General features: G+C 51.9%; 116 protein-coding genes (1 of these 116 running past the window's edge). 46 read left to right on the forward strand and 70 right to left on the reverse strand.

Annotated elements, in window-relative coordinates:
- Positions 1-146: 146 nt before the first annotated feature.
- A complete protein-coding gene (locus EVJ24_RS10155) occupies positions 147-896 on the reverse strand; it encodes a FixH family protein (RefSeq protein WP_131441217.1) in 750 nt (249 codons plus the stop codon).
- Between the two features lie 279 nt (positions 897-1,175).
- On the opposite strand from EVJ24_RS10155, the gene EVJ24_RS10160 reads away from it, so the two are divergent.
- A complete protein-coding gene (locus tag EVJ24_RS10160; RefSeq protein WP_131441218.1) occupies positions 1,176-2,183 on the forward strand; it encodes a polysaccharide deacetylase family protein in 1,008 nt (335 codons plus the stop codon).
- A gap of 92 nt (positions 2,184-2,275) precedes the next feature.
- On the opposite strand, the gene EVJ24_RS10165 is transcribed toward EVJ24_RS10160, so the two are convergent.
- The 10 genes from EVJ24_RS10165 to EVJ24_RS10210 all read right to left on the reverse strand — a co-directional run bounded on the left by EVJ24_RS10165 (position 2,276) and on the right by EVJ24_RS10210 (position 9,538).
- Entirely contained in the window at positions 2,276-3,286 is a 1,011-nt protein-coding gene (locus EVJ24_RS10165) for a ThiF family adenylyltransferase (RefSeq protein ID WP_131441219.1), read from the reverse strand.
- Positions 3,283-3,747, reverse strand: a complete 465-nt coding sequence (gene moaC / locus EVJ24_RS10170; protein WP_131441220.1) for a cyclic pyranopterin monophosphate synthase MoaC — start codon at positions 3,745-3,747, stop codon at positions 3,283-3,285. Before moaC ends, EVJ24_RS10165 begins: the two co-directional genes overlap by 4 nt.
- A 4-nt stretch (positions 3,748-3,751) precedes the next feature.
- Complete coding sequence (locus EVJ24_RS10175) at positions 3,752-3,979, reverse strand: MoaD/ThiS family protein (RefSeq protein WP_131441221.1); 228 nt, start codon at positions 3,977-3,979, stop codon at positions 3,752-3,754.
- Positions 3,976-4,431: a molybdenum cofactor biosynthesis protein MoaE gene (locus EVJ24_RS10180; RefSeq protein ID WP_131441222.1), complete on the reverse strand. Its 456-nt coding sequence runs from the start codon at positions 4,429-4,431 to the stop codon at positions 3,976-3,978. Before EVJ24_RS10180 ends, EVJ24_RS10175 begins: the two co-directional genes overlap by 4 nt.
- Entirely contained in the window at positions 4,409-4,888 is a 480-nt protein-coding gene (gene mobB, locus EVJ24_RS10185; protein WP_131441223.1) for a molybdopterin-guanine dinucleotide biosynthesis protein B, read from the reverse strand. Before mobB ends, EVJ24_RS10180 begins: the two co-directional genes overlap by 23 nt.
- Positions 4,864-6,099, reverse strand: coding sequence for a molybdopterin molybdotransferase MoeA (locus EVJ24_RS10190; protein ID WP_131441224.1), 1,236 nt, complete (start codon positions 6,097-6,099; stop codon positions 4,864-4,866). Before EVJ24_RS10190 ends, mobB begins: the two co-directional genes overlap by 25 nt.
- Positions 6,099-6,647 (reverse strand): molybdenum cofactor guanylyltransferase, encoded by a 549-nt coding sequence (locus EVJ24_RS10195; RefSeq protein WP_131441225.1) that lies wholly within the window; start codon positions 6,645-6,647, stop codon positions 6,099-6,101. The genes EVJ24_RS10190 and EVJ24_RS10195 overlap by 1 nt, the downstream gene beginning before the upstream one ends.
- Complete coding sequence (locus EVJ24_RS10200; protein ID WP_070328105.1) at positions 6,644-7,147, reverse strand: MogA/MoaB family molybdenum cofactor biosynthesis protein; 504 nt, start codon at positions 7,145-7,147, stop codon at positions 6,644-6,646. Before EVJ24_RS10200 ends, EVJ24_RS10195 begins: the two co-directional genes overlap by 4 nt.
- Before the next feature lie 4 nt (positions 7,148-7,151).
- Positions 7,152-8,159 (reverse strand): GTP 3',8-cyclase MoaA, encoded by a 1,008-nt coding sequence (gene moaA, locus EVJ24_RS10205; RefSeq protein ID WP_131441226.1) that lies wholly within the window; start codon positions 8,157-8,159, stop codon positions 7,152-7,154.
- Positions 8,160-8,221: 62 nt separating this feature from the next.
- Complete coding sequence (locus tag EVJ24_RS10210) at positions 8,222-9,538, reverse strand: MFS transporter (RefSeq protein ID WP_131441227.1); 1,317 nt, start codon at positions 9,536-9,538, stop codon at positions 8,222-8,224.
- Positions 9,539-9,760: 222 nt separating this feature from the next.
- On the opposite strand from EVJ24_RS10210, the gene EVJ24_RS10215 reads away from it, so the two are divergent.
- Positions 9,761-10,273, forward strand: a complete 513-nt coding sequence (locus EVJ24_RS10215) for a hypothetical protein (protein ID WP_236633528.1) — start codon at positions 9,761-9,763, stop codon at positions 10,271-10,273.
- Here EVJ24_RS10215 and EVJ24_RS10220 read toward each other — a convergent pair whose 3' ends face one another.
- From EVJ24_RS10220 to EVJ24_RS10250, 6 genes are all read right to left on the reverse strand, one after another.
- Complete coding sequence (locus tag EVJ24_RS10220) at positions 10,274-10,966, reverse strand: Crp/Fnr family transcriptional regulator (protein ID WP_070328101.1); 693 nt, start codon at positions 10,964-10,966, stop codon at positions 10,274-10,276. It lies immediately after the preceding gene.
- A gap of 303 nt (positions 10,967-11,269) precedes the next feature.
- A complete protein-coding gene (locus EVJ24_RS10230) occupies positions 11,270-11,776 on the reverse strand; it encodes a QcrA and Rieske domain-containing protein (protein WP_070328099.1) in 507 nt (168 codons plus the stop codon).
- Positions 11,777-11,796: 20 nt separating this feature from the next.
- Positions 11,797-12,339, reverse strand: a complete 543-nt coding sequence (locus EVJ24_RS10235) for a 4Fe-4S dicluster domain-containing protein (protein ID WP_070328098.1) — start codon at positions 12,337-12,339, stop codon at positions 11,797-11,799.
- A complete protein-coding gene (locus EVJ24_RS10240; protein WP_070328097.1) occupies positions 12,336-14,582 on the reverse strand; it encodes a molybdopterin oxidoreductase family protein in 2,247 nt (748 codons plus the stop codon). Before EVJ24_RS10240 ends, EVJ24_RS10235 begins: the two co-directional genes overlap by 4 nt.
- On the reverse strand, positions 14,575-14,829 hold the full coding sequence (locus EVJ24_RS10245) for a hypothetical protein (RefSeq protein ID WP_131441229.1): 255 nt from the start codon (positions 14,827-14,829) through the stop codon (positions 14,575-14,577). The genes EVJ24_RS10240 and EVJ24_RS10245 overlap by 8 nt, the downstream gene beginning before the upstream one ends.
- A gap of 13 nt (positions 14,830-14,842) precedes the next feature.
- Positions 14,843-15,958: an MFS transporter gene (locus EVJ24_RS10250; protein WP_131441230.1), complete on the reverse strand. Its 1,116-nt coding sequence runs from the start codon at positions 15,956-15,958 to the stop codon at positions 14,843-14,845.
- A gap of 133 nt (positions 15,959-16,091) precedes the next feature.
- Here EVJ24_RS10250 and EVJ24_RS10255 point away from each other — a divergent pair, with 133 nt between their 5' ends.
- Positions 16,092-16,463: a DUF3221 domain-containing protein gene (locus EVJ24_RS10255; RefSeq protein WP_131441231.1), complete on the forward strand. Its 372-nt coding sequence runs from the start codon at positions 16,092-16,094 to the stop codon at positions 16,461-16,463.
- Here the strand turns inward: EVJ24_RS10255 and modB are convergent.
- The 6 genes from modB to EVJ24_RS10285 all read right to left on the reverse strand — a co-directional run bounded on the left by modB (position 16,460) and on the right by EVJ24_RS10285 (position 22,634).
- Entirely contained in the window at positions 16,460-17,101 is a 642-nt protein-coding gene (gene modB, locus EVJ24_RS10260) for a molybdate ABC transporter permease subunit (RefSeq protein WP_131441232.1), read from the reverse strand. The two genes, EVJ24_RS10255 and modB, sit on opposite strands and share 4 nt — an antisense overlap.
- Positions 17,098-17,835, reverse strand: coding sequence for a molybdate ABC transporter substrate-binding protein (gene modA / locus EVJ24_RS10265; protein WP_131441233.1), 738 nt, complete (start codon positions 17,833-17,835; stop codon positions 17,098-17,100). Before modA ends, modB begins: the two co-directional genes overlap by 4 nt.
- A 110-nt stretch (positions 17,836-17,945) precedes the next feature.
- A complete protein-coding gene (ric, locus tag EVJ24_RS10270; protein ID WP_131441234.1) occupies positions 17,946-18,653 on the reverse strand; it encodes an iron-sulfur cluster repair di-iron protein in 708 nt (235 codons plus the stop codon).
- A 149-nt stretch (positions 18,654-18,802) separates the two neighbouring features.
- Positions 18,803-20,083 (reverse strand): isocitrate lyase, encoded by a 1,281-nt coding sequence (aceA, locus tag EVJ24_RS10275; protein ID WP_131441235.1) that lies wholly within the window; start codon positions 20,081-20,083, stop codon positions 18,803-18,805.
- 65 nt (positions 20,084-20,148) lie between these two features.
- A complete protein-coding gene (locus EVJ24_RS10280; protein ID WP_131441236.1) occupies positions 20,149-20,445 on the reverse strand; it encodes a hypothetical protein in 297 nt (98 codons plus the stop codon).
- A complete protein-coding gene (locus EVJ24_RS10285) occupies positions 20,442-22,634 on the reverse strand; it encodes a malate synthase G (protein WP_131441237.1) in 2,193 nt (730 codons plus the stop codon). Before EVJ24_RS10285 ends, EVJ24_RS10280 begins: the two co-directional genes overlap by 4 nt.
- Positions 22,635-22,814: 180 nt before the next feature.
- On the opposite strand from EVJ24_RS10285, the gene EVJ24_RS10290 reads away from it, so the two are divergent.
- Both EVJ24_RS10290 and EVJ24_RS10295 read left to right on the forward strand, forming a co-directional pair.
- On the forward strand, positions 22,815-23,261 hold the full coding sequence (locus EVJ24_RS10290) for a MarR family winged helix-turn-helix transcriptional regulator (protein WP_070328087.1): 447 nt from the start codon (positions 22,815-22,817) through the stop codon (positions 23,259-23,261).
- The gene (locus tag EVJ24_RS10295; RefSeq protein ID WP_131441238.1) at positions 23,258-23,893 is read left to right on the forward strand and encodes a nitroreductase family protein; all 636 of its coding nucleotides are present in this window, start codon (positions 23,258-23,260) and stop codon (positions 23,891-23,893) included. Before EVJ24_RS10290 ends, EVJ24_RS10295 begins: the two co-directional genes overlap by 4 nt.
- Positions 23,894-23,932: 39 nt before the next feature.
- Here the strand turns inward: EVJ24_RS10295 and EVJ24_RS10300 are convergent, their stop codons facing one another.
- Genes EVJ24_RS10300 through EVJ24_RS15535 form a run of 4 tightly spaced genes read right to left on the reverse strand, consistent with a single transcriptional unit; the run spans position 23,933 to position 26,036 of the window.
- Positions 23,933-24,595, reverse strand: a complete 663-nt coding sequence (locus EVJ24_RS10300) for an NAD(P)H-dependent oxidoreductase (RefSeq protein ID WP_131441239.1) — start codon at positions 24,593-24,595, stop codon at positions 23,933-23,935.
- Positions 24,596-24,611: 16 nt separating this feature from the next.
- Entirely contained in the window at positions 24,612-25,223 is a 612-nt protein-coding gene (locus tag EVJ24_RS10305) for a class I SAM-dependent methyltransferase (RefSeq protein WP_131441240.1), read from the reverse strand.
- The gene (locus EVJ24_RS10310) at positions 25,216-25,917 is read right to left on the reverse strand and encodes an ABC transporter permease (RefSeq protein WP_131441241.1); all 702 of its coding nucleotides are present in this window, start codon (positions 25,915-25,917) and stop codon (positions 25,216-25,218) included. The genes EVJ24_RS10305 and EVJ24_RS10310 overlap by 8 nt, the downstream gene beginning before the upstream one ends.
- Positions 25,914-26,036, reverse strand: coding sequence for a hypothetical protein (locus tag EVJ24_RS15535; RefSeq protein ID WP_269089712.1), 123 nt, complete (start codon positions 26,034-26,036; stop codon positions 25,914-25,916). Before EVJ24_RS15535 ends, EVJ24_RS10310 begins: the two co-directional genes overlap by 4 nt.
- 136 nt (positions 26,037-26,172) lie before the next feature.
- On the opposite strand from EVJ24_RS15535, the gene EVJ24_RS10315 reads away from it, so the two are divergent.
- Positions 26,173-27,045, forward strand: coding sequence for an ROK family protein (locus EVJ24_RS10315; protein WP_161568749.1), 873 nt, complete (start codon positions 26,173-26,175; stop codon positions 27,043-27,045).
- A 43-nt stretch (positions 27,046-27,088) separates the two neighbouring features.
- Here the strand turns inward: EVJ24_RS10315 and EVJ24_RS10320 are convergent, their stop codons facing one another.
- Together EVJ24_RS10320 and EVJ24_RS10325 are read right to left on the reverse strand one after the other, a co-directional pair.
- A complete protein-coding gene (locus tag EVJ24_RS10320) occupies positions 27,089-27,583 on the reverse strand; it encodes a hypothetical protein (protein WP_071398790.1) in 495 nt (164 codons plus the stop codon).
- On the reverse strand, positions 27,580-29,097 hold the full coding sequence (locus EVJ24_RS10325; protein ID WP_131441243.1) for a GGDEF domain-containing protein: 1,518 nt from the start codon (positions 29,095-29,097) through the stop codon (positions 27,580-27,582). The genes EVJ24_RS10320 and EVJ24_RS10325 overlap by 4 nt, the downstream gene beginning before the upstream one ends.
- 219 nt (positions 29,098-29,316) lie before the next feature.
- On the opposite strand from EVJ24_RS10325, the gene EVJ24_RS10330 reads away from it, so the two are divergent.
- Entirely contained in the window at positions 29,317-29,751 is a 435-nt protein-coding gene (locus tag EVJ24_RS10330; protein ID WP_071398788.1) for a DUF6188 family protein, read from the forward strand.
- Between the two features lie 130 nt (positions 29,752-29,881).
- On the opposite strand, the gene EVJ24_RS10335 is transcribed toward EVJ24_RS10330, so the two are convergent.
- From EVJ24_RS10335 to EVJ24_RS10360, 6 genes are all read right to left on the reverse strand, one after another.
- On the reverse strand, positions 29,882-31,327 hold the full coding sequence (locus EVJ24_RS10335) for a glycoside hydrolase family 1 protein (protein ID WP_131441244.1): 1,446 nt from the start codon (positions 31,325-31,327) through the stop codon (positions 29,882-29,884).
- A gap of 15 nt (positions 31,328-31,342) precedes the next feature.
- Positions 31,343-33,193 carry a beta-glucoside-specific PTS transporter subunit IIABC gene (locus tag EVJ24_RS10340; RefSeq protein ID WP_131441245.1) on the reverse strand — a complete coding sequence of 617 codons (1,851 nt, stop codon included), beginning with the start codon at positions 33,191-33,193 and terminating at the stop codon, positions 31,343-31,345.
- A gap of 100 nt (positions 33,194-33,293) precedes the next feature.
- Positions 33,294-34,145: a BglG family transcription antiterminator LicT gene (gene licT / locus EVJ24_RS10345; RefSeq protein ID WP_131441246.1), complete on the reverse strand. Its 852-nt coding sequence runs from the start codon at positions 34,143-34,145 to the stop codon at positions 33,294-33,296.
- Between the two features lie 210 nt (positions 34,146-34,355).
- Positions 34,356-35,096, reverse strand: coding sequence for an AAA family ATPase (locus tag EVJ24_RS10350; protein WP_131441362.1), 741 nt, complete (start codon positions 35,094-35,096; stop codon positions 34,356-34,358).
- The gene (locus tag EVJ24_RS10355; RefSeq protein ID WP_131441247.1) at positions 35,087-36,355 is read right to left on the reverse strand and encodes a HAMP domain-containing sensor histidine kinase; all 1,269 of its coding nucleotides are present in this window, start codon (positions 36,353-36,355) and stop codon (positions 35,087-35,089) included. Before EVJ24_RS10355 ends, EVJ24_RS10350 begins: the two co-directional genes overlap by 10 nt.
- Positions 36,355-37,002 carry a response regulator transcription factor gene (locus EVJ24_RS10360; RefSeq protein WP_131441248.1) on the reverse strand — a complete coding sequence of 216 codons (648 nt, stop codon included), beginning with the start codon at positions 37,000-37,002 and terminating at the stop codon, positions 36,355-36,357. Before EVJ24_RS10360 ends, EVJ24_RS10355 begins: the two co-directional genes overlap by 1 nt.
- Before the next feature lie 143 nt (positions 37,003-37,145).
- Here EVJ24_RS10360 and EVJ24_RS10365 point away from each other — a divergent pair, with 143 nt between their 5' ends.
- Positions 37,146-37,709: a hypothetical protein gene (locus tag EVJ24_RS10365; protein WP_131441249.1), complete on the forward strand. Its 564-nt coding sequence runs from the start codon at positions 37,146-37,148 to the stop codon at positions 37,707-37,709.
- A 31-nt stretch (positions 37,710-37,740) separates the two neighbouring features.
- Here EVJ24_RS10365 and EVJ24_RS10370 read toward each other — a convergent pair whose 3' ends face one another.
- Both EVJ24_RS10370 and EVJ24_RS10375 read right to left on the reverse strand, forming a co-directional pair.
- Positions 37,741-38,448 (reverse strand): hypothetical protein, encoded by a 708-nt coding sequence (locus tag EVJ24_RS10370; RefSeq protein WP_131441250.1) that lies wholly within the window; start codon positions 38,446-38,448, stop codon positions 37,741-37,743.
- Between the two features lie 94 nt (positions 38,449-38,542).
- Positions 38,543-40,453 carry an endonuclease MutS2 gene (locus EVJ24_RS10375; protein ID WP_131441251.1) on the reverse strand — a complete coding sequence of 637 codons (1,911 nt, stop codon included), beginning with the start codon at positions 40,451-40,453 and terminating at the stop codon, positions 38,543-38,545.
- A gap of 475 nt (positions 40,454-40,928) precedes the next feature.
- Between EVJ24_RS10375 and EVJ24_RS10380 the strand changes: the two genes are divergently transcribed.
- Genes EVJ24_RS10380 through nagE form a run of 3 tightly spaced genes read left to right on the forward strand, consistent with a single transcriptional unit; the run spans position 40,929 to position 43,751 of the window.
- Positions 40,929-41,399, forward strand: a complete 471-nt coding sequence (locus EVJ24_RS10380; RefSeq protein WP_236633526.1) for a PTS sugar transporter subunit IIA — start codon at positions 40,929-40,931, stop codon at positions 41,397-41,399.
- A gap of 19 nt (positions 41,400-41,418) precedes the next feature.
- On the forward strand, positions 41,419-42,267 hold the full coding sequence (locus EVJ24_RS10385; RefSeq protein WP_131441252.1) for a PRD domain-containing protein: 849 nt from the start codon (positions 41,419-41,421) through the stop codon (positions 42,265-42,267).
- Positions 42,264-43,751: an N-acetylglucosamine-specific PTS transporter subunit IIBC gene (gene nagE, locus EVJ24_RS10390; protein WP_131441253.1), complete on the forward strand. Its 1,488-nt coding sequence runs from the start codon at positions 42,264-42,266 to the stop codon at positions 43,749-43,751. Before EVJ24_RS10385 ends, nagE begins: the two co-directional genes overlap by 4 nt.
- A gap of 581 nt (positions 43,752-44,332) precedes the next feature.
- On the opposite strand, the gene htpX is transcribed toward nagE, so the two are convergent.
- Both htpX and EVJ24_RS10400 read right to left on the reverse strand, forming a co-directional pair.
- Complete coding sequence (gene htpX / locus EVJ24_RS10395) at positions 44,333-45,214, reverse strand: zinc metalloprotease HtpX (RefSeq protein WP_236636370.1); 882 nt, start codon at positions 45,212-45,214, stop codon at positions 44,333-44,335.
- A 21-nt stretch (positions 45,215-45,235) separates the two neighbouring features.
- Positions 45,236-45,784 carry a LemA family protein gene (locus EVJ24_RS10400; RefSeq protein WP_131441255.1) on the reverse strand — a complete coding sequence of 183 codons (549 nt, stop codon included), beginning with the start codon at positions 45,782-45,784 and terminating at the stop codon, positions 45,236-45,238.
- A 138-nt stretch (positions 45,785-45,922) separates the two neighbouring features.
- Here EVJ24_RS10400 and EVJ24_RS10405 point away from each other — a divergent pair, with 138 nt between their 5' ends.
- Positions 45,923-46,351: an NUDIX hydrolase gene (locus tag EVJ24_RS10405; protein WP_131441256.1), complete on the forward strand. Its 429-nt coding sequence runs from the start codon at positions 45,923-45,925 to the stop codon at positions 46,349-46,351.
- A 20-nt stretch (positions 46,352-46,371) separates the two neighbouring features.
- Positions 46,372-47,550, forward strand: coding sequence for an amidohydrolase (locus EVJ24_RS10410; protein ID WP_442899263.1), 1,179 nt, complete (start codon positions 46,372-46,374; stop codon positions 47,548-47,550).
- 12 nt (positions 47,551-47,562) lie between these two features.
- Here the strand turns inward: EVJ24_RS10410 and EVJ24_RS10415 are convergent, their stop codons facing one another.
- From EVJ24_RS10415 to EVJ24_RS10435, 5 genes are all read right to left on the reverse strand, one after another.
- Positions 47,563-48,852: a hemolysin family protein gene (locus EVJ24_RS10415; RefSeq protein ID WP_236637634.1), complete on the reverse strand. Its 1,290-nt coding sequence runs from the start codon at positions 48,850-48,852 to the stop codon at positions 47,563-47,565.
- Between the two features lie 126 nt (positions 48,853-48,978).
- Positions 48,979-49,455: a DMT family transporter gene (locus EVJ24_RS10420; RefSeq protein ID WP_131441259.1), complete on the reverse strand. Its 477-nt coding sequence runs from the start codon at positions 49,453-49,455 to the stop codon at positions 48,979-48,981.
- Between the two features lie 11 nt (positions 49,456-49,466).
- A complete protein-coding gene (locus EVJ24_RS10425) occupies positions 49,467-50,138 on the reverse strand; it encodes a Crp/Fnr family transcriptional regulator (RefSeq protein ID WP_083274036.1) in 672 nt (223 codons plus the stop codon).
- An 11-nt stretch (positions 50,139-50,149) separates the two neighbouring features.
- Complete coding sequence (locus EVJ24_RS10430; RefSeq protein WP_070328066.1) at positions 50,150-50,575, reverse strand: DMT family transporter; 426 nt, start codon at positions 50,573-50,575, stop codon at positions 50,150-50,152.
- A gap of 109 nt (positions 50,576-50,684) precedes the next feature.
- A complete protein-coding gene (locus EVJ24_RS10435) occupies positions 50,685-51,344 on the reverse strand; it encodes a type 1 glutamine amidotransferase domain-containing protein (RefSeq protein WP_071398770.1) in 660 nt (219 codons plus the stop codon).
- A 383-nt stretch (positions 51,345-51,727) separates the two neighbouring features.
- On the opposite strand from EVJ24_RS10435, the gene EVJ24_RS10440 reads away from it, so the two are divergent.
- Positions 51,728-52,834 carry a glycerol dehydrogenase gene (locus tag EVJ24_RS10440; protein ID WP_131441260.1) on the forward strand — a complete coding sequence of 369 codons (1,107 nt, stop codon included), beginning with the start codon at positions 51,728-51,730 and terminating at the stop codon, positions 52,832-52,834.
- 15 nt (positions 52,835-52,849) lie between these two features.
- Here EVJ24_RS10440 and EVJ24_RS10445 read toward each other — a convergent pair whose 3' ends face one another.
- Both EVJ24_RS10445 and EVJ24_RS10450 read right to left on the reverse strand, forming a co-directional pair.
- Positions 52,850-53,317 (reverse strand): hypothetical protein, encoded by a 468-nt coding sequence (locus EVJ24_RS10445; RefSeq protein ID WP_070328063.1) that lies wholly within the window; start codon positions 53,315-53,317, stop codon positions 52,850-52,852.
- 59 nt (positions 53,318-53,376) lie between these two features.
- The gene (locus EVJ24_RS10450) at positions 53,377-53,595 is read right to left on the reverse strand and encodes a hypothetical protein (protein ID WP_016507949.1); all 219 of its coding nucleotides are present in this window, start codon (positions 53,593-53,595) and stop codon (positions 53,377-53,379) included.
- A gap of 207 nt (positions 53,596-53,802) precedes the next feature.
- On the opposite strand from EVJ24_RS10450, the gene EVJ24_RS10455 reads away from it, so the two are divergent.
- Positions 53,803-54,642 (forward strand): M15 family metallopeptidase, encoded by an 840-nt coding sequence (locus EVJ24_RS10455; RefSeq protein ID WP_131441261.1) that lies wholly within the window; start codon positions 53,803-53,805, stop codon positions 54,640-54,642.
- Between the two features lie 79 nt (positions 54,643-54,721).
- Positions 54,722-55,057 carry an antibiotic biosynthesis monooxygenase gene (locus EVJ24_RS10460; protein WP_070328061.1) on the forward strand — a complete coding sequence of 112 codons (336 nt, stop codon included), beginning with the start codon at positions 54,722-54,724 and terminating at the stop codon, positions 55,055-55,057.
- Here EVJ24_RS10460 and EVJ24_RS10465 read toward each other — a convergent pair.
- Complete coding sequence (locus EVJ24_RS10465; RefSeq protein WP_131441262.1) at positions 55,040-55,741, reverse strand: CBS domain-containing protein; 702 nt, start codon at positions 55,739-55,741, stop codon at positions 55,040-55,042. The two genes, EVJ24_RS10460 and EVJ24_RS10465, sit on opposite strands and share 18 nt — an antisense overlap.
- A gap of 113 nt (positions 55,742-55,854) precedes the next feature.
- Between EVJ24_RS10465 and EVJ24_RS10470 the strand changes: the two genes are divergently transcribed.
- Together EVJ24_RS10470 and EVJ24_RS10475 are read left to right on the forward strand one after the other, a co-directional pair.
- On the forward strand, positions 55,855-56,586 hold the full coding sequence (locus tag EVJ24_RS10470) for an AzlC family ABC transporter permease (RefSeq protein WP_131441263.1): 732 nt from the start codon (positions 55,855-55,857) through the stop codon (positions 56,584-56,586).
- Complete coding sequence (locus tag EVJ24_RS10475; RefSeq protein ID WP_131441264.1) at positions 56,583-56,885, forward strand: AzlD domain-containing protein; 303 nt, start codon at positions 56,583-56,585, stop codon at positions 56,883-56,885. Before EVJ24_RS10470 ends, EVJ24_RS10475 begins: the two co-directional genes overlap by 4 nt.
- Before the next feature lie 39 nt (positions 56,886-56,924).
- Here EVJ24_RS10475 and EVJ24_RS10480 read toward each other — a convergent pair whose 3' ends face one another.
- Together EVJ24_RS10480 and EVJ24_RS10485 are read right to left on the reverse strand one after the other, a co-directional pair.
- Complete coding sequence (locus EVJ24_RS10480) at positions 56,925-58,403, reverse strand: HD domain-containing phosphohydrolase (protein WP_131441265.1); 1,479 nt, start codon at positions 58,401-58,403, stop codon at positions 56,925-56,927.
- A 117-nt stretch (positions 58,404-58,520) separates the two neighbouring features.
- Entirely contained in the window at positions 58,521-60,263 is a 1,743-nt protein-coding gene (locus EVJ24_RS10485) for a mechanosensitive ion channel (RefSeq protein ID WP_131441266.1), read from the reverse strand.
- A 227-nt stretch (positions 60,264-60,490) separates the two neighbouring features.
- Here EVJ24_RS10485 and EVJ24_RS10490 point away from each other — a divergent pair, with 227 nt between their 5' ends.
- From EVJ24_RS10490 to EVJ24_RS10505, 4 genes are all read left to right on the forward strand, one after another.
- A complete protein-coding gene (locus tag EVJ24_RS10490) occupies positions 60,491-60,904 on the forward strand; it encodes a methylglyoxal synthase (protein ID WP_131441267.1) in 414 nt (137 codons plus the stop codon).
- 79 nt (positions 60,905-60,983) lie between these two features.
- Positions 60,984-61,805, forward strand: coding sequence for a hypothetical protein (locus EVJ24_RS10495; RefSeq protein ID WP_131441268.1), 822 nt, complete (start codon positions 60,984-60,986; stop codon positions 61,803-61,805).
- A gap of 114 nt (positions 61,806-61,919) precedes the next feature.
- Positions 61,920-62,435: a general stress protein gene (locus EVJ24_RS10500; RefSeq protein ID WP_131441269.1), complete on the forward strand. Its 516-nt coding sequence runs from the start codon at positions 61,920-61,922 to the stop codon at positions 62,433-62,435.
- A gap of 13 nt (positions 62,436-62,448) precedes the next feature.
- Positions 62,449-63,135, forward strand: coding sequence for a general stress protein (locus EVJ24_RS10505; RefSeq protein WP_071398757.1), 687 nt, complete (start codon positions 62,449-62,451; stop codon positions 63,133-63,135).
- A 47-nt stretch (positions 63,136-63,182) separates the two neighbouring features.
- Here EVJ24_RS10505 and EVJ24_RS10510 read toward each other — a convergent pair whose 3' ends face one another.
- Genes EVJ24_RS10510 through EVJ24_RS10520 form a run of 3 tightly spaced genes read right to left on the reverse strand, consistent with a single transcriptional unit; the run spans position 63,183 to position 66,460 of the window.
- Positions 63,183-64,145, reverse strand: a complete 963-nt coding sequence (locus EVJ24_RS10510) for a 2-hydroxyacid dehydrogenase (protein ID WP_131441270.1) — start codon at positions 64,143-64,145, stop codon at positions 63,183-63,185.
- A gap of 41 nt (positions 64,146-64,186) precedes the next feature.
- Complete coding sequence (locus EVJ24_RS10515; protein ID WP_131441271.1) at positions 64,187-65,329, reverse strand: YcjF family protein; 1,143 nt, start codon at positions 65,327-65,329, stop codon at positions 64,187-64,189.
- A gap of 12 nt (positions 65,330-65,341) precedes the next feature.
- A complete protein-coding gene (locus tag EVJ24_RS10520; protein WP_131441272.1) occupies positions 65,342-66,460 on the reverse strand; it encodes a GTPase in 1,119 nt (372 codons plus the stop codon).
- Between the two features lie 80 nt (positions 66,461-66,540).
- Here EVJ24_RS10520 and EVJ24_RS10525 point away from each other — a divergent pair, with 80 nt between their 5' ends.
- Together EVJ24_RS10525 and EVJ24_RS10530 are read left to right on the forward strand one after the other, a co-directional pair.
- Positions 66,541-66,927, forward strand: coding sequence for a VOC family protein (locus tag EVJ24_RS10525; RefSeq protein ID WP_070328049.1), 387 nt, complete (start codon positions 66,541-66,543; stop codon positions 66,925-66,927).
- A gap of 96 nt (positions 66,928-67,023) precedes the next feature.
- Positions 67,024-67,824 (forward strand): formate/nitrite transporter family protein, encoded by an 801-nt coding sequence (locus EVJ24_RS10530; RefSeq protein WP_131441273.1) that lies wholly within the window; start codon positions 67,024-67,026, stop codon positions 67,822-67,824.
- A gap of 42 nt (positions 67,825-67,866) precedes the next feature.
- On the opposite strand, the gene EVJ24_RS10535 is transcribed toward EVJ24_RS10530, so the two are convergent.
- From EVJ24_RS10535 to EVJ24_RS10555, 6 genes are all read right to left on the reverse strand, one after another.
- A complete protein-coding gene (locus EVJ24_RS10535) occupies positions 67,867-69,330 on the reverse strand; it encodes an alanine/glycine:cation symporter family protein (protein ID WP_131441274.1) in 1,464 nt (487 codons plus the stop codon).
- A 346-nt stretch (positions 69,331-69,676) separates the two neighbouring features.
- Positions 69,677-69,844: a hypothetical protein gene (locus tag EVJ24_RS15450; RefSeq protein ID WP_016507944.1), complete on the reverse strand. Its 168-nt coding sequence runs from the start codon at positions 69,842-69,844 to the stop codon at positions 69,677-69,679.
- A 1-nt stretch (position 69,845) separates the two neighbouring features.
- On the reverse strand, positions 69,846-70,049 hold the full coding sequence (locus tag EVJ24_RS10540; RefSeq protein WP_016508010.1) for a YwbE family protein: 204 nt from the start codon (positions 70,047-70,049) through the stop codon (positions 69,846-69,848).
- Between the two features lie 64 nt (positions 70,050-70,113).
- The gene (locus EVJ24_RS10545; protein ID WP_131441275.1) at positions 70,114-70,446 is read right to left on the reverse strand and encodes a hypothetical protein; all 333 of its coding nucleotides are present in this window, start codon (positions 70,444-70,446) and stop codon (positions 70,114-70,116) included.
- Between the two features lie 48 nt (positions 70,447-70,494).
- On the reverse strand, positions 70,495-72,150 hold the full coding sequence (locus EVJ24_RS10550) for a glycoside hydrolase family 13 protein (protein ID WP_131441364.1): 1,656 nt from the start codon (positions 72,148-72,150) through the stop codon (positions 70,495-70,497).
- A gap of 169 nt (positions 72,151-72,319) precedes the next feature.
- On the reverse strand, positions 72,320-73,075 hold the full coding sequence (locus EVJ24_RS10555) for an alpha/beta hydrolase (RefSeq protein WP_131441276.1): 756 nt from the start codon (positions 73,073-73,075) through the stop codon (positions 72,320-72,322).
- Between the two features lie 387 nt (positions 73,076-73,462).
- On the opposite strand from EVJ24_RS10555, the gene EVJ24_RS10560 reads away from it, so the two are divergent.
- The 9 genes from EVJ24_RS10560 (at position 73,463) to guaC (ending at position 89,338) form a co-directional block, all read left to right on the forward strand.
- Positions 73,463-76,969 (forward strand): lamin tail domain-containing protein, encoded by a 3,507-nt coding sequence (locus tag EVJ24_RS10560; RefSeq protein WP_131441277.1) that lies wholly within the window; start codon positions 73,463-73,465, stop codon positions 76,967-76,969.
- Between the two features lie 98 nt (positions 76,970-77,067).
- Positions 77,068-78,273, forward strand: a complete 1,206-nt coding sequence (locus EVJ24_RS10565) for an NAD(P)/FAD-dependent oxidoreductase (RefSeq protein WP_131441278.1) — start codon at positions 77,068-77,070, stop codon at positions 78,271-78,273.
- A 51-nt stretch (positions 78,274-78,324) separates the two neighbouring features.
- The gene (locus EVJ24_RS10570) at positions 78,325-78,975 is read left to right on the forward strand and encodes a hypothetical protein (protein ID WP_131441279.1); all 651 of its coding nucleotides are present in this window, start codon (positions 78,325-78,327) and stop codon (positions 78,973-78,975) included.
- A gap of 102 nt (positions 78,976-79,077) precedes the next feature.
- Entirely contained in the window at positions 79,078-81,162 is a 2,085-nt protein-coding gene (locus tag EVJ24_RS10575; RefSeq protein ID WP_131441280.1) for a heparinase II/III family protein, read from the forward strand.
- 112 nt (positions 81,163-81,274) lie between these two features.
- On the forward strand, positions 81,275-83,284 hold the full coding sequence (locus EVJ24_RS10580) for a catalase (protein WP_131441281.1): 2,010 nt from the start codon (positions 81,275-81,277) through the stop codon (positions 83,282-83,284).
- A 126-nt stretch (positions 83,285-83,410) separates the two neighbouring features.
- On the forward strand, positions 83,411-84,667 hold the full coding sequence (locus tag EVJ24_RS10585; RefSeq protein ID WP_131441282.1) for an MFS transporter: 1,257 nt from the start codon (positions 83,411-83,413) through the stop codon (positions 84,665-84,667).
- 140 nt (positions 84,668-84,807) lie between these two features.
- A complete protein-coding gene (locus EVJ24_RS10590) occupies positions 84,808-85,992 on the forward strand; it encodes an MFS transporter (RefSeq protein WP_131441283.1) in 1,185 nt (394 codons plus the stop codon).
- Positions 85,993-86,085: 93 nt separating this feature from the next.
- A complete protein-coding gene (locus tag EVJ24_RS10595) occupies positions 86,086-88,152 on the forward strand; it encodes a PAS domain S-box protein (RefSeq protein ID WP_236637636.1) in 2,067 nt (688 codons plus the stop codon).
- A gap of 202 nt (positions 88,153-88,354) precedes the next feature.
- The gene (guaC, locus tag EVJ24_RS10600; protein WP_131441284.1) at positions 88,355-89,338 is read left to right on the forward strand and encodes a GMP reductase; all 984 of its coding nucleotides are present in this window, start codon (positions 88,355-88,357) and stop codon (positions 89,336-89,338) included.
- 28 nt (positions 89,339-89,366) lie between these two features.
- On the opposite strand, the gene EVJ24_RS10605 is transcribed toward guaC, so the two are convergent.
- From EVJ24_RS10605 to EVJ24_RS10615, 3 genes are read right to left on the reverse strand one after another with little or no spacing between them, the layout of a single operon-like run.
- Positions 89,367-89,804: a GNAT family N-acetyltransferase gene (locus tag EVJ24_RS10605; RefSeq protein ID WP_236637637.1), complete on the reverse strand. Its 438-nt coding sequence runs from the start codon at positions 89,802-89,804 to the stop codon at positions 89,367-89,369.
- Positions 89,804-90,664, reverse strand: coding sequence for an MBL fold metallo-hydrolase (locus EVJ24_RS10610; protein ID WP_131441286.1), 861 nt, complete (start codon positions 90,662-90,664; stop codon positions 89,804-89,806). The genes EVJ24_RS10605 and EVJ24_RS10610 overlap by 1 nt, the downstream gene beginning before the upstream one ends.
- A gap of 17 nt (positions 90,665-90,681) precedes the next feature.
- Positions 90,682-93,873 (reverse strand): EAL domain-containing protein, encoded by a 3,192-nt coding sequence (locus tag EVJ24_RS10615; RefSeq protein ID WP_131441287.1) that lies wholly within the window; start codon positions 93,871-93,873, stop codon positions 90,682-90,684.
- Positions 93,874-94,028: 155 nt separating this feature from the next.
- On the opposite strand from EVJ24_RS10615, the gene EVJ24_RS10620 reads away from it, so the two are divergent.
- Positions 94,029-94,340: a hypothetical protein gene (locus tag EVJ24_RS10620; RefSeq protein WP_131441288.1), complete on the forward strand. Its 312-nt coding sequence runs from the start codon at positions 94,029-94,031 to the stop codon at positions 94,338-94,340.
- A 39-nt stretch (positions 94,341-94,379) separates the two neighbouring features.
- Here EVJ24_RS10620 and EVJ24_RS10625 read toward each other — a convergent pair whose 3' ends face one another.
- Positions 94,380-95,372, reverse strand: a complete 993-nt coding sequence (locus tag EVJ24_RS10625; RefSeq protein ID WP_131441289.1) for an MsnO8 family LLM class oxidoreductase — start codon at positions 95,370-95,372, stop codon at positions 94,380-94,382.
- A gap of 274 nt (positions 95,373-95,646) precedes the next feature.
- Between EVJ24_RS10625 and EVJ24_RS10630 the strand changes: the two genes are divergently transcribed.
- The 3 genes from EVJ24_RS10630 (at position 95,647) to rluF (ending at position 98,516) form a co-directional block, all read left to right on the forward strand.
- The gene (locus EVJ24_RS10630) at positions 95,647-97,023 is read left to right on the forward strand and encodes a YjiH family protein (protein WP_131441290.1); all 1,377 of its coding nucleotides are present in this window, start codon (positions 95,647-95,649) and stop codon (positions 97,021-97,023) included.
- A gap of 75 nt (positions 97,024-97,098) precedes the next feature.
- Positions 97,099-97,746 carry a C39 family peptidase gene (locus tag EVJ24_RS10635; protein WP_131441291.1) on the forward strand — a complete coding sequence of 216 codons (648 nt, stop codon included), beginning with the start codon at positions 97,099-97,101 and terminating at the stop codon, positions 97,744-97,746.
- 59 nt (positions 97,747-97,805) lie between these two features.
- Positions 97,806-98,516, forward strand: a complete 711-nt coding sequence (rluF, locus tag EVJ24_RS10640; RefSeq protein WP_131441292.1) for a 23S rRNA pseudouridine(2604) synthase RluF — start codon at positions 97,806-97,808, stop codon at positions 98,514-98,516.
- A gap of 30 nt (positions 98,517-98,546) precedes the next feature.
- Here rluF and EVJ24_RS10645 read toward each other — a convergent pair whose 3' ends face one another.
- Together EVJ24_RS10645 and EVJ24_RS10650 are read right to left on the reverse strand one after the other, a co-directional pair.
- Positions 98,547-98,981, reverse strand: coding sequence for a hypothetical protein (locus EVJ24_RS10645; protein ID WP_131441293.1), 435 nt, complete (start codon positions 98,979-98,981; stop codon positions 98,547-98,549).
- 20 nt (positions 98,982-99,001) lie between these two features.
- Positions 99,002-99,415, reverse strand: a complete 414-nt coding sequence (locus EVJ24_RS10650) for a hypothetical protein (RefSeq protein WP_131441294.1) — start codon at positions 99,413-99,415, stop codon at positions 99,002-99,004.
- A gap of 120 nt (positions 99,416-99,535) precedes the next feature.
- On the opposite strand from EVJ24_RS10650, the gene EVJ24_RS10655 reads away from it, so the two are divergent.
- Complete coding sequence (locus EVJ24_RS10655) at positions 99,536-99,862, forward strand: hypothetical protein (protein ID WP_131441295.1); 327 nt, start codon at positions 99,536-99,538, stop codon at positions 99,860-99,862.
- Positions 99,863-99,895: 33 nt separating this feature from the next.
- Here EVJ24_RS10655 and EVJ24_RS10660 read toward each other — a convergent pair whose 3' ends face one another.
- Positions 99,896-100,645 (reverse strand): SDR family NAD(P)-dependent oxidoreductase, encoded by a 750-nt coding sequence (locus EVJ24_RS10660; RefSeq protein ID WP_131441296.1) that lies wholly within the window; start codon positions 100,643-100,645, stop codon positions 99,896-99,898.
- Between the two features lie 122 nt (positions 100,646-100,767).
- On the opposite strand from EVJ24_RS10660, the gene EVJ24_RS10665 reads away from it, so the two are divergent.
- Complete coding sequence (locus EVJ24_RS10665; RefSeq protein ID WP_131441297.1) at positions 100,768-101,394, forward strand: TetR/AcrR family transcriptional regulator; 627 nt, start codon at positions 100,768-100,770, stop codon at positions 101,392-101,394.
- A 41-nt stretch (positions 101,395-101,435) separates the two neighbouring features.
- On the opposite strand, the gene EVJ24_RS10670 is transcribed toward EVJ24_RS10665, so the two are convergent.
- On the reverse strand, positions 101,436-103,328 hold the full coding sequence (locus EVJ24_RS10670) for a carbohydrate-binding domain-containing protein (RefSeq protein ID WP_161568750.1): 1,893 nt from the start codon (positions 103,326-103,328) through the stop codon (positions 101,436-101,438).
- Positions 103,329-103,512: 184 nt separating this feature from the next.
- On the opposite strand from EVJ24_RS10670, the gene EVJ24_RS10675 reads away from it, so the two are divergent.
- The 4 genes from EVJ24_RS10675 (at position 103,513) to EVJ24_RS10690 (ending at position 106,929) form a co-directional block, all read left to right on the forward strand.
- Positions 103,513-104,199 (forward strand): response regulator transcription factor, encoded by a 687-nt coding sequence (locus EVJ24_RS10675; RefSeq protein WP_131441299.1) that lies wholly within the window; start codon positions 103,513-103,515, stop codon positions 104,197-104,199.
- A gap of 46 nt (positions 104,200-104,245) precedes the next feature.
- A complete protein-coding gene (locus EVJ24_RS10680) occupies positions 104,246-105,439 on the forward strand; it encodes a sensor histidine kinase (protein WP_236637638.1) in 1,194 nt (397 codons plus the stop codon).
- A 94-nt stretch (positions 105,440-105,533) separates the two neighbouring features.
- Positions 105,534-106,232: a polyphosphate polymerase domain-containing protein gene (locus EVJ24_RS10685; RefSeq protein WP_131441301.1), complete on the forward strand. Its 699-nt coding sequence runs from the start codon at positions 105,534-105,536 to the stop codon at positions 106,230-106,232.
- Positions 106,233-106,245: 13 nt separating this feature from the next.
- On the forward strand, positions 106,246-106,929 hold the full coding sequence (locus EVJ24_RS10690; RefSeq protein WP_131441302.1) for a DUF4956 domain-containing protein: 684 nt from the start codon (positions 106,246-106,248) through the stop codon (positions 106,927-106,929).
- Positions 106,930-106,991: 62 nt separating this feature from the next.
- Here EVJ24_RS10690 and EVJ24_RS10695 read toward each other — a convergent pair whose 3' ends face one another.
- Positions 106,992-107,159, reverse strand: coding sequence for a VOC family protein (locus EVJ24_RS10695; RefSeq protein ID WP_442899262.1), 168 nt, complete (start codon positions 107,157-107,159; stop codon positions 106,992-106,994).
- A 275-nt stretch (positions 107,160-107,434) separates the two neighbouring features.
- On the opposite strand from EVJ24_RS10695, the gene htpG reads away from it, so the two are divergent.
- Positions 107,435-109,303: a molecular chaperone HtpG gene (gene htpG / locus EVJ24_RS10700; protein WP_131441303.1), complete on the forward strand. Its 1,869-nt coding sequence runs from the start codon at positions 107,435-107,437 to the stop codon at positions 109,301-109,303.
- Between the two features lie 30 nt (positions 109,304-109,333).
- Here the strand turns inward: htpG and mgtA are convergent, their stop codons facing one another.
- The 3 genes from mgtA to dcm form a co-directional block, all read right to left on the reverse strand.
- Positions 109,334-111,403: a magnesium-translocating P-type ATPase gene (gene mgtA, locus EVJ24_RS10705; RefSeq protein ID WP_201740371.1), complete on the reverse strand. Its 2,070-nt coding sequence runs from the start codon at positions 111,401-111,403 to the stop codon at positions 109,334-109,336.
- Positions 111,393-111,854 (reverse strand): cation-transporting P-type ATPase, encoded by a 462-nt coding sequence (locus EVJ24_RS15455; protein ID WP_201739020.1) that lies wholly within the window; start codon positions 111,852-111,854, stop codon positions 111,393-111,395. The genes mgtA and EVJ24_RS15455 overlap by 11 nt, the downstream gene beginning before the upstream one ends.
- Positions 111,855-112,006: 152 nt before the next feature.
- Positions 112,007-113,341 carry a DNA (cytosine-5-)-methyltransferase gene (gene dcm / locus EVJ24_RS10710; RefSeq protein ID WP_131441304.1) on the reverse strand — a complete coding sequence of 445 codons (1,335 nt, stop codon included), beginning with the start codon at positions 113,339-113,341 and terminating at the stop codon, positions 112,007-112,009.
- A 143-nt stretch (positions 113,342-113,484) separates the two neighbouring features.
- On the opposite strand from dcm, the gene EVJ24_RS10715 reads away from it, so the two are divergent.
- On the forward strand, positions 113,485-114,855 hold the full coding sequence (locus tag EVJ24_RS10715; RefSeq protein WP_131441305.1) for a Sau3AI family type II restriction endonuclease: 1,371 nt from the start codon (positions 113,485-113,487) through the stop codon (positions 114,853-114,855).
- A gap of 55 nt (positions 114,856-114,910) precedes the next feature.
- Positions 114,911-115,343, forward strand: partial view of a very short patch repair endonuclease gene (locus EVJ24_RS10720; RefSeq protein ID WP_131441306.1) — the 5' portion only. 14 nt of this gene lie beyond the right edge of the window; only the first 433 of its 447 coding nucleotides appear in the window; its start codon is at positions 114,911-114,913; the stop codon falls past the right edge of the window.

Consider the following 115,343-nt stretch of genomic DNA (forward strand, 5'->3'; position numbering starts at 1 on the left):
TTATCTCTTTCGACGTAAACAGCTTCTTCGACATCTCAAATCCACTCCCGATATGATTTAGTTCAGTGTACACAAAAACCCTGAGCAATAGACTTTTTTTAGTGTCTATTACTCAGGGTACAGTTTACACGCGCCGATCGATTTTTTTATTTGACTTCGACTGTCTCCATGACGTGTTCATGAATGTCGTGTCCTTTCGTCACATGGACTTGGACGTTGTACGTACCGGTCTCCGGGAACGTATGCTCACCCTCATAGCTTCCGTTTTCCGTTTCCTCAAGCTTCACCCAATCGTGCTTATCCGCACCGTCTTTGAATACTTCAAGTTGAACGTCCGCACCTGTCAGTACCTCATGGTCAATTTCAACGTTGACTGTGAACGGGCTCGCTTCATTCGCCGTCACTTGCTTTGGATCGAGCGTGATATCGGCCCCGGCGTGTTGGTGATGGTCTGTTTCAGCCTCGGCTTCGGCTTCTGTTTTTGGATGACCGACCGTCACCTTCGCTGTCGGCATCGTATGCATCGCCCGCGCCGTCACGTGGACTTGGACCGTATAGACCGCTTCATCCGCAAACGTTGCTTCTGTCTCATAGACCCCGTCTTCTGTGAGCGAAGCTTTCATCATCTCACTCTCTTCTTTGGCGCCGTTCTTCCACACTTCGAACTTGATCTCGTCCGCATCATCGACCCCTGTACCGTCTTGCGTGACGCGAACCGATAACGTGACCGCTTCATCTATTTCCGCTGTCGCCGGTACGTTCAATTCTGCTTCGACAGGTTCCATCGACTGCACCGTCTCCGTCGCATTGTCCGCCTCTTCTGTCCCGCATGCCCCAAGGACGAACAAACCGATTATTCCTGTTGCCATCCCGATTCGTTTCACTGTTTGTTTCATTATGAATCCCCCCTAGTTAATCGCTTACACGTTTCACACATTGTTCATGATATCATCCTTTTCCAGGAATTGTGTGAGGATTTTGTGATATTTACCACGTCACCTGCTCATAAATTGAACACAAAATTTGAGAGTCATTATCCAAAAATTCCTTTGCCTATTTTTAGGATTATCACGTGTTCATCACCAAAACGGGGTATATAAAATATATACACAGCTCAATATATGGAAAGCCTTGACACCAAGATACATACACCAAGAATGGAGGCGAAAGGAAAAATGAAGAGCAAATTTGTACGGTTATTGATGGCCTTGTTGATCATGCTGGCACCGTTAGTCACCTATCCAAAATCAGCTGATGCCGCTGCTTCGAAGTTCATAACGAGCGTGAACACGACGAGTAAAGTCGTGGCACTTACTTTCGATGACGGAGCGGATGGTGCGAATACGAACAAGATTTTGGACATACTTGCCAAGAACAACGTCAAAGCCACTTTCTTTTTGACTGGAACCGGCGCCAACCACCATCCTCAATACATTAAAAACATCGCAGCTAAAGGTCACCAAGTAGGTAACCACTCGTACAGCCATCCAGACTTCACCAAGTTGACCGCCACTCAAATGAAGACCGAACTCGATCGTACCGAAGCAATCGTTAAATCACTGACCGGTAAAACGACAAAACCGATTTTCCGGGCTCCGTTTGGCGCCGTGAACAGCGCCGTCTTGAGCGGTGTCGGTGCTGCCGGCTACGGATATACGATCCAATGGAACATCGACACGATTGACTGGAAAGGACTCACTGCTAGCCAAATCAATACGAAAGTTCAAACGAACATCAAACCAGGATCGATCGTCCTCATGCACACCGGTGCTGGTGCGCCAGGCACACCGCTCGCCTTGCCGACGATGATTTCGCAACTGAAAGCAAAAGGCTACAAATTCGTCACCATTTCCCAGCTCCTTGCTTACCAATCGACCGCTAAAACGTATACTGTCAAATCAGGCGACACGCTCTATAGCATCGCCCGGACTTACGGCGTCACCGTGGCCGCGCTCGCTGCCGCTAACAAGATTACGAACTACAACTTGATTTACGTCGGGCAAAACTTAATCATCCCAGGTACGACTGCACCAACGACCGTAAAGTATACCGTCAAGCCGGGCGACACGCTCTATAAGATTGCAACGACGTATAATACAACCGTCGCCAAGATTGCTGCCGCCAACAACATCACGAACATTAACTTGATTAGCGTCGGGCAAGTGCTCACGATTCCAAAATAACCGTCTTCAATTTGAAACTTTATTTCGAAAGAATCGACTTACAAAAACAGCCGCATAAAAAAGATGTCCATCGGCCTCGATGGACATCTTTTTTATGCACCGAGACACTCATCGACCATGGCGACCGCAACATGCGGGTCGTTGACACCGTGGACGAGGACCCGACCATCTTTGAATAAGAGCATCCGGTGACCTCGCCACCGCCATTCTAACGTGAATGGCGTCTTTTTCATTGTGATGTCAGCGCGCTCAAGTTGGTTCGCGATTGGCTCAAGTCCTTCGATGGACCGACGAACTTGAACAACGTCACGTCCGCATAGAAGAGCCGTCTGTTGCCGGTTCGAGACGAGACTCGGATACTCGTTCTGTTGGCACGACGGACACGCCGCGTCGACAAGCCGTTCGACATCGAGTCGTTGCGACTGATTTTCCCATAAGTCCTCAATCAAAAGTCGACGTTCCAATTTCTCATGTCGCCTCGTCAAATATTTCAACGCCTCGACAGCTTGCCGGCTCGCGACGTGTTGAACGATCGGCGCCACGACTCCTACTGTCGCACACGTCTGTCCTGCGAGCGGCAAGTGGCGCATGAGACAGCGGAGACAAGGTGCCTCACCCGGCAATACGGTATAGTTCATGCCATACGCCCCGACGCAAGAAGCGAACAAGAACGGAATGCCTCGCTCGAGCGCGAAATCGTTCAACAACAGACGTGTCTCGACGTTGTCCGTCGCGTCCAAGACGAGGTCGACGTGAGGCAAGGGACGAAGCCAGTCCCACGAGACGTCGGCGATGTGCGCGTCGATTTCAACGTCTCCATTGATTGCTCGCAACCGCTCAAGCGCAGCGATTGCTTTTGGCGTCTCCGCTGTCGCGTCTCGTTCCGTATACAACGTTTGCCGTTGCAGGTTCGTCACTTCCACATAATCCCGGTCGACGATGACGAGTGAGACACCGGCCCGAACGAGCTGATCGGTCACAGCCGCACCGAGCGCGCCGAGACCGACGACAAGTATGCGCTTTGTCATCAGTTCCGCTTGCCCGTCCGCCCCGATTCCATGAAAACGAGCTTGCCGTGCATAACGTTCAGACGGGTGTGTCATCGGATATAGTCTCCTGACTTCCCGCCGTGCTTCTCGAGCAAGTAGGTCGGTCCAATGACGATGCCTTTATCGACGGCTTTCGTCATATCGTAAACGGTCAACGCCGCAATCGTCGCGGCCGTCAATGCTTCCATCTCGACACCGGTATCACCTTTTGTTTTGACGAATGATTCGATGATGAGATCGGTGCCGTCCCATTCAAACGTCAAATCAATTTTCTTCAAGGCGAGCGGATGACACATCGGGATGATCCGGCTCGTCTCTTTGGCGGCCATGATTCCGGCTACTTGCGCCACAGCGAGGACGTCACCTTTCTCAAGCCCGCCGTTTGTGATGAGCTGTTTGAGCGAACTGCTCAATTCGACCGATGTCCGGGCGCGAGCAGTTCGCGTCGTTTCTTCTTTTCCTGATACGTCGACCATCCACGCTCGTCCCTGTCCATTCATATGCGTCAATTCCATCGTGTCACCCTCCACTCACCATCGGGATCACAGCGACCGTGTCGCCGGCCTCGACCACATACTCGTCAGTCTCATAGCGTTCGTTGACCGCGAACATGAGATGCTCTGCACCCGACACGCCCCTGTCCGACAATCCTTTGCGCAGGGCAGCGATTGTTTGCGGAGCGGGAACTGCATAAGATCGAACTGACAATTCTTCTGCCACGTGGGCAAAACATAATACTGTAATCATTTAAGCGTCACTCCTTCCGGGCGTCCGGGCTGCTGTTCTTTTTGATCTCCGATCCATTTCGTGCCATCCGTCCAGTGCTCCCGTTTCCAAATCGGGACAATTTCCTTGATTCGTTCGATTGCGTACCGATTCGCCTCGTAAGCGTCGGCGCGGTGGGCCGAGCTTGTCGCAATCACGACCGCTTCTTCCAAAATATCGAGCCGGCCAATTCGGTGATGAATCGCAGTTAAAGCGCCAGGCCAACGCTCATCGACTTCTTTCGCGATTTGTTCGAGCATTTTCTCGGCCATCGGCACGTAGGATTCGTACTCGAGCAGTTCGGTCTGTTTCGTTCCGGTCATCTCCCTTACCGTTCCGATAAACAAGACGACCGCCCCGACATTTCGGTGCAGGACCGCTTCGTAGAGTGCCATCGGCTCGAGGGGACGTTCATTCACTTGATACCAGTTCATATGCCATCCACCCTTCCACCGAATTCATCAAGCGATTCCGGTCTTTCACGGAATCACCGATTGCAATCACATTCGTCAAGTTGACCGGTTGTTCAAAACCTTCTCGAACGAGTACCACTTTCGGATAGTTTTTCTGCTTGTAGCCTTCAATGAGCAGCACATCGACGTGCGCTTCATACCAATTCACGAGTAATTCAAACGTGTCGACGGCTTTCCACTCGATGAACGTCCCGTTCTCACTGATCACACTCGATAACACGGCTCCGGCTAGGGCGTGGCGATGCGAGTCAGTCATTGGCAGGTCGAGCGCCCCTCCATGTCCGTGGTGTTTGATCACCCCGACACGGAGCCCCGTCGCCGACAACCGTTCTGTCAGCTCGGAAACGAACGATGTCTTTCCGCTATTTTGATAGCCGACCACTTGCAAGATCGTCAAAGTTGATCGATGATTCGACATCGTACCATGTCCCCTTTCTGAAATCCCCTCGTCCCACCCGGTAGATGGATCAACGCGTTACATGACGCGAGCGAGGAGACGATACCCGACTTATCTTTTCCGCTCGGATGAACGACCGCGCGTCCGGTCGAATCAATCGTCACATGGGCACGTACGAACCGGTCGAACGGATTCGGTTTCGAAAAATCAACACCGAGTTCCGCCTGTACGACCGTACGCTCGGCTTGTCCATAGAGCGTCTTCATATATGTCCCGACAAACAATTCCGTACCGACAAAACAAGCGGACGGATTCCCGGATAGCCCGAACAACAATCGGCCTTCGACGTTCGCGACCGTCGTGACTGACCCCGGGCGCATCCCAACTTTGTTGAACAATACAGACGCCCCGAGTGCTTCGTAAACGTCCGGTAAGTAGTCAAAATCTCCGACTGACACTCCACCCGTCGTGACGATGGCGTCACTCGTGTGTAGCGCTTCTTCGATCGCATGTTTCGTCGCGGGAAACGTATCGGGAAGAATCCCCCCATATACCGCTCTCCCGCCGAGCGCCTCGATCTGAGCAAGAATCATATAGGCGTTGGAATTGTAAATTTGACCCTCAGCTTTTCTCTCCCCTGGTTCGGCGAGTTCATCCCCTGTCGCGAACACGGTAATCCACGGTTTTATGAACACCTCGACCCGCTCGTAGCCGAACGTCGCGAGCAAGGCAATGATGCCGGGGTTGATACGGGTGCCACGATTCACGATATGAGCACCGGTCGCCACGTCTTCCCCACGATAGGAGATGTTTTTATCTCGGACAGGACGTTTGAACGTTACTCGTTGTTCATCCGCCTGAACGATTTCGAGCATGACGACCGCGTCTGCCCCGTCTGGGATTTTAGCACCCGTCATGATGCGGATGGCGTGACCGTCTAACAGCGGTGGACCGACGTGCCCCGCTCCTTGAACGTATTGAACGGACAAGGTCACCGGCTCATCGCGGCTCGCTGACATCAAGTCGACAGCTCGGACCGCAAAACCATCATACGGCGATTTATCAAAGGCTGGGACGTCATGCGTCGCGATGAGGTCCGTCGCGAGAATACGTCCATTCGCCTCATGCAATAGGACTGTCTCTATTGCGGGCTCACCCGTCGCTTCTCGGACGCGTGATACCGCTTCATCGATTGCGAGCGGTTTGCGAAACAACGTCGATCCCTTCTCCATCAGTCCACTTCCTTCCGTAGCACCGCCGTATAATCGCTCGGTGTGTTCACATTTTTAAACCAATCCCGTTCATCAAACGTGACGATCGTCGCGGCTGCCACATGAGGCATGACCGCCCGCTCGCCTCGTCTTAACGCGTCTTCAAATCGTGGTAACATCGACCGTGGATACAAGGCGATGAGCGGATGCAGTCTGTCGTCCGCAACAGCGACAACCGGGCGACCATCTCGTTCTAAGGCGAGCCGCTCATATACTTCTGAAGGAAGAAGTGGCGTGTCACACGCACAGACGGCATACCAGTCGTCAGGCTTTTGACGCATCACGGTGACGATGCCGGCGAGCGGTCCCATGCCTCGCCATTCGAAAGTATCTTCAAGCTGATAATCGTCGGTCACCATGCCAGCTGGTACGACGCTCCATTGTGCTGTCGTCGTCGAGACGAGCGTCTGCCTGGCTCGTTCTTCAAACGAGGCGCCTTGATAACGGGCCTGCCATTTCGGAGATCCGAACCGGCGCGACCGGCCCCCTGCCAAGACGATTCCAATCATCGCGTCGCTTCCCAGACGATGTGCGAAAGTTCAGGTAAAATCAATCGTGTCATCGCCAAATCGACGGCTCCGCGTGAACCTGGCATCGAGAAAATGATGGTATTTCCAATGCGTCCAGCCAAGGCCCGTGACAACATCGCAGCCGGACCGATGTCTTCCGTGAAGCTGACATGACGGAACAACTCACCAAAGCCGACCATTTCGCGGTCGAGCAGCGGCCGGATCGTTTCAATCGTGACGTCACGTTTTGTAATGCCCGTACCGCCGGTCGTCAAGATGACGTCCATGTTTTCGTCGACCATTCGTTTGACGGCCGCTTCGATTTCTGTCGCATCGTCCTTTGTGATCTCACGATATGTGACCGTGTGCGCGTTCTCTTTTAATAACGTGCAAATATGTTCGCCAGACACGTCCGTATCGAGCGTGCGTGTATCTGAAATCGTTAAAATGGCTGCCTTTACGCTCTTCATGTTTTGATGTGCGTGATTGTGTGCTTGCATGTCTCTATCCTCCGATATAACTCATTTCAATACGATTGCGTGTCCGATTCCCTGTCCGTGTTCGCTCTTCTGAATAACGGTCGTCGCGTACTTCCCACACCATCTTCAGTGTCATGGCGATGAGATCATCGCTCGCCCCGCTGCGGAGCAGTTCACGAATATCAGTCCCGTCTTCAGCGAAAAGACACGTATACCATTTACCGTCACTCGACAGGCGGCCTCGCGTACACGTCCCGCAGAACGGTTGACTGACCGATGAGATGAAACCGACTTGCGCCCCATCGGTGTAACGGTAACGTTGTGCGACTTCTCCTAGTGATTCAGGTGCAAGTGGTTCGAGTAATCCATTTCGTTGTTTCAACACCTCGAGAATCGATTTAGAAGAAACGACATGCTCGACGTTCCACTCGTTCGCCGTGCCGACGTCCATGAATTCGATGTATCGGAGTGTGATGTTTCGCTCTTTGAAATAAGCGGCCATCGGCGCGACTTCGTGATCGTTCCATCCTTTTCGGACGACCATATTCACTTTCACTTCAAGACCTTGCCGTTTCGCCTCATCAATGCCACGGAGGACTGCCTCCGGTGACGTGCCCCGACCGTTCATCATCCCGAACGTCTCGGGCGACAAGGCATCAAGACTGACGTTAACCCGGTCGAGCCCGGCTTGTTTCAATACTTTAGCCATTCGCTCCAAGTAGACGCCGTTCGTCGTCAAACCGATCGTCTCGATTGTCGTGACGGTGCGGAGGCGGCGAATCAACTCATCAAGATTTGGCCTGAGCAGCGGTTCGCCCCCAGTCAAACGAATTTTTCTCACACCATGTGGCGCAACGATGCGAACGAACCGCTCGATTTCGTCAAACGACAACAGCTCATCTCGTTTTAAGAATTGATGGTGGCGGAACGCCTCTTCCGGCATACAATAGCGGCAACGAAAGTTACATTTATCAATGACCGAGATGCGTAAATCTTCTAACGGTCGTCTCCGTCGATCAGTCCATGGTGTCATCAGGATTCATCCTCTCTGTCAATCAACGACAGAAGGGACTATCAAAGTCCCTTCCTCGGTTGTCAGCGAATCGGTTTTTCAGCCCCGCTTCGCAAGTAGTAGTAAATCGTGGTCGCGATCGAAATCGCATAAAGTCCGAGCATGACGAACAGCGCACCGTTGAATGAGCCGACGAGTTCAAGCGACCAACCGAACATCTTCGGAATGAAGAACGCTCCATATGCCGCGAACGCTGCCGAGAACCCGACAACGGCTGGTGTTTTCGTCGCCACGAACACGTGTGGGATCATCGCGAACGTCGCACCTGAGTTGAGGCCTGTCGCAATGAACAAGACGACGAACGACAAGAAGAACATCGTCAAGTTGTTGTTCGTGATGGCCATGATGACCGATATCGTCCCGAGCGCCATGATACCGAACACGACGAGCGTCACCTTGGCCGCTCCGACCTTATCGCTAATCCAGCCTCCAAACGGGCGCGAAGATGCGCCGAGGAACGCTCCTAGAAACGCAAGCGCCATCAAATCCGATTCAGGGAATTTCAACTTTAAAATCATCGGGAATGCTGCCGCATAGCCGATGAACGAGCCGAATGCAGCGGTATAGAGCAACGTTTGAATCCAGAAATGCTTTTCTTTGAATACACTCGCCTGATCACGGAGCGACTGGCGTGCGGTCGGTAAATTATCCATAAACCAATACGCACAGAGAGCCAACACAATCGTCGGGACGACCCAGAGGAGCGCGGCGTTTTGTAGCCAAATCTGTTGACCGGTCTCCGTCACAAGCGCGTTCCCGCCGATGAACCCGAAAATACTTGTCGTAATGACGAGCGGAGTGATCAATTGAACGAGCGAGACACCCAAGTTTCCGATACCTCCGTTAATGCCAAGCGCCGTTCCTTTTTTCGCTTTCGGATAAAACGCACCGATGTTAGCGTTTGAAGAAGAGAAATTCCCACCCCCGAGGCCACAGAGGGCGGCTAAAATCATGAATACCCAATAAGGTGTGTTCACGTTCTGGACAGCGTAAGCGATGCCGAGAAGCGGCAACAATAGCACCGACGTCGAGAAGATCGTCCAGTTCCTTCCGCCGAATATACTGTTCGCAAACGTATAGAAAAAGCGCAACGTCGCCCCGACGAGTCCAGGTAGTGCGGCCAGTGTGAACAACTGACCTTGTGTAAAGCTAAACCCGATTGAATTCAATTGAACGGCCGCGACCGACCACATCTGCCAGACGATAAACGCGAGTGTCAATGCCGGAACGGAGACGAGCAAGTTCCGATTGGCCACTTGTTTTCCCGTCCCTTCCCAAAACCCTGCATCCTCTGGCGTCCACTCGGCGAGCGCGTGTGATCCTTTGTCTAATTGTTGCATTGTCTATTCCTCCTCTTAACGGTTCAATTCGTACCCTAATCCCATCCTATCGACCCCCCTATAAAAAAAGTGTGCCTTCTTTCACACTTATTTCGCATTTTGATAGTTTTAATTGCCCTGTCATCAATCTGTGACAATATCTTCTTCTTTTTATTTCTGTGACATTGAACACAGAAAATCCCTCCCCAATTCCTTACGATAAGGAATAGAGGAGGGATGAAGATGTCACATTTGATTCAAATTCAATGCACACCAGAGGTTCGACTGGCACTGCAACCATATTTCTATAGTCAAGACGGTGCCCACGTGTTTCGTGTCTTCGGCACGTCGATTGCCGAAGCTACGTTTACAGAGGACGGGATCGAGCTGACGTTTCCACTCGAAAGCCCGATGGAAGAGCTAGAGGCGCTTCACAACTTGCTCGTTCGAATCGATACCCACCACGACGTAACGATTGAGGATTCAAAAGCTGTCATTGGCTATTTAAGAGACGGGACGACGGTAACCGTCTACCGCCAGTTCAAACGCTGGCTAGACTTTTTAGCAGCCGCCCGTGTCCGTTCGATGGAAGGCGTCGTCGTTGAGGTCCGCGCAAACGGCGTCAAACTTGCCGAAGGTGTACTCCGGTCTTACGAACTGGTTGAAGACGGTGCGTTTTATGTATCGGCCTGCACAATCGAGGCCGACGGATTAGAACATTTCGAAGGCGAGCTAGCGCTTGCCGCCGTCATGTGATCAATCGATGACACAGACCGAGACGGGACAGTCTTCACAATGGTTGAGTAGCTTTAACCGTGCTAGGTCATGGATGATGATTTGACGAGACGGCAACGAGATGACGCCGTCTTGCGCGAGCTCGTTCAACATACGGTTCACGCGTTCACGCGACGTACCGCAATAGTTGGCGAGCTCTTGGTTTTTGAGTTTCAAATCGATGAGAATTCCATCTTCCACTTCAACCCCATAACTGTTCGCCATCCGAATGAGCGTCGAGTAGAGCGCTCCCTTTTTCCCGTTCAATACTAAGTCTCGGAATTTTGTATGTTGTTTCCGCATATGTTCATTGATCATAATCATGAACTCGCGAACAAACTCAGGATTTGACGATAAAATCATCGTTTCAATCCGGTCAATTTTGACGGCATAAATCTCGCTATCCTCTAACGCTTTCGCGTTGAATAAATATCTTGGTTCGATCGCGAATAGCGTCAATTCTCCGCAACAAGCCTCCGCACTCAAACAACGTAACGTCAACTCTTTCCCGTTCTCGGTCAATTTCGAGATTTGGATCAGCCCGCTTTTTACAATATAAAATTCAGACGCATCCTCCTGCTCCCGAAACAAGAAACCATTTTTTGGAACATGGATGATCCGATGGGCCAATTTTTTCGTTTCATCGAGCACCATCGTTTTACTAGAGTGAGTCATTTCCACCGACCTTCCTAAAAAAAAACTGTGCAATTTAGAAGCTTGACTTCATTTTAAACACAAATACCTTTGAAACGCAATCAACATTTGGAAGCGCTTCAAAGGGCAGGTTATTATTTATTACTATATTCAATTTTCTTCCAATATCGATATAACAATATAATCAAGCCGACATTTATAATGGCGATGCTCATGAATAGACGCATCGAGGCGTGGTCATACACCATATAGCTTTCGATTGTATATTGAAATAGAACCATATTCGTTGCCAATAAAATGACAAGACCGATTAAACTCCATACTTTAGGCCCCATGATGAATCTCTCTTCCGACCGCAAAGATCTTCCCGTTCTCGATCTCAAGCAAGATTTTAGGAAGTTCTCGCTGAGGGGGCCCTGACTGCGGTTGACCGTCGACGCTAAAATAACCGCGGTGGCATGGACATAAGAGTACGTCTTCTTCTTCCACATAGAACACCGGACACTGTAAATGCGTACATTTATTATTATAGGCGACAAATTCGCCGGTCTTCAAATGGACGAGAAGTGACGGTTCCGTGCCTGGATATTCGAATTCAAGCGATTTTCCCTGTTCGAGCGCCTCGACCGTCGTGATGAACTGACGGTCGGTTCTCGGCTCGCTGCGGACGAAAGTTGCGATATTGAACGGGATTGTCGCGAGACCGAGCGCGATGCCGGCACCGAACGTCGACTTGATGAACGCGCGGCGATTCAATTTCACATCGTCAGCTCGGCTCAAGTTATCAACGAGTCCGGATAATCGTTCCCGGTCTTTTGGTTCTTTTGACATAAGTCATCTTCCTTTCTTCCTCAGTCGGAATAGACGCCAAAGAATTCAGGGACGTAATTCCACTTATCGTCTTGGGATGGTTTTTTCCCTTCAATCATGTTCATTTGCACGCGCTGGCGGCGCAATTGCATCATCTCGTCATGATCGATGAAGCGAATCGCATCCGACGGACAAACAGACGCACACATCGGCGCGATATCATGTTTTGAGCGGTCATAGCACATGTCACACTTGTACATCTTGTTCTTCTCAAAATCGAACTTCGGAATCCCGAACGGGCAGGCGAACGTACAGTTGCGGCAGCCGATACATTTTTCTTCCGAAGCGGACAACACGACGCCTTCTGGCGTGATTTGAATCGCATTGGCCGGGCAGACCTGGGCACAGGCCGGATTTTTACATTGCATGCAGATCATCGGGAACGTCTGACGGCTCTCCGAGAAATCGATGTAGTCAACGTAGTTCCGCTCGAGCCCATCGTGGTCCCCGCATTCCCGACAAGCAGCTTGACAGGCCCGACAGCCGATACAGCGTTCAAATTCTAAATACATGACCTTATTCATTTTGTAGGAACCTCCTCATCCATGATGTGACAGCTCGTCGCAATCGCATGGTCCGCCATGAACGGCACGCTCGAACCGAGTGGAACCGTCAACGGGTTAACGTGCAGCGGGGTGTTAGCCGGCAATTTTTTCATTTTAACCGCACATACTTTGAATTCGGGCATGCGCGACATCGGGTCAAGGCACGGATTCGTCAATTGGTTGATCGCGAGCTCTTTGCCCCAGTGGTAAGGGACGAAGACCGTGTCTTTTCGAATCGCTTTTGTTAAACGTGCTTCGACGATCATGGAGCCGCGGCGTGTCTTCAATTCGACTTTGTCGCCCGTTTGAAGACCATAGCTTGATGCGAGCTCAGGATGAATCTCAACGAACGGCAGTTTTGACATCGTGCTCAAGAAATCGATGCGTCGTGTCTGGTTCCCCGTAAGGTAGTGGAAGACGACCCGACCTGTCGTGAGCGTGACCGGATATTCTTCATTCGCGTATTCTCCCGCCGGACGATACGTGACGACCGGTAGATTCGCCTTCCCGTTCGCCGTCCCAAAGCGTTCTTTGAACATCGTCGGTGTACCAGGATGATCTTCGGACGGACACGGCCAAAACACACCGTATTCGTTGTCGATCCGATCCCACGTGATACCGGAATAATCAGCCGGTCCGCCTTTCGTGGCGATCCGGAACTCTTCCCAAATCTCAAGCGGCGTTTCGTACGGGAAGTATTGTCCACGGCCCATTCGTTCAGCGATTCGTTTCATGATTTCCCAATCTGGGAGCGACTCTCCGAGCGGCTCACGGACTTTTCGAATCCGAATCACTCGTCCTTCTAAATTCGTTGTCGTCCCTTCATCTTCCGCCCAAGAACAAGCAGGCAACACGACGTCCGCGAACTCACAAGATTCAGACATGAAGAAGTCACTGACGACGAAGAAGTCAAGCTTGTTGAAACTGTCCCAGACGTATGGAAGGTTCGGTGCCGACACGGCCGGGTTCGAGCACATGAGATGCATCGCTCGGATCGTCCCAGCTTGAATTTCATCAAACATCTCGAACGCGGAAACGCCTGGTTTCGGCATTTCGGAAGGATCGATGCCCCAAACCCCGCTCACATATTCGACCGCTTTCGGGTCGGTGAGTTTGCGGTATCCTGGCAACAAGTCGGCTTTTTGTCCGTGCTCGCGCCCACCTTGTCCGTTGCCTTGTCCGGTCATCGTCGCAACGCCAGAGGCGAATTTCCCGATCATGCCACGCAGAAGTGCCATCGATGTGTAGAGCGATACGTTGTCGACCCCTTTTGACTGTTGCTCGACACCACGAGCGAACAACATGACTGATCGTGGGCTCTTCCCATAAATATGACCAGCTTTTTCAATTTTTTCGATCGCGACCCCAGTCACTTCGCTCGTTCGTTCGAGCGACCAGTCCCGGACGGACGCCTTCAACTCTTCGTAGTTATCGCAGCGTTCGTCTACGTAAGCTTGATCGACGTAGTCGTGTTCGACGAGGAAGTTGAGCAACCCCATCGCGAGCGCCGCATCCGTTCCCGGTTTCAAATCGAGGTGGACGTCGGCCACGCGTGCCATCGGAATCTCGCGTGGGTCGGCCACGATGATCTTGGCCCCTTTATCTTTTGCTTTCCAAATATGTTGCGTCGTCGTCGGATGACATTCGGCGATGTTCGAACCGGCGACGAAGAACGTGTCGACGTGCTCAAACTCGGTCCACGGCAGCGTCGCCCCGCGGTCGATCCCGAGCGTCTTCAAAAATCCGCCGGCAGCCGACGACATACAGAAACGTCCGTTATAGTCGATGAACCGTGTCCCGAGCGCTACGCGAGCATACTTTCCGACGAGGTAACACTTTTCGTTCGTCATCGAGACACCACCGAAGACGGAAACCGCATCTTTTCCATGCTCCCGTTGGATCCGTTTGAAGTTCTCTTCAATCACGTCGAGCGCTTCTTCCCATGTCGCTTGTTCGAACTTTCCGTTCCGTTTGATGAGCGGTGTCAAAATGCGGTCTGGGTGCTCGATCGTCTGATAGGCAGTGACCCCTTTCGGACAAAGCTTTCCTTTGTTGACCGGAAAATCATAGCGGGGTTCAACCCCTTTGACGGCCCCAGTCTTCTCATCGACGCGAATGTGCATGCCGCACTGCATCCCGCAGTAGCAACAATGGGTCGTAATCAATTTCTCGCCCGGTTTGATTAAATTTTGTACTTCTGGCGACGTTAAAAAGTCACTCATCGTCTTCCCCTCCATAGAACGTTTCCGCTCTTCGTTTTGAAAATCCACTGACGTGATAGCCGTTGATCGTTTGAAGCGGATAATGCATTCCGTCACTTCCAGACCGCCCTAACGCCGAATCGAGACGGGCCCGACGACGACAGGAATGACAGAGATCTTGGACCGTGTGTGCTTCGTCTACTTTCACGAGTTGGTCCGACCCTTCGAGCAATTGTTTCACTTGTTCGATCTCTTCATGCGTACCCATCGGTTCTCCGCATTTAACGCACAGGTGTCTCATCTTTCGTCTCCTTTGGGCGCCCGAATCCCGGCATCGACATGCCCGTGTTCGTATCGACCGGGTGTGTCGGCAACTGACCGTTCATTAAATTCAACTGCATCTTCACGCGCATCGAACGGCGACACGGTTGGCAATAGTCAGACAGCTGTGTCCCATCTTGCAAGCCGAGCTGGATTGTCTGCGCTTGTAGGATGGCCTGGACGTCCTCGACTTGATTGTCCGTCGCATAGCGTGTGCCACATCCGACACAGACGCGTGTCTCGTCCGCTTCGACTTCCCGATAGTTCATCGGTACACTAGCAGCCATCGGGCGGACCGGTAAGTGAAACAGCTTGCCGAACGGGAAGTAACATAAAAAGATGATGACCGTCAATTGATGGAACAAGGCGAGCTCATGATGGATAAATCCACCGAAGAACACGTACGAAACAGTTAATAACAAACCCGATACAGTGACGATGAGCAACATGAGGAGCGGCAAAATATCAAACTCGAACCGCTGTGTCACTTTTACGTCTTGATCGTTGATGCGGCGATAAAGCGCCATGAGCACCCCGACTAAAAGCATGAGCGCGGTGATGTTCAAGCCGTTATAGACCATCTCGGCGAACAGCCCGTGAGCAGCCATCTTGATCGTCGGAATATTAAAGACGACGATTTGATACGTCTCGATGTCGATCAAATCAAAACGCATCCATTGAAACGTCAAACCGAACGTGATGGCGAACGATCCGAGGCATCCCCAAGCGATTAACATATGCTGGGTCCAGCGGTACCATCCACGCTCCCAAATAAATTTCTGCAAGACGATGTTGTTGACCGTCGTCGCTGCGATCGCTTTACTGGCACGCTTCTTTTCTGATTTCATCTGTTTGAGACTTCGCTTCAACACTTGCGAGGTGGCCGGCCGGGCAAAGAATAGCGTCAACCGGACGACCATCCCAATCATACAGATGACGGCGGCAATGTAATAACCAAACAACGCCATATCCACATGCTCAAATCCTGACGAGGCAACCCACGTCGAGAGCACCAAGACGGTAAATCCTACGAACGACCACTTCGCGGCGGTCGAATAAAAATGACGATCAGTCATATGTGTTCCCCCTTCTCTTTCCGAACGACTTCATAGTTTCATCATAAAGATGACATCTAGACTTAACTGTTACTTTTTTCACAGATAAGCGATTCGAGACGTGACAGAATAATGAACGAAGGAGGCGCACGCTATGAAATCTTCTATTAAAATATTTTTGTTTCTGACCATCACGGCCATGCTCGTCGTCTTTTCCATCGGTTTCGTCTTCGCCAACCGGGCGACGACCGAACCGGACGTCGAAGGCTATGTGATCGAAGTGAATGAATCTGACCGCACCGCCCTCATCATCAGCGGCATCAGTGCGGAAGAGGCAAAACTGACCGCTGATGCGTTGTTCGCACGAGCCGAACCTGAAAACGTGAGCTGGTTCAAATTTCAAGTGAAGGCAACGTTCGAACAGATCGAGGTCGGCGATCACGTTCACCTTTGGAAAAAGACCGGTCCGAGCATTCTCAACACTCCGAACCGATCTTATGTGAAAAAAGTCGACGTGCTCGACTAATATTGACGCTTTCCGTAACGTTCGCTCAGCCACAAGACTAAAAACGCCAGGCCGACCAACCATCCGCTCCAAATGAGCGCTTGGGTCATGTCCCCGTTTAACGTGGCCATATAAATTGCCGTGGCGAGCGTCATCGTCTCGCCCGGAATATTCCCAGCAATCATCATCGTGATACCAAATTCCCCGATCGAACGGGCAAATCCGAGGACGAATCCGCTCGTCAAAGCAGGTAAGAGGAGCGGAATCGTGACATACGCGAATAGTTGACGTTCCGTTCCACCGAGCACGCGACCGGCCTCGTACCATTCCGCATCCAACTGTTTTAACCCGAGCCGAATCGTCTGGTAGACGAGCGGGAAAGCCGCCAAGGCGGAGGCGATGATGTTCGCTTGTTTCGTGAACAAGATGGTAACCGGCAACAGTCCACCGATCCCGTTGTTGCCAAGAACGATCAACGCGTATAAACCAATCACGGTCGGCGGCAAGATGAGCGGCAATAAAAATAGCGTCTCGAGCAACCATTTCCCTTTAAACTGGCGATGGTGCATGAGATAGGCGGCCCCGAACGCGAGGACGAAGGCAAGCATCGTCGCGATAAACCCGACTTCGAAAGTAAGTTGCAGTGGGGACTGCGTCATTTAGAAAACCCCTTTGCCAAAAAAATCGCTTGAATATCGTCATCGAATAAACGCTCATATACGTCACGCACATATGGACCATGCGTCAAACGGACAGCCGGATAGGAGATGATGCCGGTCGCTTCAAGCGAGACGGCTTGAATCGCTGCGACACCTTCCGTCAACTCTGTTTTATACACGAATCCCCCATTCGCATCCCCTTGCTCGACGAGCGTAAGCACTTGTCTCACGTTTTGGACAAAGATAATCCGAGATTTCACCTGTCCCCATACTTCCGCTTCATCCAACGCCATTTTCGCATAACGGCCTGCCGGGACGTTCACCGGGTCTCCAATGACGATTCGGGCGCACAACTCCAATTCCCGCCACTCACCCGTGCAACTTTTTCCCTTTGGAGTCACAAACCACAACTCGTTTTTCAAGAACGCATCCCGGTCTAACACGGGCACCTGCAACTTGTCGACATCCTCCTCACTAGCGGCTAAAAAGATGTCAGCCGGAGACCCGTGATTGATTTGGGATCTCAAGGCGCCACTCCCGTTCGTGACGACGCGGATGTCGACGTCGCCGAGTTCGGCCTCAAGTTGTCGTTCCACTTGCTCTAGAACTGGTCCTAAACTCGCCGCCGCTAAAATCGTCACGGTCTCGTCATGGGCGCCAGAAGGACTTGACCAGATTTGACTCAATAGCAGGACGACCGCTACCCCGACGATGACTCCACTCACCCGCTTCATAATTGATCACTCCTTTGCTTCTCCTTTATCGTAGCGATTGACTCGCGTTCCTTCTGTATCAAATGTCACAAAAATACACCTCCACGTGATGGAGGTGTAAATTGTATCTGTCAGACAAGCGTACGTGCACGCGGGAACAAAATATTGTTCTCAAGGTGAATGTGTTCGAACGTATCTGATTCGAGTGCCTCTAGACGTTGGTAGACGAGTCGATACGTCCCACACGCACCTTCAGGCGGCGTATAGTCGTTCGTAATGTGACGAAGTTCTTTCAAAATGTCACCGGCCGCTGCATGTTCCGACTCGAGCGCTTCTAAAATGGTCATAATCTCACGTTCCGTCTCAGCCGTCGGTGCCGACTCATGTCGAAGCAACATCGGGAAGTCTTCCATCTCTTCTTTGACGATATGCTGTTCAAGCTCCATTTTCAATTGATTGAACAACTGATGGATGCGCCCAAGGTGTGGATGGTTTTGTCCATGCACGCGGAATACTTTCGTCACATACGGTGTGAGCTGTGGCAATTCATCCGTCAAAAATTGGTGATGCTTATAAATAATATGCTCAATCAATTCCGAAGACGAAGCTGCATCCCAATCGATGCTCGTTTCGTTCATCTCCTGTTTGCGTCGATAGAGCGCGTTGACTTCTTCTAAAATATCTTCCGTCGATCGTTTCGACTTGTCCGTCGCTTCAGCGAGCGGTCGATTGCCGCCGCAACAAAAATCGATTCGATTCCGTTTAAAAATGTCTGCTGCTTGCGGGCATTGCTTGACGATTTCAGATACGTGCGTGTCGCTCGTGAATGTTTGTGTCATCTGTCATAACCTCCATGTTCGTTTTGACATGTTCAGCGTAGCAAGCGTTCAACTTTAAAAATGTGAAATACGTCACATTTAAGCAACTAAAATCGCCTCGTTCCATATTTAGACACACAAAAAAAAGCCCCTTTTTCAAGGGGCGTTCATCAATGTGATGGCGTTTCAAACTGTTCCGCCTCGGTCGATCCAGCGAGCGCGGTCGTCGACGACTGTCCGCTCGAGATGACGAGTGAGACTTCATCGAAGTAGCCGGTGCCGACTTCACGCTGATGGCGCGTCGCCGTGTAGCCGTGTTGTTCGGCCGCAAATTCGGCTTGTTGTAACTCAGAATATGCTGCCATCCCACGATCTTTATAGCCGCGGGCGAGCTCGAACATGCCGAAGTTGAGCGAATGGAACCCGGCGAGTGTGACGAATTGGAACTTGTAGCCCATCGCCCCGATCTCTTGTTGGAACGTCGCGATCTCGTCGTCAGATAACTTCTTCTTCCAGTTGAACGAAGGCGAACAGTTGTAGGCGAGCAATTTTCCAGGATACTTCGCATGGATTGCGTCCGCGAACTGGCGTGCTTCTTGCAAGTCCGGTTCCGACGTCTCGCACCAGACGAGATCGGCGTAAGGAGCATAGGCGAGACCTCGGGCGATCGCCTGCTCGATGCCGGCCTCGGTCCGGTAGAAGCCTTCCGGCGTCCGGTCGCCGACGATGAACGGATGGTCAATCGGGTCGATGTCACTTGTGATCAAGTTGGCCGCATGCGCGTCCGTCCGGGCGACGATGATCGTCGATACGCCCATGACGTCTGCTGCTAGGCGCGCCGCGATCAAGTTTTTCACAGCCGTCTGCGTCGGGAGCAATACTTTACCGCCGAGGTGACCACACTTTTTCTCCGAAGACAGCTGGTCCTCTAAGTGGACACCGGCCGCACCTGCCTCGATCATCGCTTTCGTCAGCTCGAAGACGTTGAGCACACCGCCGAACCCAGCTTCCATATCGGCGACGATTGGCGCGAACCAGTGCGTATCCCCTTTCCCTTCCGCCGTTTGAATCTGATCGGCCCGTTGCAGCGCCTGATTGATTCGCTTGACGACGCTCGGTACCGAGTTGGCCGGGTACAGGCTTTGGTCCGGATACATATGCCCTGATAAGTTCGCATCAGCAGCGACTTGCCAGCCGCTTAAGTAGATGGCCTCAAGCCCCGCCTTCACTTGTTGGATCGCCTGATTTCCGGTGAGCGCCCCGAGCGCGTGGACGTAATCGCGTTCGTGGAGCAGGTCCCACAGACGTTCCGACCCTTTCGTCGCGAGCGTATGTTCGATCAAGACCGATCCACGAAGCTTCATGACGTCGTCGACTCCGTACGGACGCTCGACCCCGTCAAACCGTTCCGACTGAAAAACCTTCTCGAGTTGCATGCGTTGTTCATTCATTGTTGTTCCTCCTGTATTATATTAGTTTTTTTTAATTGAATTGTTATATAACAGATGTTGCAAACTTAATCCAAGTAGGCGCAGCATTCTAGTGCCGACTTGAACGTCGAATGTTCCATCCCACAACTGCGGCAGACGTTTTCCTCGTCCCGCTCTTCTGGTTTGCGGAATACGACGACTTCCTCGACCGGTTCTTTCATGATTTGGAGCGAACCGTCCGTCCGGTCGAGCACGAGGCGCATCAAGTCGTTGCCATACACGAATGCGGTATTGGCGAGCGTCGTTGTCGACTCTCCAGAGATGATGCGGCGGACGACCCAACGTTCGATTAACTGTTCGCTTTCGATTTTTTTCGTTGTCATGATGATGCTCCTCCTTTTAAGTTCAATTCAAGTGTCGACTGTGTCAAAAACTGACGGCGGCGGCGATGCAAGATCGGTTCCGTGTACCCGCTTGGCGAATCCGTTCCTTGGAACACTAAGTCTTTTGCTGCTTGATACGCGATCGAGTCGGTCACGTCCGGCGTCATTGGCCGGTAGTTCGGGTCGGCCGCGTTCTGCTTGTCGACGACTTCAGCCATCCGGTACATCGTCGCTTCGACTTGCTCACGCGTACAGACACCATGATAGAGCCAGTTGGCCACGTGTTGGCTCGAGATGCGGAGCGTCGCCCGGTCCTCCATCAACCCGATATGGTGGATGTCCGGCACTTTCGAGCAGCCGACACCTTGCTCGACCCAGCGAACGACATAACCGAGCAGCCCTTGCAGGTTGTTCTCGAGTTCCTCCCTCACTTCATCGTCTGTATAGACGCGTGTCGCGAGCGGAATCTCGAGCAGGCGTTTTCGTTCGCTGTCGATATCGAACGACCGTTGCACCAACTCCCGTTGGACACGGAACGCATCCACTTGATGGTAATGGAGCGCGTGGAGCGTCGCGGCCGTCGGCGACGGGACCCAGGCGGTCGTCGCGCCGGACTCAGCATGGGCGACTTTCTCCCGCATCATGTCGCACATCTTATCAGGCATCGCCCACATCCCTTTGCCGATTTGGGCTTGTTGATAGAAGTCGGCCGCAAGTCCAGTCAAGACGTTCAAGCGTTCGTAGGCATCGAGCCAAGCCGACGTCTTCATTTCGCCTTTCTTGCGCATCGGCCCAAACGTGAGCGACGTATGGATCTCGTCACCGGTCCGGTCAAGAAAACCAGTATTGATGAAGACAATCCGCTCCTTCACGCGTTCGATGCAGTTTTTCAAGTTGAGCGACGTCCGTCTCTCCTCGTCCATCACACCGACTTTGAGCGTATGGCGCGGCAAGTCGAGCACGTCTTCGATCGCGTCGAACAAGTCGTTCGTGAACGTGACTTCCTTTGAACCGTGCATTTTCGGTTTGACGATGTAGATCGACCGTTCCCGCGAGTTCCGTTTTGAGTCGAGGTGACGGCTCGCGATCAGTGACGTGAAGATGCCGTCAAGGATTCCTTCCGGTACTTCCCTTCCTTGATTGTCGAGCATCAAATCTGTCGTCATCAAGTGACCGACGTTCCGAATGAACAGTAAGGAACATCCCGGCAGCACGACGTCTCGTCCGTTTCTGCCTGTGTAGCGGCGGTCTTCATTCAGCTGGCGCTTGAGAGGCTTGCCGCCTTTCGTGAACGTCGCTTCGAGCGTGCCGTCCATCAGCCCGAGCCAGTTTTTGTACAGGTGGACCTTGTCCCGAGCGTTGACGGCTGCGACCGAGTCCTCACAGTCGACGATGGCCGATAAGGCAGACTCGAGTTCGATATCGGTGAGCCCTGCCCCATCCGTGCGGCCGATCGGATGGTTCCGGTCAAATTTCAGTTCGGCGTGGAGGCCGTTATGGACGAGCACTAAGCTCGTCGGACTGTCCGGATTCCCGACGTAACCGACAAAACAGTCATTGCTGAACGGGACGTCTTGTCCGTTGATGATGGCGTATGGTTCATCGGCGCGAACCGCGTATCCTTCCGCGTCCCGGTGCGAACCCGTTAGAAGCGGGAACGTGTCGTCGAGGTATTGTTTGGCGTAAGCGATGACCGCTTTACCCCGGACCGGATTGTAGCCGGCCGACTTCGTTTTTCCGTCCGCTTCATCGATGACGTCCGTTCCATACAGCGCGTCATAAAGACTTCCCCAGCGTGCGTTCGCCGCGTTCAGTGCATAGCGTGCGTTGTCGAGCGGGACGACGAGCTGTGGTCCAGCTTGCTGTGTGATCTCCGTATCGACATCCGAGACGTCGATACTAAAATCAGGGACGACCGGTTCGATGTAGCCGATCGATTGGAGGAAGCGCTCGTAGCCGACAAGGTCAAAGTCTTGTTTCTGTTCGCTGTACCACTTCTGTAACAGTCGCTCAAACGACTCCCGTTCGTGAAGCAACGCTTCATTTCGAGGAATGAACTCGTCTAGTATGCGCTCGACTCCTTGCCAAAACTGATGCCCCGTCTCTGCTCCTGGCAATACATGAGCCGAGACGAAGTCGAGGAGCTCCCGATGTACGCGATAAGTACCTACTTGTGTATACTGTTCCAAGCCTTCACATCCTCCCGTATTTGTTGTTATATATCAGTTGACTTTAATATAGACTATTATATAACAGTTTGGCAACAGGTTTTTTAAAACTTTTTATTTGCCGGCAATCGAAAAACACGTTAGGATGAATTACATGACCCATCAATGATTGAGTCATCAATTAGTTAAGGAGGGTTATGGATGCGTGAATCTTGTTCGCCTAGCGACCAAATTCTCTACAACGTCATCACTGTACAAAAAGAACTCAGCCAGCTGTTCGATACCGAAATGGATGGACTGAGCCTGACCCGATACGATATTTTGAGCAACTTGAATCACGTCGGTCCACTTCGCCAACGCGAGCTGCAACAGCGCGTCGATGTCGATCACGCGGCCATCACCCGTCACTTGAAACAACTCGAGACGCAAGGGCTGATCGCTCGTGAACGATGTCTTCAAGACAATCGCGTCATCTACGTCGACTTGACCGAGCTCGGTCGCGACAAAATTGCACATTGGACCGAGCAAAAGAAGTGCTTATCGGACCGACTTTTTGTAAACATGAAGGTAGAGGAGCAACAACATTTGCTCGACCTGTTAAATACGTTACAACACAACATTCAACACGAAAGGAAGACCCTAATATGAACACGACAACACAGAAAGACTTTATGGAGATTGTAAAAGGACGCCGTTCGATTCGCGTCTATGACGAGAGCGTCAAAATCTCGAAAGACGAAATGACACAAATCCTCGAGGAAGCGACGACAGCACCGTCTTCGCTCAACCTTCAGCCATGGCGCTTCGTCGTCATCGACAGCGCCGCCGGAAAAGAGACACTCCTCCCGCTCGCGAGCTTCAATAAGCGTCAAGTCGAGACGTCATCGGCTGTAATCGCCATCTTCGCCGACTACCAAATGGCCGACTACACGGAAGAGATCTTCAATTCGGCTGTCGAGCGCGGCCTGATGCCTCCTGAAGTCCGCGACCGCCAAGTCGACATGATCAAAGGCATCTTCAAAGACGCACCGAACGAAATGATCAAAGACAGCATCTTGCTCGACTCAGGCCTCGTCGCGATGCAGCTCATGCTCGTCGCCCGTGCCCACGGCTACGACACGAACCCGATCGGCGGCTACGATAAGAAGAACATCGCCGAAGCGTTTGGTCTCGAGAAAGAACGCTACCTCCCGGTCATGCTACTCTCGATCGGCAAAGCCGCGGAAGAAGGCTACCCGTCGGTCCGTTTCCCAATCGACCGCATCACAGACTGGAAATAAGCAAAAGCTCAATCGCGTCGAGGCGATTGAGCTTTTTTTTCATCCGATGTATTTGACGACCTCGTTGAAGTCGCGGCGCGTCTTCGGCGCGAAATCACGGGCCCGGTAACCGAACGCGACCATGGCCGAGAGCGACCAGGCCCCGCGTTCCATGACACCTTCTGAAATCAACAGTTCGTCAATCTGTTGTTGGTTGAAGCCCTCGATCGGACATGAGTCGATCCCGATTTGGGCTGCTGCCGTCATCATGTTGCCGAGTGGGATGTACGTCTGGCGCTTGATCCACTCTTGGAACACTCGTTCATCGTCTAACAGACGATAATCTTGTTCTTGGAACTCCTGTACTCGTTTGACGCGGAGCGCATATTCGTCCTCGGTCCGTCCTTGGACGCCCGTGATGATATGGCGCAGATAGTCCGAATCATAGCGCATCTCTTGCGGAGTCCGGGCCAAGATCAAGACGAAATGGCTCGCCGTCAACGCTTGTCCTTGAGCGCCCCACGTGTTGTCTTTGATTTTTCGAAGTAAATCTTCGCGGCGGACGACGACGAACTGCCACGGCTCGAAGCCGAATGAGCTCGGTGACAACCGTCCCGTCTCCAGGATAAATTCAAAGTCGCTTTCATCAATCTTGCGGTCCGCGTCGAACTCTTTCGTCGCTTGACGCCAACGGTACGCTTCTAAAATATCTTTTTTCTTCACTCAAATCCACTCCCCATTACCAAGATGACTCCATCATATCAAATCGATAAATGAGAAACCGTTCATGAAGATTCTTCAGCGGCAATCGGACGTCTTGGACGTAACGGAACGGTGTCTCATCATTCAAAAAGTGTAAATAATCGTCGGACGGATAGTAGAGGATTATATCGGCCGGACGCGGCGAGAGCTCGACCGAGTCGAGGATGTTGGCAACGACTTGGCGGAACACTTGAACCGAGAACGGGTTGAAGAAATAAAATCGGTTCGCCTCAGGTGGGATCATAAACCGTTCGGCATACGCGCACTCGAACTGGACGCTCCCACGCGACCGATGCTTTTTCGTATAGTTGACCCAGTTTTGAAGCGCCTCCTCGTGATAGCTCCCATCCATCTCGACCCCGATGGCGCGGACACGGAACGTGTAGGCGAGATAAAACGGCAACCTCCCTTTTCCGGATCCAAAGTCGATGATCGTGTCCGTCGGCTCGAGCGGATAGGTGTCGCGCAACAAGTCGAGCGCAGCATATGGGGTCGGCTCATAGCGATGGTATTCGACCGAGGTCGGGAAGCCTTGCTGAGGCTTCGCCGTCTCGATTTGTAGCAGTCGCTCATATTGTTGTTCAGTCATGAAAGTGTCCCTTCTTGATTTTTTGGAAGAATGAATCATGCAACGCCTCGGCCAAGTCGATTTCGCGATCAAGGTACGGCTGACGCGACATCCAACCTTCCCCGGCATAAAGTGCCAGTGCGACGAAACCACTGCCGAAGGCGACTGCCGCAAGCGGACGGCCGTCAAGGAATGCATATAGGCAAATCAAAGCGATGATCGTGACGCTAACCCGCGACATCCAATGACTTCGCCGAATCTTTAACTGGTACTGAGTCCACATATGGAGCCAAGCGATTAGGAGAACGGATAAGAAGAATGACAAAATTGAAGCATGTGTCCATCCCCACTCGACGAGTACTGGCCTAAACAACGAAACGACCACACCATATTTAATGATCAGCTTGACGATATGATAATACAGCGAATAGCGCTTCAACGCCTTGATGAGCGTCCGCTCTTTGCGTTGCGTGACATCTGCTCGTTCGAACCAAACGAAGAACGTATCGTTGACGACAAGGAGCAGGAAGAGCACCGCCCAAACGAACGCTGAAACGTCGCCGACCCAATCAAGACCGCCTTGCCAGAACAAAATATACTGATAGCCGAGAAAGAATAAGAGCGCAAACATGATGTACAACCGGAGCCGCCGCGTTTTCAAAAGCTTGGCCGCATGGCCCGTGACGCGTTGCTTTAATAAATACCGTGCTGTCATCGCACGGCCACATGTTCAACCATTTCAAACAACGTCCCGCTTACCGATTGAAGCGAGTCGCGCAGCTGTCGTTTCGCCTCTTCCGTTTCAAAACCGGCGTTCCCGATATGAACATCCATGTGAACCTCCTCACGACCGATTTGCATCATTTGGCATGGTGCGCTAATGTGGATAAGCATGTGTTCTTGTCTATCTATCATACCATGCCCCAAACATAGCCTTGACAACAAAATCCCCGGTAAAGGAGTAAGTACTATGCAACATTATTTAGCCATCGATATCGGTGGTACGAGTATCAAATACGGTGTCGTCCAAACTGATGGGACACTTCTGTCGAACGACCACGTCCCGACCCCTAAGACGTGGAAATCATTTCTCGAACAGATCGATGCAATCGTGAACAACACGCAAGCCGCGGGACCGATTCAAGGAATCGCCTTTAGCGCTCCCGGCGCCGTCGATTCGTCGACCGGGTTGATTCACGGCGTTACCGCCCTCCCTTACATTCACGAACAGCCTTTCCTCGAGCCGTTTCAAGACCAGTACGACTTACCCGTCACCGTCCTAAACGATGCGAACGCGGCAGCGCTCGCCGAAGGATGGACCGGGGCCGCCGCTTCTTTGAAACGTTATGCGACAGTCGTCATCGGCACGGGTGTCGGTGGTGCTTTTATCGACTCGAACGAAGTCATGGTCGGTTCACACTTCCATGGCGGCGAGTATGGCTATTGGATTCTTGACCCGAATGCCCCCCACCCGGACGGCACGTGGAGTAAAGTCGGTGCGACGGCCGTTCTCGTGAAGCGGTGCAGTGATCGCCTCGGACTGCCCCTCACCGGCAAAGACGTGTTCGACCTTCAATCGGACTCACGTATTCATGAGGAACTCGAAAACTTCTATCGTTGGAATGCGATCGGACTCTACAATCTCCAGTTCGGGCTCGACCCGGAACGGATTTTGATCGGTGGCGGCATCAGCCGGCGGCCTGAAGTCCGTGACGGCATCAAGCGTCACCTCGATGCGCTCACGGATTCGTTCGGTACGTTCCGGATCGACGTCGAGACGTGCGCCCACTTCAATGAGGCCAACTTGATCGGCGCTGTCCGGTTCCACCTTTTAACGAACTAAAAACAGGGTTTCCATCGCCACTTGGTGAAGGAAACCCTGTTTTCTATTGTCTGATTCGGTCCTCATGCAAGTGGTGATACACCTCGTCCCGGATCGCTTGGAGCGTCCGATCATGAACAATCACGTGAGCGCGAATGATGCGGTTCGTCCGCTCATCAATCTTCCGCGTCTCTAGATAGCGATCTAAGATCGGTAAACTGAAATCATCGATTGGCAAATACGTAATCGGGATCACTTCCTGTCCCGATTTAACGGAGACTTGTATCCCGTTCACGTCAGGAAAGAAGTGCGACTCGTAATACGGCTCGATGATGAGCTCGTCTTTCATCGCGTCCCTTACTTCGGGAATTGTCGTCGGCAAGGCAATAAAGTACACCATCTGATCAAACGAGAACGAGACGTCTTGTAACGAAACGTGCAATACCGCCGCCTCACGCTTGGCGATGTGACGTAAGATGAATAGATAGCAGTACCGGCTCGACAGCAAGATGGTCCCGATAAAGGCGACCGCCATCATCATGACGCTAAACTCACTCATAGCGTCACCCCTTCCCAGCGACAGACTTGATTTTTCCCGCGTGACTTGGCCGCATAAAGAGCCTGGTCCGCACATTCAATCAACTGTTCGACCGTCTGATCACGAAGCGTATGCTTCGAGGCGACGCCAAAACTGAGCGTCAACTGCCCATCCGGTTGATGATTCCCGTGCGTGAATGTTGTACCGAGAACGGCTGAACGAATCGTTTCGGCCACGTGCGTCGCTCCGATCTCATCGAATCGCGGGAGCAAGACGACAAACTCCTCGCCGCCGAACCGATACGCCATCTGTTCGTCAGGTACACTTCGGCGAATGACGCTCGCGAGTCGCGTCAACAGTTCGTTCCCCGCCAAATGACCGTTCGTATCGTTATAATGTTTGAAGTGGTCGATGTCCATGACGATGAGCGACAGTTCGTCTTCATCACATTCGCGGAACAATACATCCAAATCTTGCTCGAACGAGCGATGGTTCTTCAAACGAGTCAGTCCGTCACGGAGTGCGAGCGTCTCAATCCGTTGATAAAGCGTCGTCTGATGCAACGCAAGCGATGCCTGTTCCGCGATGGGCCGAACCCCATCGATTTTTTGAGGGGTGATCGGCTTCTTGTTGACGACGTTATCGATGACGAGCAATCCGTACGGGATACCTTGATGATGTAACGGGAAAATTGTGCACTCGTCCATCTGTAACTCTGTATGTAATAGTCGTAGGACCGCATCATCGGTGATGCTCGCATAGACGTGTTGGGGTCGGCCCGAGTCGAGTGTCTGTTTAAATACATGATTGGCCTTAAATGGGAACGTCATTTTTCGAATTCGCTCGTTCAATGGCTCGTCTTGCGTCGAGTCCGTCTCTTTCTCGTCAATCAATCGTTGAAGGTCATAATGTTGCCGTGTGATTTCTTCCCAAATTTGATAGCCTTCTTCGGGATTCATCGGTCCCGTCCCCATGACGCCGTAAATGCTGTCTTTTTCCGGGTCGGCAAAAAAGATGATCGAGCGGTTGAAGCCGAGCCCATGACCTGCCGTCACCGACGTCAAAATCGTCTGTAGGAGACGGTCCGGGTCAAGCGTATCTTGCATCGTGAAGCTGACTTCACGAAACACGTTCAATTGACGAGAGCTTGTCGTCAACATCCGTAACCGATCTGAGCGTTCCCGTTTCAATTGTTTAATATAACCGAACAAGAGCGCGGCGCCGAGTCCGAAAAAGATATAACTGAGCAACAACGGAAACGATAAGTCTCCTGATTGGCTATAGACGAGCAACCAACCGACAAGAATGGCGGTCACCATGCCCGTCCATTGAAAACAGATGAGGCCGGTCGCGATGAGCAGCAGCACCGACCAATGTAAATCATAAAAGTTGAACAGAATCCCATGCCAAATCACGACAAGGCTACTCGCCCCAACGAGTAGCCAACGGTTCAAAGATGGGGTCGTCATCAAGCGCAGAACGTTGATGACGAGTGTGATCAGGACGATGCCAACAATCAATAAACCGTATACCATCGCTACCCCTCATTTCGTCAATAGTCATCTCTACACGTCTATTATAGAGCGATTATTTAAATGCGGGACGATATTTGCCCAATCACTGACCAAACTTTTAAGTTCCTTCAAAGATTTTCCAATATTTTCAGACCGGTATTTTACATAATTTCTCCATTTACTTTAGCACAGTAACGTGAAATGATAGAGGCAATTAACCGAATCAAGTGAGGTGGAAGCGTGACCCGCACCGAATATCTCGAGGCAACACAAATTTTACACCATCTATTTACCGCATCCTCATTCGTCGGGATCGACTTTGGTTCAGGCCCGAACCATCATTTACTCTACTTTAAACGAGACGGAGACGACTCTTGGTTATCCATCGAGGGACCATGGCATATCCATACGCCTGCTTTATCGTTCGATGAAGACGAACAACTCCAACATCTCGTTCAACTGCGGCGCGAACGCGTCCGCACCATCCACTTATCCGAAGACAACCCCCATCTTGAACTAACTTTTGAATCCGATGCTGTTTTATATATAAACGGTTACCATGACCAGTTCGAGAGTTGGCAGGCAGGAGATGCTCGGCCGATTGGCGGCGACAAATATCTACTCGTCGCCATGCCCCAAGGTGAGCTTGCACTCTTCGTCGAGGAGGAAGCCTAATGGATTTTTGGATAGAGACACTCTCGTCAATCGGCATGTACATGCTGATTGCTGCCGCTGTCAGCCTCGCCATTATCGTATTGCGTAAAATCACGAAATCATAGAAACAGACGGCCGCGGCCGTCTGTTTCTATTTCACCGTTTCATCTTCAAACAAGCTCGCACCATTTGTTTGAATAACGTCCTGATACCAGAAAAATGAGTCTTTACGTGACCGTTCGAGCGTGCCTGAACCGTCGTCGTGTTTGTCGACATAGATGAAACCATAGCGCTTGCTATATTCACCTGTCGAGGCACTTACGAGGTCGATGCAACCCCAACTCGTATAGCCCATGACTTCGACACCGTCCTCGATTGCTTCGACCATCGCTTTCAAATGGTCACGCAAGTAGTCGATACGGTAATTATCATGGATCGAACCGTCTGCTTCAACTTTGTCATAAGCGCCAAGACCGTTCTCAACGATAAAGAGCGGCAGTTCGTAACGCTCATATAACTTGTTCATAATGACGCGTAGTCCCATCGGATCAATCTCCCAACCCCAATCACTCGCTTTAAGATAAGGATTCTTCACCCCGCTCATGATGTTACCTGCAGCCTCGTCCTCCGTCTTTTCTGCTTTCTCTGTCCGAGACATATAGTAACTGAGCGAGAAGAAGTCGACCGTATTGGCTTTCATCGTCTCGAGATCTCCGTCTTCGATCACGAGCTCGATGCCGTTGTCACGGAAGAACCGTTTCGCAAACGCTGGATACTCCCCGCGCGCATGCACGTCGCCACAGAAGAAGTTCATCATCCGTTCTGCGTCGTGGGCGTACCAAATATCTTCTGGGTTCGAGCTGTACGGATAGACCGGTGCCGCGATGAGCATACAGCCGATTTGCATCGACGGATCGATTTCACGGGCCGCTTTCGTCGCCAAGGCACTCGCGACGAGCTGATGATGGAGCCCTTGATATGTCAACTGCAGCTGGTCATCACCTTCACGGATCGCCATACCGAGGCTGAGCATCGGCATGAACTGCGCGCCGTTGATTTCATTGAACGTGAGCCAATACTTAACCTTCCCTTGATAACGCTCGAACAAGACACGGCTGTAACGCTCGAAAAAATCGACGAGACGACGATTACGCCAGCCTCCGTATTCTGTCGCCAAATGGAGCGGCAACTCATAGTGCGAGATCGTGACGAGCGGCTCGATTCCTTGCGAAACGAGCTCATCGATGACGCGGTCATAAAATTTGAGTCCGTCTTCGTTCGGTTCGAGCTCGTCGCCGTTCGGGAAGATACGTGACCAAGCAATCGACATCCGGAACGTTTTGAATCCCATCTCTTTGAAGAGTGCGATGTCTTCTTTATACCGGCTGTAGAAATCGATCCCGTCGTGGTTCGGATACGTGTATTCGTCATGAAGTTCAAAATCGAAACTCGGATCATGGATGATTTTCATCCGATTTTTTCCGCCCGGCATGACATCGGCAATCGATAGTCCTTTGCCACCTTCCTGATAACCGCCTTCAAATTGGTTCGCCGCAGTGGCGCCCCCCCATAAAAAGTCTTTCGCTACTTGTTTCATGTTCCGTTTCCTCCCTTAGACTAAGACGCGCAAGACGTCGTGGTTTGGTTCGACGACCCCGACATGTGTCGGCAGGACGTCCAAGTAATTTCCGGTGTTCGTGACGATGATCGGTGTAATCGTGTCGTAGCCTGCTTTTGCAATCGCTTCGAGGTCAAATTTGACTAACACATCCCCTTCTTTGACACGCTGACCGCTTGTCACGAACGCCTCGAAAAACTGTCCGTTCAATTGCACCGTGTCGAGTCCGACGTGGATGAGCACTTCGACGCCGCGATCTGATCGCAGGCCGATTGCATGCTTAGACTGATAGATCGTGACGACGTCTCCGTCGAATGGCGCATAAACGACGCCCTCGCTCGGTTTGATTGCTACTCCTTTACCCATCGCACCGCTCGAGAACACTTCGTCACGGACGATATCGATCGACACGACTTCCCCTTTCACAGGTGCCGATACGGGGAAACCGACGTGTTCAGACACGCTAGGCGCAACTTCCTTAATAGATTGCTCGACCGTATCTGTCTCTTTATGCAACGTATACGTGAGTCCGAAGGCGACAAGCGTCGCGACCGCTAGACCGATCAAGGCACCGTAGAACGTCATATCGAGACCTGCCTCAGGAATCATGACCGGGACACTGAATACACCGAGTCCGCCCATAGCGTAAGCCGCCGTCCCAAGCATGCCTCCAACGACACCTCCGGCCGCCCCACCGATCATTCCAAAGACGAACGGTTTTTTACGCGGAAGCGTCAATCCGTAAATCGCTGGCTCGGTGATCCCGAACACACCGGCAATCGTCGATGATGTGCCGAGCCCTTTCGTTTTCGGATCACGTGCTTTGAGCGTTATCGCAAGCGTCGCCCCGACTTGTCCGAACGTCGCCATTAACACACCAACGACGATCGTATCCATGCCGACGACTGCTAAGTTGTTGATAATGATTGGAACGAGACCCCAGTGGAGACCAAACATGACGAGCACTTGCCAAAATGCGCCGATAAAGGCGATGGCGACAATCGGGCTCAACTCATACAAGAACGAGTAGCCATTCGCCAGACCTTGGCTCGCATACGTCGCGACCGGTCCGATGGCAAGGAACGTGAGCGGGACGACGATCATAAGTGCCATCATCGGTGTCGTAAAGTTCCGGACCGCTTCGTGTGTACGTGCGTTAAAGAATTTTTCGACTTTCGACGACACATATGACGCCAGGATGATCGGGATGACCGATGACGCGTAACTCATCAACACGACCGGTAAATTGAGGAACGTGAGCGTTTCGCCTGCTCCTTGCATCGCGACGATAGCCGGATAGACGAGCGCTCCCCCGATAATCATCCCAATGTATGGATTGCCGCCAAACTTCTTCGCGGCCGAATGTCCGAGAATGACCGGCAAGAAGTAAAACAGCGCATCTGCTGCGGCGTTCAAGACGATATACGTCCCCATGTCTTGTGTTAGCAGACCGAGTGCGACGAGAATCGCAAGTAACCCTTTCAGTAAACCGCTTCCGGCCATCGGGCCGAGAATTGGTGTGAAGATACCGGCAATCACATCAATCAAACGGTTAAAGACACCCGTCTTCTCGTCGTGATCGTTCGACGTCGTTTGGAACCCCCCCGCCGCGACCACATCTTCATAAACGTATGGAACGTTGTTACCGATGACGACTTGGAACTGGCCGCCACTTTGTACGACCGTGATGACACCGTCGTGATTTTTCAACACTTCCGGATTTGCCTTTTGTTCATCCTTCAACTTGAACCGCAAACGTGTCGCACAATGGAAGACGCTCTTCACGTTGTCTTTCCCGCCGACATGGCGAATGATGTCTTCAGCGAGTGCCTTATATTGGCTCATCTCTCTCACTCCTTCAGTTTTTGTTAAAAAGAAAAACCTAAATGAACGTACACGAGAAGTGTCGTCATTTAGGTTTGGCCTGCATCCGCAGTAACCATCCTTAGGATCGTCGTTCTTTCATTAAGTTTTCGATATGAATCATCATGTAGAGGCGTTCATCAGTCGAGACGTCGTAGTTATACTTGGTGGCAATCAAGCCTTTGATTTTCTCGACGCATTCGTAGGCGTCCGGATAACGCAGTTTCACCATTTCGAACAGCGTCTCGTCGCCCCCTTGTTTAATCTTCTCGCCTGAAGCGAGCCGTTGCACAAAGTACTTCAAATGGGTCAAAAATCGGGAGTAGGCATACGATTCTTCATCCAAATCAATTTGGAAATGGTATGTGATGATTGTGAGGATTGCTTGCGTCGCTCGTGTCATCTCGGTAACGAGGTGAAGGTTCTCACCCTTAGCTCCCGACATCGTTGCATTGACGAGGTGAAGGGCGACTGCGACCGCCTCATCCTCATCGAGCTTGACGTTGTGCCGCTCATTGATGAGGGCGACCGCTTCCTTTCCAATCGCAAATTCTTGTGTGTAAAATCGTTTCACTTCCCAAACGAGAGGGTTGCGGATGATGATTCCATCGCGATATCGGCTGAGTGCAAAATGGATGTGGTCGGCTAATGTCACGTAAAGCGAATCGTGAACGTGTTTATCGAGTCGCGTCTCCGCGAGCTTGACGATTTCTTTGACCGTATCCATCTCCACCGCCGGCATTTCATTCAAAAAATGAACGAACCGTTCGTGGCTTTCTTCACTCTCGAGCGTGAAGATTTTTTCAATCCGTGCTTGATCAATCGCATCACCCGGACGTTTTTGAAACGCAATCCCGCGTCCCATGACGACTTGCTCTTGACCGTTTGCTTGAATGGCCACGACGTTGTTGTTGAACACTTTTGAAATCTGCATGGAACCTATCACCTCCACTCATGTTCGATTGAAAAGAAAAAAACCTAAATTCACACCGGTCCAAAAGATTGGATGAGCGGCATCAATTTAGGTTTTGCCTGCATGACCAGTAACAATCCCAAAGTGGATTTTCTTCTTCTCGCTATTAGCATACTCTCTTGAAATCTTGACGTCAACAGAAAAATAAAACGCTTACACTATGACCGTTTTTCACTCAAACAAGATGCGTTGCATCCGCTCCGGTGCCGCTAAAAAGTCGCGCATGACCCGGACGTGTTCGAGTTCATCGAACGTCGTCGGCGCTAGCCCCGCCTCGACTTCCAAAATCGCCGCGTCCGGATACGACATGAGAATCGGTGAATGGCTCGCGATGATAAATTGGCTTCCTGATTGAACGAGCTCATGCATCCGGGCGAGCATCGTCAATTGACGCATCGGCGACAACGCGGCCTCCGGCTCGTCTAAAATATAGAGGCCCGCGCCCCGGAAACGATGGAGCATGAGCGACAAGAACGCTTCCCCGTGTGACTGCTCATGGAGCGAACGACCACCATACGATTCATAAAACCGTTCAGGGTCAGGACTCGATCGCGCTATTTTGTCTACATAACTTGATAGCTGATACGCCGTCTCGGCCCGGAGGAAAAAACCGTCCTTCGGGCGATACGCACTACGAATCGGGCGCAACGCCTCGAACAGCGGGCTATGTGTCGACTCGGTCTCAAAGCGGAACGCCGTCGCCCCGCCTTCCGGATTGAATCCAGCGGCAATCGCCATCCCTTCGATCAACGTCGACTTGCCGCTGCCGTTTTCCCCGACTAAAAACGTGACCGGCTTCGTCAACGTCAATTCGTCAAACGCTTCAAAAATCGGGAGCGAAAACGGATACCCTGGCGTTTCGATCCGATCTCGTTCTAAGCGGACACCTCGTAAAAATAAGTTCAATCCCATTCGATCCAAAAAATCGCCCCCTCGTTTGATTCGACCCCGTAATTGAGTTGCTGCGCTTCGAGCAACAACTTGTTGATGGCGAGTCCAAGACCGTGTCCGTTCGACCGGTCACCTTTGACGTACATATCCCATACGCTCGCACGCATCCTATCATCGAGCCCCGGACCTTGATCCTCGATCTCGAGTCGGTTTCCGACAATTCTGATTGTGATGACGCCACCATCGGGACTTACCTGGTAGGCGTTATGAAGAAAGTTGGACAACACCCGTTCCATCGCCGTTTGGTCGGCTTGTAGCGTGACTGCTTCGAGTTCGAGTTGGACGGTGACTTGTTTATGCCGGAACCAGTCTTCCATTCGTGCCACCGTCTCACGAACGAGTCCGTCCAATCGGATCGGCTCGATTTGGAGCGGCAGACTTCGTGACGATAACTTCGAGTACTCGAGCATCTGCGTGACGAGACGATCGATCCGGTCAACTTCTTCGGTCATGCTCCGTCCCGTCGACGAGACGTCTTCTGGCTTAACCACGCCAAGCTCGAGCATCTCTGCCTCGTTGCGAACGATGGCGAGCGGTGTCCGGACATCGTGTGTGACCCCAGAGATGAACGTCTTTTGCAGCGTCTCTTTTTCTTGAAGCGCACGATTCATCTGATCGACCGCTCCCGTCAAATCACCGATTTCATCGTCTGTGACCGGCGGCAAGCTGATCGTGTGTGTGCCTGCCATGATCGCCGTTGCCGCTTGTTTCAATTGGACGAGCGGTGACGTCAAGCGCCGCCCCATCCAATACGTCACGCCTATCGCCGCGACGAGGGAGAGCAGGAAGCCACTCCCGAGAATCATATAGATTTGACGGAACTGGGGATTCGCTAGCGGTGCATTCGTATACGTCACGATTTGAACGTCTCCTTCTTCTCGTAAAAACGTCAAGAGACGCGTCCCGTTTATGCTGACTTGATCGCGTTCCGCCAATGCGTCCGGGTTCAGCGTCGGTGTCATCTGTCTCCGCATCCGTCCGCCTCGGTCAAGATCGATCGGTTCGCCGTCTTGAAACACGAGGACGTTGAGCTGTCCCGGTATGCCTCGCCCTTCAGCTAACGCGTCATAGACGATGTCCGCTTCACGCTCGAGCTGGGCGTAACTTTCCGTCTCGGCAAAGCGGCCGATCAAGAGCGACGTGAGTCCGAACGTGAGCACGGCCATGACCACGAGCGGGAGAATGGCGGTCCACAACAACTTTTTCATCAACCGGTTCATCACACGTCCTCCAATCGATAACCGACCCGATGCACCGTCTTCAACTGCCGTTTGATCGTCTTGGACTTGTCGCGGAGCTGTTTAACGTGCGTGTCGACCGTCCTCGTGTCACCGACGAACGTATAGTCCCACACGTCGTCGAGCAATCGGTTCCGGTCAAGCGCTTCCCCGATATGCTTCATGAAATAGAGCAGCAGTTCGTACTCCTTATTGGCCAATCGAATCGGTTTCCCGTCTTCCGTCACCGTCCGTGATTTTTCATCAACTTTCAGATCACCGAACACGATGCCATCCGTCTGCTTGACGAGACGCTTCAATCGAATCTCGAGCTCCTTCAAGACGATCGGTTTGACCAAATAGTCGTCAGCACCGAGCTCAAGACCGAACACCCGGTCATCGGCTTCCCCACGTGCCGTCGTCAACACGATCGCCGGCCGCGGCTGAAGTGTCTGTAATCTCGGAATGAGCGTCCATCCTTCCCCGTCCGGCAGGCGAACGTCGAGCAGTACCGCATCGAACGGCTGATCAAGCAGTCGTTTCGCCTCGGCGAGTGTCCCCGCCACGCTGACAGTAAAGCCCGAGTACGTCAAAAAACGGGCCATCCCGTCCGCTAGCTTCTCTTCATCTTCCACTACGAGCACGTTCATCTGTATCGCCTCCACTCCCATTATATCGCATCAAGAAAGCATCCCATCGTTTCCCAAATACAATTTGCAAAAACCTTGCAACTCCCTCACAACTTGCCGGCGGGCAAGATCTACACTTGAGGTAGTAAAAGGAGGAGATACACATGAAATCATCAAAATTAGCACTCGCTTTGGCCGGCCTGCTTGCCGTTTCGGGCACAGGCGCCTACGCAGCCACGAACGAGACGACGACAACTGAAACGACAGAATCGACGGAAGCTTCGACGCAATGCGAACGTGGTGAACGCGGCATGTTCGGAGACCGGGCAGCCGGACAAGCGGCGTTGCTTGAGGCGCTCGGTTTGACCGAAGCCGAGGTCGAAGCGGCACGCGAAGAAGGACAGTCGCTTCCTGAGCTCGCAGAAGAGAAAGGCATCACGGTCGACGCATTCATTGACGCGATCATCGCCTCACACGAAGTGAAACTTGATGCAGCGGTCGAGAACGGTAATTTGACGCAAGCGGAAGCCGACGCGATTTTAGCTGAACATGAGGAGCGATTCGCCGACGTGACAAGCTATGACGACCTAGACATGCAAGGACCGGGAGGCAGAGGTCGACACGGTCACGGGTCGCATCACGGTGGCCAATTCGGTGGTCCAAACCAAGACGACAATACACCTTCAACAGATGACAATGTAGAAAATCAGAGTACAAATTCACTGTAAGCAAAAAGGCAACCAAATCTTGGTTGCCTTTTCATATGGCCAATAAAAGTAACGCGTATCCGATGAGCCCGACGGAAAAGGCACGAAAACTGCTGTCACGCTCTTCGGGCAACTCTTCTTTCATGACGTTCAAGATGATGCCACCGGCCAAAAAGGCGACAATCATCGACAGCGTGACTTCATGAAGCGCTGAAAACGCCCCGACACTCCAGCCGACGAGCACCGCGAGTGAAAGCAACAACCTTCCCCGCTCGTCATATAACTGTTGATGGTGGTGTCTCAACCCTTGATCGACCGTGATGAAATGAATCCCTAACGCGAGAAAGTAGAGCGTCATCGCCCATATCGTGTCGAACTCACTCTCTGCGAGCACATACCCGATGCTAAAATTGTAAAAGATGAACAGCGCCATATGAATCCAAAACACGCTTCCTTCATCTCGTTTTTTCATTTGGGATGCCAATCGCTCCAATCCGTAAAAAACGGCCAAACCGAACATACTAACGATGAGGATATGGTTCTCGATCGAGGCGAACAGACCGCTCCCGAGATGTCCTTCGAGCTCGCGTTGGTATTCATTCAGTTCAGGCAAGAGATGCAAGAACACGTAAGCGACAGCGACGCCACCGGCGAGCGACAAGAAGCGGCTCCGTGGCGTCTCGCGCACGTGAATCAGTTGACCTGAAAAGTAGTGGATCAAGGCAAATCCGATGGCAAACCACAAACTTAACCAAAACATCTAGTCCACCTCCGACACATTACCCGACAGCCGGACGTTTCGTCATGACTCTCGGTCCTTGGTCCTTACCCGAGCGCTTAAGGTCATACACTTTTTAGTCTCCACGTTCGGCGCGTTGCCGTGCCCGAATCTCTTTTTCAACACGACGCAACGCTTTCTTCGAGCCACGCTCAAAATCATGCGCCTCTTTGCGCTCTCGATAGTCTACGAACAACGTCTCTAAGTCATAACCCGCCGGATAGAGATCAACCGCCTGCGCTTCAAGCCGGACGCGTCGCAACGGATGGTCGCTGAACTTCCCTTCCGTGTAAACCATGACATGTCGTGCGGACTCGTCCGTCGCATAGACGAGCCCGACTTGATTCGTCTCGAGTAATCGGACGCGATCTCCTTTTTCAAATTGCTGGATCAGTTCCGGTTTCGCATTCACCACTTCTTGTGTCAGCTTCGAAGTGTCGACGAGTGTCTGGTCATATACTTTTTCTTTCATATAACGTGACGCCTGTTTCAAAATCGCTTCGGGCAGCTTCATTTTCCGGGCAATGAACAACGCGTTGCTGTCACCGGACTGACCGATCAACAACCGATACTTCGGCTCGAGCGTGTCCGGGTCGAACTGCATCGCCGCGTTCATGAAGTCCGGATGCGCCTCGGAATACGCTTTGATTTCCCCGTAATGGGTCGAGGCGACGACGAGACAGCCGCGCTTGTACGCCTCTTCTAAAATCGCGATGGCGAGCGCCGCGCCTTCGTTCGGTTCGGTCCCACTCCCAATTTCGTCAAATAAGAGCAGCGATCGCTTGCCGGCCCGCTGCATGATCGTCGCCACGTTGTTCATGTGGGCCGAGAACGTGCTGAGGGCAGAACCCATGTCTTGATTGTCACCGATATCGACGAACACGTCGTCAAACGCCGAGATGTCCGTATCGGGATGAGCCGGGATGTGCAAACCGCTCATGGTCATTAAAGTAAGCAAGCCGATCGTCTTCAAGACGACCGTTTTCCCGCCGGCGTTCGGTCCGGTGATGATGAGTCCGCGGTACGTCTCGCCGAGCGAGAAGTCGAGCGGGACCGCCCCATCAAGCAACGGGTGCCGGACTTGTCGCAAACGAATTTTCCCGGTCCCGTTCACGCGTGGCGAAATTCCTTCGATCGTCTGGCTATACTTCCCTTTGGCGAATACCATGTCGTACTGGGCGATGACGTCGAGCGTCGTCTCAATCGCCGGTAACGCTTCGGCTACGATACCGGTCAGCGTCGCGAGCACTTGATAGATTTCAACCGCTTCCTCGGTCCGTTTGACGGCGAGTTCCGCGTTCAGCTTGCTGATCGCTTCCGGCTCGATGAACACGGTCGTCCCCCGGTTCGACGTATCGATGATCGTCCCGGCGACTTTATGTTTGTACGACGCCTTAATTGGGATCGTGAATCGGTCCTGCTTCTTCGTCACAAACGCGTCTTGAATCGCTTCACGGTTGGCCGCGCTCTTCAAAAATTTAGTCAACCGCTCCTCGATCCGTCCTTCGAGAATATCGATTTGCTTCCGGATCCGTTTCAGTTCTTTTGACGCCTCATCAACGACGCGTCCGGCCCGAATCGACCGAACGATTTCTTCTTCGATCGAGCGCCTTTCACTCATCTCGTCCGCGTACAGAGATAACAACGGTGCAAAGAACGTCTGCTCGGCCATGAATCGTTTCAGTTTGCGGGCTCCGCGGAAAAATTCAGCGACGGCTTCAAGTTCACCCGCCTCGAGTTGGATGCCACGACTGATTTTCCCGATGAGCGGTTCCATGTCGGACACCCCGATGAACGGGACGTGCGACGAGGCGTCTAGAATGGATCGTGCCTCCGACGTCTCTTGCAGTCGTTTCTTCACCGTTTGTAAATGGCTCGTCGGTTGTTGATTTCTGAGCAACTTGCGACCGAACCCGCTGATGCAGTAGCGTTCGACTCGTTGGATGAGTTCAGTATATTGTAGTTTTTCTAACGTTTGTTCGTTCATGGTGATCTCTCCTTGAAATAGGGTGGAGATACCGCGCAAACAAAAAGCGTCGGTCGATGACGACCAACGCAAAAAGACAGACCGGTGTCTGGCAGTTTATGATGGGCGGTATCCGTAACAGAACATGAAGGCATGACAAAAACACGCGTCATCCTACGTTTTTCAGTTCGTTAGGCAGATACGACCTCACTCATCAACATGCAACACCTTTCACTTAAGATTCGTCTTCACTATACAACAAATTTCAGAATAAGTACATTTTTAGATAGCGCTTACAAATTAGGTCTTGTCTTCTTTTAGATAGCGTGCTATGTTGAGACAGAAGAAACGAATATTGATCACATGTGACTGATTCGATCAGGCATGGGGTAAGACGAAAGGCTCACGCCACCCGTCTATACTCCATGCCTGTTTTGTTTTTTCACAATCATTTTCGCAAGGAAAGGATGAAGTGAACATGTTATTGAATAAGTGGATGAAGAGACATACACTGACACTTTATGCACCCATGGAAGGAGACATCATTCCACTTGAGCAAGTGGCCGACCCCGTCTTCAGCGAGAAGATGATGGGCGACGGAATCGCCATTAAGCCGACAAACGGGACAGTCGTCGCACCGGCTAATGGAACGATCGTCCAAGTCGCACCGACGAAGCACGCCATCGGCATCCGGACGGAAGACGGAGCTGAGATTTTGATTCACGTCGGACTCGACACGGTCGAACTTTCAGGAGACCCGTTCACAGTCCACGTCACTGTCGGTGACCATGTTGACGTCGGACATCCTTTGTTGACAGCGGACTTGAAGCGGATTCATCAAGCCGGGAAGGACACGGTCACTCCGATGATCGTCACGAACGGAAGCGACTTACCTCACCCCTACTCGTTCCACGCGGGCGGGCCCTCGCTTTCCGGAAAGACTGTCGTCGCTCAAGCGGAACAATGACTCCTCGATAGGAGGACACATGTTAAAAATCAAAAAAATCTTAAACAACAACGCGGTCATCGTCTCAGACGAAGGTGAAGAAAAGATTGCCATCGGACCAGGCGTCGCCTTTAAAAAAGGGCGCAACGACATCGTCAATCCGCATAAAATCGAAAAACTATTCGTCATGTCGGAAAACGATAAGTTTCAACAGCTCTTAAGCCGCATCCCGGTCGACCACTTCACCATTTCCGAAGAAATTATCACGCATGCGGAGAAGCGGCTCGAGACGACGTTCAATGAGCACATCCACGTCGTCCTGACCGATCATATCTCGTTTGCCATCGAGCGTGAAGAAGAAGGGATCTCGCTTCGGAACAAGCTGTTGAACGAGATCAAAATCTTGTATCGCAACGAATATGAGATCGGGCTCTGGGCGCTGCAACTGATCGAGGACAAAATCGGGTTGAAGATGCCGAAAGACGAAGCGGCCTTCATCGCGCTCCATATCCATACACTCAAAGTGAAAGGAGGTGATTTGCGCAAGACGGTCAAACAGACGACGATCGTAAGAGACATGATTCAATCGATTTCACGACGACTCGACCTATCTATCGAAGAAGATGACTTATCCTATCAACGCTTATTAACCCATTTACGATTTGTCATGGATCGGGTCAACCATTACGATCATCACACGATCGACGAGGACATGCTTCAGATGATTCAAACAAAATTCTCGTCCGCTTACGCGTGTGCGTCTGACGTCGCAACTGAAATGGAAAACTTATACGGCATCGTCTTGCCCGAGTCAGAGCTTGGTTACATCACGCTCCACATTCAACGCCTGCAAGATCAACACCATCAAAAAGGAGGACATTTACAATGATGAACTTTTTACAACGTCTCGGACGTTCGCTCATGTTGCCGGTTGCGGTACTTCCTGCAGCGGCCATCCTCATGGGCATCGGTTACTGGATCGACCCGGTAGGCTGGGGTTCTGAAAACATCGCCGCCGCCTTCCTCATCAAAGCCGGTGCAGCCATCATCGATAACATTCCAATTCTCTTCGCTGTCGGGGTCGCCCTCGGTATGGCGAAAAACCGTGACGGCTCAGCCGCTCTCAGTGGTCTCGTCGCTTTCCTCACGGTCACGACACTTTTATCAGCAGCAACAGTCGCATTATTCCAAGGTGTAGACGTCGAAGCCGTCAACCCGGCGTTCGGTAAAATCGCTAACGCGTTCGTTGGGATCTTGTCAGGTCTCGTCGCCGCATCCATGTATAACCGCTTTAGTCACGTGCAGTTACCTGACGCCCTTGCCTTCTTTAGCGGCAAGCGTCTCGTCCCAATCATGACGGCATTCTCGATGATTCTCGTCTCGGTCGCACTTTACTTCGTCTGGCCGGTCGTCTACACAGGACTCGTCGGATTCGGTGAAACAATCTCTAAAATGGGCGCAATCGGGGCTGGACTTTATGGATTCTTCAACCGTCTGTTGATCCCGACAGGTCTTCACCACGCCTTGAACTCTGTCTTCTGGTTTGACGTTGCCGGCATCAATGACATCGGTAACTTCTGGTCAGGTGAGGGTGTGAAAGGGATCACGGGTCGTTATCAAGCTGGATTCTTCCCAATCATGATGTTCGGTCTCCCGGCAGCAGCACTCGCAATGTATCATACGGCGAAAACAAAACGTAAAAAACAAGCAGCCTCACTCCTTCTCGCTGCAGCATTCGCTTCATTCTTCACAGGTGTCACGGAACCGCTCGAGTTCTCGTTCATGTTCCTCGCACCAGTTCTTTACCTTGTCCATGCTGTGTTGACAGGCGTGTCACTCTTTATCGCTGCCACATTCCAATGGACGGCCGGGTTCGGCTTCAGTGCCGGTCTCGTCGACTTCGTCCTCAGCTCACGGCTACCGCTTGCGAACCAGCCGTATATGTTGCTCGTCCAAGGCCTCGTCTTCGGTGCCATCTACTACACGATCTTCCGCTTCATGATTGTCAAACTCAACTTGGCAACGCCAGGTCGCGAGTCGGACGAAGAGGTTGATGCAGTTGCTACAGAAACAGCGCCTGAAGGTGAAACGAAAACGGCACCAGTTGCAGCAGGTGGTCAGTACTCTGCGATGGCAGCCATGATTTATGACGGTCTCGGTGGTGACCAAAACGTCACCGGTATCGAATCGTGTGTCACACGTCTCCGTGTCGACGTCAAAGACATGGATACGGTCGATCAAACGCAAATTAAGAAAGCGGGCATCCCAGGAATTAAAGTCGTCAGCCCGAACCATATTCAAGTCATCGTCGGGACGAACGTTCAATTCGTCCTCGAGGAAATTGAAAAACTCCGGAGCAACCGCGCCGGATGACGAACGAAAGCCACCTCCATAGCGAGGTGGCTTTTTACTGTCTTTGCTCATACGTTTTGTAGAACTTAATAAAAAAATAAAGAAAAACCCATGGCAATACGTATGTCGTTGTCCACACGAATAGCTCAACGAGTAGTCGCCACGGGTTATATCCGAAAAATCCGAGTATAGACAGCCCAATGAACAGCGCCAGTCCTATCCCTATGTACTTGGTCAACGTCTTAATCTTAACTCACTCCTCTTCCAATTTCCCTTCATAATGTCATATGAAAAATCGGACATGTTCATGACCGAACCATAGCCAAGCCTGACTTTTGATCATGTGAGTGTATCCGCTTAGCTCTTCTTTTTGACTGACATCAACATCAGTGAAACCGTGATGGCATAAATCAATAAAAATATGACGATGCCTAGCTCGAGTGCCGACTCAAACATGGGGTCCCCTCCAATCCATCCTCTTTTTACTATCATTCCCATTCAACATCGATACAAACTGGCTTTACGAAAAGAGATGATTGTAATCCCGGGTTTCTTTACATACAAAAAAGCCCTCTTCCTAAAAAGAGGACCTGTGTTATGTGCTACATGCTTCGCAGTCTGGCAATCCGTTCTTCCGGATTCGGGTGTGTCGAGAACAGCCCGCTCAGCTTTTTCTTCATAGGATCCGAAAAATAAAGTGATGCCGACGCCCGTGACGCCTCTTTCACTGGCGTTTTGACGTTAGCAATTTTCTCGAGCGCCGAAGCGAGTGCGTCCGGGTTCCGCGTCAGTTCGGCTCCGCTCGCATCAGCCAAAAACTCACGATTTCGCGAGATAGCCAGGTTGACGAGCGTTGCGATGATCGGGGCTAAAATCAACAGGACGAGCCCGACGATCATAAAGATCGGATTTTGGTTGTTGTCCCGCCGTCCACCGATACTTCGGAAAAACAGCATCCGGGAGCCGATGTCACTCATGATGGCGATGACGGAGACGAGCGCGAGCGTCACCGTCGCCAGGCGGACGTCATAGTTTTTAATATGCGCGACCTCGTGGGCGATGACACCTTCGAGTTCTTCGCGGGTCAACTGATCCATTAAACCAGTCGTCACGGCGACTGCCGCCTTCTCGGGTTTGAGCCCGGTCGCGAACGCGTTCGGTGACGGGTCATTGATGATGAAAATCCGTGGCATCGGGACACGGGCGACCATCGCCATGTTCTCGACCGTGTGCCATAAGAAACGATGTTGTTCGACCGATGTGATCTCTTGGGCGTGATTCATCTTCATGACGATATTCGTGCTCGACATGATGACGATCCCGATGTAAAACAACGAGAACACCGGAGTGAAGATGAGCCCCGGGAGTGGATCGCCATAGTTCAAATACGAGATGACAACCCCGACGGCTAAGACGAGGAGGACGAATCCAGCCACGATGAACACGGTTTTAATCTTATTCTTGCGGATTTGTTCATACAGAATCATCGTCGCCACTCCAATCCATTAGAATGAGACGCGAACGTTCTCGCGTTCTTCTTCGCGCGCCTCGAGCATGTCGCGTTTTTCGAACTTATGGACGGAAGCGATGATGTTCGTCGGGACCGATTCGATTTTCGTATTGTATTTCATGACCGTATTGTTATAAAGCTGTCGCGAGTAAGCGATTTTGTTCTCTGTCTGGGTCAACTCTTCTTGGAGCATCAAAAAGTTCTCGTTCGCTTTCAAATCTGGATACGCCTCTCGCAGCGCGAACAAGTTTTTGAGCGCACCGCTCAGTTGATCGTTCACTTCCATCTGTTCTTGACGGCTCGTCTTCGAGCCAAGCTGGTTTCGTAGCTCGACGACTTTCGTGAGCGTCTCTTGTTCATGCTTCGCATACCCTTTCACCGTCTCGACCAAGTTCGGAATCAAGTCGTAACGGCGTTTCAGCTGAACGTCGATCTGCGCCCACGACTCGTCGACCCAGTTTCGATATTTGACAAGTCCGTTGTACATCGAAAAATAGATGACCGCCAAGACGACGATGATACCAATTGCGATAATCCAACCCATTTCAACACCTCATTTCATGATTTACTTCTGTATTAATTCCCTTTCGTCGTATACCATAAGCATAACTTAGGGAATATGTAGAAAATGGTTCATATCTACTGTGGGTTCCCTCACGAATTCATGCAAAGGAGTGTCACAATGTCCATTCCTACCATCGTTGTTGCCGTGAAAGCGGTAATTGTGCAAGACGACCACCTCCTCATCATCAAACGGGCAGCCGATGACGAGGTCGATCCCGGCACATGGGAGCTCGTCGGCGGTAAACTTGACTTTGGCGAGACGCTCGAACATGCCCTTGAACGGGAAGTATTCGAAGAGTCCGGTTTGCGTGTCGAGATCCAACAATTGTTGTACGCTACGACGTTTTTGACCGACCCGAATCGCCAAGTCGTCATCATGACGTACTTGGCTCACCCGATCGTGACAACCGTCACCCTCTCCGAGGAACATAGTGACGCCAGATGGGTAACGGCTGACGAAGCGCAAAAGTTATTACATCGTCCAATTCTTGACGATTTGGATTCACATGACGTATGGGCCTTGCTTCAACCAAAAATGATCAACTGACAGGAGTGCAAATCATGCTTATGACTGACCTCGATTCAAGATTGACGGATCTGTACGACGAAATGGTGACGCTTCGACGTCATTTTCACCAATATCCCGAACTGTCGTTTGAAGAACAAGAGACACCAAAAACGATTGCCGCTTATTTGCGCAAGCTCGGCCTCGAAGTCCGCGAAGGCGTCGGTGGCAACGGTGTCGTTGGACGCATTCGAGGCGGTAACGGACCAACCATCGCCTTCCGGGCCGACTTTGACGCTTTGCCGATCCAAGACTTGAAAGACGTGCCGTACCGCTCAAAAGTGAACGGTTCGATGCATGCGTGCGGCCATGACGCCCATACGGCGACACTGCTCGTGCTCGCCAAAGCTTTGAGTGAGATCGACCTGCCGGGAGACGTCGTTCTCATCCATCAGTTTGCGGAAGAACTCGCGCCCGGAGGAGCCGAACCGATGATCGAAGACGGCTGCTTGGACGGTGTCGACTACATCTTCGGCGCTCACATCTGGACGCCGCTCCCGTACGGCACGATCGGGGTAAAAGCAGGTCCGATCATGGCCGCAGCCGATCGCTTCGAGCTGACGATCAAAGGGAAAGGCGGCCACGGCGCGATTCCGCAACATACGATCGATGCCGTCATGGTCGGGGCGAACGTCGTCGGTCAGTTGCAACAAGTCATCAGCCGTCGCACCGATCCGCTCGAACCGGCCGTCTTAAGCGTCGGCACGTTCACCGCGGGCCAGGCGTTCAACGTGATTGCTGACGAAGCGAAGTTATCGGGGACAGTCCGAACGTTCACACTAGAAACACAAGAACGGATCATCGCAGAGATGGAGCGCACCATCTCCCACGTCTGCGCGGCGAGCGAGGCGACGTATGAGCTCGAATATATCCGCGGCTACCCTCCCGTCATCAATCATTACGCCGAGACGGAGCATGTTCGCCAAAGTGCAGCTCGCGTCGTCGGTGAAGCCGGCGTCATCGAGATGTCTCCGCTCATGGTCGGAGAAGATTTCGCCTACTACATGCAACACGTTCCCGGTAGCTTCTTTTTCGCCGGGGCCGGCAATCCTGAGGTCGGCGCCGTCTTCCCTCACCACCATCCTCGCTTTGATGTGGACGAACGGGCCATGCTAAACACCGCCCGCGTCCTAATGCGCGCGGCGTTCGAAACATGGAACACACACAAAAACGAAGACTGACGCCCTAAGGCATCAGTCTTCGTTTGGCGTTTCTGATAACATCGACACGAGAACTTGGTCGACACGTTTCCCGTCCATATCGACGACTTCGAAACGTAACCCGTACGCCTCGACGATGTCTCCGCGTTTCGGGAAGTCACCGAGCGAGTAAATGACGAGCCCTGCTAGCGTGTGGTACAAATTACGGCCCTCATCGAAACGGTTATCTCGAATCCCGAACGTCCGTTTTAAATCTTCAATCCCGAGCAAGCCATCCGCCAAGTACGTCCCGTCCGCGCGGCGGACCACTTCCGGCGTCTCTTCTTCAATCATCACTTCTCCGACAATCTCTTCTAGTATGTCGAACAACGTGACCATACCGAGGAAGCCACCGTATTCATCGAGCACGAACGCGATTTCAACGCCGTTCTTTTGCATCATCTGCAGCACTTGGCTGGCCTCGCGTTGCTTTGGCACGATGAGCGGCTGCTTGATGCGTTTTAAAATTTGTGACGGCTCACGCAACGTCGCGAGCGTTAAAATATCACGGACATCGATGTAGCCGACGAACTCGTCGAGCGAATCGCGTCCGACTGGAAGTTTGTTGTGTTTGCTCTCATAAATCGATTTTTTAATATCGTCCATGTCATCCTCGAGGTCGACCCATTCGAGCATCGTCCGCGGCTGCATCAGTTCGTAGATCAACTGGTCGTGGAAAGCGAAGACGCGCTCGACTTGTTGCACTTCTTCATGGGCGAACGCCCCTTGCTGCGCCCCTTCGAACAACAACTGTTTGATTTCGAGCTCGGTCTCCCCACTCGACTGTTCTGCTTTCAAGCCGAGCAATTTGAACAAGAACAGTGTCGATTTCGATAAGATCCAAATGAACGGGCGCATGACTTTGCTGAACAAATCAAGCGCCGGAATGATCGACATCGTGACCTGTTCAGGTGACACGAGCGCAATCCGTTTCGGGACAAGCTCTCCGATGATGAGCGACAAATATGTGATGATCGTGACGACGACGACATAACCGACCGTCGGCGCGTACTGCGCGCTCATTCCGAGCTGTGCGAATAAGTCAGCGAGCGGTGTTGAAAAACGCGCGCCCCCGTAAGCCCCGTTGATGATCCCGATCAATGTGATCCCGACTTGGACGGTCGACAACAGGTCTGTCGGGTCTTTTGAATGTTTGAGCGCAATCTTGGCGCTGCGTTTACCTCGATTCGCCTCAACTTCAAGTTTTGCCGGTTTCGATGAGATGAGCGCGATCTCTGTCATCGCGAACACCCCGTTCAACACGATCAAAAATATGACGATCATTAAATCAATTACTATGGAAGAATCCACTTTTTTCATCACCTCTACGTATATTTCGTACTACTCCATCTCATCATATCAGAGATTCATTATCCACCTGTACCCGTTTTGCTCACGAAAAAAGCCACTTCATTGCGAAGTAGCCTGTTCCGTCGCTTGACGATCGATTGCTGCCGCCTGAGCTTGTTTGAATACAATCACCCCTAGTAGCAAGATCATCAACCCGATGACTTGGCCTGGTGACAATGATAACCGCGGCATTCCGAACGCTCCGAAGAGATCGACGCCGAGTGCCCAAATCAACTGGGAGACGAGAATGATTGAGACGGATAATGTCGGGCCGAGCAGTTGGATGCTGCGCATCACACAAAAGACGACACCGACACCGAGCAAACCACCGAGCGCGTAAATCGGTGAAATGTCGAACATGCCGCGGATGTTTCCGCCGAAAAGTGCGAGCGGGACGAGCGACCCGACGAATCCGACGATAAAGACGAGCACGGTCGTCGCCCAAGCTCCTAAATACACGTTCATTTTGGCATTGACCGCCGCTTGTACACTGATGAACGCGCCAGCCACCGCTGAACAAATGATTCCTACTAACATGAACTGCCTCCTTATTCATACACCATGCCATTGGCACGTTCGTTTAATCGTTTCGCATCGAGAATCGTCACTTTCGTCCGACTCCGTTCGACGAGTCCCTCGTCCGCGAACGCTTGCAGCGTCCGATTCAAGTGGCGATAGCTCGTCCCGAGCCATTCGGCGACTTCCTTCCGTTTCAACTGACTCATCTCTTGTTGGAACAACTCATTTCCTGACGCACTGAGTGAGACGAGATAGCCTGCTAAACGCTCTTCAAGCGTCGACATCAGATGATTCGAGGAGGCGTTCGCCTCAATAAATAACTTTTCCGACACCCCGCGGAGAAGATGTTCCGTGAACTCGATCGTCCGGTTATGCGTCCGCAGCGCTTCAAACGGGATGCGCAGACACGTGACCGCCCCTACAGCTTCGACCGTATGCAGGACGTCCCGGCCGCTGGCGTACTCAATATCGCCAATCAAAGACGGCGCCGTCTTCAACCGCAAGAGTCTCAGTTTCCCTTCCTCGCTCAACGTATAAATTTTGACGCGCCCCTCTAAAACGACGAACAACGACTCAATCGTTTGATCGTTCGCACACAACATCGCACCGGTGGGAAATGTCACGATCGACGACGCCGCGAGTGTCTCCGTCGAAAAAAGATGGTGCCAGTTAAGGCGTGTTAACGCAGCTTCAACCCCCATGTCGCCCCTCCTCACGTGAATGTATAAATCCCGATACCGACAACCATCAAGGCGAGTCCCATGATCTGACCTTGATTGACAGGCTTCTTCTTCACCCCGAACCAACCGTTCAAATCGATAAGGAACGCCCCGATCAATTGGGCGACGAGCAACACACAGATTGCCCACGTCACACCGAGTCGCTGGATGGCCGTCAGCTCTCCAAAGACGACGAAGACGCCAAACAACCCACCTAAACTGTAATACCAAGGCACACGCCGGAACGCCGTCATGTCTGCATCACGTTTGAACGCATAAATGCCCAAAGCGAGGATGAGTCCGACAAAGTGGACGATCGTGACGGACAACCAGGCCCCGACCGCGTAACCGAGCTTGGCGTTAAAAATACCTTGTAGCGCGATGAACGTGCCCGAGAGTACTGCAAAAATGATTCCCATACTTACCTCCTATTCTCCTCGTCTGACTGTACGCGAGAATAAGATGCTTGAAAAGGACATATGTCCAAAAAAAGAACAACCTAGGTCAAGCCTTAGGTCGTTCGCATCATTATCCTAAAATTTTCACGATTTCTTCCGCGACTTGCTCAGAAGACTGCGGGTTTTGTCCCGTGACAAGGCGATCATCGACGGCGACGTTGACAGCCCAATTGTCGGCTTTGTCAAAATCTCCGCCCTTCTCACGAAGTGCCGTCTCTAACAAGAACGGTACAGCTGAATCGAGTTGCATCTCGACTTCTTCAGCATCCGTGAATCCAGTCACACGCTTACCTTTCACGAGTGGTTCGCCGTTGCTCAACTTGACGTTGACGAGGCCGATCGGGCCGTGACAGACAGCTGCAACGATATTGCCGCTCTCGTATACGTCTCGAACGACACGCTGTAACGTCTCGCTTCCTGGGAAGTCGACGACTGTCCCGTGTCCACCTGGAAGGAAGACAGCATCATATGTCTCATCCGCTACTTGATCAAGGCGGACCGTATCTTTCAACAAGGTTTTCGTATTTAAGATCTCTTCCGGTAATCCGTCTTCTAGGCTGTTGGCATCGATTGGCACGTCTCCACCTTCGATACTAGCAATCGTTACTTTATAGCCTTGCTTCTCGAACAAAAGGTACGGTTCAGCGAACTCCCCGAGCCATAACCCTGTTTCGTGACCGTTCTCTAATTTATTGGCAGATGTCGTGACGATCAGTACGTGTTTAGACATGTGATTTCCTCCTTCTGAAATAAGCATACGAAATTAAATGTTCCCGTTGTGGTTCGATTCAAACCATCGAACGCTCGACACGATGAGACGTAATTCTTTTTTTGACCTGGTAATTTTTTTGAAACAGGAACGGCACCTGAACTCGTTATACTCGGATTATCAGTCATCAGGAGGGAACCATCGTGACCAAATCGATACTTGAATGGGGATTTCTCGCTGTCGCCGCTCTAATTGTCGTCCTCGTATTGCTCGGCGGAATGTGGACGAACATGTGACCTCGCTTCGCTGAGATGTCACATGATTGTTCGTTTGAAACACGCCTTAAATTGGGAACAGACACATGTTGTCCTATCGCCACATTCATTTGAGAAAGGATGTTGAATATGTCAGAACGCGTTTTCATCAGTCCCGCAAAGTATGTGCAAGGCAAGAATACGATTGACCGGATCGGGGAGTATGTCGGGCATTTCGGCTCACAGGCACTGCTCATCGCCGACGATATCGTCTGGCGCTTGATCGGGGAACGGGTGACCGCCTCGTTGACGTCGAGCGGTGTGAACGCCGAGAAAGCCGACTTCGTCGGGGAGGCGTCACGCCACGAAATCGAACGGATCGCCAAGGCGGCAGAAGCGAACGAGACGGCGTTCGTCATCGGCATGGGAGGCGGAAAAACGCTCGACACGGCCAAAGCCGTCGCCGATGCGCTTAACGCCCGCATCGTCATCGTGCCGACCATCGCCTCGACTGACGCCCCGACGAGTGCCCTCTCGGTCATCTATACGGATGAAGGTAATTTTGAGAGCTACCGCTTTTATAAGAAGAATCCCGATTTGGTCCTCGTTGACACGAAACTGATCGCCGAGGCTCCAGCCCGCTTCCTCGCCTCAGGGATCGCCGACGCGCTCGCGACGTGGGTCGAGGTCCGGAGTGTCCTCGCGTTCGGTGGCAAGACGATGGCAGGCGGCGTCCCGACGATCGCCGCCGAAGCGATCGCCAAACGCTGTGAAGAAGTCTTGTTCGATTATGGGATTCCGGCTTATGAATCGGTAAAAGCAAAAGTCGTCACGCCGGCGCTTGAAGATGTCGTCGAAGCGAACACGCTATTGAGCGGTCTCGGTTTCGAGAGCGGTGGATTGGCGGCAGCCCATGCCATCCATAATGGCTTTACCGCCTTAGACGGGGAGATCCATCATTTGACGCACGGTGAGAAAGTCGCGTTCGGAACACTCGTCCAGCTCGCGCTTGAAGGACGGACGCAAGCCGAGTTCGAACGGTACGTCGCCCTTTACATGGCGCTCGATTTGCCGGTCACACTTGAAGACGTGAAACTAAAAGACGCGTCACGAGAAGATATATTGAAAGTCGGTCAAGCAGCGACCGCTGAAGGGGAAACGATTCATAGCGGTTTCGACGTGTCGCCTGAAGATGTGGCCGACGCCATCATCGCCGCCGACCGTTACGCCCGCCTCTACCAAAGCAAACTGACCTAAAAAAACGAGGAACGGCTACTTGAGCTGTTCCTCGTCTTTAGTTGAAGTTACGAATGAGACGACGATGCCGAGCGCCATACAGCTGACTGTCAGCACGAAAAACGTCAGTTGATTCGCGTAAATGATGTTCGTGAACTGGTTCCAACCCGACGCGTACGCCGCATTTTCAGAAGCTCGTATCCCGTCCCGCAACGAACTTGCCTGCCCGAAGTTCACGTATAGACCGATCCCCGCCATCAATATGCTCCCGGCGAAGAGACCGACCCGCGCGAGACCGTTCACCGACGCGACCGTTCTCCTGGCGAGCCGGACGGTGATCCAAATGAACAACAAAACGAACGGCCAGCCGACCAATAAGACGAGCACGTATGGATTTCCTTCGCCCGCTGGCTCCGTATAGGCGGCCGTCATCGTCTCACCGAGCTTGAATAACATAAATGTGATGAGCGTGATGATGAACCACGCCTTGATCAACTTCTCCATGACAACACCTCGTCCCCAGTATACCAAAAACACCATGCGCTTTCGCACACGGTGTCAAGTCACTCTTTCGGACGAACGGCGTAATAGATCAAAATGACGAGCCACGTCCAAACCCCGGTAAAGATTCCGAGGATCGCGATGATGAAAAAACCGAGCGGGATCATCGATTTCGTCCGATTGTAGTCTTTCCACATATTCGATAACCCTTTGATATTGAAATACAAAAAGGCAAAGAATAGGACGAGCAATAACAACGGTAAGCCAAAAATAAGTTCCATATGCGTCCACTCCTCTCTTCTGTTGCACAGTTCTTGTCTATACAATCAGTTTACTTCGTTTAAGCCCCCCGGCACATCGGGCTGGGGCAGTACATCTATCGGGTCACGAGACGTAGACTGTCGTTTGAGTATTCCCTAATCACTCGTCTTTTCATCATTTCAAAAAAAGGGAAAGGAAAACTATCCATGCATAAGGGGGTCGTCCTAATGAAACTCATCCGCCTGCTGCTCATCCTCGTACTCGTCTTCACCGCCTCGTCTACTTATGCCGCCACCCCGTCGCCTCAGCCCGGCTACACGATCAAGACGACGAAACTATACTGGCGGGCCATGCAATCGTCACCGGTCGCCAAGACACTCCTCACAAACACACCCGTCCGTTACACAACGTACAATCGAAGCTGGTCGAACGTCTACATCGGGAGCACCCGCTACTTCACACCATCGAGCAATCTAAAGGCCGGTATCCCGAAACTCACGTCAACGGAGCGGTTGCGGCTCGTCAACAAGCAACATGGCCTGTCCGCGTCCTATCGGTCCAGTCAACTAGTCACGCTCACCATCCCGACCGTCTATGCGAAAGGAAGCGAACGGACGCTCATGGCTGCCGAGGCGGCGCACGCGCTCGCTCGTCTCTACTATGACGGCCGAAAACAAGGACACACGCTTTACGCATTGAGCGCGTACCGGTCCTACGCCACGCAAAAATCACTCTACAATTATTGGGTCAACGCTCGCGGCACGGCCTATGCCTCGATGTATGTCGCTCGTCCCGGCCACAGTGAACACCAAACCGGGCTTGCCGTCGATATGACGAGCGAGCAGATGCGGATGGGACTATACGCCTCGTTCGATCAGACACCTGAAGGGAAATGGATGATCCAGAACGCGCACCGCTATGGTTACATCGTTCGCTATCCAAAAGGGAAAGAAAAGATCACCGGCTACAACTATGAGCCGTGGCATCTCCGCTATGTCGGTGTGAAGGAAGCGACGACGATGAAGCAAAACAACTGGACGTTCGAAGACTGGTGGGCTAAACGCTAAGTCCGAGCATCTAGTCGCTAGGAAGCGAGGTGCCCCATGTATACTAGACTTGTACGAATTTGCAGAGGAGGACATCTCGATGTGGATTGTGATGAACAAACTAGATGTTGAAAAAGGGAAAGTCGATGCGGTCAAAGCCCGGTTCCAAACGACAAAAGGAATCGAGACGATGGACGGATTTATCCGCATGCAAGTGTTGACTGATACGTCTGACGAAACGAAAGATCAAGTCGTGATCATGACGACATGGCGCGACGCTGCGAGCTTTGAAAACTGGCGCGACAGCGGTGCCTATAAACACGCCCATAAAAAACGGGACGACGGCACGTCTGAAGTGAAGCCCGTCGTCCTCGGAAATACCGTCACCCAATACGAGGTCGCGATCGAACACATGGCCTCAACCGATCACGTATAAAATATCTTGCGGTCGAATAATACCGAGAAGCGGTTCACTGTCTTCCCCGGTCTCGGTGATCAAGAGCGCGTCGAGGCGCACGCCGTCTTTCATGTTGATGAAATGTTGGTGCGCCTCGATGACAGACGTCTCCTTCGAAACGAAACGGTAACGACGAAGGTGCGGATCGTGATGAAGTACGTCTTTAACTTGAACGCCCTCGAGTGACACGTGCGGGCCGTCGATTGTCTCGGCGAGCCAGCTGGTCACTCCTTTTTTTGTCAATAAACCACGCCACGATCCGTCAGTGTTATAGACCGGGAACTGGGAATAGTTTTTATCCCGAATCTCACCGAGCACCTCGACTAACGCGTCATCGGCATCAAACGTCGTCACGAGTTTACGAAACAGTGGGATGACTTGGCGCGGATGCAACAGCTCTCGTTCGACTTCGAGAATCAACTCGACGATCGAGTCGTGTGGTTCGGCGATAATGAAATCAGGCTCTCGTCGTTCGTGGACAATCGCATTGCGTAGCTGACTCATTTGGTGCAAGTCTTCTTTATACCGCTCGATGATCGGATTATGCTTGGCGAGACGGTTGACCATGTTGCTGAAGCTAAAATGTTGTCCGTCTCCCATCTCGCGGCTCAAATAATCTTCAATCCGGTGGTACGATGCGATAAATTCTTCGGCTCGACTCATATGTTCACTCCCTTATCGCCTATCTATACCCTATTTTTGAATCGTTTGAGCAGGAAACCACTCCTTCGTATCGAATGAATGGACATCACCTATTTTTGAAAGGAGGAGAGCCGATGGCGACCCCGATCCAGCAAGCTACGCCCTTATCCAATCAAGACGCGTTCCGCTCCGGGATGCGTGCCGGCATCCCGGTTGCGGTCGGTTATATTCCGATCGCGATCGCGTTTGGCCTCCTCGCCAAATCGTTCGACATGCCAAACGTCATCACGTTGGCCATGTCGTTGTTCATCTTTGCCGGTGCAAGCCAGTTCATCGGTATTCAATTGATCATGGCCGGCTCGATGTATTGGGAAATCGTCTTGACGACGTTCATTTTGAACTTGCGCCATTTCCTCATGTCGGCCTCGCTGTCGCAACGGATCGAGACAACCTCGAACCGTTTCCTGGCTGCCATCGCATTCGGGGTGACCGATGAAACGTTCAGTGTCGCCTCGACTCGAAACGAAGCGACACGTGGCCACTTCGTGCTCGGTTTGAACTTGATCGCCTTTTTCGCTTGGAACGTCGGGACATGGATTGGCGTATTTCTCGCCTTCGGTCTCCCCCAGTCGGTCCAGGCGAGCATGGGCATCGCCTTGTACGCCATGTTCATCGGGTTGCTCGTCCCATCGCTCACGCGAAAACCGGTCATCGTCGTCGCGGCGCTTGCCGTCGTGACCCAAGCCGTGCTCTATTGGGGTGTCGCCCCGTTCATTCCGCTATCATCGGGTTTGAGCATCATCATCGCGACAATCGTCGCCGCCGGGGTCGGCGCCCTGCTTTATGAACAGGAGGGCGTAACATGATCAGTCTGTTCCTGCTCGTCCTCGCTATGGCGCTCGTCACGTACGTCCCGCGGCTCGTGCCGCTCCTTTGGCTGCGCGAATTGAAGTTACCGCCGCTCTTGAAGCGCTTCTTGTTGTTCACGCCGTATGCCGTGCTCGCGAGCTTGATTTTCCCGGGCATCCTCTATTCGACGAGCAGCCTGTCGTCAGCTTTGGCCGGAGGCGTCTTCGCCACGATGCTCGCCTTGCTGCGTGTCAACTTGATGCTCGTCGTGCTCGGCGGCATCCTCGGGGTGTACGTCGTCGAAACGTTCATCTGACAAACAGGTCTGTCTCCACGGAGACAGACCTGTTATCGTTTAGGCGGACAACGCCTCACGGCGCAACTGAACGAACACATCTACGAACGACGCGTCCCATTGGGTGCCGCGCCCACTCTCTAAAATCGACAGCGCCTTCTCGACAGGCATTCCTTGTCGATACGGACGGTCTGATGTCATCGCGTCGTAGGCGTCAGCGATCGCCATGATACGGCCGAAGAGCGGGATGGCTTCACCGGACAAGCCGTCTGGATAGCCGTTCCCGTCGATTCGTTCATGGTGTGACCGTACACCCGTCATGAGCGGCTGGAGTGAGACCGGCAACGTGATCTGATTCAAAATATGAATCCCAATTGTCGGATGCTCTTGAATTTGGGCGAACTCGTGGTCTGTCAGCTTTCCTTCTTTCAACAAAACGTCGTCACGAATCCCGATCTTTCCGATATCATGAAGCAGCGCCGACTTGCGGAGTAATTCGATTTGTGCCTGCGGCAGACCTAACGCATACGCCAGTTCGACAGAGTAGGCGGCCACTCGTTCCGAGTGGCCTGCCGTGTAGGAATCACGGGCATCGAGCGTAGCCGCAAACAAGACGAATAAGCTGTTCAGCAGTTGCTCGTTTTCTTCTCCCCGTTCATTGACGTTCTTCACCATCTGATTGAACCCGTTCACCAACTGCGAGAACTCATCAGCATACGGATTGTCGATCGGTTTCAACTCGCCGGCATCGAGCTGTTCGATCCCTTGTGTCAACGTGGCGAGCGGACGCTTAATGTTGTCGTATAGGAGCAGGCTGCTGAACGTCGCGACACCGACGATCACGACCAAGATCAACCCGGCCCAACGCCAATATGCGTCGACTTGATCGACGGTCGACAGTTGTACGCCCGAAGCGAGAATAAACAACATGACCGGAAACACCCCGATGACGAGCATACTGATCAAAAGCTTCGTCCGGACGCTAATTGACTGGTACGACGCCTGGAGCGGTGTATCGTACAGCTGCTCACTTTGATCTTGTAAATGAAGCAACAACGGCTCGACCGATCGATACGTCAAGAAGAACTCGATGAGCGCATGTAAAATCGCAATCAATACCGCCCCAAAAGCCGCCATTCCAATCAAACGGTACGGCAAATTGATCCAGTGTTGTTGAATCGCCAACGCGGTCAAGCTCATCGCCGGCACTGAAAGGCCAAATAAATGCGGCCCTAGTATACGCTTCACCGTCAACGTCGGAAAGTGACTCGTCTGATCGAACGCCTGTTGAAGCGCTTCGTAACTAGGCGTCTTACTTCGAAAGACGCTCTGAATCGGCCCGATGTGACGCCGATACATGACTAGCTCCAAACTGATCATGACCACACCCGACACCGCCATGATGGCAAACAAAGACATCACTTCAGCACGGGACAGTTCGAGCGTCTGGAAGATGAACAGACCCCCGACTCCGAACACCGCGATCCCTGAACCGACGATGTAATTCATGATTAACGTATTTTGAAAGCGTTCAAACACTTTGATCCCTCCTATTCTTCCCCGACTTCTCTCTTACTGTTTATCGACCAAAAATCACCATTTTTCACAATCAAAAAAAGCGAGCCTCTCACTAGAGAGACTCGCTCAGTTCACTGATTATGGACGAAGTGGACCTTCGTTGTCGTCAAGTGAACGGTTATCTTGATCTGGCGTGACGTTTTCATGGAACGGGTTCGGTTCTGGACCGTCCACGTTCGTCACATCCGTTGTCCGATTCGTTTCACGTTTCGACTGATCGATACCTTGCTTCGCCTGTCGCTTCGCAGCTTCGGCTTCTTGATTCATTTGTGCTTTCTCTTGTTCGAGACCCTCTTTTGATACTTCCGTCTCGTCGATGCTCTTCTCAGCTTTTTTCAAGTAGCGAGCTGCTGTTTCACGTCCACCGAGACCGAAGGCAAGGCCGAACGCAAGGGCGACAGCACCGAGGATAAGCAGGAACGCCGTATTGACGATCATCGGTGCGATGCCGAGCTGACTGATGGCCATGAAGAAGGCGATCCCGAGAATCGCATACTTCGCGACGTGGCGTAGTACGCTCGGTTGACCTGACGCATCGACGAGCACGCTGCCGACGAGACGCTCTGCCATATTGGCGAGCCAGAAACCGACCGCCAAGACGATGATGGCTGCAATGACCATCGGCAAGTAAGCAAAGATTGCAGTTGCGAGCGAGGCCATGAAGTCGAGGTTAGCGACTTGTAGGGCTTCCGACACGAACAACAAGATGATGATGATTTGAACGATCGTGCCGATTACTTGAGCAATCGACGTCGATGATGTCGAACGTCCACCGAGACCCATCTTGCTTGCGAGCGAGTTGACGCCCAAATTCTCAAGAAGTGATATGACCACCCCTTTGAGCCATTTGGCAACGAACACACCAGCGAGAATCAAGACGATTGCGACGATGATGTTCGGAATCATGGCCAAGACGTTGTTCAACATGGAGATGGCAGGGTCTGAGATGCCTCGAATGTCGAGTGCCTCAAGTGCTGAGATTGTGACCGGGATCATGATCAAGATGAAGACGACCGTACCGACCGCTTTCGCCAGGCTTGACCCTTTCACGTAATCTGCCAAGTGAAGTTTCTCGGCAAACTTGTTGAGTCCTGCCGCTTCCAAGAACTTCGTCAAAATATCGCGGACAATTTTCGCGACGATATAGCCGATCGCAAAGATGAGTGCCGCTGCGACGAGTTTCGGAATGAAAGCGAGGAAACTGTTCAATAAGTCTTCAAACGGTCCACTGATGCCTCGGAGACCGAGCGCATCAAGGACGGCAGGAAGTGCTAGCAACAACACCAAGTAGAAGACAATGTTTGCGACCGTGTCGACCCATTTCGTCTGGTTGACACTTGTCGACTCCTGACCTGTCTTCTCCATCAACTTGCTCAAGTTGAGGCGATGACCAGCCATTTGAATCGCTTTTTTCAAGAGCGTCGCGATAATCCAGGCGACGAGTAGAATGAGACCTGCTTTGACGACTCCAGTAATTAAACCTGAGAAGCCTTCATAGATTTGACTAAACGGCTGCGTGATCGCTGGCACGTTCATAAATTCAAAGATGATTAAGAATGCGAGAAGTAATACTCCAAAGAAAACGACTTTCGCGATGATTCGTTCAGGTGTCCACCGCTTTTCTTCTCTTCCGGGTTTACCAGGCTCCCCTTCTTGTTTGACACCAACACGATCGTCGAGGCGTGCTTTACGCAGCGCTTTACGCGTCACGTTTTCCAAAACTTTTGCCAAAATAAAACCGACGACAAGGACAAGAAGTGCAAGCAAGAGCTCTGGCAACCAAGACATGAACGTGTTGAAATTATACGTTGTATCGTTCATCCGACATCTTCCTCCAATCTCTTTTTAAAAAATGATTATTATTTCATACGACTCTCTGTATAAATACCAACATTTTCATATGCCTAAACATAGACAATTCTCACCCTTGAATAAATATTAACTGGGAAAATGATTTTCTAGGAAAATTTTCCCTCAAGAAACAAGGCGTGTCTTTCTAGTTCAAATATGATACGAATTAAGAAGAGTCTTTTTAAGGAGGAGTCAAGATGAACATCGCCCTGATTGCCCACGACAAGAAAAAAGATGATTTAATCGTACTCGTCAAAGCCTATTCTCACATATTAGAGAAACATCATTTGTTTGCGACGGGAACGACCGGAACACGTGTCGCCGAAGCGACGGAACTTCCGGTCCATTGCTTTAAGTCGGGACCGCTCGGTGGTGACCAAGAAATCGGCGCCTCGGTCGCCCGTGGCGAGATGGATATGATCATCTTCTTCCGCGACCCGTTGACCGCCCAACCCCACGAGCCGGACGTGAGTGCATTGATGCGCCTCTGTGACGTCTACTCGATCCCGCTCGCCACAAACATGGGTGGAAGTGAAATCTTGATTCGCAGCATCGAACAAGGCGACTTTGAATCGCTCAAACTTTCCCATAACGACGAACCGCCTGTATGACTATTTTATATAGAAGAGAGGAATTGTCCTGAACCCACATATATCGAACGATCCGACCGTACAGCAATTTTACGAACAAGTGCGAACACATCTGTCTGAACTGTTAGACGACAACTCAACAGCGGAGCGCTTGCTCAACAGTTTGGCCGGGTATATTCAACAAGCAGAAAGAAGCGGTCAATCCCTCGACGGCCTGACGAGTCAAGACCCACGCGCCTATGCGATGTTCTTGATCGAAAAACCAAAAACGAACGACGAGTATCGTCGCCGTTACCGCTCCATCATCGAGCAGTCGGGCGAACTTAAAACGCATGAGAAGGTGCAGGCGAACCGTGAGTTCGACTGGGCCGTAGAGCGGTTGAACGAGACGCAGCTCGAACTTCAAGACATCGAAAAGCGTGACGTCTCGTTTCTCGCCTATACAAAAATCGAGGCGATCAAATCGTCTCGCCGCATTTGGAACCAGTTCGGCTGGCTGCTCGGCATGGTGCTCGCGTTCGCTTACGCCAACCTGTTGCTCGTCATGGACGACTTGTTCAGTCTGCGGCTGTTCAGTGCACCGACGGCTTCGTATCCGCTCGATTACTTCGCCTTCGTGCTGCCTGTCTTACTGACCGGTGCCGTCTTCGGTTTACTGACGCGCTTCCGTCACCACTTTCAGACGATCGGACGGCGCATCTTGTTCGCACTGCTCATCATTCTCGTGTATGTCGGCTTCGTGATCCTGATCCAACCGCTCCTGTTCACACTCGGATGGTCATTTTTGATTCAATTGACGCCCGTCTACGCGCTAGTGTTGTTAGCGATCAGCGGCTTCATGGCGCTGTGGACACTTGCCGAGTTTGTCTGGAAGAGCACGCGTTGCCATCTCGGGAACGATACGATGACAATTTATTATTAATGACGCCAGTCTCAGATGAGATGGCGTTTTTTGTTTGAATATTCGTCAGAACGGAAATTACTATTACCGTGACGTCAATTCAATCGTAAGACCAGATGATAAAGGGGGCAGACCATGTCAGACCGTAAAATGATCGGGTTATTTCATAGCGAGCAAGAAGTGATGGACAAAGTGGACGAACTCAAAAAGGCCGGGGAAGCGGAGAAGAACATGCACGTCGTAGCCAAGCGGGACGGGGAAATTTCCGCATTGCGCTATCATACCGACGTTAATGCTGAGTCCGGGATTCGTGATGTAAATTGGCTAGATCGCGTCAAAGCATTCCTTCACGGCAGCGACCGGATTCGCGATGAGCTACGTAATATGGGTCTTAGCGATGCCGAGGCCGAGGAATATTATGCAGCCATCGACGACGGCAAACTGTTGCTTTACGTCGATAGACATTCGTACGAGCGCTATCCGAATATGTATAAAAAAGACAGCGAGCTCGACCACGATAAAGGGGAAAAGGCAGACGGCATCGCATTCGACGCCAAACCGTTCAATGATCATGATGAAGAACCAAGCGGTACGAAAGAAGATTCGATTGTACGAGGACATTCCGGCTTAGAAGACCATCGCCGATTATAAGGAGGAGACAACCATGAGTGAGAAACGATTTATTAGCATGTACGACACGCAAGAATCAGCTCTAGGAAAGATTGAGGAGCTACGCGCCAAAGGATACAAAGACTCAGACATTTACGTCGTCGCCAAACATGAGGACAGCGTCTCGATTTTGCGCCGTAAAACGGACGTGCACACCGAGGCCTCGCACGATACGGGTTGGTTCGATAAAGTCCGGTCGTTCTTGAGCGGTCACGAAGACGTTCACGCCGGGCTCCGCAACATGGGGCTGAGCGAAGAAGAAGTGAATCGCCATTACAGTGACGTCGAGGCCGGCAAGATTTTGATCTATGTCGATGAAGACTATGAACGCCGTCACAATGAAGGTTTGACGATTGATTCGACGCCTTATAACGAGTCGAAACACGATACGAGCCATCAAGGACATCATACTGCTGACGGTTTGGAAGTCGATTCGAAGCCGTTCAACGAATCAAACGACAAGTCAACTACTCGAGAGCATCGCAATGACGACGGTCTAGAGATCGACTCAAAACCGTTCAACGAATCCTCATCAGACAATCCGAATCGGGCCGTCGATCCAGAGCAAGACACACTGGACGAAAAGGCCAAACTGAACGATAAAGAAGCGAAGCTTCGTGGTCTCGATGACCGTGCTCTACGCAACGATGTTGAAGATCCAGACAACATTCGCCGCTTTTAATGGACAGACAAGAGGAACCTGACACATGACGTCAGGTTCCTCTTTTTTTACGTCAATCGATTTTTTGGTTCTTTCCCTTCGAGTACGTTGACGATGGCTTCTCGGTTGAGCGCCATCATCGAGAGGCGTGTCTTGATCGTGGCGCTGCCGATATGCGGGAGCGTCGTGACGTTCGGAAGCGTCAAGAGCGGATGGTCCATCGCCACCGGCTCTTTCGCGAACACGTCGAGCCCCGCCGCCCAAATTTGCTTGGCTTTCAACGCCTCGTACAGTGCCGACTCATCAATGATCTCGCCGCGGGCGACATTGATGAAGACGGCCGTGTCTTTCATTTTGGCAAACTGGTCGGCGCCGATCATGCCACGCGTCTGTTCGGTGAGCGGTGCGAGCACGACGACGAAATCCGACTGCTCGAGCAAGTCATCAAGTTCAGCGTAGACGAATCCGTACATCGACTCCGATTCATGACGACGCGTCCGATTATGGTACAAGACGTCCATGTCAAAGCCGCGGGCCCGGCGTGCGACCGCCTCGCCGATGCGTCCCATCCCGATAATCCCGAGCTTCGCCTGATGCAGGTCCATCCCGACGTAGCCCATCGGTGTCCACGATTTCCATTCCCCCGCCCGCAAATCACGTTCTGCCTCTCCGAGCCGGCGCCCGGTCATCATCATGAGTCCGAACGCGAGGTCCGCTGTCGTCTCGGTCAAGACGTCCGGTGTGTTCGTCACGACGATGCCGTGCTGTTTTGCCGCTTCGATGTCGATGTTGTTATAACCGACGGCCAAGTTCGAGATGACTTCGAGGTCAGGCGCCTGTTCGATCAACTTGCGGTCGATCGTGTCGCTGAGCATCGTCCATAGCGCATGAGCCGATGCTGCTTCTTTTAACAAGACGTCACGCGGTACGCTCACCGCCTCTTCGTCCCACATGCGGACGTCATACTTGTCTCGCAGCGGCGCCACTGCTTCTTCTGGTAGACGTCGTGTGATGTAAATTCGTTTCTTCATATCCATTCCCCCTGTTCTCTCTCATCGTAACAAACTTCGAATCAAGATTTGTCTTTCGACATCGGATTCTCTTTTATGAACTGATCGAACAATGAACTAAAGTCACTGTTGAGCAGTTGCTCGATCGTCTTCGAGGAGTCCATCGCATTGCGATACGCGACTTCATTGATGGCAAGTCCTATAGCCCAGGTGATCCCGGATGCGACTGTCGCATTGATCACACTCGCCGCCGCGTTCGCACCTGGGAAGAACTTCATGACGTTCAACAACAGCGTCTTCGAAAGCGTCCGTCCGATTTGCGGGATGATCGTGCTACCAATCAACGTTTTCAACATGTCATCGCTCGCTTTGACACCCCAATAACGGAACAAGTGGACGCTCATCGTCACTTGGATCGGTGTCAACGCGATCGCATCCGCGAACGGGAGTGGCACGGCAGCAGCCGTCCCAGCACTCGCGACATAGCCCGAGATGATTCGGTTCGCCTTCTTGCGTTTCAGCTTGAGCATCGCTTCGCTCTCCGCATGAATCTCCATGAGCAATCCTTCTTGAAGTGACTGGTCGAGCTGGTCGACCGACCATGTGACGAGACGTTCCCAGTCAAGGTGGTCCCGAAGTTCAGCATCGTTCAATAACTCACCGGCGACACTCACCTGAAAAATTGCGTCTTCCGGTACGACTCCAGCTAATTCGTTTCGCAACGCCGTCAATTCATCCATGTCGACTTGATCGATTTGCGTCAATAAGACTGCGACAGAAGTGACGTCGTTCAACTGTTTGATCAGCGTCCGATCGAGCGGTGTGACCCGTTTCATCGAGGCGTTGATAGCGTACCAGACGAGGTGCATCTGCTCGGCCGCAGGTTTTGTCTGCGTCCGTTCGACGAAGCCGATGACTTCATCGGCATAAGCCTGTTGACGCTCACTTCCGATCTCGTACCCTTCGCTATCGTAGAGGACGATTGCGATGTCATCACTCATGAACTGGTGGATTCCACGCGTCACCGGCTCGCCGGCCGCCACTTTCGTCAAATCACGACCGAACACATGATTGACGACCGAGCTCTTCCCAGAACCGGTCGCACCGGCGATTAAAATGTTCGGCTTCTTGACTTCGCCTCGCAGACGACCCAACTCTTCTTTCAAATCGTACGTATCTAAATTAAATGGCGCTTTTTTCTCCATATGACTTCCTCCTCATTGATTGAGCGTACGCCCAAGCTGCTTCATCTCGTTCTCGAATCCACGTTGCACGTCCTGAACAATCGCTTCCCTGACCGTCTCATACTGTTGGTCGATGGCTTTTTTGATGCCCCGCTCCGCTGTCCGGCGCTTGAACGCCCAGTAAATGAAATGAATACCCGGAATCATCCCGAGCACCATCTTTCGAATCGTCCGCTTAAATGAATAATCAAAGCCGAGTTCGACCCGGCGCGTCTTGAAACCGACGTCCGCCTTTTTGCCGACGAGCGGATAGCGCTCCATCAGTTGAATGTAATGACGGACCCCCTGCGCCATCGCTTCTTCTGTCGTGAGCGCGGCCTGTTCGAGCGTGCTCTCCAAATCTTTTTCGATTTGACGCGCTTTCCAGCTGATCATCGCTTGCGGGGTGATCATCCGAATTTTTTCAGCCGAACGGTAACTCCGGTCGCGCCACGCTTCGAGCTCGTCCAATAAATGCCGGGTCAAGTTGAGCGGTAATTTCCGCTCGACATCCTGCCAGAGGTTCGTTCGATTACGTTGCCAGACCGCCTCATAACCGAGCGTCGGTACGACTTGTCCGCTCAACAGCTTTTTCTCGACACTGTTCACCCGGATCATGGCGTCACGATTGATGCCAAGTTCTCGCATCAAGACGTCTTCCATCGCCTCGGCTTTCTCCACGTTCATCGCGCTGTCCGGATTATAGTTCGTCAAGATGATGGTGACGTTACTCTCTTTCGCGTAAAGCGGCTTCAAAATCGCCTCGAGCTCATACGTTTCGACACGACCTGAGTTGATCGACAGCAAATAATAAATCGTGTGGAACCAGTCAGCGATGTCGAGTGCCCCTTCCCGCTTATTGACGACGGCGATGACCGCTTCATGCCATTCTTCAGACCGGTCGGCTTCAAGCCCCCACGTATCAAAAAAGCGGAACAAGATCCCGCGTTCAAGATCGTAATACTCGTATTCGTGCAGGCCTTCTGCCGTCACCGGGCTGCCCGCCCGTGACTCGGCCACGTCACGTCCGTAAATATAGTTCAAGAAGGCGCTCTTGCCGACGCCTGTTTTTCCCGCGATCAATATGTTCGAGACAAGCCCCGTGTTGTCCATTTGGTTCCCCCTGCAGTCGTTGTATAATACCATTATACTAAACGGCCGCTTTTGAAACGTCCGACGGAAGGATGAGACGCATGCTTCACCACGTAGAGCTCTATGTTTCTGACTTGAACAAAAGTTTAATCGCTTGGGATTGGCTCCTCACAGAGCTTGGGTATACGGTATACCAACAATGGGAACACGGAAAAAGTTATCGTCATGGTGAGACGTACCTCGTCTTCGTTCAAACCGAACCGGCATACCTCGAACCCTCGTATCATCGGAAGCGAACAGGACTGAACCACCTCGCCTTTCACGCTGAATCGGTTGAGCAACTCGAATCTTTTCGCAGCCGCTTGTCCCGTTACGGCTTCAACGAGCTGTACGCCGACCGGTTTCCGTATGCCGGCGGTCCGAACTACGTCGCGCTCTATTTCGAAGACCCGGATCGCATCAAAGTCGAACTCGTGGCGACGATGTGAACGGATACAAATCCCCTCACCGAAAGTTTGTGAAAACAATTGCAAACTTTTTTAAGACCTCCTAGACTTAAGTTGTCTAAAGGAGGTCTTATTCAAATGGAAAAACAAGTTATCGATTATATGGAAGAAGCCGCCCATAAAAAAGCGACGCTGCTTCATCATTCGTTCGGTCAATATGCACTTCGCTCAATCGTCGCCGGTTTTTTGATCGGGATCGGCGTCGTCTTCGCTTTCACGGTCGGAAATATGTTTATCGACGTACCAGGGACGATGCTGTTTGCCGGCATGAGTTTCTCGGTCGCGCTCGTCTTTATCGTCTGGATGGGCGGAGAATTGTTCACGAGCAACACGATGTACTTATATACCGGTGCGAAGCGCGGGCGTGTCGCATGGAGTGATCTCATCAAAGTGTGGGGCATCAGCTGGATCGGCAACTTGGTCGGCGCGCTGTTGTTCACGATCCTCGTCATCGGTGCCCACAGCATGGGTGACATGAATAGTGACCACTTGCTCGCAGTCGTAGCTGCTAAAAAGATGGGCGGTGACGCACTCGCCATTTTCTTAAAAGGTATCCTTTGTAACGTACTCGTCTGTATCGCCATCTTCATGCCGCTCAAGACGCAAAACGACGTCGCCAAAATCATGTTGACGATGCTACCGGTCGTCGTTTTCTTCGCCGCCGGCTTCGAACACTCGATCGCCAACATGGGCGTCTTCGGACTCGCCCTTTATTATGCACCGTCTGAAGCGATCAACATCGGACTCGCGCTCTATAATCTCTTCTTCGCCACACTCGGCAATATCGTCGGCGGCGCCTTGTTCGTTGCCGGCACATACCTCCATTTGAACGCAAAACCTGGGACGGCGAACGTGGAAGCACTCCGCCAGAACGCATAACAAGACAGGGGCCCCGATGCAGGGCCCCTGTTGTTGCGTAAATTATCGTTTAGATGAATCAGCTGCAGCGACTTGGACCGCTCCTTCTGCAACTTCGTCCTCTTCGACGTCCCAACACTCCGTGTTCTCGATGCCGAGCTTACGGGCCGAGAAGCGTGGGTTGAGACCTTGGGCCCGTTGTTCTTCATAGTCACGAAGGACTTTGAAGGCAATACCACCGAGCAATGTGATGGCCGAAATGTTAATTAACGTCATCCCTGCCATGAACAAGTCGGCGAGACTCCACACGAAGCCGAGACTAGCAACCGCTCCGATGAAGACGAACGCCATCGTTGCGATACGGAATCCAAGAACTGCCGTCTTACTCTTCTTGATGAACTCGATGTTCGTTTCGCCGTAGTAGTAGCTTCCCGCAATCGAACTGAAAGCGAACAAGAAGACGCTGATTGCGACGAAGGCTGGCGCCCACGCACCGATTTGTTCAGTCAATGCATTTTGGAGCAAGACGATCCCTTCACCGTTCCCTGTCGCGTAGCTGTCCGACAGAAGAATGATGGCTGCTGTTGCTGTACAGACGATCAACGTGTCCAAGAAGACACCAAGCGCTTGAACGAAACCTTGTTTCGCTGGGTGCGACACTTCTGCCGCTGCTGCCGCGTTCGGGGCTGAACCCATACCGGCTTCGTTCGAGAAGAGACCCCGACGGACACCCATCGAAATGGCCGCACCGACCGAGCCACCGAACGCTTGCTCAAGGCCGAACGCGCTCTTGAAGATCAAAGCGAACACACCCGGGATCTCCGTGATGTTAACGACGACGACATAACCAGCAATCAATAAATATAATCCGGCCATGACCGGTACGACGATTGCCGAGAAGTTCGCGACACGGTGGACGCCACCGAAGATGACGATTCCTGTAAGAACAACTAAGATAGCTCCACCGACGACTGCGTCGATGCCGAACGCGTTGTCAAACGCGGCTGCGATCGTATTCGATTGTACCGAGTTGAAGATAAGACCAAACGTCACGGCGATCAAGACGGCAAACACGATGCCGAGCGCTCGGTTGTTGAGCCCTTTTTCAATGTAGTAAGCTGGTCCGCCGCGGTATGCGACGTCATCTTTCACTTTATATACTTGGGCAAGCGTACTCTCAATCATCGCTGTCGCACCACCGAGTAAAGCGACGATCCACATCCAGAAGACTGCTCCCGGTCCACCGACCGTTACAGCCACTGTGACCCCGGCTAAGTTCCCGGTTCCAATCCGAGTAGCCGCTCCGATGAAGAACGACTTCGCTGAGCTGATGCTCTTCTTGTCTGTCGCATCCGATTTTTCTGTGATGACGCGGAACATCTCTTTTAAGTAGCGGAATTGCATAAATCGTGTTTTAACCGTGAAGTAAATTCCGGCTCCTACGAGTACGACGATTAGGACGTATGTCCATAAAATGTTGTTCATAAAATCGACGCTTCCCTGCAGCATGTTCTGTACGGCTTCCATAAATAAGTTCCTCCCTGTTGTGGAAATCTAAGTTGAAGATTTTTTTATGATGTCTTAGTTCTGAATTATACAAAGATTCTGACAATTAGCAACAATTTTTTTATAGGTGTCTTCACAATTTCGTCACATAAAAATAGACAAGAAGCCCGAAAAACAAACACTTAAAGCGCTTACATACTATTTCGGAAGAATGAATAAATCATCATTTTTATTTTTTTATTTGATTTAAGGTTTCATCTTTTTGAAGAAACTCCATCTGTGTGACTTCAATGACCGTCATATCATTGATGCGTCGCCTGATTGACCCCAACAAAAAAACAGTCGCTCGCATGAGCAACTGCTTGGTTTATACGCCGGTCCGTTTCTTCTGGTTGTTCGGCTTTTTCGTCAACTGGTTCGTCAACGGTTTTTGCTTCGTCCCACGAAGTCCTGTCGGCACTTTCGTTTCGTTCTGTTTCTTCTCGGCGAGTTTTTGCTTCATCGCCTCTTGGAAACTCAATTTCTTTTCACTCATATCATTCACCTCCAGCTTCGATCACTTTTACCCGACCGACCTGTCCATCGTTTAAGCGTACTTTAATGCCGTGCGGGTGACTTGGCGAGTTCGTCAAAATGTCTTTGACGACGCCTTTCGTCAACTTCCCGCTCCGCTGATCTTGTTTCAGGACGATCTGGACGTGGAGTCCTGGGCGAATGTCCGCGCGTTTCTTACCATCCATACCCGACACCCCTTTCCGTATAGTCAACCTCTATCATATGCTCTTTTCCCGCATTTGTCACAGTCTATTCAAACGGACCGACCTGACCAAGCGTCTTCGTCAAATAACTTTGATCGGTCGCAAACGTCGTCACGCCTTGTCCCCACGCGATTGAGACATCGACCCGTCCCCTGTTGAACGCAATCGTTAAAATCGTCCGGCCGCTCTCATTTTGAAGTTGGGCCTTACCACTCAATTGCTCATACGCTTCGGTAAGGTCTCGTCCAAACGAGACATAGTCAGCTGTCCGGACCATTTCTGCGTCTCGAGCGAGGACGAGTTTTAGCGTCGTACGATTAGCCTCAGCAATGATGAATCGAACCGTGACGTCGTCGTTCCCGAGTTCGATCTGATGCATACTGATCCCCTCCTAAAAGACACCTCCCGAATGGAAGGTGTCTCGTCATTATAAGCGATATAACCGGGCTTCAAACGGCTTCAGCATGAACCTGTCTTGCTCGATCGGTTCCGGGTCCACCTCATTTGTCAAGACGAGTGTCGCCTCGTCAAGACCAGGCAGCGTCGTCTCGGCCGGATTCGCCGTCAAGTTGACGAGCACATAAAAGCATTGTTGCTCGAACTTGCGCTCATACGCGAATACTTGCAGATGTTCCGGCAAGAGATCACGGTAACTTCCATACGTGAACGTCTCCTCGGCTCGGCGCAGACGGATCATCGCCTTGTAGAACGACAGAATCGAGTTCACGTCTTTAGACTGTGCTTCCACGTTCAACGTCTCATACTCGGCATGGATTGGCATCCACGGGGTGGCTGACGAGAAGCCGCCGTGCAGCGAGGCGTCCCACTGCAACGGCGTCCGGACGTTGTCGCGCGACGTCCCCCAAACGTGTTGCATCGAGTCGATTTCACTCATCCCGTTCGCGATCCGTTCGAAGTACTCGTTCTTTGTCGCGACGTCATCGTAGTCGTGAATCGATGGCAACGGCACGTTCTTCATACCGATTTCTTGTCCTTGATAGATGAACGGCGTCCCGTGCATGAAGAAGTACATCATCCCGAGCGCGGTCGCACTCTCGCGCCAATAATGGTTCTCGTCCCCGACGAGCGAGACGGCACGCACCATGTCATGGTTCTCGATATAGAGGGCGTTCCACCCTGTTTCAAGCAATCCTTGTTGCCACTTGTCAAAAATACGTTTCAGTTTGACGACGTCAAGCGGGGCGAGCCGGGACTTGCGCATAATATCGACGTGGTCGAAATGGAACGCCATGTTCATCGCCCCGTTTCCAGGTCCCATCCACAGGTCGGCCGCTTTCGGCTCGATCCCGTTCGTCTCCCCGACCGTCATGATATCGTACTTGGCGAACGTCTCTCGCTTCATCTCTTGGAGGTACTCGTGGATCCCCTCGATATTTGAATACATCGAGAACGCCGTGACGTGACGTTTGCCATCCGGGGAAGGCAACATCGTCTCGGTCGGCATCTTTTTAATGTGGCTGATCGCATCGACCCGGAACCCATCGATTCCTTTATCGAGCCACCAGTTGATCATATCGTAGACCGCACCGCGCACTTCTTCATTCTCCCAATTCAAGTCAGGCTGTTTTTTAGAGAACACGTGAAGGTAGTGCTGCTCGGTCGCCACGTCATATTCCCAGGCCGAGCCGCCGAAAATGCTGGCCCAGTTGTTCGGTGGCTCGTCTTCTGATCCGTCTCGCCATATATACCAATCCCGCTTCGGGTTGTCTTTCGAACTTTTCGATTCGACGAACCATGGATGTTCGTCTGACGTATGGTTGACGACGAGGTCTAGCAATAGCTTCATCCCTCGCGCATGGACCGCGCTCAGCAACGCATCGAAATCTTCCATCGTCCCGAACTCTTCCATAATGTCTTCGTAATCGCTGATGTCATAGCCGTTGTCATCGTTCGGTGATTTGTACATCGGACAGAGCCAGATCACATCGATGCCGAGGTCTTCCAAGTAATCAAGCTTTTCGATAATGCCACGGAGGTCGCCGATGCCGTCCCCGTTCGAATCTTTGAAACTACGCGGGTATATTTGATAGGCGATGGCTTCTTTCCACCATGCCCGGGCGATGCCTTGCTTCTCACTTTGTCTGAACGCCGTCTCCATACGTCAAATTCCTCCTAAGCCTACGATTAGTATCAATGAAGGTACATACCACTGTTTGAGTAATTCTAATCTTACAATAGCATTAGTGCAAGCGTTTGCAAAGAAGCGCAAATAAAAAATGCAGTCTTAGAGACTACATTTGTTCAACCGTCGTCACTTGTTCACAGAACGTACCGATCGCGTCGGCCAATCGAGCGCGATCATGGTCCATCGTCGCCACATGGTACGATTGCTCCAAAACGATACGCTGCTTCGGTGCCTGAATCTTGTCATACAACCATATCGAATCTTCCGGCGGGACGACGTGGTCGACAGCGGAATGGATGACGCACGTCGGAACTACTACGTCAGACACACTAGGCCGAACTTCCTCGATTAAAGCGAGCAATTCGCGAATGGCCGACGTCGGTACTTTGTCGTAGACGATCTCATACACATCATTTGCCTTGATATCCGGCTCGTCCTCGTCGATGAAGCGACAGACGTCGTCAGCCGCATGACACGCGTAGCCCGGTACAGACAACGCCGCGTTGATTGTGATGACGGCGTCGGCAAGGCCAGCGAGCGCGGCTTTTAAGGCGAGCGTCCCGCCCATCGATTGTCCGACGACGATGACGTGGCGACATCGCTCGCGCAAAAAGCGGATACCTGCTTCCATGCTCTCATACCAGCACTTGCTCGTCGAACATCTAAAGTCCTCGGGGTCGGTCCCGTGCCCCGTCAAGCGAGGGGCATACACCGTGAAGCCCTTTTCCATCAAGTCGATCCCGACATCGCGCACGCTTTGTGGTGTCCCATTAAAACCGTGACATAATAATATCCCGGTTTGATTCCCTTCATAATAAAACGTCCCCGCTCCCGGGATGACCGGATAAGTAGTCGTCGTCATTCGTTTCCTCCCTATCAATTCACAGTTAACCGATACACTTAATTTGTATTAATGAATTGTAAGAGTTCATGGCCTTGTCGTCAACCTAAAAGGGAAAAATCCAAAAACTCATTACCTTGTCATCGAAATGTAATATGAACTTCGTGAAAAGGAGATTGAGTTCTGACGTCTGCTTGGTTATGTTTAACATGTAGTTGCAAAGTTGGTAAATGATAGTCAAATACACCAATCGATGGAGTCGCAACGAGCCATTTTCATAGACACCAGTCGATTAATGTAAGCGCTATCATTTATTGTGTTGACTAGGAGGGGGCTAAACGCTCAACAAGTGACCAAACGAATTGGGAAATCGTATCGGCCATCTACATACCAAAGGGAGACTACAACATGGGGAAACCAAAAGCACGTTCACTCAAACAAATGACCGGCCTCGCTTTATCAGCCGGACTGATCGTCAGCAGCATGACGCCGATCGCGGCAAACGTACAAGCCGAAACGTTGAACGCAGCAGACTTATTCATCTCGGAGTATATTGAAGGCTCAAGCAACAACAAAGCGATTGAATTGTTCAACGGAACCGATTCAGCCATTGACCTCTCTGCCTACAAGCTCGAACTGTATTCAAACGGCGGGACGGCTCCTGGCACGACGCTCAACTTGACGGGGACCCTCCAACCGGGTGGCACGTATGTCATCGTCAACGGCAGTGCGAGTGAAGCGCTCAAGGCAAAATCAAATGCGACGAGCGGCGTGACGAATTTTAACGGTGATGACACGCTCGTCTTGAAAAAAGGGGACACTGTGCTCGACGTCTTCGGTCAAATCGGTGTCGACCCGGGCACAAAATGGGGAACAAGCGTCGCGACCGCTGACCAGACGTTGATTCGTAAAGATACGGTCACGACCGGAGATGCTAACGGTACGGATGCGTTCGACCCAGCGGCGGAATGGAACTCACAACCAATCGATACGTTCACGAACCTCGGGTCGCACACGTTCCAAGGTGTCGTATACGGCGATGGCGGAACGGTAGAACCACCGGCACCGGTCACTCCGATTTCAATCAGTGATGCCCGCACGAAGGCAGAAGGTGAAACGGTCACGATCAAAGGCGTCGTCACGGCAAAACTTGCGAACACGATCTCGATTCAAGACGCGACAGGCGGCCTATCGGTCCGTCCGACTTCGCTCGCGGTCAACGTCGGTGATGAAGTCGTCGTCACGGGTGTCGTCGGTTCATATCGTGAACTCCTTCAATTGAACAGCGCCGTCGTCGTCTCGAAACAAACATCAAACGTACCGACCGCACAAGTCGTCACGGGCGATCAAGTCAACGAAGACGTCGAGTCTGAACTGGTCACCGTGAACAACGTCACACTCTCAGGCAGCGGCCAAAACTTGACGGCGACAGACGGGACGAAAGAGTTTATCGTCCGCGATGAACGCGGCAGTCTCGACTTACAGACAGACGTCAATTACTCATCAATCACCGGGATCGTTCAACAGTTCGATGATGCCTATCAAATCATTCCGCGCGACACGTCTGACACGGTCATCGACGCATCTGTCCTCCGCCCTGCGACAGCGAAGCCAGGCGCAGGAACGTTCGTCGGGCCACAAGACGTGACGCTCACGACGACGACAGCTGGGGCTGAAATTTACTACACGCTCGATGGGTCGGACCCGAAAGTGAACGGGACGCTCTATACGGCACCTGTTCGCATCGACGCAACGAAGACACTCAAAGTCGCCGTCAAATCAGGCGATACGTTCAGCGCTGTGACGACGTTCGACTATAAGATTACGGACAAGATCCGCATCCACGACATCCAAGGCGCGAGCCATACGTCGCCGATGAACGGACAGACAGTCGAAGGCGTCGAAGGTGTCGTCACGTATTCATTCGTCTCGATGGGAACGACGTATTACTACATCCAGACACCTGATATGGAAGCGGATCAAGACGCACGCACATCAGAAGGCATCATCTTATATGGTGGCCGTTCAATCGCAGGCATCCAAGTCGGTGACCTCGTCAGCGTGAAAGGTTTCGTCAGCGAGTATGCCATCGAAGGCTATAGCGACCGCCAACAGACGGACATGAAGATGACGCAAATCGATACGCGCAACGGCAGTGTCAATGTCGTCAAGAGCGGTGTCACACTTCCGACCCCAGTGAAGATTGACGCGTCGAACTTGCCGACCGAGTTCATCGACAGCGATGCCCTCGCCGTCTTCAATCCGGACAAAGACGCCATCGACTTCTGGGAGAGCCTTGAAGGGATGCGTGTTGAGACGGGCAACCTCAAATCGGTATCACCGCAACAGAACGGCGACCTCGCGACTGTGCTCGAAGCCACTCCGACCGAGACGTTCAACGGCGGCATTCTGTTGAAAAAAGACGATGCCAACCCAGAACGGATCCAATTCCGTCTCGAGCCGAACGCTGCCGCTCGTGATTTCGATGTCGCGACCGGTGACCGTTTCAACGGACCAATCGTCGGTGTCGTCGGTTATTCATATGGAAACTACAAAATTCAAGCAGGTCTCGATGAGATGAAAGCTGCCTTCGTCAAAGGTGATGCCAAGCGTGAGACGACATTCATCGAGGCAGAAGAAGACAAGTTGACGATTGCTTCTTACAACCTTGAGAACTTCTCGAACAACGTGAAGGAGACGTCGGACGAGAAAGCACTCAAACTGGCGAAAGCGTTCGTCGAAGAGTTGAACAGCCCGGACATCATCGGGGTGACCGAAGTTCAAGACAACAACGGTCAAAGCACAGGAGATGCTGCAGCTGACCAAAGCTATCAACGCTTGATCGACAACATCGTCGCCGTCGGCGGCAAGTCGTACAAGTACGTCAACATCGATCCGGAGAACAATCAAGATGGTGGCGCACCGAACGCCAACATTCGTGTCGGCTTCTTGTACAATCCGGAACGCGTCTCGCTCACGGAAGGCATCCCTGCTGGTGACGCGACAACGGCTGTCGGTTACGAAAACGGCAAGTTGACACATAACCCGGGCCGAATCGCGCCACTCGACCCAGCATTCAACAGCTCACGTAAGCCGCTCGCGGCCCAGTTCGACTTCCAAGGCGAGAACGTCGTCGTCATCGCCAACCATTGGAACTCAAAAGGTGGCGATACCGGCTTCTTCGGTTCACAACAGCCGGTCGTGCTCGGCAGTGAAGTGCAACGGAAAAAAATCGCACAACTCGTCCACAACTTCGTAGCGGACGTGAAAGCCGATAACCCGGATGCGAACGTCGTCGCCCTCGGTGACTTCAACGACTTCGAGTTCTCAGACGCGCTTCAAATCTTCAAAGGTGACTTGATGACGAACATGGTCGAGAAAGTACCTGCTATCGATCGATACTCTTACGTCTACCAAGGGAACTCGCAAGTGCTCGACCACATCCTCGTGTCGAACCGTTTGGCCGCGACGACCGAGATTGATATGATTCACGTCAACGCCGACTTCACAGAGATGTCAGGTCGGGCCAGTGACCACGATCCGGTCCTCGCACAAATCGACCTTACACCAGAACCCGTTGTCGACGTGAAACGTTATACAGTCGAGAACAATAAGGCTGCCCGTCTCGTCCTTCAAGACGACTACATTGGCGTGACAATCGGTAAAGGGACGAACTTCAAGAATGGCATCTTCGTGCGCGGCGTTTACACGGAATTGACGGGTGACCCGCTCAAAAACATCGTCGTTCAAGTGAAACCAAAACAAGCCGGTGCCATCATCGACTTCAAAGGCGCGACCGTCAAAGAAGTCATCGTCGACGGAACAAACCTTGCAGAAATTCGTGGTGCCGAGAACGTCAAACGCATCACCTACACGAAAGGCGCATCTGCTAAAACAGTCGTCGTCAAAAAATAACGAACGCTACCGCAGACATCTCGTCTGCGGTTTTTTGCGTTTTCAATCTCAAAATTCGGGGATTAAGAAGAAGATGCTGATTATCGGAGGATGACGTCATGGAGATGCACAACGGGAACTTATATTGGCCGATTACGGAATCGGAACAGATCGTTTTACAAAAGCCGGTCCAAAAAGAACAGTACGACGTACTCGTCATCGGGGCCGGCATGTCCGGCACGTTGACGGCCTACACACTTTACAAGGATGGTGTCGATTTCGCCGTGCTCGATAAAGGAAAAGTCGGAGCCGGAAGTACGGCGGCGAACACGGGGCTCATCCAGTATTCAAACGACATCATGTTACATGAACTCGCCGATCAAATCGGAGAAGACGATGCCGTCCGCTTCTATAACTTATGCTTGGAGGCGGTCGACGCGCTCGATGAGGTCGCCGAGACCGTCGATGCAAAAGGCGTCTATATCCGACGGGACAGTCTCTGCTTCGCGAGCGAGGAGGCAGATGTCTCCAAATTGAAACGCGAGTATGAGATGCTCACCAAGCATGGTTTTGACGCCGAATGGCTTGACCGTGAAGCGCTCGCCGAACGGTTTCCGTTCGACAAGCCCGCGGCATTGATCACGAAAGGTGACGCCGAAGTCAACCCGCTCACGCTCAGCCGTCAAGTCGTCCGCTACCTATCGACGAACGACGTTCCGATTTTCGAGGAGACGGACGTGACGGAAGTCGTGCCTGACGGAGACGGCTGGCTCGTCTTGACGCCAGACGGGACGTTCAAAGCCGGACACGTCATCTTCGCGACTGGTTACGGGCCGGCACCACTGCTCGACACCCATCGCATCGAGCTCAATCGTTCCTACGCCATCGCGACGAACCCAATCAAGGATCTCAAGGATTGGGACGGGCAGGCGCTCATTTGGGAGACGAAACGTCCTTACCTCTACTTGCGGACGACAGTCGATGGCCGGATCATCGCCGGTGGCCTCGACGAGGAAAAGCCGGAAACGCCTCATAGTGAGGCACTTATTCATAATCGGGCCGAGCGGATTCGCCAAGAAGTCGCGGCGCTGTTCCCGATGTACGATTTGACAGTCGAATACGCTTGGGCAGCTCTGTTCGGTGAATCGATCGACCATCTGCCCTTCATCGGGGAACACCCGGACCGGAAAAACCTGTTCTACCTGCTCGGATATGGCGGCAACGGTACGGTTTACAGCATGTTAGGTTCTAAAATCTTGAGTGATTTAGTGCGCGGCATCGACAATTCGGATGCCCGGCTCGTACGATTAGATCGGACGCGTTAATCCCCTGGCGATCAGGGGATTTTTTCATACATAAGATTGGAAGTGATAACCATGAAATCGAAACGAAAACCGAAGTGGGTATATCGTCTGAGACGAGCACTGCTGCTCGTCCCTGCCATCGCGTTCACCGCTTACGTGTGGCCGAATGACCCGCCGAAACAGAAAGACAAAACCGAGCAGATGTCTCAGCACGAAGCAACTTATACGATTGAAGCGAGCAAACCGATACATGAAGATGACGCGGTCCGCTATGAATACGATGTCGTCGTCCACGGACGTCCTGACGTCGAGACGCTCCAGTCCATCAGCCATGACGTCATGCGTGAGGTGACCGAACGAGACACGTTCCAAGCCGCATTGATTCGTTTCTATGATCACGAGGCGTATATTGGCACGGACTCTCCCCTCGGTCAGGCCGTCTACGCGCCAGGAGGCGACTGGTCGCTCGCCGAGACGGTCGAGGCCGGCGATTACGACGACATGGTGTTCGGTTGGCAGCTTCGCGAGAAGGAATGGACCGGCCAACTATCTGAAGGCGAGGTACGTGTCTGGGAAGAGTGGAACAAGATTTACGAGGCGAAACAATCCAACGACCCTGATTTGAAAGCAAAGGTGACCCGGACCATCTCGACGAAATACGATCTCGAGCCTGAAAAAGTGCAGCATATCGTCTTGAAGCAGAGCGTTTGGGCAGCGCTGTGACACTTTTCGTTCACTGAACAAGCAGGACTTCCCTCCCCCAACGGCTAACTGTATGGGGCAGGGTTTTTTTGCTGAATCGTGCTCCAGAAAGGACGACACCTTATGAGACGCTCCGTTATCGTCTTGGTTTTATTGCTCCTGATCAACATCTGTATTTCACCCGAAAACGTCGAAGCTGCGACACCAGCCCCATATCAAGTAAGCGTCTCCGCCGGCACCATCCTTTATCAATTTTCAGGCAAGACACTCATCCCGAAGACGACGCTAAAAAGCACGAAAATATTTCGAGCCGTCACGACATCGGGTGCCTACTATCGCCTCGTTGACGGAAGAACGACCTGGTACGTAAGGAAGCAAGATGGACGACTGATTTCGACGAACCTATCGTTAACCGCGATTGCGGACTCGGCAAACACACGGCTTATTCACGAATACATGATGACGCTGACGCGCGGACGCACCCCCTACTATTACGACGAGCTGAAAGATTCGACTGCCATCGCCCGAGCCGACGCCGCTATAAAGGGGAATTGGTATATCCCATCACCACCCTATCAGTTGCGCGTCCCAAATATTGATACATATCGATTCGACAAGTACGTCCCAAACGTTGATTCAAACTCATTCAAGTTTCAAATTCACTATTTCACGACACTTAACCAACTGACGCAAGCTTACGCCGCCACCGGACAAGAGGAGTATCTCCGTTACGGGAAGCGAATCATCTCGAGCTGGACGAAGCAATATCCGATTTCAGCCTATACGCGCCACCCGTGGCCTTACCATGACCACGGTACCGCGATCCGTACGTTCCATTTGCTCAATTTTTGGAACGTATTCCGGACATCGCGCGTCAATACGGACCCGGCGTTCTCACAACTGTTTGCGAAAACACTTTATGAACACGCGACGCTCTTGGCGAAGACGAGCTTTTATAAACCGAATAACAACCACGGTATCTTTCAAGACATGGCGCTCTCGGCCGTCGCCGAGACGCATCGATCCTTTGACCGCTCTGCGGCTTGGCGAGGGCTCGCCACGACCCGCCTGACGAGACAACTGAACCATAGTTTGAGTGCGGACGGCGTCCATCTCGAACACTCACCCTACTATCAAATCTATCTATATGACACGCTCGCCCGCTTCAATGATTGGGCGTCGGCGAACCGTTTTGCGCTGTCGAGTCGAATGCGTGACGTGAAAGACATGCCGGTGGCGCTCACGTATATGCTCAAACCGAACGGCACGTTGCCGATGTTCGGCGACACACCGTCCATCACCCACCGGACGGACGCCATCCCTTACATTGAACGGTATCCTCACCTCCTCTATGCGATGACGGGAGGCAAGGCCGGAGTACAGCCTACGGCCAAGGCAGGCCGACTGTCCAACCAATACGCATTCTTCAGGCAACATTGGGGAGGACGTTCGGAACCGTTCCAAGACGCCGTCCAAGTGACGATGACGGCCGGCTATCATAGCAACATCCATAAACATGCGGACGACCTGTCCATCGACTTGTACGGTTACGGCCGCGATTTCCTAGTCGAGAGCGGACGTTATGCGTACACGAAGCGTCCTGAACGGAACGTCGTGCTCCAAGCCGCTGCTCACAATACGGTTCACGTTGCCGGGCAAAGCTTCCGATTGATTCCGAGCAACTTGCGACGAAGCCAGATCACGTCGGTCGGGACCTCCTCGATTCAGTGGACGGCTTCCGGGACGAGCCAATTGATCGGGAACGGCATGTCGCACACTCGGCGTCTCGCCTATGACCGTGATGGGACGGTGCTCGTCTATGACCGGGTCACGAGTCCGGTGACCGAATCGTTCGTCCAGCGGTTCCATCTCGGTGTCGGATTGCACCGGGTGGCGAGTGGCAGTCGATACGCTTACTTCAAAGACGCGGCTGGCCGCTCGCTCCATCTCCTGCAACTTGAGGTCGGCTCGATTCCAAGACTCGCCGTCGGGTCGAGCCACGTCTCGTACCGCGATTACGATTGGCAACAACGAAATCAAGTCGCGACAACGAAGCGCGGGAAAGGTGTGACGTACTTGACGCTCCTTCACATCGGGGAAAAACCGACGAAAATCAGTTCCTACAAGATGGAGACGACCTCCCGCCACTATATCGTCCGATACACCTTATCAGATGGAACGACGAAGACGTTGTCGATGCTGCGCTAACCGACCCCCATTTTAAAATGGGGGTTTCTTCTCGTAGCGTTAGGGAAAAACCGTAAAGTAGGTCAATCACGGCTTACGTCGGAAGAGCATATACTTATGGGGAGGCAACATGATGGGGAATAAAAAAGAAGAACAGTTGAAACAACATACGATTGACAATGAACAAACAGCAGGACTGACGACGAACCAAGGACTGAAGATGGCGGAGGATGAGTTCTCGCTCAAAGCGGGGCTTCGGGGACCGACGCTCATCGAAGATTTCCACTTCCGTGAAAAAATGACGCACTTTGACCATGAACGGATTCCGGAACGAATCGTTCACGCGCGCGGCGTCGGTGCCCACGGAGAGTTTCAAGTATACGAGTCACTTGCCGACTATACGAAAGCGGATTTCCTGAACGATCCTGCGAAAGTGACGCCTGTCTTCGTCCGCTTCTCGACGGTTCAAGGTTCGCGTGGATCCGGCGACACGGTCCGTGACGTCCGTGGATTTGCGACGAAGTTTTATACGGACGAAGGCAACTACGACCTCGTCGGGAACAACATTCCCGTCTTCTTCATCCAAGACGCAATCAAGTTCCCCGACCTCGTCCATGCCGTGAAACCGGAACCGCACACGGAAGTCCCGCAAGGCGGGAGTGCCCACGATACGTTTTGGGACTTCGTCGGGCAAAACCATGAGACGGCCCATATGGTCATGTGGGCGATGAGCGACCGCGGGATCCCGCGCAGCCTTCGCATGATGGAAGGGTTCGGCGTTCATACGTTCCGACTCGTCAACAAGGAAGGGAAAGCCCATTTCGTCAAGTTCCATTGGAAACCGAAGCTCGGTGTCCACTCGCAAGTTTGGGACGAGGCGCAAAAGGCCGTCGGGAAAAACGCCGACTTCCACCGCGTCGACTTGTATGAGGCGATCGATAAAGGCGACTACCCGGAATGGGAACTCGGACTGCAGATAATCCCAGTCGAAGACGAGTTCAAGTTCGACTTCGATATCCTCGATCCGACCAAACTGTGGCCGGAAGAAGAAATCCCGGTCAAACTTGTCGGGAAGATGACGCTCAACCGGAACGTCGATAACTTCTTCGCCGAAACCGAACAGGTCGCATTCCATCCAGGGCATATCGTTCCGGGCATCGACTTCTCGAACGACCCGCTCCTGCAAGGGCGCTTGTTCTCATACACAGATACACAGCTGTCACGTCTCGGCGGACCGAACTTCCATCAGATCCCGATCAACAAACCGGTCTGTCCGTTCCATAACAATCAACGCGACGGCATGCATCAAATGTCGGTCCATAAAGGCCAGACGAGCTACCATAAAAACGCGCTCAACAACAATCAGCCGGCACCTGTTCCGGTCGACCAAGGTGGATTTGAGCATTACCAAGAGAAAGTCGATGGTCACAAAGTCCGTGGCCGCAGCGACAGCTTCCTCGACTTCTACTCACAAGCCAAAATGTTCTACAACAGCATGACCCCGGTCGAGCAGAAGCACATTCAAGACGCCTGTAGCTTCGAACTCGGCAAGTGTGAATCGGACATGGTGAAAGAAAACGCCGTCGACTTGTTGAACCGAATCGACCGCGAACTCGCCTCGGTCGTCGCCGACAACTTAGGCGTCGCACTGCCTGCCGAGAACAACGAAGTCGTCTCGGACAAAACATCGCCTGCTCTCAGCATGGCGGACACGATTTCGAAACCGGATACGAAGAGCGTTGCCGTCCTTCTCGCCGGTGATGTCGATGCCGCGCAAGTGAAGGCGTGGGTCCAAGCGCTTGCCGACAAAAAAGTGAACTATAGCCTCGTCGGGAAGAAATCGTACACGCTCGGTGATCTCAAAGTGAAAGAGACGTACGATACGGTCGACTCGAGCCTGTTCGACGCCGCTTTCCTCGTCAGCGCCGCGAGCTCGGTCGAAGACGATGTCCTCGAGTTTATCGAGAACACGTATAAACACTTCAAGCCGCTCGCTTTGCACTTACACGATGATTCAGTGCTCGATCAGTGCCGCGTCAAGACGGACCAACCTGGCGTCTACACGTTCAAACAACACAGTCTCGACGGATTCGACACGTTCATCGACGGGATTGCCAAAGCTCGGTTCTGGGACCGTGCTTGACGATTCACGAACGGAAGGACTCAACTCGGTATTTTCGAGTCGAGTCCTTTTTTGTCCACCCTTCTTTTCCACGACTGCAAACGTTATACTAGGTGGGGTATAAGTTGATGGAGGAGGAATCGTGTCATGCGAAATAAGATTGATTCATATGTGACCGACACCGAGCAACAACGCCGTCTGTATAAACGGACGTTGTTCGTCGTCGTGCTGTCTCAAATTTTCGGGGGTGCCGGCCTCGCCGCAGGCATAACCGTCGGGGCGCTCCTCGCCCGCGACCTGCTCGGGACCGATGCGTATGCGGGTGTCCCGACGGCGCTGTTCACGCTCGGCTCTGCCGGCGCCGCGTTTCTGATCGGGATGATATCGCAACGGGTCGGACGCCGGGTCGGACTCGCGACCGGGTTCTTGACGGGATCCCTCGGTGCGTTCGGTGTCATCTTTGCCGCCGCGTTCGAGAGCGTACCGCTCTTGTTCATGTCGCTCCTTATTTACGGGGCCGGGACGGCGAGTAACCTCCAGGCTCGTTACGCCGGAACGGATTTGGCGAATGCGACCGAACGGGCGACCGCGGTCAGTATCGCCATGGTATCGACGACGTTCGGTGCCGTTGCCGGACCGAACTTGGTCGAACCGATGGGGCGGGTTGCTGACGCCATCGGCATCCCGACGCTTTCTGGTCCATTTTTACTCGCGGGAGCCGCCTACTTCGTGGCCGGTCTTATCTTGATCGTGTTTTTGAACCCTGACCCGCTCCTCGTCGCCCGAGCCATCGAATCGAAACGGAAGCAATCGACAGACGCGACGCAACGTCAACCCGAAGAAGTCCACTCTCGTCTTGGTGTGTACGTCGGTGCTTTCGTCATGCTGCTTAGCCAAATCGTCATGGTCGCCATCATGACGATGACACCTGTTCACATGCGGCAGCACGGCCATGAACTGAGCGCGGTCGGTCTCGTCATCGGCTTCCATATCGGTGCGATGTATTTACCCTCGCTCGTGACCGGCGTGCTCGTCGACAAAGTCGGCCGTGAAATCATGGCCATCGCTTCCGGGGTGACGTTATTCTTCGCAGGCATCGTCGCGGCGTTCGCACCGGCCGACTCGCTGTTCTTGTTGATCGTCGGTCTCGTCTTGCTCGGTGTCGGTTGGAACTTTGGTCTCATCAGTGGGACGGCCATCTTGGTCGATGCGACGACACCCGAGACGAGAGCGAAGACGCAAGGATCGGTCGACGTCTGGATCGCCTTGTCCGGCGCCTCGGGCGGCATGCTGTCCGGTATCATCGCCTCCCAGTCGAGCTATTTGACGCTATCACTGCTCGGTGGAATCGTTTCACTCGTTCTCGTACCGATCGTCCTCTGGTACCGCCGCCACTTGATCTAATGAAAAACCGATCCGCTCACGCGAATCGGTTTTTCATGCACAATGCGTCGTCTCTGACAAGCTCTCGTCAATTTGCTATACTCCTTTAGTTATGTTTACTAACTATTTAGGTTCAAACAAATAAGGAGGCGTCATCGCCGATGCAATTGACCGCACAAAAATTATGGACGAAAGACTTCCTCATCATCTCGCTCGTCAACTTCTTCTTGACGCTCATCTTTTTCTTGCTCATGGTAACGATCGGTGTCCACGCCGTTGCGACATACGGCGCGACGACAAGTGAGGCCGGTCTCGTGACCGGGATCTTCATCATCGGTACGCTCGTCGGCCGACTGTTCATCGGCCGATTGATCGATTCAATCGGACGGCGCAAGACGCTGTTGATCGGGCTGACCTTCTTCACGGCCACGATCCTGCTCTATTTCGTCGACCTCGGCGTCGGCTTCCTACTGTTCACCCGCTTCGTGCACGGTCTCGGCATGGGTTTATCGAGCACAGCGACCGGCACGATCGTCGCCCAGATCATTCCCGGAGCGAGGAAAGGTGAAGGTATCGGGTACTACAGCATGAGCTCGACGCTCGCCACCGCCATCGGCCCGTTCGTCGGCTTGCTGATGAGCCAATATACGAGTTTCTCGACCATCTTTATCGCTTGTCTCGTCGTCGGCGTCGTCAGTTTGGTGAGCGCCTTGTTCGTCACCGTTCCCGAGGCCGACAATCCAGAAATCGTTCGTGGGTTGTCACTTAAGGCGTTCGTCGAGCCGAAGGCGTTACCTATCGCGCTCATCATCGCAATCGCCGCGCTCAGTTTTTCGAGCGTCTTGTCTTACATCAACTTTTACGCGACCGAACTCGACCTCGTCGAAGCGGCGAGCGTCTTCTTCCTCGTTTATTCGATTTCCGTCCTGTTGTCGCGCCCGATCACGGGACGGCTCATGGACGCGCGTGGCGCCAATGTCGTCATGTATCCGGCCATCTTCATCTTCGCGGTCGGGCTGCTCGTCCTTAGCCAAGCGACGAGCGCTTTGGGCCTTTTACTCGCCGGCGCGTTGATCGGGCTCGGCTTCGGCAATATTCAGTCCGGTACACAGGCCATCGCCGTCAAGGCGGCCTCACCTGGACGGATGGGGATGGCGACGTCGACGTTCTTCATCGCCCTCGACGCCGGGCTCGGCTTCGGTCCCTACTTCATCGGGCTACTCATCCCGCTGACCGGTTTCTCTACCATCTATCTGTTGCTCGCCGGGGTCGTCGCCTTCACGATTTTCTTGTATTACGTGATGAACGGCCGCCAAGAACGGGACCGTCTCAAACAAGCTGCCTGACAGGACTTTCACAGTCCTGTCTTTTTTGGAATGTTCACACATCTTTTTATGAATGTTGTAATATAAAAATGACGTGTCAAAAAATCGACTGAAATGAGGGACATTATGCGCGCCGACCAGACGATCCAACACCATTCTTCCATCCTGCTCCAGACGTTCGATAAAATCTCGGATTTTGTGTTCTTCATGGAAGTGGACGGTTCCACCTATCGCTATGTATTTGTGAACGAACCTGGGAAGCAAGCCATCGGTTGGACAGACGCTGACGTCGGAAAGTGTGTCGGCGACATGGTTCCGGCCGAGACGGCCGCACTCATCACCCACCATTATGACGAAGCGATTCGCGAACGAAAGAGCATCGTCTATGAAGACTATCGCCTCGCTGAGTCGTTCTACTCGGAAACACTTGAGTACCAAGATGTGGTCTTGTTGCCGCTTCATTATTTCGAGTCGGAAGTGACGCCGGTATTTGACGAATCCGGTGCCTGCACCCACGTCATCTCGGTCGTTCGGGAAGTGACGGAGCGAAAACGGCGTGAGCTCGAGCTATCGATTTTACGTGACCAGCATGAGTCGTTGCGCCGCTATTCGCCACACGGCATTTTCGTTCTCGACCCCGAACTTCGGGTCAAATCGATCAATCCTGCCGTCACAAACATCACCGGCTATTGCGAGACCGATTTCATCAACCGTTCGTTCCTTGACTGGCTACCGGACTCGGAACAACCGCTCGTCTGCGAGGGACTCCAGTTCGCCTTATCCGGAAAGCCCCACAAGTACGGGGTCACAGCGCATCATAAGACGGGTGAAGCGCTCGACCTCGCCGTCTTGAACATCCCGATTGAGATCGGCGGCAACATCACCGGCCTGTTCGCCATCATCATCGACCATACGCCGGAAAAGACCGCCGAACGCGCTTTGCAAGAGAGCGAACGACGCTATCGTCAGCTCATCGAGACGATTCCAGAAGGGATTATCGTCCACCAAGACGGCATGATCTTATATGCGAACACCTTAGCTTTAGAAAAGGTTGGGGAGACATATATCGAGAGTGACTCCATCTTTAAGTATGTCGCTGCTGACTATCACGAAGCGACAACGAAACGCCTTGCCGCCTTGCAGCACGGTGACCCTGTCCAAGACACGGAAATCGTCCTTGTCACACCGTCTGGTCAGAACTTACATATGGATATCGGCAGTCTATTGATCGACTACGAAGGGACGACCGCCGTAATGACCCTCCTGCGTGATGTGACCGAGAAACGGGAGATGGAACGAGCGTTGCGTCAAAGTGAGACGCAGTACCGGCTGATCACGGAAAACATGAGCGACCTCGTCTGCATCCTCGAGCGCGACGGCCGTGTCCGCTACGCCTCGCCGTCCCACCAGAGCGTCCTCGGCTATGCTCCCGCGGTTTACGAAGGCAAGAATACGCTCGACTTCATTCACCCCGAAGACGTCACGCCGGCGAGACAGCAGCTCAAAGCGATGACGGCCGGCAGTGAGCCGCTCACTCTCGAGTTTCGTCACCTCCACCACGATGGCAGATGGATTTGGCTCGAGACAAAAATTCAGGCCATCTATGAAGAAGCGACGTTGCTGCACTATTTAACGGTCACCCGTGAGATCATGCAACGTAAAGTACTCGAGAAACAACTGAAACACTTAGCCTATCATGATACGCTGACCGAGCTCCCGAACCGTCGTTACTTCTTGGCTTACTTAGAAGAGGCTCTCTCGAGGGTCGAAGAGGACGGCGAGGAGCTAGCCATCCTCTCGCTCGATATCGATCATTTCAAACAGATCAACGACACGCTCGGACATGACGTCGGGGACGAGCTGCTGCGACAGTTCTCGATCCGTCTCACCCAGGCGCTACGGAAACAAGACGTGATCGCCCGCTTCGGCGGCGACGAGTTCTCTGTATTGATCCGCTATACCGATTTGTCAGCACCTGACCGGGTCGCGGACAAGCTGATTGCTTCGCTCCAGCACCCGTGGCAGATCGAAGGCCACACGTTCGTCACGACGTCGAGTGTCGGTGTCGCTCGTTACCAATCAGGTATGACAAAGAAACGATTGCTCAAGCAAGCCGATCTCGCACTTTATGAAGCCAAGTCGAACGGCCGCAACCGATATGTGATTTTTCAAGACCGCTGACCAGCGGTCTTTTTTCACGTGAAACATTAACGTAGTTAGCCTAAACACGAACATTAAGAATATAAATAACGTTATTGTATTGAAAATATACATTTTTTCGATACATCCCTTTGACTTTCATCAAAAAATGCGTTACATTACCGAATGGGCGAAGTATTTCTAGATAACTCAATTAAAATGTTCGTAAATAGGGGTGCAAACGATGGATAAAGTGTTTGATTATGAAGATATTCAATTGATTCCGGCAAAATGTGTCGTCGATAGTCGTTCGGAATGTGACGCGAGCGTCACACTCGGCAGCCTCACGTTCCGCCTTCCGGTCGTTCCGGCAAATATGCAGACGATCATCGATGAGAACGTGGCGCTCTCGCTCGCTGAGAACGGCTATTTCTACATCATGCATCGGTTCAATCCAGAAACGCGGCTACGGTTCATCGAAGACATGCACGGACGTGGCCTGTACGCGTCAATCAGTGTCGGTGTGAAAGAAGACGAGTATCGGTTCGTCGAACAGCTCGCCGAAGCGGGACATACACCAGAATTCATCACAATCGATATCGCACACGGCCATTCGAACGCGGTCATCCGGATGATCCAACACATCAAACAGCATCTTCCGAGCTCGTTCGTCATCGCCGGGAACGTCGGGACACCGGAAGCGGTCCGTGAGCTCGAGCATGCCGGGGCGGACGCGACGAAAGTCGGCATCGGACCGGGCAAAGTGTGCATCACGAAAATCAAGACCGGCTTCGGGACAGGCGGTTGGCAACTCGCCGCGCTCCGCTGGTGTGCCAAGGCGGCGACGAAACCGATCATCGCGGATGGGGGCATCCGCACGCACGGCGACATCGCCAAATCGGTCCGTTTCGGCGCATCGATGGTCATGATCGGCTCACTGTTCGCCGGTCACGACGAGTCTCCGGGGGAGACGTTCGAGCAGGACGGGAAACGGCTCAAAGAATACTTCGGGTCGGCTTCTGAATTCCAAAAAGGGGAACGGAAAAACGTCGAAGGCAAAAAAGTGTTCGTCGAGCACAAAGGGGCGCTTCAAGACACGTTGACCGAGATGGAGCAAGACCTCCAGTCGGCCATCTCATACTCGGGTGGGAACAATCTCGACGCGTTACGTACCGTCGATTACGTCATGGTGAAAAACTCAATCTTCAACGGGGATAAAGTGTACTGAAAAAGGCGACTCGCGCGAGTCGCCTTTTTCATGCATCGGTCAAACGTTTCGTCATCATGTAGTAGTCAGAGCCCGGGGGATAGTCGCGGAGGACGCCGGCCACCTCGTAGCCGAAACGTTCATAAAACGCTTTCGCCTGAAACGAAAATGTCGTCAGCTTTACTTGCGTGGCGCCGAGTGCGCGGGCATGACGCTCACCTTCCTCAAGGAGTCGTGTCCCAATCCGCTCACCGGCATGGTTGGAGTCAACCCATAATCGGTCAAGGTCGAACCAGCCCCAGTAGACGCTACCGAACAGTCCGGCAATCACTTGACCGTCACGCTCCACTTTCAACTGGACGACCGGGACGTCGGCATTGCGGATTGCTCGGTGATGCGCTGAATGAACATCGTTGAACGCACGCAACCGACTCGTCAAAAACTGTTGGAACGCCTCGTCGTCTTCACGGATGTGGATGATGTCCATCACGCTTCACCACCTGACCCGTTCACAAAAAACGTGATCAGTTCTTGCTCTTCTTCGTCAACCAGACGACCGGTTAAGCGTTCGTATTGAGCCGTTATCAACTCTTTATTTCCCGGGAAATAAAGGGTGATGTGTGCTAAGTGTCGAAGTACATCTCGGTCTTTCTCATATTCCGACCGCGTCGCAACTTGACCGTGCGACCAGACGTACGCCTCGGCCTCGAACGTGTCGAGGACGCTCAACAACCGTAGCGTCTCCCCGGCCGTCATCTGCCAAGACGGGGCATACAAGTTCGCATATAGCGCGTCCCCTAAAAACAGCACTTTCTCTTCCGGGATATAAGCGACGACCGCGTCGGCCGTATGATCGCCCCCGACGTGTTTCAACAAGACGTGGACGCCACCGAGGTCGAGCGTCAATGTGTCGTCGAACGTCACGGTCGGTAGGACGACTTGCATCGAGCGGGTGTCCCCGAACTCGAGCCGGATCGCCTCCGCACAAAAGGCGATCTCGATGCCGCTCTCGACGCGTTCATCGAGCGACTCGTCGTCCCAGTTGTATGGCATGAGACGCTCCATTCGCGCTTTCGTCGCCCCGCTTGCAACCGAGACGGTATCTTGTAACGCCGACAGACCGAAGATGTGGTCCCAGTGCCAGTGCGTCAACGCGACGAGCGACGGACGGCTGATCCCCTGCTCGGCCAAGGCGTCTAAAAATAAGTTCGCGTGGGCCTCGGAATTGCCCGCATCGATCATGAGCGTGTGGGTGTCCCCGACGACCGCGCCGATAATTGGCCGGTCCGTCTCACTAACGGGCGTCATATACCAAAAGCGGTCTGAGTAGCGTTTTAACGTCTGCATGAGCCCCCTCCTTTCATTCATTTATTTTCTTGATACGAATCATAAATATAGTAGCCGTCCCCGCCACCGTTTTTAGCGATATACATCGCCGCATCCGAGTGATGGATGAGCGTATCGAGGGAGGACAAACTAGCATCAGAATATGCGACACCAATACTAGCCGAAAGATGGAGCATCAATCCGCCTTCGACCGTGATTTCCTGGGAAATAGCGATTGATAATTCGTCGAAAACGGCTTCTTCAAGCGATTCTGGACCTGCATCGATGACAATCAAAAACTCATCTCCGGCAAACCGATACGCTTTCCCTGCATGTATGTGACTGAACGATCCGATGCGTTTCGCCACTTCGACGAGCACTTCATCGCCGACGAGATGGCCGTGCGTATCATTGATTCGCTTGAAATCATCCAAATCGATGAACAGGAGCGCCACCGGCCGTTTTCGATTCATCGTCTGTCTCAAGTCCGTCATGAGCGAGTGACGGTTCGACAGTTTCGTTAATCCGTCTTTTGTGATGAGTTCGATCACTTCCTGATGTTTACGCTCTCGGCGAATCTCGTTCTCCATCCAACGGGTCACGAGTAAGATCGTGTCCGTCATCTCATGAATTGCCACCGCATCGGCCACATCGTTTAAACTGCCCTGCTCCGCCAGGAAGACGACCCATCCGAACGTCTTGCCTTCGTTTGATAACGGCAAGCTGATCATCGATGCGAATTCGACCCCTTCAAGGACGAGCTCCGAACGTTTCAATTTTTGATGCCCGACCGTCGTCAGCGCATGAACGTGCTGCAAGCGCTCGTCCGTCCAATCGATCCAGGTATCCCCATCGGCGGACAGGACGCGCTGGCGTGATTCTGTCGAGAAGATGACGGCATGCGAATAACCGATCCACTCCCTGAGCACTTCTTGAATCCGCTTCAACTTGTCAGCAAACGGGGCTTGGATGGCCGTCACCTCGTACAGCGACTCGAGTGTCTGTTGACGCCGCTCCTGGGCACGTGCCTGTTCGGTCAATTTGATTTCGGCCATCACCCAACGCGCAAAATCTTCAAGTGTCTGCAGCGCCTCATGCTCGAACGAGCGGGGCACTCCGTCGGTGACGCAGAGCGTTCCGATGACGTGTCCGCTTCTCGTCATAAGCGGCACACCCGCATAAAAGCCGATCCCTTCGAGCAACGGATTCTCACTCAACGCCTCCGCGGTTTTGACGTCTTCAATCACGAGTGGTCCCCGGCCGGTCACGACGCGGTCACATAGCGTCCATTTCCGATCGATGTGGGGACTTTCGAGATCGGTGCCTTGGCACGATTTGATCCACTGCCGGTCCGTTGTCAGGATTGAGATGAGCGCGACCGGCATCCCGAGCGTCTTCGCGACGAGTCGGCTGATGCGATCGTACCGCTCTTCCCTCGGGGTATCTAAAATTTCGAGCCGAAGGATTGTTTTCAATCGTTCGGCCTCTGTCTCATCGAACCGTACCGCTAACTTGGACCGGTCCGAGCCGTCTAATCGCAGCGCCTCGTATTGACAGACGATTGTCTCAAGTGCCGGCTCGAGGTTAGAGAGCGAGAGCGGCCGGCTGAAGAAATAGCCTTGCACGTCGTCGCATCCGAGCCGCTGGATTGCACGGTACTGTGCTTCCGTCTCGACACCTTCCGCCGTGACTGCTAAGTTCAGTTTTTTAGCGAGTGCGACAATCAGTTTGACGATCTCATATTCTTTTAATCCGTTGTCTTTATCGAGCTGACTGATGAATGACCGGTCGATCTTGATGCCGTCGATGTCGAACATCTTCAAATAGTTGAGTGACGAATAGCTGACGCCGAAGTCATCAATTAAGATGCGGAATCCCGCCGCCTTCAAGTAATCAACTGTCTGAATCCCGATGAGCGGTTCCTGCATGAGCGTATGTTCCGTGATCTCAAGCTCGAACTGATCAGCTGAGAGACCATACGTTTTAAGAAGCGGGATCAGGTTGCTTTGGACGTAGTCTTGACGGAACAAGACCGGGGACAAGTTGAGCGCGACACGGCGGCCGTTGAACAGCTCGGGTCGATCGCTCAAGTCGCGGCAGACACGTTCGAACACGAACTCAGTGATGTCCTCGATCAACAGTGACTGTTCCGCAATTTTGATGAATGTTTCAGGCGAAATGTTTCCGAGCACCGTGTTCTTCCAGCGGACGAGCGCCTCGAAATGGACGGCGTCATTCCGACAGTCTACTTTCGGCTGATAGACGACGCCGAGTTCGCCTGCCTTCAATCCTTTATGAAGCTCCATCTCGATCGTCATCTCGTCGATGTAATGCTGCATATAATCATCTTTCTCATACACTTTGATCATCTGTTTACCGGCTTGCCTTGCTTCTAGCAATGCCGTCGACGCGTTCATGATCACTTGGTCGGCGTCTTCACTGCCAGAACTGATACCGAGACAGCCGGACAGGGTGAACTCGGTCTCGGCAACATGGTACGTGTAATCCGCGATCGTCGCCAGTAAACGTTCCCCATGCATGTATGCTGTCTCGATCGAGGTATGCGGCAGTACAGCGATGAAATCTTCCCCGTCGACGCGGCCGATAATCGAGCCCTTCGGCAGCAAGTCAGATAAGTGACGGGTCATCTCTTTGATTAAATGTTGCGATCGCTCCACCCCTTGGAGCGACAGGATGATCTTAAAACGGTTGATATGGAAGCGCATGACGCTCGTCGCTTCCTCACGCTCTCGTGTGGCGAACAGTTTTTCAAGCTCGAGCTTCACTTTCATCAAGTTCGGCATGCCCGTCAAATAATCGATGTTCTCGATGCTGCTGAGTAGCTTCATCTCCGCATCTTCCGACAAATCGGTCGTCAAACCGAGAACGTAGCGCACTTCTCCAGTGGCGTCCTCGAGCGGCATGAGCATGGATGAGGCGAAGCGTGCAGTGTTAGCTTCTATGTTCATCCTTGACATGAAATAGACCGGCTCACGAGACGAAACGACCACATCATAGTGCAAAATCAACTCGTTCGCGACGTCCGGCGCATACATCTCGTGCAAATAGCGACCGCTCACATCGTCCGGAAGCGACGACGCGCGCTTCCCTTGCTCACTGACACGGACGTAACGATACCCTTTCGGCGTCACTTCCATCAAAAAGACCATTCGATACAAGCGAACGAATACATCAAACAAATAATGTGGATCGGCCTTCATCTGTTGCATACTTTACCTCCATACAATCTCCATTTCTTTTAGTTTAGAACTTTTACGCTGACTTGTTCATAAAACCGTTCAAAAAAAGGGAAAGTATTTTTGGAAATAGCTAAAAAAATCGGGTATAGGTAAATGAGTTTAGATGAAAAGTGAGGTGAACCGTCATGCTCAGTCGGAACGTCTATCCACAGACGCGACCAGGGAAATGGTCCGTTGCCCTGTTGCTCGCCGTCTTTCTGCTCTTAGTCGTCTCTGCTCTCATCGTCCAGTCGGGTCAACCGTTCAACTTCGACACCTTGTTCGATAACACATGGGGTGTCGTCTTCTCGATGTCAGCCATCGCCGCTGCCCTCGGTGCGTTCGTCGTCGGTCTATACACCATCCTCCGCAACCACGAACGCTCGGTCGCCGTCTTCTTTACTGTCTCTCTCGGCGGACTCGTCGCCTTGTTCGTGCTTATGCAACTGTTCCGCTAATCTAAAACGCTCCTTCCCGATATGAGAAGGAGCGTTTCGTTAGAGGAGTTCTTTCGCGAGCAGACGGTAGACGTTCAATCGCTGTGCTTGTGTATGTTGGATACTGCAAATCATCGCCTCGTCAAAGCCATACTGCACGGACTCGTCCTGCAATTGCGCCGTGATCTGTTTTGGCGTCCCGACGAGATGGATGGCCCGGTTGTTGGCGATGTGGATCTTGTCGACTTCGGTGAGCGGGTAATCGTTGGCCGCTTCCGGGCTGAGCAGTTGACGCAGCTGCCCTCTCATCAGGAATAGGCGTGACAAGTCGGACGGACGCGCCAAATATTCCGCCTCTTCCTCCGTTTCGGCCGTCGTCACGAGATACGTGACATTGATTTCAGGCTTCTCCATGAACGCTGACGGTGTGAAGTGATGCCGGTACGTGTCGAGCGTGTCTTTGCTCAGTTCCCCGTTAAAAAATTGGGCGAACGAGTAGCCGACGCCCATGCGGCCGGCTTGGACGGCGCTGTTGCCGCTTGACCCGAGCAGCCAAGCCTCAGGGAGCGTCACCCCGGTCGGTGCGGCCGGCGTCGTTTTGTACCACCGTTCTTCCGGCGTCTCATCGTTGATCAGTTGGAGTGTCGTCTGCAATTTCTCATATAGTCCGTCCATCATCGGCTTCTGTCCTTGCGACATCGCGTAGATGGCGTTGGCGTCGCCACCCGGGGCCCGGCCGACCCCAAAGTCGATTCGACCTGGTGCGAGTGCGCTCAGCGTCTTGAACACTTCGGCCATCTTGAGCGGCGAATAGTGCATCATCATGATGCCGCCCGACCCGAGACGAATCCGTTCTGTCTTCGCAGCGATATAGGCCGCGATGACTTCCGGGGCCGAACTTGCGAACGACATACCACCGTGGTGTTCAGCCATCCACATCCGGTAATAGCCTAGCTCTTCTGCCACTTGGGCGAGTTCGACCGCGCTCTGTAAGGCATGTTCTGACGTATGTCCGGACGTCACCGGTGCTTGATCGAGTACACTTAATCTCATTTGTATCGCTCCGTTTCTAAAGTATATATGATGAATATCTCGAATTTGTAACACTCGCCGTCATCATACTAAAGTGAGCCGAAGAATACGAATAGTTCGCTTTTAAAAACGCTCTCTTCTTTTCGAAAAAGAATAGCACGTTGTTGCTTGCTACTTATCTCCTTCTCTATAATGAACGAGAAGAAGCTATTCCTTCATAGCGATTCACGTTACGCACGATGGGGACGTGCTAGTGAAGCGCAAACTACACTTTCGGGGAAAAGAGGTAAATTGAATGAATCATACACCAAATCAGTCCGGTCATGACGGGCCCACATTCACGTCAGCAGATTACATGAAATTCATCATTCCATCGCTCATCGGGATTTTATTCTTCATCGTCCCAATTCCAGATGGGGACGGTTTCACCATCCCGGTCGCTTTTTTGTCGAACTGGTTGATCGACTTGATTGGCGGGATTGTTCCGACCCTAGCCGTCATCATGATGGGGATCTCGGTGCTCGGTTCACTTTGGACGTACGCGGCCAAACCGGCGTTCATCTTAGAGCGGCAACACTTTAATGTCCTGTTCAACGTCACCCCGTTCTGGTTTGTGATGCGCGTCATCGGGTTCATCGCAGGTGTCATGACGCTACTCGTCATTGGTCCCGAGGCGATCACATCCGAGTTCACGGGTGGATTGTTGTTATATGACTTAATCCCGATTTTGTTCGCGACGTTCCTGTTCGCCGGGATCTTATTGCCGCTCTTATTGAACTTCGGGCTGCTCGAGTTCGTCGGGACGATGCTCATCAAAGTGATGCGCCCACTGTTCCGCCTTCCGGGCCGGGCCTCGCTGGACGCGCTCGCGTCTTGGGTTGGAGACGCCACAATTGGAATTTTATTGACGACAAGACAGTATGAAGAGGGTTACTATACGAAACGGGAAGCCTCCATCATCGCGACGACGTTCTCCGTCGTCTCGATCACATTCACGATTGTCATCTTGTCGTATATGGATCTCGCCGAGTACTTCCCGCAATATTACGGCACGATCATCCTGTCTGGTATCGTCGCCGCGCTGATCATGCCGCGCATCTATCCGCTGTCACGGAAGCCCGACACGGCGTACGAAAAGACCGAGTTAAAACCAGAAGAGCCGGTGCCCGCGAACGTTTCGATGCGGACGTGGGCACTCCGTCAAGCGTTGCTCAAATCAAAATCGAGTAAAGGCGCCGTCGCCACGTTCAAGGACGGGTTCCAAAACGTGCTCGACATGTGGCTCGGCATTCTCCCGGTCGTCATGGCCGTCGGAACGATCGCACTCGTCATCGCTGAACACACCTCGTTGTTCACGATTCTCGGGAAACCGTTCGAACCGATTCTCATGTTGCTGCAAGTACCGGAAGCCGAAGCCGCGGCCCAAACGATGGTCGTCGGGTTTGCCGATATGTTCTTGCCGGCCGTGCTCGGCAGCGGCATCGAGAGTGAGCTGACACGGTTCGTCATCGCCTGCGTCTCGGTCACGCAGCTCATCTTCATGTCGGAAGTCGGTGGACTGTTGCTCGGGTCGAAACTACCGATCTCCTTCTTCGATCTCGTCCTCATCTTTTTGCTCCGGACGTTCATCACGCTCCCAATCGTCGTCGGAATCGCCCACTTGGTCTTTTGACGACAGAACGCCTCTTCTCCTATTTCCCTGAGAAGAGGCGTTGTTTGTATAATAGAGAAAAAGGAGGGATGCGTCGTGGAACATCATTACGCCGGACAACTTGAGACCGCGAAAAAGGGTTATGCCGGTATCGTCGACCCGCAGGCTTACGTGAATGACCGCTATCACGGTCAGTGGACACTGTCAGAAGAACAGCGAATCGATGGTGTGCCTGCCTTGCTGCAACGCGCATTCGACGGTGGGAGAAACAATTGTACGCTCACCTCGATGACGGCCATCTTCCGTTATTATCATGACCACGGCTATCCCGACATCCCGGATGACGTGTTTCAACTCCAACGAGACGCACGCGAGATCGCCCTCGCCCATCAGTTCAAAGACGAAAAAGGGACGCCGCCGACACGAATCAGTACAATCATCACAAAACTTTGGTCCCGTTATGGTTATGACGGGCATGCGAGCTCCCGCTATTTATGGAAATGGTCGACGTTCGAACGGGAACTGGCCGCCGGTCGACCGTTCATTTTGAACATGGCGAACGGATTTTATAAAAATCATTCCGTTACGGGAATCGGCTATATGATCTTTAAAAAGCCCGGCTTCCCGGACGTCGTCTTGCTCGAGGTGCTCGACAATCGCTCACAGAATATCCGTTATATCGACTTCAACGAGTTCAACTTTTGGGGCAGCATCACCCGCGTCCTTCCTCCTAGCGGACAGTAATTGTGATCCCCCCTCTAAATGCGGTATAGTGAAGTATCATTTCATAAGGACGTGTAACCATGCGTATTAACAAATTTATTAGTGAATCCGGCAAGGCGTCCCGCCGCCAAGCCGATCGTCTCGTCGAAGAAGGACGAGTCACGATCAACGGGAAGAAAGCGAAAATCGGGGACCAAGTGAATCCGGGTGACGAAGTGCTCGTCAACGGTTCGGCCGCCCGTGTCGCCCGCAACAACGTCTACATCGCCGTCCATAAACCGGTCGGCGTCACGAGTACGACGGAGAAGAAAGTCAAAGGCAACCTCGTCGACCTCGTCAACCACCCGCTCCGCATCTTCAACATCGGCCGGCTCGACAAAGACTCGGAAGGGCTCATCTTGATGACGAACGATGGCGACATCGTCAACGAGATCCTTCGCGCAGAGGGTGAGCACGAGAAGGAATACATCGTCTCGGTCGACAAGCCGATCACACCAGAGTTCGTCGAACAGATGGAAGCCGGTGTCAAGATCCTCGGACAGAAGACGTTACCGTGTAAAGTTCATCCGCTGTCGAAGTTCGACTTCAACATCACGCTCACGCAAGGACTCAACCGTCAAATCCGCCGCATGTGTGAAGCGCTCGGCTACGAAGTATATCGCCTCCAACGCGTGCGCGTCATGAACATCACGCTCGGTAAGCTCCCGCCTGGACAATGGCGCGACCTGTCGAAAAAAGAGCGCGAGCAGTTGTTCCGCGAATTGAACTACGAACCGAAAGAATGGTACTGAAACAAGCCCAGACGCTTTTGTCTGGGCTTGTTAGCGTTCATAGAGCGATGAGACATGGTCGGTCTCACGACGGATAAAACGTTTCAGTTGGGCGCTCAAGTCATCGAGTTGCCCCATCGTCGTCCTGAACTTGAAGGCCGCATGGAAATGGTCAAACGGGTCATGGTCCCATTTGTCGTCAATCCAGACGTCGACTTGGATCGTTCCCGTCCGATCAATCAACGTGAACGTAAGGCTGATTTTTTGATCATCCGCATCCGAGTCGAACAACCGCCAAATCAATGGCTCTTTCCCCCAGGCGTTGTTGAATTGAGCCACCAAGTCGATCAGTTCTTGCAGTATCTCATCTTGCATATATACGTTTTGATTGCTCGAACAGACGGATGAGCGGAGCTGAAGTTTTACCTGGTAGAACAACTCCGTCTCATCTATCCAAATTCGTTCCATCTCGAATTGAGTTTTCATCCCATACACCTGCTATCGCTTTATTCTGGTCGAAGTGATTCGACCAAATCCCTCTCTCGTGCTAAAAACGCCGATAATTGGTGACGCAGATCATCGAGTTGTCCCATTGTCGTCTCGAACGAAAAAGCAGCGTTCATGTCTCCGCCATCGCCTTTCATTTGCTCGACTACGGATTTGACTTGAACGGTCCCTCTCGCATTCGCCAGTTCGAACGTCATCGCGGTGTGGACGAGCGGGATATCGAGTGTCCACGTCTTGGGCGACTTTCCATTGCATGTATTAAACGCTTGTAACGCGGAAACGAGCGCCTCGATATCGGCTACTGTGACGTATTCGTTCACCGTGACCTCGCACCACTTTGCTTTTAACGTCAATACTACATCTATCTCGAGCGCATCTTCCCATATCCGTTTCAATTCCAACTGATGCATCATACCTTCACCTCTTTTTTTCTGACTATACCATGACAATTCATTGCATCCACTAATCGTTTCAGTCAAAAACGGGAATAGTCCTATACAGATGATTTTGTAACGGAAAAGAGGTGAATCGTCATGAATGGCGCCTTGTTCCCCCGCACCTCGGTCGGCAAGTGGTCGATTATTTTAATCGGGCTATTCCTTGCCATGTACGTGCCGTTCTTGTTGCTCGACAGCTTTGATACGACGTTTACGTCAACACTTTGGAGCGACAACGCCGCACACATGCTTCGACTTAGCTATATGACCACGTTCTTCGCACTCGGACTCGGAGCGTTCGTGACCGGCTGGTGGGCCATCTTGAAACAAAAAGAGTACGCCGTCCTCGTCTTCTTCGCCGCCGTCCTCGGTTCAGGATTGTTCGTCCTGCTCGTCATGGAACTCGTTGGGATTTTGGAGTAGCGAAAAAGTAGGGCCTCAAATGAGACCCTACTTTTATTTAGCCGTGACGCCCCCGTCGACCGGGAGTTCGATGCCGGTGATATGGTTCGCCTCATCTGATGCGAGGAAGAGGACGGCTGCTGCCACCTCATGCGCCGTCCCTAAGTTCGGCAAGGCGACTTGGTTCAAGAAATGTTGTTTATAATCTGGATGCTCCATGTGCGGTGCGCTCATCGGTGTGACGATATAGCCCGGATGCACCGAGTTGACGCGAATGTTTTGTTTGCCGTAATCGACGGCCGCTGCTTTCGTGAGCGAGCGGACCGCACCTTTCGATGCCGTATACGCTCCTGCTCCGGCCATTCCAGTTAGCGCTGAGATGGACGAGATGTTGACGATCGAACCGCCGTAATTCTTCTCCATGAGCGGGATCGCGTATTGCGTTCCGAGCATGACGCCATCGATGTTGATGCGATACGTCCGCGCCCAATCTTCTTCTGTCTGCTGTAAAAATGGTTTAGCCAGTGCGATGCCGGCGTTGTTGACGAGAATGTCGAGCTTGCCGCACGTTGCTTGGACTTCTGCGTAAACCTTCTCCCAATCTGTACGTGATGTCACATCGTGTTGAATCGACAGCGCCTCCCCGTCCTGCGCTCGAATCGACTCGACGACGTTCGTTACTGCTTCAAGATTGATATCGGTCGCGACGACCGTCGCCCCTTCTTTTGCGAACAATTTCGCCGTCGCTTCTCCCATACCACTGCCTGCACCTGTGATGACCGCAACTTTCCCCTTTAACCGCATTAAATTCTCTCCATTCTTAAAATATGATAGTCTAACTATCATAATAATAGACGAGGCACATTTGATTCTCAACGAAACTGCCTGAACACGTTATAATGACGAGACAACAAAGAGGTGATTAGATGAACAAACGACAACAAAATAAAGAAGAGCGCTTGAATCACATCATCGATCAAGCTGAGACACTTTTTTTGAAAGACGGGTTTGAGCGCGTCCAAATGCAAGACATCGCCGACGCTGCAAACATCGGGGTGGCGACGCTGTTCCGCTATTTCCCGAAAAAAGACCAACTGATCGTCGCGGCCGCCGTCCATAACTTGACACCGACGTTACACGTTTTCAAGGAATTGACGGCACAGCGTGGTAACGCCTATTCAAGACTAGAAGCAATACTCGATTATTTGCTTGGGCAACAGCTGCGTCAGACGAGCCACTCCCGCTTCCGTGAGGCGTTCGAAAGCTACGCCTCGTTCGTCGCTTCCCCGCTCCCAGGAATCGATGGCTATATCGAACTACAGCGCCAAATCATGGCGACGCTCGAGCCGCTCATCCAAGACGGGCGGACGGACGGGTCGTTCCGGCACGATATCGACGTGAAAGAGACGGTCATCACCGTCATCAACGCGTTCGGTACGTTCGGCAACAACATCATCTTGAAGTCGCACATCAGTTATTTAGAGAAAGATATCGACCCGACGATTCAACAGCGTGTCTTGAAAGAGATGCTTCTCTCGTATATTCGTAAATAAACAACAACCGTTTCCTGAGTCGGAAACGGTTGTTGTTTATTTTATCGGACCGGCTTTTCAGGCGGCATCCCTCCATCTCCCCCTGAGTGCTGTCCGCCATTTCCCATGCCCATACCAGTTTGAGGGGTCGTTACACCCGATTCGTTCAACCACGTAACGACGTCGTCGAGCGTAAATTCAACAATCTGTTCACCTCCTGTATATGAACCTTCATAAAGCCCAGTAGTCGATTCCCCGCTAACCTCGCCTCCGGTCGAGAGCGTATACTTCTCGCCTACCACAAAATCTGGCGAGCTCATAATGATTGATTGATAGTCCTTCGAAGGTTTCAATGTTGCAACGGACTCGCCGGCGCTATTTTCCACATGCACAATCGTACCGGCCTCAAGCATGTCCGAAAACGTCATCACGATCGTTCCAGCCTGAGATGTGTCACTAGGTGCTTGCAGCATACTTGAACCTCCAGCCGCCGCTAAGAATCCGCCGCTCCAATCAAAAGTCCCATCAAAGTCAAGTGACGTGTTCCCAGTATCAGTCGGCCCGTTCACAATGACCAAGCCATCTGACATCATGATTTCTCCATTTGAATCAATTCCGTCTCCGCCTGCGTCGATCGTTATCGTACTTCCGTTCATCGCAATCATCGCACCTTCCGTCGCGGCCATATCCCAACCAGAACTGTCGTTACCACCAGCCGAGTTGATTCCATCATCGGTCGACTTAATATCAATCGTCCCGCCGCTCAAGTTTACAACTTTCCCTTCGATACCTTCATAGCTTTTTAGTACATTGATTGTGCCACCACCGATTGTCACGGTTTCGTCAGCATGGATCCCATCGTCGCCCGTCGTCAATTGGAAAGTACCTTCTTCAATCATGACGGTCGCGTTGCTGTGAATGGCGTCATCAGAAGCATCGATGCCGAACTCGCCTCCTGTCACTGTGACGGTGCCACCAGCTTTCAATCCTTTCATACTCGTTTCGTCCTCTGTTGTCGTCGACGTCGGTTGATTCGGACGTTCTTCAAACGTCTCAATTGTGTCTGGGCTACCTCCACCAGAAACAATTTGGTACGTACCGTCGATGATGGTCAAATCGGTCACGGCTTGAATACCATCACTACCTGCCGTCAGCGCATACGTACCGGACTCGATGACGACTTGGCCAAGACCCGCATCTTTATCATTCGTCGTCTTCAGGGCATCCCCCCCTGCTTCAATCGTCATATTCGCTTGATTGATCGCAAGTAAATCACGCCCAATGATTCCATCATCGACACTTTCAATATCGAATGCTCCGGAAACGATTCGTAATTCATCTTTCCCGATCAATGCATCATTGAAGTTAGCCCGAATCGTCAAATTTCCGGTTCCGTTGATGACAAGATCATCCTTACTGAACAGAGCTGCACTCGGTTCCTCATTCTCTACATCATCATACGTATACTTCTCCGCATCGTTTAAGTAGTTTGTCGTTCCATCAACGAGTGTGATAATCGTCTTTTCAGCATTTTTAATATAAACTGGTGCTGACGTCGCACTGGTGATGTCGACCCCGTTTAAAATCAGACGGACGGTCGTATCGTCTTCTGTGTCTACTCGAATTTGTCCGTCTGACCAGGACCCTTCGATCACGTACACGCCACCTACTTTGATTTGCACGATGCCATCTTGAAAGATGGCCCCATCCCCTTTAACGTCTACGTCTCCATCGTTTAAGCTAATAGTTGTCGCATCGTCCGCTTCGTAATCGGTTACGTAATCCTCGTCCTCGTAGGTGACTAGTTTTCCATCGTTTTTGACGACTTCTGTATCAAATGTCGTTTGACTCGTATAGCTGGATTGAATGTTTTGGCTCGCCTCTTCATCCGCACATCCAAACAATAGGAGCGAACTAAGCAGCGCTAGCGTCAGTGGTTTCGTTCTTTTATCCATATCGAATTCCTCCATTTCTGTTTCCGTGAAGCATGGAATCAGTATGGAGCGCCTTCCTTAAACGAACCTTAAACCAACGCGAGACCATCATTTCCCACACAATCCCTAGAAAGATTGTAGATGCTCAGAAAATGCTGAGCATATAATGAAAAAGACTAATTTATTGAAGAAGGTGATCCGTACGATGCAATTATTAATTATCGAGGACGACTACGAACTCGCCGAGACACTTCGAGAGACAACGTCTTCTCGCTTCGAATCGACGATAGCTTACGATGGCGAAGAAGGCTTATTTTTAGCTGAGCAACATATTCATGATGTCATCCTGTTGGATTTGATGCTCCCGTTATTGAATGGCTATGAAGTGTTGAAAGCACTGCGCGACCGGAACGTGCATACGCCTGTATTGATTTTGACAGCGAAAGACGGCATCGACGATAAACTAAGGGGCTTTCATGTCGGAGCAGATGACTATTTGGTGAAACCATTCTATCGAGAAGAGTTACTCGTTCGACTCGAAGCGATTGTCCGGCGCAGTGTAGGCATGACCTCTCCTGAGACACTGACGTTCCGAGACTTACATCTTAATCTTCAGACGAAAGTTGTTCAAGTCAATGAAACCATTTTGAATTTGAACGGAAAGCAATTTGATTTGCTTGAGTACTTGTTAGGTAATCAAGGCGCCATTTTAACGAAAGAGCAAATTTTCGATCGGGTGTGGGGATTTGACTCTGAAACCTCGACGACTGTCGTCGAAGTATACGTCAGCCATTTACGTAAAAATTTGAAGCCGTTTGGTTACGACCGATTCATTAAGACGTTTCGTGGTCTCGGTTATATGTGGACAAATCCGGGTGAAGCCCATGTATAACCAAAAGTTATTTCGACGCGAGCAGTTCAAATTTATGGCGTTTAACTTGATTTCCTTCACTATTATTTTCACACTCTTCAGTATCATCATCATCAGTCAAGTCCGGTTAACGCTCTACTCGAACGCCGATCGTGAGCTACAAACATTCACGGAACGATTTGAACAGTTCGCGAATGACCCGCCGAATGAGGAGTTTGAACGTGATCCCCGTGGACCAAACCCCCGGATTATCGTCATTCATTGGAGTGAGGATGGTGAAATTTTGAACGAGTCTGAAATCGGTACAACGCTGTACGAAAACTACTTATCTCGTTATACGTTAGATACGTCGACTCTAGACGACATCACCAACCTCGTTATTGATGATACGTATTATTTCCGGTCGCTCCTCGTCGAAGATACGTCGGTCGGCTCTTATACACAACTTTTGATCAATACTGACGCCGAACAAGGCATCCTCGACAACTTCACACGACTGATTACATGGTTCGCGGTTATTTTTATTTTGTTATCGATTCTTGCAAGTTATGTATTGTCCAAACGCATGATGCAACCAATCATCCGTTCTTGGAACAAACAAGCTGAATTCGTCGAAAACGCGTCACACGAACTTCGTACACCGCTGACGATCATCCAAAATAAACTTGAACTTTTGCTGACAAAGCCAGATGCTCGGATCACCGAACAACTTGAACCGATTGCCCTTAGCCTTTCCGAGACGCGACGCCTGTCGAAATTGACAAGCGATTTGTTGACACTGGCGCGGGCCGACTCAGCTGAAACACAGTTGAACACACAACTCGTTGATCTTAGTCATCTTCTACTAGAAGTATGTGCACCGTACGAGGAAATTGCTTTGTCACAGGATAAAGTATTTCTGTTGACGGTCAATGGGAAAATCCACGTGTCGGCCGACCCGGTCCGTCTGCATCAGCTGATCGTTATCCTGCTTGATAACGCCTTAAAATACACCAAATCTGGCGATACGATTTCTGTCATGCTCACTAATCGGGATTACACGCCAACTATTTCAGTCTCGGATACCGGTATAGGGATTCAGGACGGGCATCAAGAACAAATTTTTGAGCGTTTTTATCGAGAAGATACTGCTCGCGCTCGTGATACGGGCGGAACTGGTCTTGGTCTTTCGATCGCTAAATGGATTGTTGATGCACATTCTGGCACAATTCATGTCGAGGCGAATCAACCATCCGGTTCGATCTTCACAATCACACTCTAAGAGACCATATATTGGTCTCTTTTTTTTGGTTTAAGTTTTGTTTAAGGTTTTTTTAGTCTAATCAAGACAGATACACAAGAAAGGAAGGGTTCACATGAAGTCATTCTGTCTGAATGGAAAACGAGGGCGATATGAGTTTAAGCATGAGATCACAAAGATGGACTGTCATGTTCTCCGAAAACGGTTACGCCATTTTATGCACCTCGACCCATACGCCAAAACAGATGGAACGTATTTGATTCGAAGTGTCTATTTTGATAATTTCGAGAATAAAGTTCTGCAGCAGAAAAAGGAAGGTTTCTACGAGCGTGATAAATTTCGGGTACGTCTATACGACTACAATATATCTTGCTTAAATCTCGAAAAAAAGAGCAAACGCGATAACATGACCTACAAACAAAAGTGTAAGTTGACACCGGATGAATATGAATTGCTCCGTCGTGGTGAAATCCAGTGGATGCGCCACGACACACGCACCCTTATCCAAGAACTGTACGTTCAAATGAAACTTTATCAATTGCGACCAGTGACCGTCGTTGACTACAAACGTGAGGTCTTTATTTACCCGCACGGGAATGTCCGCGTCACGTTCGATAGCGAGATTAAGACGAGTTTCTATAATAATGATCTGTTAAATCCACATATCCCTATGGTGGAGACAGAACCTGACGTGGTCGTTCTCGAGGTGAAATATGATGCATATTTGCCCGAGGTCATTAAAAAGTTACTCCAACTCGGAGATCGTCGTCGCGGTACCTATTCTAAATACCAAATGAGCCGGATGTACGGCTAAAAGGAGAATCGTTATGGAGAATATTAGTTTCACAGATGTTTTCAAATCTAGCATTTTAGAGAAGACGAGCAGCTTTTCGCTCGTGGATTCGTTGATTGCGCTCACCGCCTCATTTTTGATCGGTCTCTTCATCTATGTCGTCTATCAAAAAACGTTCAGCGGAGTCATGTATTCACATACGTTCAATATTTCGCTGATTATCATGTCAATGGCGACAACACTAATCATCATGGGAATCTCGTCAAACGTCCTCTTATCACTCGGGATGGTCGGTGCTCTCAGTATCGTGCGCTTCCGCACCCCACTTAAAGATCCGATGGACATCGTTTACGTCTTCTGGACGATTGTCGCGGGAATTCTTTGCGGGGCCGGGTTTATCCCGCTCATCTTGATCGGATCAGCAGCGATTGGAGCCGTCCTTGTTTTCTTTGGAAATCGGATCCGTGTCGAAAACCCTTATTTGCTTGTTGTGCGTTATCAGGCGGTCGCTAACGAGCCGCAACTAGAAGGAATGGTCTCTGAGCACACGAGAAAGCATTTACTCAAGTCAAAATCCGTCATGCCTGGTGATGATTACGAAGTAACGTATGAAGTTCGGGTCAAGGACAATGATTTTTCATTCATCAATAAAATTTCTGAGTTGAACGGCATCAAATCAGCCATCATGTTAAGTTACGATGGGAATTTCACTGCATAACAAAAGCCCCTTCGCGCGTGAAAGGGCTTTATTCGTGTAGTTCAAGCGGAAGACCGTCCCGATCAAAGAAGAACGTCATCTTTTCGCCCGTGAACGTATCGCAACGAATCGGTTCTGTCGTGATGCTCACGAATGACGTCGAACCCAAGAATATCGATATAGAACCGCTTCGCCTGGTCATAGTTTGAGGCGATAATCGCCACGTGATGGATGGTATGGAACTGCATCATAATCCCCCATATACAAAAAAAATGAGCACCTCTCTAAAGAGGTGCTCTCGAAAAGTCTACCGCGTCGAACCACGCTCCACAACGTGCTCCCGAAGGAATGTCCGCCGTCTTACATAGACCAGCTCATCGCATGTACTCAACAATACTCGAATGATGCTTCGTCGTCAATCTTTTGTTTTCATTCGCCTTGACATCTCTCCAAAAATTAGGATAATGAAGAGTGTTAGCACTCTTGTGTAAAGAGTGCCAAAATCGAACGATAAAGGAGAACGGTCATGACAAAGAAACAGTTTCAAGCTGAATCGAAACGAATTTTAGAGTTGATGGTCCACTCAATCTATACACATAAGGACATCTTCCTCCGTGAGCTCATCTCGAACGCGAGTGACGCCATCGACAAGATGTATTACCGCGCCCTCTCGGACGAGGCGATCGACTTCAACAAGGACGACTACTTCGTCAAAGTCGAACTCGACAAAGATGCACGCACGATCACGATCCGCGACACAGGGATCGGGATGACGGACGAGGAGCTCGAGTCAAATCTCGGAATTATCGCGAAAAGTGGTTCTCTCGCGATGAAACAGGCGACGAAGATGGAAGAAGATCATAGCCTGATCGGTCAATTCGGCGTCGGCTTCTACTCGGCGTTCATGGTCGCCGACCGCGTGACGGTACGCACTCGCTCGGTCGATAGCGATCAAGGCTATTTGTGGGAGTCAGACGGCATCGACGGCTATACAATCGAGCCGACATCTAAAGAAGAGATCGGTACTGAGATTGTCCTACACTTGAAAGCTGATACCGAAGACGATACGTATTCTTCATTCTTAGAAGAGTATGAAATCCGTTCGCTCATCAAGAAGCACTCGGACTTCATCCGCTATCCAATTAAGCTCGACGTGACGAAACACCGTCCAAAAGAAGACTCGGAAGACTACGAGGATTACGTCGAGGAAGAGACAATCAACAGCATGGTGCCGATTTGGCGCAAGCGGAAGAATGAGCTGACGGACGAGGACTACAAAGCGTTCTATCACGAAAAACGCTACGGCTTCGATGAGCCGCTCAAACATCTCCACTTGAACGTCGACGGCTCAATCCGCTATCAGTCGATTCTCTATATCCCGTCATCGGTCCCATTCGACTACTATACAAAAGAGTTCGAGAAAGGGCTCGAACTGTATTCGAACGGCGTCTTGATCATGGAGAAGTCGCCTGACTTATTGCCGGACTACTTCGGTTTCGTCAAAGGAATGGTCGACTCAGAAGACCTGTCACTCAACATTTCCCGGGAAATGTTGCAGCAGGACCGCCAGCTGCGCGTCATCGCCAAGAACGTCAAGTCGAAAATCAAAGGCATGCTCGAGAAGATGCTCCGTGACGAGCGAGAAGACTACGAGAAGTTCTTTGACGCATTCGGCCGCCAAATCAAGTTCGGCGTCTACGACCAGTTCGGCGCCGCGAAGGATGAGTTGAAGGACTTGCTCTTGTTCCACTCGTCGAACGAGAAAAAGCTCGTCTCGCTGAAAGAATACGTAGAGCGTATGAAAGAGGACCAGAAGTACATCTATTATGCGACGGGCGAATCGATCCATCGTATCGACCTTCTCCCGCAAACGGAACGTTTGAAAGAAGAAGGCTTCGAGATCCTCTACTTCACAGAAGAGATCGACGAGTTCGCTATCAAAGTGCTCCAGTCTTATGAAGACAAAGAGTTCAAGTCGGTCGCGAGCGGTGACCTCGGCCTCGACGATGAGGCGGCGAATTCGCTCAATGAAGACAATAAAGACTTGTTCGCCTTCATGAAGACCGAGCTCGGCGATCGTGTCAAAGAAGTGCGCGCGTCAACTCGTCTCAAGTCGCACCCGGTCTGCTTGACGGTCGCAGGTGACGTCTCGATTGAGATGGAGAAAATCATGAACACAATGCCGAACGGTGGCGGCATGAAAGCCGAGAAAGTACTCGAAGTGAACGCCGACCACGCCATCTTCCAGACGTTGCAACGCGTCTATACGGAAGACGAGGCGAAAGCGAAACAATATACCGATCTTCTTTACCAGCAAGCACTCCTCATCGAAGGGTTACCGCTTGAAGATCCGGTAGCGTATTCGAATGCGGTATGTGCGTTAATGGCAGAATGATTGAAAGGCAGAGGGCGACCTCTGCCTTTTTTATTTTTCCCGATAAAACCAGCGTTTCACCACTTCGTTGAGCAAGACATAGCCGACCAGCAGCCCGAGTAACGTGAATAGAATCGGGAACGGTAACGGATAGAGGCCGAGCAGCGACGCGTTCGGCAAATAAGGCACGACGATCGCGACCGCACCGACAAGGATCGACGCGAATAAGAGGATCGGGGCCGGACGACTGTGATACAGGATCCGGCGTGTCCGCATGATCATCAAGATGAGCAGCTCGGTCAAAATCGAGAAGACGAACCAACCGCTTTGAAACACGGACTCGTTCGCATTGAATAAGACGATCAACACTAAAAACACCGTGTAGTCGAATAAGGAACTGACGAGTCCGAAGACGATCATGAAGCGCCGCACTTCTTTCAAATCCCATCGTCTGGGCACACGCACATCCTCGGTGTCGACTCTATCTTGTGAAATGGCCAGGGCCGGGAAGTCGCTCAAGAAGTTGATCATGAGAATCTGTTTCGGTAACAGCGGCAAAAACGGTAAGAACAACGAGGCCCCGGCCATGCTGAACATGTTTCCGAAGTTGGCGCTCGTCGTCACCATAATGTATTTGAGTGTGTTCGCAAACGTCGTCCGGCCGAGGACGATACCGCGCAGCAAGACGCGCAGGCTCTTTCGAACGAGTACCAAATCAGCCGACTCTTTGGCGATATCGACCGCATTCTCGACCGTCAGACTGACGTCGGCCGCATGGAGCGCCGGTACGTCATTGATTCCGTCACCCATGTACCCGACGACGTGCCCGTTTTTCTTGAGCGCCAAAATAATCCGTTCTTTTTGGTTCGGGTCGACCTCGGCAAAGAGTGTCGTCGTCTCGATTTTTTGCCACAATGCCTCGTCCGACATTCGAACCAAGTCTTTCCCGGTCAGGACACCGGTGACTTGCAGACCGACGGCTTCAGCGGTGTGAAGTGCGATCGAAGCGTTATCGCCTGTGATGATCCGGAGGTCGACACCGTGTGAGACAAGTTGACGGATCGTTTCGGCGACATCAGCTTTCGGATGGTCGAATATGAGCAAGAAACCGATGAACGTCATACCGGTCTCATCGTCGACACTGTACTCGTCACGAATCGTCACTCGTTTTTCCGCAACCCCGAGCACCCGGATGCCCTGGGCGCTCCAGTTTTCAAATTGAACTTCTAGCTCCATTCGCGCGAACGAGTCGAGCGGGTGGCTCGTCGCGTGCTTCCATACATGGTCACACGTATCGAGCACACTATGGAAGGCACCTTTCGCCAGCATGCGAACGTCCTGCCCGTCTTGCACGATAACGCTCAAGCGCTCTCGCATGAAGTCGAACGGGACTTCCCCGAGACGCGTCACTGCCGCCACGTCGATCTGGCGGTGGCGGCGAATCATATCGTCTAAGTCGTTCTTCATTCCCGTCTGGAGCGTGGCGTTCAAATAGGTGGCTCGGAACACCTCGTCCGAGGAGACCCCACTCGAATCGACTGCATCGTCGATTCGAATTTGTCCTTCCGTCAGCGTCCCCGTCTTGTCCGTACATAGTACGTCCATGCCCCCAAAGTTCTCGATGGCGGTCAATTTGCGAACGATGACCCCTTCTTGCGCCATTGCTCGTGACCCTTGGGATAGTGTGATACTGATGATGGCACTGAGAAGTTGCGGTGTGATACCGACCGCAAGCGCCACAGCAAACAAGAGCGAGTCGATGACATCCCGCTCGAACCAAACGTTGATAGCGAAGACGACAAGTGTCAGCACGAGCATGATGCGCGTCAACAGATAACCGAAATGACGGATTCCTCGTTCGAACTCCGTCTCCGGAGGGCGGAGCGTCAACCGCTTCGCGATTTCACCGTATTCGGTCGTCCGTCCCGTGTGAACGACGAGCATCGCCGCGTTCCCGCTTTGGACACTTGTTCCCATATAGACGCAGTTGAAGCGTTGTTCTAACGACTGGTCAGGCGCCGTCACGCCGACTTGTTTTTTGACCGCACCCGACTCCCCGGTCAGCATCGACTGATTGACGAAACAATGCTCGCTCGTCAGAAGAATCCCATCAGCCGGCACCAAGCTCCCTGCCGACAGTTCGACGACGTCGCCTGGGTACTAATTCAATGGCAGGCACGTCAATCAAGTTGCCATCACGCCAAACTAAGACGTGGACTTTCACTTTGTCACGCAATTCTTCAACCGCTTTGCTCGCATGAAATTCTTGAAAATAACTGAGGACGGCACTCGCCAAGATGATTGTTAGAATGATGCCCGCATCGATATAGTCACCCGTTAGTGCCGAGATGAGCGTCGCTCCGAGCAGAATGAGAATGATCGGACTTTTAAATTGTCCAAGCAATAGCGCAAGCCGGGTAAAACGGCGTTCTTTGGCGAGCGCATTTAATCCAAATTCGACTTGACGACGCTTGGCCTCAGTAGAACTGAGACCGTGAGTTGATGAGTCGAGTGCTTGGATTAAGTCAATAGAAGGACGGGACCAATATTCATCTGTCTGGACATCTCTCATGACCGTTGCCTTCTTTCATAATGAAAATGAATATGGACGTGGCTACATGAGTTGTATTCCCGTTTTTAGATGAGATGCTTGATTTGTTTTCGTTCAACTTTAAGCAAAAAATAAAGAAATGCGCCTCCATTCGCATGGTCGACGCATTTCTATTAGCGTAAATTATTATAGGTTCCTAACAACTGCATCTGAATTGCTTCCTGCAAGATGTTTTGATCGTCCTCTTGTTCATGAACCTCCGCAATCCGGTGGCCCATCCGTTCAATCAATCCGACGACGAGTGCGTTCCCCATCGTGAAGTAACGTTTGCGATCGGTCATCGTCTCCGTCCATCCATAAGGGAATCCGTTTAGCCCCTCACACTCCTCAGGGCGCAAGTAACGAAGCTTCTTCGTCTGTGGGTCCTCGATGACATGGCTCGAACGGTTGCAAGTCCCTTCGCTCGTCAACATCGTTCGTCCAGGAAGGTCGAGCGAGTCCGGATAAGACATGCCACCTTCAGCATAGATGTAGACGTGCCCGCTCGCCGAGGTCCGCTCGATCTTCTTCGGTCCTTTCAAGTAAGCAAGCTCTTCCTGCTCATTCCGACCCGATTTTTTAATCGTCTCGGTGTCCAAATAATACTGTTCCGGTGCAGGCCCGAACTGTTCATAGACCTCTTTTACGACTTCTCCGAGCGTTTTAGGCGTCTCTCGTTTCGGTAGCGTCTCAAGCGTCGTCACTCTACCACCGGTCATAATTCCCGCGTTGCGATATGTTGCCGAGAACGTATCGGAAATCTCGACGATATCTTCCGGCAGTTGGAAATCTGCTCCCGGATGCTTCTCGCTCGTCAGTTCGTGCACATGGAAAGCAGGTGCAAAGAATCCTGACTCGAGTAACCATTCTTCCGGGTTCGCTTTCCTTGCTCGTTCCGAGTGATTCAAATCTTCCCGTGTAGCGAAGATGAAGATGCGGCGACGACGTTGCGCGAATCCATAATCGGCCGCATTGATGACGCGCCACTCGACCGTATAACCTTGGTCAGCGAAAGCCCGAAGCATGACACTGAAGTCACGACCACGTTGTTTGGCCGGAGATTTCATGAGTCGATCCACGTTCTCCAATAGAACATAAGGCGGTTTCTCCTGCTCGATGATGTTCATGATTTCCCAGAACAGGACGCCTTTCTTCCCTTGGAGTCCTTGCTCGTTCTTCAAGCTGCGCGACACGCTATAGTCCTGGCACGGGAAGCCACCGACCAACAGATGGTGTGGGCCGGCCTCCATCCAAGACAAGGCGATATCCTCGTTCATATGCATGCCTCGTCCTTTGAAACGTTCGGCGTAGCAATCGAAGGCCGGTTGACTCTTCGTCGCCGGTTCCCATTGATTGCCCCAAACCACATCGAATTTGTCAGATGTAGGCTCGGCATTCACGTCTTTAATCCCTTCAAGTGCGATGCGGAAACCTCCTACACCGGCAAATAACTCAACTACTTTAATCAATGGGAACACCCTTTCGTATTTTCTATCTTAAATTTACTCTATTTTTTATATTTACTCAATGGAATTAGTGTATCACGAACGGTGAAATCGATCAACCGATACGCTATAATGGTTATAAATGTAAATTTCAGGAGGTCTTTTTTTTGCGCTACGAAACGATACAAGAGCTTATGGATAAAGCGAGAGAGGCCGAGGGGAAGACTTTCGGCGAAATCGACACGACCGGACGCATCAAGAACGTTCGGTCGAAAGGCGCCCTCGGACATATCATCGAGGAGAGCCACTTCGGATACCCAATCAACTCGGATGCACGGCCTGACTTCGAAGAGCTCGGTATCGAGTTGAAGGTCACACCTTTCAAGAAAAATAAGAATGGTACATATTCATCAAAAGAACGGCTTGTTTTGAACATGATTGATTATCATAACGAGCACGGATATTCGTTCGAGACGTCGAGCTTCCTATCGAAAGCAACGAGCATGCTCATCATGCTTTATCAATACGAGTCAGATATTCCGATTGACGACTACCGTATCTATAAGGCGTTCTTGAACGAGTTCTCCGAAGAAGATTTAGATGTGATGCGACAGGACTGGGAGACGATTGTCGCAAAAATCAAACGTGGAGAGGCCCATTTAATTTCCGAGGCAGATACGATGTACTTGTCAGCCTGCACGAAAGGGGCGAACGGCTCGGTCGTCCGTAGCCAACCGTTCTCAGAACAACCCGCAAAACCGCGAGCCTTCTCGCTCAAGGCATCCTATATGTCTGGACTAGTCCGGCAGTACCTGACCCCGGAGCTGATGGAATCGATCGCCTCACATGGTGAGCTGAAAGAGATGTCCCTCGAGCAGCTCCTCGAGGCCCGACTATCCCCTCATTACGGGAAGACAGTGCTCGAACTATGTGAAGAAACCGGCATCCGGTATAACCCAGGAAACAAGGCGATGATCCCAAGAGTGATGGCTCGACTATTAGGCGTGAGAGGAACCGACCTATCTAGTATTGAAGAGTTTGCGAAAGCCGGAATAAAGTTCAAGACGGTCGGTCGTGAGCCCAACAGATCTATACGAGAACATATGTCGTTCGGGAAGGTCGATTTCGATGACTTGCATCGAGATGAGTGGGAAGAGTCCGCCCTGTACGACACGTTCGCTGAACAGAAGTATCTTCTCCTCGTCTTCCGATACGATGAAGAGTACGTGTCTAAACAAAAACGTATCCCTCGATTTGAAGGGATACGCTTATGGAACATGCCGCTCGAGACCGTTGATAGAGAATTGAAGTCGATGTGGCTCGAGACAAAAAATATCGTTCAAGCAGGAGTTCAGTTGACGCCAATGAAACGAGGCGTCAAAAACAATCTTCCCGGTCCAAAATTCAATCGTGTGGCACACGTCCGCTCAAAAGCTCTCAATGGAAAAGATAAAGTTAGACTCCCAGATGGTCAATGGATCACAAAACAATCATTTTGGTTGGATAGAAACTATATCCAGCAGATTCTGGACGCTTAACATGAGTATTCCCCTCCCTCAAGTGGAATCTTCTTAATAGAAGGAGGTGGGGGGAATGGCCAGAAACGTACCGAAGGCTTCGAGTCCAGCCGTCTTCAAGACGATGAGCGGGAACCGTGGCAAGGACACGAAGATGGAAGTGAAAGTCCGGAAGGCACTTTGGGCTGCTGGATATCGATACCGAAAGAACAATCGGAAGCTTTATGGGACACCTGACATCTCATTCCCCGGCCTACACGTCGTCGTCTTTCTGGACTCTTGTTATTGGCATGGCTGTCCCCTTCACTTCAAACTGCCGAAGACGAACACCGAATTCTGGCGCCAAAAGATTGGACGTAACATCGAGCGAGATGCTGACGTCACACGACATTATGTAGAAGAAGGTTGGATTATCCTCCGGTTTTGGGAGCACCAGGTCAATGAAGATTTTGATCACGTGATATATACCATCACTCATTTCGTCGATATGGCCAAAAACAATCGACATA

The sequence above is a fragment of the Exiguobacterium sp. SH1S21 genome, assembly GCF_004337175.1.
In the GTDB taxonomy this organism is placed as follows: domain Bacteria; phylum Bacillota; class Bacilli; order Exiguobacteriales; family Exiguobacteriaceae; genus Exiguobacterium; species Exiguobacterium aurantiacum_A.

Coding starts and splice junctions, on each gene's coding strand:
- EVJ24_RS10155 (WP_131441217.1), bottom strand. CDS start 896: ATGAAACAAACAGTGAAACGAATCGGGATGGCAACAGGAATAATCGGT.
- EVJ24_RS10500 (WP_131441269.1), top strand. CDS start 61,920: ATGTCAGACCGTAAAATGATCGGGTTATTTCATAGCGAGCAAGAAGTG.
- EVJ24_RS10545 (WP_131441275.1), bottom strand. CDS start 70,446: ATGCATCAGATCGAACTCGGGAACGACGACGTCACGGTTCGATTCATC.
- EVJ24_RS10595 (WP_236637636.1), top strand. CDS start 86,086: ATGAGGGACATTATGCGCGCCGACCAGACGATCCAACACCATTCTTCC.
- EVJ24_RS10320 (WP_071398790.1), bottom strand. CDS start 27,583: ATGAGTGAGTTTAGCGTCATGATGATGGCGGTCGCCTTTATCGGGACC.
- EVJ24_RS10350 (WP_131441362.1), bottom strand. CDS start 35,096: ATGGGATTGAACTTATTTTTACGAGGTGTCCGCTTAGAACGAGATCGG.
- aceA (WP_131441235.1), bottom strand. CDS start 20,083: ATGAATGAACAACGCATGCAACTCGAGAAGGTTTTTCAGTCGGAACGG.
- mobB (WP_131441223.1), bottom strand. CDS start 4,888: ATGTCGAATCATCGATCAACTTTGACGATCTTGCAAGTGGTCGGCTAT.
- EVJ24_RS10560 (WP_131441277.1), top strand. CDS start 73,463: ATGGGGAAACCAAAAGCACGTTCACTCAAACAAATGACCGGCCTCGCT.
- EVJ24_RS10160 (WP_131441218.1), top strand. CDS start 1,176: ATGAAGAGCAAATTTGTACGGTTATTGATGGCCTTGTTGATCATGCTG.
- EVJ24_RS10685 (WP_131441301.1), top strand. CDS start 105,534: ATGAAGTCATTCTGTCTGAATGGAAAACGAGGGCGATATGAGTTTAAG.
- EVJ24_RS15535 (WP_269089712.1), bottom strand. CDS start 26,036: ATGGATGTTCATATCGGGAACGCCGGTTTTGAAACGGAAGAGGCGAAA.
- EVJ24_RS10580 (WP_131441281.1), top strand. CDS start 81,275: ATGGGGAATAAAAAAGAAGAACAGTTGAAACAACATACGATTGACAAT.
- EVJ24_RS10525 (WP_070328049.1), top strand. CDS start 66,541: ATGCTTCACCACGTAGAGCTCTATGTTTCTGACTTGAACAAAAGTTTA.
- EVJ24_RS10215 (WP_236633528.1), top strand. CDS start 9,761: ATGTCACATTTGATTCAAATTCAATGCACACCAGAGGTTCGACTGGCA.
- EVJ24_RS10220 (WP_070328101.1), bottom strand. CDS start 10,966: ATGACTCACTCTAGTAAAACGATGGTGCTCGATGAAACGAAAAAATTG.
- EVJ24_RS10245 (WP_131441229.1), bottom strand. CDS start 14,829: ATGGGTACGCATGAAGAGATCGAACAAGTGAAACAATTGCTCGAAGGG.
- EVJ24_RS10365 (WP_131441249.1), top strand. CDS start 37,146: ATGAAATCATCAAAATTAGCACTCGCTTTGGCCGGCCTGCTTGCCGTT.
- EVJ24_RS10475 (WP_131441264.1), top strand. CDS start 56,583: ATGATCAGTCTGTTCCTGCTCGTCCTCGCTATGGCGCTCGTCACGTAC.
- EVJ24_RS10455 (WP_131441261.1), top strand. CDS start 53,803: ATGAAACTCATCCGCCTGCTGCTCATCCTCGTACTCGTCTTCACCGCC.
- EVJ24_RS10435 (WP_071398770.1), bottom strand. CDS start 51,344: ATGTCTAAACACGTACTGATCGTCACGACATCTGCCAATAAATTAGAG.
- EVJ24_RS10180 (WP_131441222.1), bottom strand. CDS start 4,431: ATGAACTGGTATCAAGTGAATGAACGTCCCCTCGAGCCGATGGCACTC.
- EVJ24_RS10165 (WP_131441219.1), bottom strand. CDS start 3,286: ATGACACACCCGTCTGAACGTTATGCACGGCAAGCTCGTTTTCATGGA.
- EVJ24_RS10505 (WP_071398757.1), top strand. CDS start 62,449: ATGAGTGAGAAACGATTTATTAGCATGTACGACACGCAAGAATCAGCT.
- EVJ24_RS10375 (WP_131441251.1), bottom strand. CDS start 40,453: ATGAACGAACAAACGTTAGAAAAACTACAATATACTGAACTCATCCAA.
- EVJ24_RS10305 (WP_131441240.1), bottom strand. CDS start 25,223: ATGACTGAACAACAATATGAGCGACTGCTACAAATCGAGACGGCGAAG.
- EVJ24_RS10695 (WP_442899262.1), bottom strand. CDS start 107,159: ATGATGCAGTTCCATACCATCCATCACGTGGCGATTATCGCCTCAAAC.
- EVJ24_RS10340 (WP_131441245.1), bottom strand. CDS start 33,193: ATGAGCCAATATAAGGCACTCGCTGAAGACATCATTCGCCATGTCGGC.
- EVJ24_RS10615 (WP_131441287.1), bottom strand. CDS start 93,873: ATGCAACAGATGAAGGCCGATCCACATTATTTGTTTGATGTATTCGTT.
- EVJ24_RS10460 (WP_070328061.1), top strand. CDS start 54,722: ATGTGGATTGTGATGAACAAACTAGATGTTGAAAAAGGGAAAGTCGAT.
- EVJ24_RS10540 (WP_016508010.1), bottom strand. CDS start 70,049: ATGGATGGTAAGAAACGCGCGGACATTCGCCCAGGACTCCACGTCCAG.
- EVJ24_RS10655 (WP_131441295.1), top strand. CDS start 99,536: ATGAATGGCGCCTTGTTCCCCCGCACCTCGGTCGGCAAGTGGTCGATT.
- EVJ24_RS10510 (WP_131441270.1), bottom strand. CDS start 64,145: ATGAAGAAACGAATTTACATCACACGACGTCTACCAGAAGAAGCAGTG.
- EVJ24_RS10310 (WP_131441241.1), bottom strand. CDS start 25,917: ATGACAGCACGGTATTTATTAAAGCAACGCGTCACGGGCCATGCGGCC.
- EVJ24_RS10410 (WP_442899263.1), top strand. CDS start 46,372: ATGACTGACCTCGATTCAAGATTGACGGATCTGTACGACGAAATGGTG.
- moaC (WP_131441220.1), bottom strand. CDS start 3,747: ATGGAATTGACGCATATGAATGGACAGGGACGAGCGTGGATGGTCGAC.
- rluF (WP_131441292.1), top strand. CDS start 97,806: ATGCGTATTAACAAATTTATTAGTGAATCCGGCAAGGCGTCCCGCCGC.
- EVJ24_RS10650 (WP_131441294.1), bottom strand. CDS start 99,415: ATGATGCATCAGTTGGAATTGAAACGGATATGGGAAGATGCGCTCGAG.
- EVJ24_RS10385 (WP_131441252.1), top strand. CDS start 41,419: ATGTTAAAAATCAAAAAAATCTTAAACAACAACGCGGTCATCGTCTCA.
- EVJ24_RS10470 (WP_131441263.1), top strand. CDS start 55,855: ATGGCGACCCCGATCCAGCAAGCTACGCCCTTATCCAATCAAGACGCG.
- EVJ24_RS10515 (WP_131441271.1), bottom strand. CDS start 65,329: ATGGAGAAAAAAGCGCCATTTAATTTAGATACGTACGATTTGAAAGAA.
- ric (WP_131441234.1), bottom strand. CDS start 18,653: ATGACACAAACATTCACGAGCGACACGCACGTATCTGAAATCGTCAAG.
- EVJ24_RS10255 (WP_131441231.1), top strand. CDS start 16,092: ATGAAATCTTCTATTAAAATATTTTTGTTTCTGACCATCACGGCCATG.
- EVJ24_RS10175 (WP_131441221.1), bottom strand. CDS start 3,979: ATGATTACAGTATTATGTTTTGCCCACGTGGCAGAAGAATTGTCAGTT.
- EVJ24_RS10575 (WP_131441280.1), top strand. CDS start 79,078: ATGAGACGCTCCGTTATCGTCTTGGTTTTATTGCTCCTGATCAACATC.
- guaC (WP_131441284.1), top strand. CDS start 88,355: ATGGATAAAGTGTTTGATTATGAAGATATTCAATTGATTCCGGCAAAA.
- EVJ24_RS10605 (WP_236637637.1), bottom strand. CDS start 89,804: ATGGACATCATCCACATCCGTGAAGACGACGAGGCGTTCCAACAGTTT.
- EVJ24_RS10660 (WP_131441296.1), bottom strand. CDS start 100,645: ATGCGGTTAAAGGGGAAAGTTGCGGTCATCACAGGTGCAGGCAGTGGT.
- EVJ24_RS10570 (WP_131441279.1), top strand. CDS start 78,325: ATGAAATCGAAACGAAAACCGAAGTGGGTATATCGTCTGAGACGAGCA.
- EVJ24_RS10465 (WP_131441262.1), bottom strand. CDS start 55,741: ATGAGTCGAGCCGAAGAATTTATCGCATCGTACCACCGGATTGAAGAT.
- EVJ24_RS10230 (WP_070328099.1), bottom strand. CDS start 11,776: ATGTCAAAAGAACCAAAAGACCGGGAACGATTATCCGGACTCGTTGAT.
- EVJ24_RS10450 (WP_016507949.1), bottom strand. CDS start 53,595: ATGGAACTTATTTTTGGCTTACCGTTGTTATTGCTCGTCCTATTCTTT.
- EVJ24_RS15455 (WP_201739020.1), bottom strand. CDS start 111,854: ATGAGAGATGTCCAGACAGATGAATATTGGTCCCGTCCTTCTATTGAC.
- EVJ24_RS10485 (WP_131441266.1), bottom strand. CDS start 60,263: ATGAACGATACAACGTATAATTTCAACACGTTCATGTCTTGGTTGCCA.
- EVJ24_RS10665 (WP_131441297.1), top strand. CDS start 100,768: ATGAACAAACGACAACAAAATAAAGAAGAGCGCTTGAATCACATCATC.
- EVJ24_RS10235 (WP_070328098.1), bottom strand. CDS start 12,339: ATGAATAAGGTCATGTATTTAGAATTTGAACGCTGTATCGGCTGTCGG.
- EVJ24_RS10690 (WP_131441302.1), top strand. CDS start 106,246: ATGGAGAATATTAGTTTCACAGATGTTTTCAAATCTAGCATTTTAGAG.
- EVJ24_RS10430 (WP_070328066.1), bottom strand. CDS start 50,575: ATGGGAATCATTTTTGCAGTACTCTCGGGCACGTTCATCGCGCTACAA.
- EVJ24_RS10370 (WP_131441250.1), bottom strand. CDS start 38,448: ATGTTTTGGTTAAGTTTGTGGTTTGCCATCGGATTTGCCTTGATCCAC.
- nagE (WP_131441253.1), top strand. CDS start 42,264: ATGATGAACTTTTTACAACGTCTCGGACGTTCGCTCATGTTGCCGGTT.
- EVJ24_RS10565 (WP_131441278.1), top strand. CDS start 77,068: ATGGAGATGCACAACGGGAACTTATATTGGCCGATTACGGAATCGGAA.
- EVJ24_RS10420 (WP_131441259.1), bottom strand. CDS start 49,455: ATGTTAGTAGGAATCATTTGTTCAGCGGTGGCTGGCGCGTTCATCAGT.
- EVJ24_RS10620 (WP_131441288.1), top strand. CDS start 94,029: ATGCTCAGTCGGAACGTCTATCCACAGACGCGACCAGGGAAATGGTCC.
- EVJ24_RS10195 (WP_131441225.1), bottom strand. CDS start 6,647: ATGATTGGAATCGTCTTGGCAGGGGGCCGGTCGCGCCGGTTCGGATCT.
- EVJ24_RS10670 (WP_161568750.1), bottom strand. CDS start 103,328: ATGGATAAAAGAACGAAACCACTGACGCTAGCGCTGCTTAGTTCGCTC.
- EVJ24_RS10490 (WP_131441267.1), top strand. CDS start 60,491: ATGAACATCGCCCTGATTGCCCACGACAAGAAAAAAGATGATTTAATC.
- EVJ24_RS10250 (WP_131441230.1), bottom strand. CDS start 15,958: ATGACTGATCGTCATTTTTATTCGACCGCCGCGAAGTGGTCGTTCGTA.
- EVJ24_RS10360 (WP_131441248.1), bottom strand. CDS start 37,002: ATGAACGTGCTCGTAGTGGAAGATGAAGAGAAGCTAGCGGACGGGATG.
- EVJ24_RS10295 (WP_131441238.1), top strand. CDS start 23,258: ATGAACACGACAACACAGAAAGACTTTATGGAGATTGTAAAAGGACGC.
- EVJ24_RS10590 (WP_131441283.1), top strand. CDS start 84,808: ATGCAATTGACCGCACAAAAATTATGGACGAAAGACTTCCTCATCATC.
- EVJ24_RS10675 (WP_131441299.1), top strand. CDS start 103,513: ATGCAATTATTAATTATCGAGGACGACTACGAACTCGCCGAGACACTT.
- EVJ24_RS10210 (WP_131441227.1), bottom strand. CDS start 9,538: ATGCAACAATTAGACAAAGGATCACACGCGCTCGCCGAGTGGACGCCA.
- EVJ24_RS10290 (WP_070328087.1), top strand. CDS start 22,815: ATGCGTGAATCTTGTTCGCCTAGCGACCAAATTCTCTACAACGTCATC.
- EVJ24_RS10380 (WP_236633526.1), top strand. CDS start 40,929: ATGAAGAGACATACACTGACACTTTATGCACCCATGGAAGGAGACATC.
- EVJ24_RS10520 (WP_131441272.1), bottom strand. CDS start 66,460: ATGGACAACACGGGGCTTGTCTCGAACATATTGATCGCGGGAAAAACA.
- EVJ24_RS10200 (WP_070328105.1), bottom strand. CDS start 7,147: ATGCAAGCACACAATCACGCACATCAAAACATGAAGAGCGTAAAGGCA.
- EVJ24_RS10240 (WP_070328097.1), bottom strand. CDS start 14,582: ATGAGTGACTTTTTAACGTCGCCAGAAGTACAAAATTTAATCAAACCG.
- EVJ24_RS10610 (WP_131441286.1), bottom strand. CDS start 90,664: ATGCAGACGTTAAAACGCTACTCAGACCGCTTTTGGTATATGACGCCC.
- EVJ24_RS10630 (WP_131441290.1), top strand. CDS start 95,647: ATGAATCATACACCAAATCAGTCCGGTCATGACGGGCCCACATTCACG.
- licT (WP_131441246.1), bottom strand. CDS start 34,145: ATGCAGATTTCAAAAGTGTTCAACAACAACGTCGTGGCCATTCAAGCA.
- EVJ24_RS10190 (WP_131441224.1), bottom strand. CDS start 6,099: ATGGAGAAGGGATCGACGTTGTTTCGCAAACCGCTCGCAATCGATGAA.
- modB (WP_131441232.1), bottom strand. CDS start 17,101: ATGACGCAGTCCCCACTGCAACTTACTTTCGAAGTCGGGTTTATCGCG.
- moaA (WP_131441226.1), bottom strand. CDS start 8,159: ATGACACCATGGACTGATCGACGGAGACGACCGTTAGAAGATTTACGC.
- EVJ24_RS10280 (WP_131441236.1), bottom strand. CDS start 20,445: ATGACAACGAAAAAAATCGAAAGCGAACAGTTAATCGAACGTTGGGTC.
- EVJ24_RS10315 (WP_161568749.1), top strand. CDS start 26,173: ATGCAACATTATTTAGCCATCGATATCGGTGGTACGAGTATCAAATAC.
- EVJ24_RS10355 (WP_131441247.1), bottom strand. CDS start 36,355: ATGAACCGGTTGATGAAAAAGTTGTTGTGGACCGCCATTCTCCCGCTC.
- EVJ24_RS10405 (WP_131441256.1), top strand. CDS start 45,923: ATGTCCATTCCTACCATCGTTGTTGCCGTGAAAGCGGTAATTGTGCAA.
- EVJ24_RS10440 (WP_131441260.1), top strand. CDS start 51,728: ATGTCAGAACGCGTTTTCATCAGTCCCGCAAAGTATGTGCAAGGCAAG.
- EVJ24_RS10530 (WP_131441273.1), top strand. CDS start 67,024: ATGGAAAAACAAGTTATCGATTATATGGAAGAAGCCGCCCATAAAAAA.
- EVJ24_RS10625 (WP_131441289.1), bottom strand. CDS start 95,372: ATGAGATTAAGTGTACTCGATCAAGCACCGGTGACGTCCGGACATACG.
- EVJ24_RS10335 (WP_131441244.1), bottom strand. CDS start 31,327: ATGAAACAAGTAGCGAAAGACTTTTTATGGGGGGGCGCCACTGCGGCG.
- modA (WP_131441233.1), bottom strand. CDS start 17,835: ATGAAGCGGGTGAGTGGAGTCATCGTCGGGGTAGCGGTCGTCCTGCTA.
- EVJ24_RS10325 (WP_131441243.1), bottom strand. CDS start 29,097: ATGGTATACGGTTTATTGATTGTTGGCATCGTCCTGATCACACTCGTC.
- EVJ24_RS10415 (WP_236637634.1), bottom strand. CDS start 48,852: ATGATCGTCATATTTTTGATCGTGTTGAACGGGGTGTTCGCGATGACA.
- EVJ24_RS10645 (WP_131441293.1), bottom strand. CDS start 98,981: ATGAAAACTCAATTCGAGATGGAACGAATTTGGATAGATGAGACGGAG.
- EVJ24_RS10400 (WP_131441255.1), bottom strand. CDS start 45,784: ATGGGTTGGATTATCGCAATTGGTATCATCGTCGTCTTGGCGGTCATC.
- EVJ24_RS15450 (WP_016507944.1), bottom strand. CDS start 69,844: ATGAGTGAAAAGAAATTGAGTTTCCAAGAGGCGATGAAGCAAAAACTC.
- EVJ24_RS10445 (WP_070328063.1), bottom strand. CDS start 53,317: ATGGAGAAGTTGATCAAGGCGTGGTTCATCATCACGCTCATCACATTT.
- EVJ24_RS10425 (WP_083274036.1), bottom strand. CDS start 50,138: ATGGGGGTTGAAGCTGCGTTAACACGCCTTAACTGGCACCATCTTTTT.
- EVJ24_RS10555 (WP_131441276.1), bottom strand. CDS start 73,075: ATGACGACGACTACTTATCCGGTCATCCCGGGAGCGGGGACGTTTTAT.
- htpG (WP_131441303.1), top strand. CDS start 107,435: ATGACAAAGAAACAGTTTCAAGCTGAATCGAAACGAATTTTAGAGTTG.
- EVJ24_RS10585 (WP_131441282.1), top strand. CDS start 83,411: ATGCGAAATAAGATTGATTCATATGTGACCGACACCGAGCAACAACGC.
- EVJ24_RS10535 (WP_131441274.1), bottom strand. CDS start 69,330: ATGGAAGCCGTACAGAACATGCTGCAGGGAAGCGTCGATTTTATGAAC.